Annotated in this window: 102 protein-coding genes, 2 tRNA genes and 2 pseudogenes (1 of these 106 running past the window's edge); 59 read left to right on the top strand and 47 right to left on the bottom strand. The window is 58.6% G+C overall.

Going from position 1 to position 115,343, the window contains the following annotated elements; all coding sequences use genetic code 11:
* The 3 genes from IB250_RS27525 to rpmE all read right to left on the bottom strand — a co-directional run.
* Nucleotides 1–56: the 5' end (the start) of a malic enzyme-like NAD(P)-binding protein gene (locus IB250_RS27525; protein WP_007899225.1), read on the bottom strand. The gene continues 1,213 nt to the left of window position 1, outside the view; the window shows 56 of its 1,269 coding nt (coding positions 1–56); its start codon is at nucleotides 54–56; its stop codon lies beyond the left edge, outside the window.
* Nucleotides 57–239: 183 nt separating this feature from the next.
* A complete protein-coding gene (locus tag IB250_RS27520) occupies nucleotides 240–1,040 on the bottom strand; it encodes a thermonuclease family protein (protein WP_192346743.1) in 801 nt (266 codons plus the stop codon).
* A gap of 14 nt (nucleotides 1,041–1,054) precedes the next feature.
* On the bottom strand, nucleotides 1,055–1,285 hold the full coding sequence (rpmE, locus tag IB250_RS27515; RefSeq protein WP_007899231.1) for a 50S ribosomal protein L31: 231 nt from the start codon (nucleotides 1,283–1,285) through the stop codon (nucleotides 1,055–1,057).
* Between the two features lie 287 nt (nucleotides 1,286–1,572).
* Between rpmE and IB250_RS27510 the strand changes: the two genes are divergently transcribed.
* From IB250_RS27510 to IB250_RS27465, 10 genes are all read left to right on the top strand, one after another.
* Nucleotides 1,573–3,792, top strand: a complete 2,220-nt coding sequence (locus tag IB250_RS27510) for a primosomal protein N' (protein ID WP_192346741.1) — start codon at nucleotides 1,573–1,575, stop codon at nucleotides 3,790–3,792.
* A 238-nt stretch (nucleotides 3,793–4,030) separates the two neighbouring features.
* Nucleotides 4,031–5,767 carry an arginine--tRNA ligase gene (gene argS / locus IB250_RS27505; RefSeq protein ID WP_192346739.1) on the top strand — a complete coding sequence of 579 codons (1,737 nt, stop codon included), beginning with the start codon at nucleotides 4,031–4,033 and terminating at the stop codon, nucleotides 5,765–5,767.
* 1 nt (nucleotide 5,768) lies between these two features.
* Complete coding sequence (locus IB250_RS27500) at nucleotides 5,769–6,476, top strand: SPOR domain-containing protein (RefSeq protein ID WP_008009226.1); 708 nt, start codon at nucleotides 5,769–5,771, stop codon at nucleotides 6,474–6,476.
* Between the two features lie 239 nt (nucleotides 6,477–6,715).
* Nucleotides 6,716–7,246 carry an ATP-dependent protease subunit HslV gene (gene hslV / locus IB250_RS27495; RefSeq protein WP_007899242.1) on the top strand — a complete coding sequence of 177 codons (531 nt, stop codon included), beginning with the start codon at nucleotides 6,716–6,718 and terminating at the stop codon, nucleotides 7,244–7,246.
* Nucleotides 7,247–7,301: 55 nt separating this feature from the next.
* Nucleotides 7,302–8,642, top strand: a complete 1,341-nt coding sequence (gene hslU / locus IB250_RS27490) for an ATP-dependent protease ATPase subunit HslU (protein ID WP_123499960.1) — start codon at nucleotides 7,302–7,304, stop codon at nucleotides 8,640–8,642.
* Nucleotides 8,643–8,822: 180 nt separating this feature from the next.
* A complete protein-coding gene (locus IB250_RS27485; RefSeq protein WP_008009230.1) occupies nucleotides 8,823–9,200 on the top strand; it encodes a gamma-butyrobetaine hydroxylase-like domain-containing protein in 378 nt (125 codons plus the stop codon).
* 242 nt (nucleotides 9,201–9,442) lie between these two features.
* On the top strand, nucleotides 9,443–11,122 hold the full coding sequence (phaC, locus tag IB250_RS27480) for a class II poly(R)-hydroxyalkanoic acid synthase (RefSeq protein ID WP_007899254.1): 1,680 nt from the start codon (nucleotides 9,443–9,445) through the stop codon (nucleotides 11,120–11,122).
* Between the two features lie 134 nt (nucleotides 11,123–11,256).
* The gene (phaZ, locus tag IB250_RS27475) at nucleotides 11,257–12,111 is read left to right on the top strand and encodes a poly(3-hydroxyalkanoate) depolymerase (protein ID WP_008067658.1); all 855 of its coding nucleotides are present in this window, start codon (nucleotides 11,257–11,259) and stop codon (nucleotides 12,109–12,111) included.
* 129 nt (nucleotides 12,112–12,240) lie between these two features.
* Nucleotides 12,241–13,923 carry a class II poly(R)-hydroxyalkanoic acid synthase gene (phaC, locus tag IB250_RS27470; RefSeq protein WP_192346737.1) on the top strand — a complete coding sequence of 561 codons (1,683 nt, stop codon included), beginning with the start codon at nucleotides 12,241–12,243 and terminating at the stop codon, nucleotides 13,921–13,923.
* 59 nt (nucleotides 13,924–13,982) lie between these two features.
* Nucleotides 13,983–14,600: a TetR/AcrR family transcriptional regulator gene (locus IB250_RS27465; RefSeq protein WP_192346735.1), complete on the top strand. Its 618-nt coding sequence runs from the start codon at nucleotides 13,983–13,985 to the stop codon at nucleotides 14,598–14,600.
* 256 nt (nucleotides 14,601–14,856) lie between these two features.
* On the opposite strand, the gene IB250_RS27460 is transcribed toward IB250_RS27465, so the two are convergent.
* From IB250_RS27460 to IB250_RS27450, 3 genes are all read right to left on the bottom strand, one after another.
* Entirely contained in the window at nucleotides 14,857–15,660 is an 804-nt protein-coding gene (locus tag IB250_RS27460) for a phasin family protein (RefSeq protein WP_192346733.1), read from the bottom strand.
* A 10-nt stretch (nucleotides 15,661–15,670) separates the two neighbouring features.
* Nucleotides 15,671–16,093 (bottom strand): phasin family protein, encoded by a 423-nt coding sequence (locus IB250_RS27455; protein WP_007899266.1) that lies wholly within the window; start codon nucleotides 16,091–16,093, stop codon nucleotides 15,671–15,673.
* 245 nt (nucleotides 16,094–16,338) lie between these two features.
* Nucleotides 16,339–16,614 carry a polyhydroxyalkanoic acid system family protein gene (locus IB250_RS27450; protein WP_007899268.1) on the bottom strand — a complete coding sequence of 92 codons (276 nt, stop codon included), beginning with the start codon at nucleotides 16,612–16,614 and terminating at the stop codon, nucleotides 16,339–16,341.
* Between the two features lie 155 nt (nucleotides 16,615–16,769).
* Between IB250_RS27450 and ubiE the strand changes: the two genes are divergently transcribed.
* The 11 genes and pseudogenes from ubiE to IB250_RS29140 all read left to right on the top strand — a co-directional run bounded on the left by ubiE (nucleotide 16,770) and on the right by IB250_RS29140 (nucleotide 24,957).
* On the top strand, nucleotides 16,770–17,540 hold the full coding sequence (gene ubiE / locus IB250_RS27445; protein WP_123499969.1) for a bifunctional demethylmenaquinone methyltransferase/2-methoxy-6-polyprenyl-1,4-benzoquinol methylase UbiE: 771 nt from the start codon (nucleotides 16,770–16,772) through the stop codon (nucleotides 17,538–17,540).
* Nucleotides 17,540–18,163: an SCP2 domain-containing protein gene (locus IB250_RS27440; protein WP_192346731.1), complete on the top strand. Its 624-nt coding sequence runs from the start codon at nucleotides 17,540–17,542 to the stop codon at nucleotides 18,161–18,163. The genes ubiE and IB250_RS27440 overlap by 1 nt, the downstream gene beginning before the upstream one ends.
* Entirely contained in the window at nucleotides 18,160–19,764 is a 1,605-nt protein-coding gene (ubiB, locus tag IB250_RS27435) for a ubiquinone biosynthesis regulatory protein kinase UbiB (RefSeq protein ID WP_123358798.1), read from the top strand. Before IB250_RS27440 ends, ubiB begins: the two co-directional genes overlap by 4 nt.
* Nucleotides 19,765–19,854: 90 nt before the next feature.
* Nucleotides 19,855–20,256, top strand: coding sequence for a phosphoribosyl-AMP cyclohydrolase (gene hisI / locus IB250_RS27430; protein ID WP_192346729.1), 402 nt, complete (start codon nucleotides 19,855–19,857; stop codon nucleotides 20,254–20,256).
* A complete protein-coding gene (locus tag IB250_RS27425; protein WP_007899279.1) occupies nucleotides 20,249–20,581 on the top strand; it encodes a phosphoribosyl-ATP diphosphatase in 333 nt (110 codons plus the stop codon). The genes hisI and IB250_RS27425 overlap by 8 nt, the downstream gene beginning before the upstream one ends.
* Nucleotides 20,582–20,605: 24 nt before the next feature.
* Complete coding sequence (locus IB250_RS27420; RefSeq protein ID WP_123358799.1) at nucleotides 20,606–20,884, top strand: twin-arginine translocase TatA/TatE family subunit; 279 nt, start codon at nucleotides 20,606–20,608, stop codon at nucleotides 20,882–20,884.
* A gap of 10 nt (nucleotides 20,885–20,894) precedes the next feature.
* Entirely contained in the window at nucleotides 20,895–21,326 is a 432-nt protein-coding gene (gene tatB / locus IB250_RS27415) for a Sec-independent protein translocase protein TatB (RefSeq protein ID WP_192346727.1), read from the top strand.
* Nucleotides 21,323–22,117 carry a twin-arginine translocase subunit TatC gene (gene tatC / locus IB250_RS27410; RefSeq protein ID WP_192346725.1) on the top strand — a complete coding sequence of 265 codons (795 nt, stop codon included), beginning with the start codon at nucleotides 21,323–21,325 and terminating at the stop codon, nucleotides 22,115–22,117. The genes tatB and tatC overlap by 4 nt, the downstream gene beginning before the upstream one ends.
* Entirely contained in the window at nucleotides 22,114–22,821 is a 708-nt protein-coding gene (locus IB250_RS27405; protein ID WP_192346723.1) for a 16S rRNA (uracil(1498)-N(3))-methyltransferase, read from the top strand. Before tatC ends, IB250_RS27405 begins: the two co-directional genes overlap by 4 nt.
* Nucleotides 22,822–23,019: 198 nt before the next feature.
* Nucleotides 23,020–24,099: pseudogene (locus IB250_RS29145) on the top strand (methyl-accepting chemotaxis protein); the annotation flags it as partial.
* A complete protein-coding gene (locus tag IB250_RS29140; protein WP_412548356.1) occupies nucleotides 24,085–24,957 on the top strand; it encodes a methyl-accepting chemotaxis protein in 873 nt (290 codons plus the stop codon). The pseudogene IB250_RS29145 and the gene IB250_RS29140, both read left to right, overlap by 15 nt.
* Nucleotides 24,958–25,156: 199 nt before the next feature.
* Here the strand turns inward: IB250_RS29140 and mdoH are convergent, their stop codons facing one another.
* From mdoH to hutC, 18 genes are all read right to left on the bottom strand, one after another.
* A complete protein-coding gene (gene mdoH, locus IB250_RS27395; RefSeq protein ID WP_192346720.1) occupies nucleotides 25,157–27,727 on the bottom strand; it encodes a glucans biosynthesis glucosyltransferase MdoH in 2,571 nt (856 codons plus the stop codon).
* Nucleotides 27,720–29,525 (bottom strand): glucan biosynthesis protein G, encoded by a 1,806-nt coding sequence (locus IB250_RS27390; RefSeq protein ID WP_192346718.1) that lies wholly within the window; start codon nucleotides 29,523–29,525, stop codon nucleotides 27,720–27,722. The genes mdoH and IB250_RS27390 overlap by 8 nt, the downstream gene beginning before the upstream one ends.
* A gap of 320 nt (nucleotides 29,526–29,845) precedes the next feature.
* Nucleotides 29,846–30,283 carry a D-aminoacyl-tRNA deacylase gene (gene dtd / locus IB250_RS27385; RefSeq protein ID WP_008068825.1) on the bottom strand — a complete coding sequence of 146 codons (438 nt, stop codon included), beginning with the start codon at nucleotides 30,281–30,283 and terminating at the stop codon, nucleotides 29,846–29,848.
* Nucleotides 30,280–31,251 carry a prolyl aminopeptidase gene (pip, locus tag IB250_RS27380; RefSeq protein WP_192346716.1) on the bottom strand — a complete coding sequence of 324 codons (972 nt, stop codon included), beginning with the start codon at nucleotides 31,249–31,251 and terminating at the stop codon, nucleotides 30,280–30,282. The genes dtd and pip overlap by 4 nt, the downstream gene beginning before the upstream one ends.
* A gap of 105 nt (nucleotides 31,252–31,356) precedes the next feature.
* A complete protein-coding gene (locus tag IB250_RS27375; RefSeq protein WP_192346714.1) occupies nucleotides 31,357–32,286 on the bottom strand; it encodes an alpha/beta hydrolase in 930 nt (309 codons plus the stop codon).
* A 184-nt stretch (nucleotides 32,287–32,470) separates the two neighbouring features.
* Entirely contained in the window at nucleotides 32,471–33,418 is a 948-nt protein-coding gene (locus IB250_RS27370; RefSeq protein ID WP_123499986.1) for a choline ABC transporter substrate-binding protein, read from the bottom strand.
* A gap of 283 nt (nucleotides 33,419–33,701) precedes the next feature.
* On the bottom strand, nucleotides 33,702–34,505 hold the full coding sequence (gene hutG, locus IB250_RS27365; protein WP_192346712.1) for an N-formylglutamate deformylase: 804 nt from the start codon (nucleotides 34,503–34,505) through the stop codon (nucleotides 33,702–33,704).
* A gap of 10 nt (nucleotides 34,506–34,515) precedes the next feature.
* The gene (gene hutI / locus IB250_RS27360; RefSeq protein WP_192346710.1) at nucleotides 34,516–35,721 is read right to left on the bottom strand and encodes an imidazolonepropionase; all 1,206 of its coding nucleotides are present in this window, start codon (nucleotides 35,719–35,721) and stop codon (nucleotides 34,516–34,518) included.
* A 17-nt stretch (nucleotides 35,722–35,738) separates the two neighbouring features.
* A complete protein-coding gene (locus IB250_RS27355; RefSeq protein ID WP_192346708.1) occupies nucleotides 35,739–37,148 on the bottom strand; it encodes an amino acid permease in 1,410 nt (469 codons plus the stop codon).
* Nucleotides 37,149–37,299: 151 nt separating this feature from the next.
* Nucleotides 37,300–38,832, bottom strand: a complete 1,533-nt coding sequence (gene hutH / locus IB250_RS27350; RefSeq protein WP_192346706.1) for a histidine ammonia-lyase — start codon at nucleotides 38,830–38,832, stop codon at nucleotides 37,300–37,302.
* Between the two features lie 114 nt (nucleotides 38,833–38,946).
* Nucleotides 38,947–40,470, bottom strand: coding sequence for a histidine ammonia-lyase (hutH, locus tag IB250_RS27345; RefSeq protein WP_192346705.1), 1,524 nt, complete (start codon nucleotides 40,468–40,470; stop codon nucleotides 38,947–38,949).
* Nucleotides 40,471–40,628: 158 nt separating this feature from the next.
* Entirely contained in the window at nucleotides 40,629–41,459 is an 831-nt protein-coding gene (locus IB250_RS27340; RefSeq protein WP_007907824.1) for a quaternary amine ABC transporter ATP-binding protein, read from the bottom strand.
* Complete coding sequence (locus IB250_RS27335) at nucleotides 41,456–42,307, bottom strand: ABC transporter permease (protein ID WP_030129253.1); 852 nt, start codon at nucleotides 42,305–42,307, stop codon at nucleotides 41,456–41,458. The genes IB250_RS27340 and IB250_RS27335 overlap by 4 nt, the downstream gene beginning before the upstream one ends.
* 71 nt (nucleotides 42,308–42,378) lie before the next feature.
* Nucleotides 42,379–43,347 (bottom strand): ABC transporter substrate-binding protein, encoded by a 969-nt coding sequence (locus IB250_RS27330; RefSeq protein WP_123500000.1) that lies wholly within the window; start codon nucleotides 43,345–43,347, stop codon nucleotides 42,379–42,381.
* 68 nt (nucleotides 43,348–43,415) lie between these two features.
* Nucleotides 43,416–44,888 (bottom strand): purine-cytosine permease family protein, encoded by a 1,473-nt coding sequence (locus tag IB250_RS27325; protein WP_192346703.1) that lies wholly within the window; start codon nucleotides 44,886–44,888, stop codon nucleotides 43,416–43,418.
* 172 nt (nucleotides 44,889–45,060) lie between these two features.
* Nucleotides 45,061–46,749, bottom strand: a complete 1,689-nt coding sequence (hutU, locus tag IB250_RS27320; protein ID WP_038978575.1) for a urocanate hydratase — start codon at nucleotides 46,747–46,749, stop codon at nucleotides 45,061–45,063.
* A gap of 450 nt (nucleotides 46,750–47,199) precedes the next feature.
* Nucleotides 47,200–47,769 carry a HutD family protein gene (locus IB250_RS27315; protein WP_192346701.1) on the bottom strand — a complete coding sequence of 190 codons (570 nt, stop codon included), beginning with the start codon at nucleotides 47,767–47,769 and terminating at the stop codon, nucleotides 47,200–47,202.
* Nucleotides 47,770–47,779: 10 nt separating this feature from the next.
* Entirely contained in the window at nucleotides 47,780–48,448 is a 669-nt protein-coding gene (gene hutC / locus IB250_RS27310) for a histidine utilization repressor (RefSeq protein ID WP_232252242.1), read from the bottom strand.
* A gap of 200 nt (nucleotides 48,449–48,648) precedes the next feature.
* On the opposite strand from hutC, the gene IB250_RS27305 reads away from it, so the two are divergent.
* Nucleotides 48,649–50,013 (top strand): formimidoylglutamate deiminase, encoded by a 1,365-nt coding sequence (locus tag IB250_RS27305; RefSeq protein WP_063341839.1) that lies wholly within the window; start codon nucleotides 48,649–48,651, stop codon nucleotides 50,011–50,013.
* A gap of 115 nt (nucleotides 50,014–50,128) precedes the next feature.
* On the opposite strand, the gene IB250_RS27300 is transcribed toward IB250_RS27305, so the two are convergent.
* Complete coding sequence (locus IB250_RS27300; RefSeq protein WP_192346699.1) at nucleotides 50,129–50,698, bottom strand: lipocalin family protein; 570 nt, start codon at nucleotides 50,696–50,698, stop codon at nucleotides 50,129–50,131.
* Between the two features lie 33 nt (nucleotides 50,699–50,731).
* Nucleotides 50,732–50,986, bottom strand: a complete 255-nt coding sequence (locus tag IB250_RS27295; RefSeq protein ID WP_007907841.1) for a hypothetical protein — start codon at nucleotides 50,984–50,986, stop codon at nucleotides 50,732–50,734.
* A 279-nt stretch (nucleotides 50,987–51,265) separates the two neighbouring features.
* On the opposite strand from IB250_RS27295, the pseudogene IB250_RS29135 reads away from it, so the two are divergent.
* Nucleotides 51,266–52,300, top strand: a pseudogene (locus tag IB250_RS29135) (cache and HAMP domain-containing protein); the annotation flags it as partial.
* A gap of 93 nt (nucleotides 52,301–52,393) precedes the next feature.
* Nucleotides 52,394–53,158: a methyl-accepting chemotaxis protein gene (locus IB250_RS29130; RefSeq protein WP_370694726.1), complete on the top strand. Its 765-nt coding sequence runs from the start codon at nucleotides 52,394–52,396 to the stop codon at nucleotides 53,156–53,158.
* 121 nt (nucleotides 53,159–53,279) lie between these two features.
* Here IB250_RS29130 and IB250_RS27285 read toward each other — a convergent pair whose 3' ends face one another.
* The 5 genes from IB250_RS27285 to IB250_RS27265 form a co-directional block, all read right to left on the bottom strand.
* Nucleotides 53,280–53,882, bottom strand: a complete 603-nt coding sequence (locus IB250_RS27285) for a DUF924 family protein (protein WP_192346695.1) — start codon at nucleotides 53,880–53,882, stop codon at nucleotides 53,280–53,282.
* A gap of 3 nt (nucleotides 53,883–53,885) precedes the next feature.
* Nucleotides 53,886–54,896 carry a class 1 fructose-bisphosphatase gene (locus IB250_RS27280; RefSeq protein WP_123500013.1) on the bottom strand — a complete coding sequence of 337 codons (1,011 nt, stop codon included), beginning with the start codon at nucleotides 54,894–54,896 and terminating at the stop codon, nucleotides 53,886–53,888.
* A 303-nt stretch (nucleotides 54,897–55,199) separates the two neighbouring features.
* The gene (locus IB250_RS27275) at nucleotides 55,200–56,567 is read right to left on the bottom strand and encodes a DUF3999 domain-containing protein (protein ID WP_192346693.1); all 1,368 of its coding nucleotides are present in this window, start codon (nucleotides 56,565–56,567) and stop codon (nucleotides 55,200–55,202) included.
* Nucleotides 56,564–60,151 carry a DUF2339 domain-containing protein gene (locus tag IB250_RS27270; RefSeq protein WP_192346691.1) on the bottom strand — a complete coding sequence of 1,196 codons (3,588 nt, stop codon included), beginning with the start codon at nucleotides 60,149–60,151 and terminating at the stop codon, nucleotides 56,564–56,566. Before IB250_RS27270 ends, IB250_RS27275 begins: the two co-directional genes overlap by 4 nt.
* Nucleotides 60,152–60,440: 289 nt before the next feature.
* A complete protein-coding gene (locus tag IB250_RS27265) occupies nucleotides 60,441–62,891 on the bottom strand; it encodes a glycogen/starch/alpha-glucan phosphorylase (RefSeq protein ID WP_192346689.1) in 2,451 nt (816 codons plus the stop codon).
* Nucleotides 62,892–63,147: 256 nt separating this feature from the next.
* Between IB250_RS27265 and IB250_RS27260 the strand changes: the two genes are divergently transcribed.
* On the top strand, nucleotides 63,148–63,585 hold the full coding sequence (locus IB250_RS27260; protein ID WP_008005123.1) for a YkgJ family cysteine cluster protein: 438 nt from the start codon (nucleotides 63,148–63,150) through the stop codon (nucleotides 63,583–63,585).
* Nucleotides 63,586–63,790: 205 nt separating this feature from the next.
* Here the strand turns inward: IB250_RS27260 and typA are convergent, their stop codons facing one another.
* The gene (typA, locus tag IB250_RS27255) at nucleotides 63,791–65,611 is read right to left on the bottom strand and encodes a translational GTPase TypA (protein ID WP_007907857.1); all 1,821 of its coding nucleotides are present in this window, start codon (nucleotides 65,609–65,611) and stop codon (nucleotides 63,791–63,793) included.
* A gap of 139 nt (nucleotides 65,612–65,750) precedes the next feature.
* On the bottom strand, nucleotides 65,751–67,205 hold the full coding sequence (thiI, locus tag IB250_RS27250) for a tRNA uracil 4-sulfurtransferase ThiI (protein ID WP_192346687.1): 1,455 nt from the start codon (nucleotides 67,203–67,205) through the stop codon (nucleotides 65,751–65,753).
* 330 nt (nucleotides 67,206–67,535) lie between these two features.
* Between thiI and glnA the strand changes: the two genes are divergently transcribed.
* The 6 genes from glnA (at nucleotide 67,536) to ntrC (ending at nucleotide 73,728) form a co-directional block, all read left to right on the top strand.
* Nucleotides 67,536–68,942, top strand: coding sequence for a glutamate--ammonia ligase (glnA, locus tag IB250_RS27245; RefSeq protein ID WP_007907861.1), 1,407 nt, complete (start codon nucleotides 67,536–67,538; stop codon nucleotides 68,940–68,942).
* Nucleotides 68,943–69,076: 134 nt separating this feature from the next.
* Nucleotides 69,077–69,625, top strand: a complete 549-nt coding sequence (locus tag IB250_RS27240) for a chorismate mutase (RefSeq protein ID WP_192346685.1) — start codon at nucleotides 69,077–69,079, stop codon at nucleotides 69,623–69,625.
* Between the two features lie 100 nt (nucleotides 69,626–69,725).
* Complete coding sequence (locus IB250_RS27235; protein ID WP_192346683.1) at nucleotides 69,726–70,241, top strand: DUF4124 domain-containing protein; 516 nt, start codon at nucleotides 69,726–69,728, stop codon at nucleotides 70,239–70,241.
* The gene (locus IB250_RS27230) at nucleotides 70,238–70,843 is read left to right on the top strand and encodes a DUF4124 domain-containing protein (protein ID WP_318652704.1); all 606 of its coding nucleotides are present in this window, start codon (nucleotides 70,238–70,240) and stop codon (nucleotides 70,841–70,843) included. The genes IB250_RS27235 and IB250_RS27230 overlap by 4 nt, the downstream gene beginning before the upstream one ends.
* 366 nt (nucleotides 70,844–71,209) lie before the next feature.
* Nucleotides 71,210–72,295, top strand: coding sequence for a nitrogen regulation protein NR(II) (gene glnL, locus IB250_RS27225; protein ID WP_008068785.1), 1,086 nt, complete (start codon nucleotides 71,210–71,212; stop codon nucleotides 72,293–72,295).
* Nucleotides 72,292–73,728 (top strand): nitrogen regulation protein NR(I), encoded by a 1,437-nt coding sequence (gene ntrC, locus IB250_RS27220; RefSeq protein WP_007897405.1) that lies wholly within the window; start codon nucleotides 72,292–72,294, stop codon nucleotides 73,726–73,728. The genes glnL and ntrC overlap by 4 nt, the downstream gene beginning before the upstream one ends.
* A 553-nt stretch (nucleotides 73,729–74,281) precedes the next feature.
* Here ntrC and IB250_RS27215 read toward each other — a convergent pair.
* Nucleotides 74,282–74,722 carry a hypothetical protein gene (locus tag IB250_RS27215; RefSeq protein ID WP_192346679.1) on the bottom strand — a complete coding sequence of 147 codons (441 nt, stop codon included), beginning with the start codon at nucleotides 74,720–74,722 and terminating at the stop codon, nucleotides 74,282–74,284.
* Between IB250_RS27215 and IB250_RS27210 the strand changes: the two genes are divergently transcribed.
* Nucleotides 74,721–75,176: a tRNA (cytidine(34)-2'-O)-methyltransferase gene (locus tag IB250_RS27210; protein WP_008068783.1), complete on the top strand. Its 456-nt coding sequence runs from the start codon at nucleotides 74,721–74,723 to the stop codon at nucleotides 75,174–75,176. The genes IB250_RS27215 and IB250_RS27210 overlap by 2 nt on opposite strands.
* A 131-nt stretch (nucleotides 75,177–75,307) precedes the next feature.
* Here the strand turns inward: IB250_RS27210 and secB are convergent, their stop codons facing one another.
* The 3 genes from secB to IB250_RS27195 are packed head-to-tail and all read right to left on the bottom strand — an operon-like array spanning nucleotide 75,308 to nucleotide 76,518.
* Nucleotides 75,308–75,793 (bottom strand): protein-export chaperone SecB, encoded by a 486-nt coding sequence (secB, locus tag IB250_RS27205; protein WP_007897410.1) that lies wholly within the window; start codon nucleotides 75,791–75,793, stop codon nucleotides 75,308–75,310.
* Between the two features lie 55 nt (nucleotides 75,794–75,848).
* Nucleotides 75,849–76,103 (bottom strand): glutaredoxin 3, encoded by a 255-nt coding sequence (gene grxC, locus IB250_RS27200; protein WP_192346677.1) that lies wholly within the window; start codon nucleotides 76,101–76,103, stop codon nucleotides 75,849–75,851.
* Between the two features lies 1 nt (nucleotide 76,104).
* Nucleotides 76,105–76,518: a rhodanese-like domain-containing protein gene (locus IB250_RS27195; RefSeq protein WP_007897412.1), complete on the bottom strand. Its 414-nt coding sequence runs from the start codon at nucleotides 76,516–76,518 to the stop codon at nucleotides 76,105–76,107.
* Nucleotides 76,519–76,671: 153 nt separating this feature from the next.
* Between IB250_RS27195 and gpmI the strand changes: the two genes are divergently transcribed.
* From gpmI to IB250_RS27170, 5 genes are all read left to right on the top strand, one after another.
* Entirely contained in the window at nucleotides 76,672–78,201 is a 1,530-nt protein-coding gene (gene gpmI / locus IB250_RS27190; protein ID WP_192346675.1) for a 2,3-bisphosphoglycerate-independent phosphoglycerate mutase, read from the top strand.
* Nucleotides 78,202–78,432: 231 nt separating this feature from the next.
* Nucleotides 78,433–79,725, top strand: a complete 1,293-nt coding sequence (locus IB250_RS27185; protein WP_192346673.1) for a murein hydrolase activator EnvC family protein — start codon at nucleotides 78,433–78,435, stop codon at nucleotides 79,723–79,725.
* A 34-nt stretch (nucleotides 79,726–79,759) separates the two neighbouring features.
* Nucleotides 79,760–81,079, top strand: coding sequence for a S41 family peptidase (locus IB250_RS27180; RefSeq protein ID WP_192346672.1), 1,320 nt, complete (start codon nucleotides 79,760–79,762; stop codon nucleotides 81,077–81,079).
* 1 nt (nucleotide 81,080) lies between these two features.
* Entirely contained in the window at nucleotides 81,081–81,878 is a 798-nt protein-coding gene (locus tag IB250_RS27175) for a divergent polysaccharide deacetylase family protein (protein ID WP_192346670.1), read from the top strand.
* 104 nt (nucleotides 81,879–81,982) lie between these two features.
* Nucleotides 81,983–83,221: a trypsin-like serine peptidase gene (locus tag IB250_RS27170; protein ID WP_192346668.1), complete on the top strand. Its 1,239-nt coding sequence runs from the start codon at nucleotides 81,983–81,985 to the stop codon at nucleotides 83,219–83,221.
* A gap of 3 nt (nucleotides 83,222–83,224) precedes the next feature.
* Here the strand turns inward: IB250_RS27170 and IB250_RS27165 are convergent, their stop codons facing one another.
* The 7 genes from IB250_RS27165 to IB250_RS27135 form a co-directional block, all read right to left on the bottom strand.
* On the bottom strand, nucleotides 83,225–83,983 hold the full coding sequence (locus IB250_RS27165) for a substrate-binding periplasmic protein (RefSeq protein WP_192346666.1): 759 nt from the start codon (nucleotides 83,981–83,983) through the stop codon (nucleotides 83,225–83,227).
* A gap of 68 nt (nucleotides 83,984–84,051) precedes the next feature.
* A complete protein-coding gene (gene hisF, locus IB250_RS27160) occupies nucleotides 84,052–84,822 on the bottom strand; it encodes an imidazole glycerol phosphate synthase subunit HisF (protein ID WP_007897430.1) in 771 nt (256 codons plus the stop codon).
* A 9-nt stretch (nucleotides 84,823–84,831) separates the two neighbouring features.
* Nucleotides 84,832–85,569 carry a 1-(5-phosphoribosyl)-5-[(5-phosphoribosylamino)methylideneamino]imidazole-4-carboxamide isomerase gene (gene hisA / locus IB250_RS27155; protein ID WP_192346663.1) on the bottom strand — a complete coding sequence of 246 codons (738 nt, stop codon included), beginning with the start codon at nucleotides 85,567–85,569 and terminating at the stop codon, nucleotides 84,832–84,834.
* A 42-nt stretch (nucleotides 85,570–85,611) separates the two neighbouring features.
* Nucleotides 85,612–85,869 (bottom strand): DUF2164 domain-containing protein, encoded by a 258-nt coding sequence (locus IB250_RS27150; protein WP_046045558.1) that lies wholly within the window; start codon nucleotides 85,867–85,869, stop codon nucleotides 85,612–85,614.
* On the bottom strand, nucleotides 85,870–86,508 hold the full coding sequence (hisH, locus tag IB250_RS27145; protein ID WP_123500044.1) for an imidazole glycerol phosphate synthase subunit HisH: 639 nt from the start codon (nucleotides 86,506–86,508) through the stop codon (nucleotides 85,870–85,872).
* The gene (hisB, locus tag IB250_RS27140) at nucleotides 86,508–87,101 is read right to left on the bottom strand and encodes an imidazoleglycerol-phosphate dehydratase HisB (RefSeq protein WP_007939452.1); all 594 of its coding nucleotides are present in this window, start codon (nucleotides 87,099–87,101) and stop codon (nucleotides 86,508–86,510) included. The genes hisH and hisB overlap by 1 nt, the downstream gene beginning before the upstream one ends.
* Nucleotides 87,102–87,373: 272 nt before the next feature.
* Nucleotides 87,374–89,038 carry an OFA family MFS transporter gene (locus IB250_RS27135; protein ID WP_192346661.1) on the bottom strand — a complete coding sequence of 555 codons (1,665 nt, stop codon included), beginning with the start codon at nucleotides 89,036–89,038 and terminating at the stop codon, nucleotides 87,374–87,376.
* Nucleotides 89,039–89,296: 258 nt separating this feature from the next.
* On the opposite strand from IB250_RS27135, the gene IB250_RS27130 reads away from it, so the two are divergent.
* The 5 genes from IB250_RS27130 to IB250_RS27110 all read left to right on the top strand — a co-directional run bounded on the left by IB250_RS27130 (nucleotide 89,297) and on the right by IB250_RS27110 (nucleotide 93,525).
* Nucleotides 89,297–89,701, top strand: a complete 405-nt coding sequence (locus IB250_RS27130) for an acetyl-CoA sensor PanZ family protein (RefSeq protein ID WP_192346659.1) — start codon at nucleotides 89,297–89,299, stop codon at nucleotides 89,699–89,701.
* Between the two features lie 77 nt (nucleotides 89,702–89,778).
* Nucleotides 89,779–92,013, top strand: coding sequence for an AsmA family protein (locus IB250_RS27125; protein WP_192346657.1), 2,235 nt, complete (start codon nucleotides 89,779–89,781; stop codon nucleotides 92,011–92,013).
* On the top strand, nucleotides 92,010–93,077 hold the full coding sequence (gene mutY / locus IB250_RS27120; protein ID WP_192346655.1) for an A/G-specific adenine glycosylase: 1,068 nt from the start codon (nucleotides 92,010–92,012) through the stop codon (nucleotides 93,075–93,077). The genes IB250_RS27125 and mutY overlap by 4 nt, the downstream gene beginning before the upstream one ends.
* On the top strand, nucleotides 93,074–93,346 hold the full coding sequence (locus IB250_RS27115) for an oxidative damage protection protein (RefSeq protein WP_007897448.1): 273 nt from the start codon (nucleotides 93,074–93,076) through the stop codon (nucleotides 93,344–93,346). Before mutY ends, IB250_RS27115 begins: the two co-directional genes overlap by 4 nt.
* 103 nt (nucleotides 93,347–93,449) lie before the next feature.
* Nucleotides 93,450–93,525: transfer RNA gene (locus IB250_RS27110), tRNA-Phe, on the top strand.
* A gap of 85 nt (nucleotides 93,526–93,610) precedes the next feature.
* Here the strand turns inward: IB250_RS27110 and IB250_RS27105 are convergent.
* Nucleotides 93,611–94,060, bottom strand: a complete 450-nt coding sequence (locus tag IB250_RS27105) for a carboxypeptidase regulatory-like domain-containing protein (RefSeq protein WP_192346653.1) — start codon at nucleotides 94,058–94,060, stop codon at nucleotides 93,611–93,613.
* Between the two features lie 262 nt (nucleotides 94,061–94,322).
* Here IB250_RS27105 and IB250_RS27100 point away from each other — a divergent pair, with 262 nt between their 5' ends.
* The 4 genes from IB250_RS27100 (at nucleotide 94,323) to IB250_RS27085 (ending at nucleotide 97,338) form a co-directional block, all read left to right on the top strand.
* On the top strand, nucleotides 94,323–95,381 hold the full coding sequence (locus IB250_RS27100; protein WP_192346651.1) for a PDDEXK nuclease domain-containing protein: 1,059 nt from the start codon (nucleotides 94,323–94,325) through the stop codon (nucleotides 95,379–95,381).
* Nucleotides 95,382–95,450: 69 nt separating this feature from the next.
* A complete protein-coding gene (locus IB250_RS27095) occupies nucleotides 95,451–96,425 on the top strand; it encodes an alpha/beta fold hydrolase (RefSeq protein WP_192346649.1) in 975 nt (324 codons plus the stop codon).
* Between the two features lie 37 nt (nucleotides 96,426–96,462).
* On the top strand, nucleotides 96,463–96,879 hold the full coding sequence (locus IB250_RS27090) for a hypothetical protein (RefSeq protein ID WP_192346647.1): 417 nt from the start codon (nucleotides 96,463–96,465) through the stop codon (nucleotides 96,877–96,879).
* 6 nt (nucleotides 96,880–96,885) lie between these two features.
* A complete protein-coding gene (locus tag IB250_RS27085) occupies nucleotides 96,886–97,338 on the top strand; it encodes a hypothetical protein (protein WP_192346645.1) in 453 nt (150 codons plus the stop codon).
* Nucleotides 97,339–97,582: 244 nt separating this feature from the next.
* Here IB250_RS27085 and gabP read toward each other — a convergent pair whose 3' ends face one another.
* Nucleotides 97,583–98,977 (bottom strand): GABA permease, encoded by a 1,395-nt coding sequence (gene gabP, locus IB250_RS27080; protein WP_123498404.1) that lies wholly within the window; start codon nucleotides 98,975–98,977, stop codon nucleotides 97,583–97,585.
* Between the two features lie 547 nt (nucleotides 98,978–99,524).
* On the opposite strand from gabP, the gene IB250_RS27075 reads away from it, so the two are divergent.
* From IB250_RS27075 to IB250_RS27020, 13 genes are all read left to right on the top strand, one after another.
* Complete coding sequence (locus tag IB250_RS27075; protein ID WP_007897462.1) at nucleotides 99,525–100,298, top strand: ABC transporter ATP-binding protein; 774 nt, start codon at nucleotides 99,525–99,527, stop codon at nucleotides 100,296–100,298.
* A 13-nt stretch (nucleotides 100,299–100,311) separates the two neighbouring features.
* Nucleotides 100,312–101,058 (top strand): ABC transporter substrate-binding protein, encoded by a 747-nt coding sequence (locus IB250_RS27070; protein WP_192346643.1) that lies wholly within the window; start codon nucleotides 100,312–100,314, stop codon nucleotides 101,056–101,058.
* 78 nt (nucleotides 101,059–101,136) lie between these two features.
* Entirely contained in the window at nucleotides 101,137–101,832 is a 696-nt protein-coding gene (locus IB250_RS27065) for an ABC transporter permease (RefSeq protein WP_008068748.1), read from the top strand.
* Nucleotides 101,829–102,518 carry an ABC transporter permease gene (locus tag IB250_RS27060; protein WP_123498398.1) on the top strand — a complete coding sequence of 230 codons (690 nt, stop codon included), beginning with the start codon at nucleotides 101,829–101,831 and terminating at the stop codon, nucleotides 102,516–102,518. The genes IB250_RS27065 and IB250_RS27060 overlap by 4 nt, the downstream gene beginning before the upstream one ends.
* Nucleotides 102,499–103,728, top strand: coding sequence for a methyltransferase (locus IB250_RS27055; RefSeq protein WP_192346641.1), 1,230 nt, complete (start codon nucleotides 102,499–102,501; stop codon nucleotides 103,726–103,728). The genes IB250_RS27060 and IB250_RS27055 overlap by 20 nt, the downstream gene beginning before the upstream one ends.
* A 343-nt stretch (nucleotides 103,729–104,071) precedes the next feature.
* A complete protein-coding gene (locus IB250_RS27050; RefSeq protein WP_192346639.1) occupies nucleotides 104,072–104,896 on the top strand; it encodes an FkbM family methyltransferase in 825 nt (274 codons plus the stop codon).
* Nucleotides 104,897–104,974: 78 nt separating this feature from the next.
* Nucleotides 104,975–105,050 (top strand) — tRNA-Thr (locus tag IB250_RS27045).
* Between the two features lie 165 nt (nucleotides 105,051–105,215).
* Complete coding sequence (locus IB250_RS27040; protein WP_192346637.1) at nucleotides 105,216–106,544, top strand: tyrosine-type recombinase/integrase; 1,329 nt, start codon at nucleotides 105,216–105,218, stop codon at nucleotides 106,542–106,544.
* A 905-nt stretch (nucleotides 106,545–107,449) separates the two neighbouring features.
* Nucleotides 107,450–108,430 (top strand): integrase domain-containing protein, encoded by a 981-nt coding sequence (locus IB250_RS27035; protein WP_192346636.1) that lies wholly within the window; start codon nucleotides 107,450–107,452, stop codon nucleotides 108,428–108,430.
* Entirely contained in the window at nucleotides 108,427–108,702 is a 276-nt protein-coding gene (locus IB250_RS28770; protein ID WP_225603877.1) for a hypothetical protein, read from the top strand. Before IB250_RS27035 ends, IB250_RS28770 begins: the two co-directional genes overlap by 4 nt.
* A gap of 254 nt (nucleotides 108,703–108,956) precedes the next feature.
* Nucleotides 108,957–110,237 carry an antiviral reverse transcriptase Drt3a gene (gene drt3a, locus IB250_RS27030; protein ID WP_192346634.1) on the top strand — a complete coding sequence of 427 codons (1,281 nt, stop codon included), beginning with the start codon at nucleotides 108,957–108,959 and terminating at the stop codon, nucleotides 110,235–110,237.
* Nucleotides 110,234–112,258 (top strand): antiviral reverse transcriptase Drt3b, encoded by a 2,025-nt coding sequence (drt3b, locus tag IB250_RS27025; RefSeq protein ID WP_192346632.1) that lies wholly within the window; start codon nucleotides 110,234–110,236, stop codon nucleotides 112,256–112,258. The genes drt3a and drt3b overlap by 4 nt, the downstream gene beginning before the upstream one ends.
* Nucleotides 112,259–113,118: 860 nt before the next feature.
* Nucleotides 113,119–113,997 carry a DUF5677 domain-containing protein gene (locus IB250_RS27020; RefSeq protein ID WP_192346631.1) on the top strand — a complete coding sequence of 293 codons (879 nt, stop codon included), beginning with the start codon at nucleotides 113,119–113,121 and terminating at the stop codon, nucleotides 113,995–113,997.
* A gap of 465 nt (nucleotides 113,998–114,462) precedes the next feature.
* Here IB250_RS27020 and IB250_RS27015 read toward each other — a convergent pair whose 3' ends face one another.
* On the bottom strand, nucleotides 114,463–115,104 hold the full coding sequence (locus IB250_RS27015; RefSeq protein ID WP_192346629.1) for a BRCT domain-containing protein: 642 nt from the start codon (nucleotides 115,102–115,104) through the stop codon (nucleotides 114,463–114,465).
* Between the last annotated feature and the right edge of the window lie 239 nt (nucleotides 115,105–115,343).

The following is a 115,343-nucleotide window of genomic DNA, read 5'->3' as shown; positions in this document are numbered from 1 at the left end:
TTCCCTGGACGGGGATGGGCGTGATATTCGAGAGCGGCAGTTTTCAGATCAGACATAGGGGCATTCCGCTTTTTACTGTTGGACAGACGGACCGCCGAGGATACTCGCCTCGCAAAGTCCTCACAAGACTGACCAGTCACCCCTGTCAAGCGCCCGGCCCTACGACTTTGGGCCAAGAGCCACGGAACACAAGGGATAGACTGTTCACAATCGAAAGAAAAAATGTCTACAATTTTTTCTTACGGCGCCGCCTGCAACATCGCTGGATCGGTCAGCGGCAGAAGCCAGCGCGCCTGCCCCGGTTGCAACCCACCGCGGCGCGAACGATCCACCACCCAGCCACGAGCCTCGATTTGCTTGCCTTTGAGCTTTTCAAGCGATGCGACATCGAATTGGCCCAGTAGATTGGGTGCAACCCGCAATACAACCGAATCCTGCAACTCGATCCAAACCCCGCCGCGATTGCGCTGAACCTTGCTCACACGACCACTGAGCATGGCGAAACCGGACGCGCTGATCTGCTCCGCTTTCAATACAGGTGATTGTCGCCACAGCCCGAGACCGGCCCGACGAGCACTGCGTTCGGCCGCTTGCTGGCAGGCGACCAAATCGACGTTCGGTGCCACCGCCACCTGAAAACCGAGGCCCTCGGCGAGCATCTGCGCTTCAAGATTGGCACCATCGACGCCATAGACATGGGCCAGGGTGCGGCCGTAATGGTCCCTGCTTTCTTTACCCGGCAACAAACCGACTCGCCCATCGCTGGCAGCCACCAGCGCTTCAAGGCGTTTGCGCGCGGCCACGGCGAACGGTTCGTCGGAGCGACCCTGCTTGCCCAGCTCCGGCGTATTCAAACCGATCATGCGCACACTGCGGCCATCGCTCAGACGCAAGGTGTCGCCATCCACCACCCGTTGCACCGCGACCGGCGTCAGCCCGCTCGACGCAGGGCAGAAGGCCTGAGCACTGGAAAGCCAAATCGCGGACACAAAAAAGGCGCCCGCGAGGGACGCCTTTTTCATCAGCAAGGAAAAGCCCATCGGGCCTTTCAACCTTACTCTGCAGCAGCAGGAGCTTTCTTGCCGAAAGCGCCGAAACGGTCTGCGAAGCGCTGTACACGACCGCCAGTATCCAGAGTCTTCTGCTTACCGGTGTAGAACGGGTGGCACTCGTTGCATACGTCGATCGCCAGAGGCTTGGCCAGGTTCGAACGAGTTTCGAACTTGTTGCCACAGCTGCAGGTAACTGCGGTGATTTCGTATGTTGGATGGATATCGGCTTTCATGATGTGTTCCTCAGGCTAGCGTGCCGCCACTCAACACCATTGTTGAATACCGCACGTAATTAGGCCGCGGATTCTACCAGACCTTTGCAATCACGCAAGCTGTCCCTTACACCGACCGTCTGCTAGGCTCCCGGCCCAAAGCGCCGTCCCTGTGGGAGCGAGCCTGCTCGCGAAAGCGGTGTGTCAGATGACATGAATGCTGACTGACATTCCCTTTTCGCGAGCAGGCTCGCTCCCACAGGGTCATGGCCCTGCTGTTTATTTTCCGTTGATCGAGATCCCCCCGCGTGCCCAACGCCATTCTGCGCCTCGCCCTGCCTTCTCCCCTGCGTCGCCTGTTCGACTACCGCGCGCCGGCCGGAGTCCTGCGCGCCCAGCTACACCCGGGCATGCGCTTGCGGGTGCCGTTCGGTCGGCGGGAGATGATCGGGATTCTGGTGGAGGTCACCGACACCAGCGAAGTGCCGGCAGACAAACTCAAGCCGGCCCTGGCGCTGCTCGACGCCACGCCGCCCCTGCCGCCAGCGCTGTTCAAGCTGTGCCTGTGGACTTCTCAGTATTACCAGCACAGCCTCGGCGACACCTTGAGCTGGGCACTGCCGGTACTGTTGCGACAAGGCGAACTGGCCGAAGCACGCCAGGAACGCTTCTGGTCCGCCGCGCCCGGCGCCAGCCTTGATGACCCGCGCATCGCTCGTGCCCCGCGTCAGCGCGAAGCTCTGGCGACCCTGGCTCAGCATCCCCACGGCGTCGCCCATCAGCTGCTGAGCAAACTGATGCTGAGCAAGGACAGCCTCGATCTGTTGCTGGCCAAGGATCTGGTGCAAGTCGAAATCCGCAAGCACGCCCCCGGCGCCCGCCACGAACACTGGCTGGCGCAACCGGAATTGCCGCTCAACCCCGAGCAGCGCGCCGCTTATGAAGCGATTCGCGCCGGGTTCGACAGTTATCACGCGTTCCTGCTGGCCGGCGTTACCGGCAGCGGCAAGACCGAAGTCTATTTGCAGCTGATCCGCGAAACCCTCGAGGCCGGCAAGCAAGCTCTGGTGCTGATCCCGGAGATCAACCTCGGCCCGCAAACCCTGGCGCGCTTCGAGCAGCGCTTCAATGCGCGCATCGCGCTGATCCACTCCGCAGTCAATGACCGCGAACGCCTGGAAGCCTGGTTGGCGGCGCGGGATGGCGAGGCCGACATTATTATCGGTACCCGTTCAGCACTGTTCACGCCGATGAAAAACCCTGGCCTGATCATCATCGATGAAGAGCACGACGGCTCCTATAAACAGCAGGAAGGCCTGCGCTACCACGCCCGCGACCTGGCACTGGTCCGCGCCCGGCAGGAAAACATCCCGATTGTCCTCGGATCCGCCACACCTTCGCTGGAAAGCCTGCAAAACGCCTACACCGGACGTTACGGCCTCCTACGCCTGAATGAGCGGGCCGGTGGCGCCAAGCAACCGCGTTTCCTGCGCCTGGACGTGAAAAGTCGTCCGCTGGACAGCGGCATTTCCGGACCGATGCAGCAAGCTATCGGTCAGACCCTGGCCGCCGGCCAGCAGGTGCTGGTGTTCCTCAACCGCCGAGGGTTCGCCCCGACGCTGCTCTGCCACGACTGCGGCTGGATGTCTGAATGCCAGCGCTGCGACGCGCGAATGACCGTGCACCAGCGCTCCGGCGAACTGCGTTGCCACCATTGTGGCTACGTCGAACGAGTGCCCCGGCATTGCCCGAAGTGCGGCAAGGTCGATTTGCGGCCTGTGGGCGCCGGTACCGAGCGCGCCGAAGAACGCCTGGGGATTCTGTTTCCGGACGTCCCGGTGCTGCGGGTCGACCGCGACAGCACTTCACGCAAAGACGCGATGAATCAACTGTTCGCCACCATTCAAAAAGGCCAGCCGTGCATTCTGGTCGGCACACAGATGCTTGCCAAAGGGCACCACTTTCCACGGGTGACCCTGGTGTCGATTCTGGATGCCGACGGCGGGCTGTTCTCCGGCGATTTCCGCGCCAGCGAACGCATGGCGCAGCTGATCGTCCAGGTCGCCGGGCGCGCGGGGCGGGCCGAAGAGCCGGGAAAAGTGATTATCCAGACGCACCTGGCGGACCATCCGCTGCTGGTGCAACTGACCGAACAGGGCTATTTCGCCTTTGCCGAACAGGCGTTGAGCGAACGCCGCTGCGCAGGGCTTCCGCCGTTTGCGCATCTCGCGCTGCTGCGGGCCGAAGCGCATAAACCGGGGCAGGCCGAAGGCTTCCTCGATGAAGCGTGCAGCGAGGCCGAGCGTTTGCTGGCCGAGCAGAATCTGACCGGGATTGAGTTGCTGGGGCCGGTGCCGGCGCCAATGGAGCGCCGAGCCGGAAGATATCGTGCACAGTTGTTGCTGCAAGCCACGGCCCGGGCGCCGCTGCATCGATTGCTGAGCAGTTGGTTGTTGGTTTTGGAGCAGATGCCGAGTGGGCGGGCGGTGCGTTGGTCGCTGGATGTTGATCCGGTCGATTTGTATTGATTTAGAGATTGCCATCGCGAGCAGGCTCGCTCCCACAAAGTCTATGGTGTTCATTGGTTTGGTGATCAACGCCTATTCCTTGTAGGAGCGAGGCTTGCCCGCGAAGGCGGCCGATTTGTCACCACATATCCATAACCTGCCCGCTATAGTTGGCAAGCCCGTCTTCGCAACGGATAATGCCCAGTTTTTCCACCAGCGCATCGAAGCGCCGCCGCGCTAGCGGTCGAAAGAGAAGACCATGAAAGACACCATTCGCCAGCTGATCCAACAAGCCATCACCCAACTCGTCAACGAAGGTGTGTTGCCTGAAGGCCTGTCGCCGGCGATCCAGGTGGAAAACTCTCGCGACAAGAAAAACGGCGACTTCGCCAGCAACATCGCCATGATGCTGGCCAAGCCTGCGGGCATGAAGCCCCGTGACCTGGCCGAGAAAATCATCGCCGCGCTGCCGGCTGACGAGAACGTCTCCAAAGCCGAAATCGCCGGCCCTGGCTTCCTGAACTTCTTCCAGAACACTCAAGCCCTGGCGAGCCGCCTGGACGCGGCGCTGGCCGACGACCACATCGGCGTACGCAAGGCCGGCCCGGTGCAGCGCACCGTGGTAGACCTGTCGGCCCCGAACCTGGCCAAAGAAATGCACGTCGGCCACTTGCGTTCGACCATCATCGGCGACGGCGTGGCCCGGGTTCTGGAGTTCCTCGGCGACGAAGTGATCCGCCAGAACCACGTTGGCGACTGGGGTACCCAGTTCGGCATGCTGATGGCTTATCTGCAGGAAAACCCGATCACCAGCGATGAGCTGTCGGACCTGGAAAACTTCTACCGCGCCGCCAAGCAACGCTTCGACGAATCCGAAGAATTCGCCGATCGCGCCCGCGGCCTGGTGGTCAAGCTGCAAGCCGGCGACCCGGATTGCCTGGCGCTGTGGACCAAGTTCAAGGACATCTCGCTGTCGCACTGCCAGAAAATCTACGAATTGCTGAACGTCAAACTGACCATGGCCGACGTAATGGGCGAAAGCGCCTACAACGACGACCTGATCAACGTGGTCAACGACCTCAAGGCCGCTGGCCTGCTGGTCGAGAGCAACGGCGCTCAATGCGTATTCCTCGACGAATTCAAGAACGCCGACGGCGACCCGCTGCCGGTGATCATCGTCAAGGCTGACGGCGGCTACCTCTACGCCACCACCGACCTGGCCGCCGTGCGCTACCGTAGCGGCAAGCTCAAGGCCGATCGCGCGCTGTACTTCGTCGACCAGCGCCAGGCCCTGCACTTCCAGCAAGTGTTCCAAGTCGCGCGCCTGGCCGGCTTCGTGACGCACCCGATGGAAATGGAACACATGGGCTTCGGCACCATGAACGGCGCCGACGGCCGTCCGTTCAAGACCCGCGATGGCGGCACCGTGAAGCTGATCGACCTGCTGACCGAAGCCCAGGAACGCGCCTACACCCTGGTGAAGGAGAAGAACCCGGAGCTTGCCGAAGACGAGTTGCGCAACATCGCCAAGGTCGTGGGCATTGGCGCCGTGAAATACGCCGACCTGTCCAAGCACCGCACCAGCGATTACAGCTTCAACTTCGACCTGATGCTGAACTTCGAAGGCAACACCGCGCCATACCTGCTGTACGCCTACACCCGAGTGGCCGGGGTGTTCCGCAAACTCGGCAAGGATTTCAGCGAAGTCGAAGGCAAAATCAGTCTCGAAGCAACCCACGAACATGAGCTGGCCGCGAAACTGGCGCAGTTCGGCGAAATACTGAACAACGTGTCCGACAAAGGCACGCCGCACATCCTCTGCACCTACCTGTACGATGTCGCCGGCCTGTTCTCCAGCTTCTACGAGAACTGCCCGATCCTCGGCGCCGACACCCCGGCGCAAATGCAGAGCCGCCTGCGCCTCGCCGCGCTGACCGGCCGCACTCTCAAGCAAGGCCTGGAACTCTTGGGTCTGGAAACTCTGGAGCGTATGTAAGTTGGCTGCCAAGAAAAAACCTGCACCCAAGCGTGGCGCCAGCCGTTACCAAGCTCCTGCAAAGCAACCGATCCCGGGCTGGCTGTGGATGGCCATCGGCCTGACGGTCGGTGCGTTCATTGTGTTCCTGATGAAGCTGGAACCGGGCAAGGGCAGCGATACCGTCAAGCGCGAGAAGATCGAGCAGCAGAAAGCCACCAAGATCGCCGAGGCCAACAAGACTCCGCCGAGCCCGACGCAACCGGTGAAGCCGAAGTACGACTTCTACACTTTGCTGCCGGAATCGGAAGTCATCGTGCCGCCGGACGCGGTGCCGGAGAAAACCCTGCCGACGCCACAAGTGCCGGCCATTCCGACCACGCCGGTGACGCCGGAGCAAGCGGCGAAGATCGACACGGCCCGGGCTCAAGCGGCATTGGCCGGCATCACCCCGCCGCCAGCGCCGCCCGTGGCGAAAGCTGCGCCGGTGACCAAGTTCTTCTTGCAGGCCGGTTCGTTCCGCAAGGAAGCCGATGCCGACAAGGTGCGTGCGCAGATCATTCTGCTGGGTCAGGCCGTGGCGGTTGAATCCGGCACGGTGAAGGACGAGACCTGGTATCGGGTGCTGGTTGGCCCGTTCAGCAACCGCGAACAGCTGACTACCGCTCAGAAGCAACTGGCGGGCAGCGGGTTCAGCAACCTGTTGTTACAACAACGCCAAAGCCGTTAACCCTTCATGATCGTTCCCACGCTCCGCGTGGGAATGCAGCCCGGGACGCTCCGCGTCCCTTTCTAGAGCTGGAACGCGGAGCGTCCCTTGAGGCATTCCCACGCAGAGCGTGGGAACGATCAAAGCCCCCTCGCCACAAACCGCTCGTCCCCTCTCCCGCTCTACAGTTGAAAAACGATCCACCACCCCCATATGAGTTGGCATAAGGCATTTTCGCCCCGCTGCGTGGAGACTCTCCCTTGACCACCATCGTTTCAGTTCGCCGCCACGGCAAAGTCGTCATGGGCGGCGACGGCCAGGTTTCGCTCGGCAATACCGTGATGAAAGGCAACGCGAAGAAAGTTCGCCGCCTCTACCACGGCCAGGTTATTGCCGGTTTTGCCGGGGCTACCGCTGACGCCTTCACCCTCTTCGAGCGTTTCGAAGGCCAGCTCGAGAAACATCAGGGCCACTTGGTTCGCGCTGCCGTCGAACTCGCCAAAGAATGGCGCACCGACCGCTCCCTGAGCCGCCTCGAAGCGATGCTCGCGGTCGCCAACAAAGATGCCTCCCTGATCATCACCGGCAACGGTGACGTGGTTGAGCCCGAAGAAGGCCTGATCGCCATGGGTTCCGGCGGCGGTTACGCCCAGGCTGCCGCGAGTGCCCTGTTGAAGAAAACCGATTTGTCGGCGCGGGAAATCGTCGAAACAGCGCTCGGCATCGCCGGCGACATCTGCGTATTCACCAACCACACCTTCACCATCGAGGAGCAGGATCTCGCTGAGTAAGCCTGTGCAGGCCATTGCGCCACGGCTCACTTCTGCTTGAGGACCGCCAATTATTATGCCCATGACCCCCCGTGAAATCGTCCACGAACTCAATCGCCATATCATCGGCCAGGACGATGCCAAACGCGCCGTCGCCATCGCCTTGCGCAACCGCTGGCGCCGGATGCAGCTGCCTGAAGAGCTGCGCGTCGAAGTCACTCCCAAGAATATCCTGATGATCGGCCCGACCGGTGTCGGTAAAACCGAGATTGCCCGTCGCCTGGCCAAGCTCGCCAACGCGCCGTTCATCAAAGTCGAAGCGACCAAGTTCACCGAAGTGGGCTACGTCGGCCGCGATGTCGAATCGATCATTCGTGATCTGGCCGACGCTGCGATCAAGCTGTTGCGTGAACAGGAAATGACCAAGGTTCGCCACCGCGCCGAAGACGCCGCCGAAGAACGCATCCTCGACGCCCTGCTGCCACCGGCACGCATGGGCTTCAGCAACGAGGACTCCGCACCGTCCCAGGATTCCAACACCCGTCAGCTGTTCCGCAAACGCCTGCGTGAAGGTCAGCTGGATGACAAGGAGATCGAAATCGAAGTGGCCGAAGTGTCCGGCGTCGATATCTCCGCGCCACCGGGCATGGAAGAAATGACCAACCAGTTGCAGAGCCTGTTCGCCAACATGGGCAAGGGCAAGCGCAAAAACCGCAAGCTCAAGGTCAAGGAAGCGCTGAAACTGGTACGCGACGAAGAAGCCGGTCGCCTCGTCAACGAAGAAGAGTTGAAGGCCAAGGCCCTGGAAGCCGTCGAGCAGCACGGCATCGTGTTCATCGACGAAATCGACAAGGTCGCCAAGCGCGGTAATTCCGGGGGAGTCGACGTGTCCCGTGAGGGTGTACAGCGCGACTTGCTGCCGCTGATTGAAGGCTGCACCGTCAACACCAAACTGGGCATGGTCAAGACTGACCACATCCTGTTCATCGCTTCCGGTGCGTTCCACCTGAGCAAGCCGAGCGATCTGGTGCCGGAGCTGCAAGGTCGCCTGCCGATTCGGGTCGAACTCAAAGCCCTGAGCCCGGAAGATTTCGAGCGCATCCTCAGCGAACCACATGCATCGCTCACAGAGCAATATTGTGCACTGCTGAAAACCGAAGGCCTGCTCATCGAATTCCTCCCGGACGGCATCAAGCGTCTCGCCGAGATCGCCTGGCAGGTCAACGAGAAAACCGAAAACATCGGTGCCCGTCGCCTGCACACCCTGCTCGAGCGCCTGCTCGAAGAGGTGTCGTTCAGCGCCGGCGATCTGGCCAGCACCCACGAGGACAAGCCGATCCTGATCGATGCCGATTACGTCAACAGCCACTTGGGCGAATTGGCGCAGAACGAAGACCTGTCCCGTTATATCCTGTAAGCCATACTTACAGCGGTAGCGGACCCTGTGGGAGCGGGCTTGCTCGCGAAGAGGCCGTAACATTCAACATCTGTGTTGACTGTTACACCGCTTTCGCGAGCAAGCCCGCTCCCACATTTGAACTGTGGTGTTTTGCAGATCAGGTTCCACCAGGTCTCCCACACAGACGGACTGCCAGCCATGACCCAACTCCCCACCGACATCAAACTCCACAAAGCCTCGAAAACCCTGTCGCTCAAATACGCGTCCGGCGAGGAATATCACCTGCCCGCCGAGTTTCTTCGCGTGCACTCTCCTTCCGCCGAAGTCCAGGGCCACGGCAAACCTATCCTGCAATTTGGCAAGATCGGCGTCGGCCTGAGCAAGGTCGAACCGGCCGGTCAGTACGCACTGAAATTGACCTTCGACGACGGCCACGACAGCGGCCTGTTCACTTGGGAGTATCTGTACCAGCTGGCAGTGCGCCAAGAAGATCTTTGGAACGATTATCTTGCGGAACTCAAAGCGGCTGGAAAGACCCGTGATCCGAATGAGTCGGTCGTCAAGCTGATGCTCTAATACAGGCCTCTGGCTGTTTAGAGGGCATTTTCTAATTCCATCTGTTTGAATGCTCCGCTGCGGTGTCAACGATTGGCCCGCTTGCGAAAAAAATTAAACTCGGGTAACCAATGGAGCTGGCAAGTTCCGTGCATTTGTAGCTATTCGCAATTAACGGTCACCCGAGCAGTAGTACCTGGCGTTTGCTGTGTGACTACACAGCTGAGCTCAGGTACTCGTCTCAGGACAATGGAGCGTCGTAGATGAGTAACAAGCTTAACGATGACTTGAAATTTCAGGCTTCGGAAAATACCTTGGGGCTGAATCCTGTTGTTGGACTACGTAGAAAGGATCTCTTGGGCTCTGCCCGAATGGTGCTGACCCAGGCCATCAGGCAACCCATCCACAGTGCCAGGCATGTCGCTCATTTCGGCATCGAACTGAAGAACGTGCTGTTCGGAAAATCCGAGCTTCAACCGCAAAGTGATGACCGTCGCTTCCTTGATCCGGCCTGGAGTCAGAACCCGCTCTATAAACGTTATTTGCAAACTTATCTGGCGTGGCGCAAGGAGCTTCACGCGTGGATCGATGACAGCAATCTTTCGCCCAAGGACGTCGCTCGCGGGCATTTCGTGATTAACCTCATGACCGAAGCCATGGCCCCGACCAACACGGCGGCCAACCCGGCGGCGGTCAAACGCTTCTTCGAAACCGGTGGCAAGAGCCTGCTCGACGGTCTCTCCCACCTGGCCAAGGATCTGGTGCACAACGGCGGTATGCCGAGCCAGGTCAACATGGGCGCGTTCGAAGTCGGCAAGAGCCTGGGCGTGACCGAAGGCGCAGTGGTGTTTCGCAACGATGTGCTGGAGTTGATCCAGTACCGACCGATCACCGAGCAGGTGCATGAACGCCCGCTGCTGGTGGTGCCGCCACAGATCAACAAGTTTTATGTTTTCGACCTGAGCCCGGACAAGAGTCTGGCGCGCTTCTGCCTGCGCAACAATGTGCAAACGTTCATCGTCAGCTGGCGTAACCCGACCAAGGAGCAGCGCGAGTGGGGTCTGTCGACCTACATCGAAGCGCTCAAGGAAGCGGTCGACGTGGTCACCGCAATCACCGGCAGCAAAGACGTGAACATGCTTGGCGCCTGCTCCGGCGGCATCACCTGCACCGCCCTGCTGGGTCACTACGCAGCGATCGGCGAGAAGAAGGTCAACGCCCTCACCCTGTTGGTCAGCGTGCTGGACACCACCCTGGATAGCGATGTGGCCCTGTTCGTCGACGAGCAGACCCTCGAAGCCGCCAAGCGCCATTCCTACCAGGCCGGCGTGCTGGAAGGTCGCGACATGGCGAAAGTTTTCGCCTGGATGCGCCCCAACGACCTGATCTGGAACTACTGGGTCAACAACTATCTGCTGGGTAATGAGCCGCCGGTTTTCGACATCCTGTTCTGGAACAACGACACCACCCGGTTGCCGGCAGCGTTCCATGGCGACCTGATCGAGATGTTCAAAAACAACCCACTGATCCGCCCCGATGCCCTGGAAGTGTGCGGCACAGCGATCGACCTCAAGCAGGTGACCGCCGACATCTTTTCCCTGGCCGGTACCAACGATCACATCACTCCGTGGAAGTCCTGCTACAAATCCGCGCAGCTGTTCGGTGGCAAGGTCGAGTTCGTGCTGTCCAGCAGCGGGCATATCCAGAGCATTCTGAATCCGCCGGGCAATCCGAAAGCGCGCTATATGACCAGCACCGACATGCCGGTCAAGGCCGAAGAATGGATGGAAAACTCCACCAAGCACACCGACTCCTGGTGGTTGCATTGGCAGGCGTGGCAGGCCGAGCGTTCGGGAAAACTGAAGAAATCCCCCGCCAACCTTGGCAACAAGGCCTATCCAGCGGGTGAAGCTTCGCCGGGTACCTACGTGCATGAACGTTGAGCCTCAAATAACACGCAGTCCGCGGTACTGGGAGGTGCCGCGATCTCTATCGATTACTCTCGAGGCCAGCCTCGAACATTCTGCGACGGCCCGGGACGGCTCGATCAGCGTTTAAAACCTACAGGGCTTCGTGCATGCCGCAACCGTTCGTCTTTCGTACCGTCAACCTGGATGGCCAGACCCTCCGCACTGCGGTACGCCCCGGCAAGCCCCACTTGACGCCCTTGCTGATTTTCAATGGCATCGGCGCCAACCTGGAGCTGATATTCCCGTTCGTCCAGGCTCTGGATCCGGACCTGGAAGTCATTGCCTTCGACGTGCCCGGTGTCGGCGGCTCATCGACTCCCAATCGACCCTATCGCTTCTCGGGCCTGGCAAAACTCACGGCGCGAATGCTCGACTATCTCGATTACGGGCAAGTCAACGTGATTGGCGTTTCGTGGGGCGGCGCTCTGGCGCAGCAGTTCGCCCATGACTATCCCGAGCGCTGCAAGAAGCTGGTGCTGGCGGCCACGGCGGCGGGCACCGTGATGGTTCCGGGCAAGCCTAAAGTGCTGATGATGATGGCCAGCCCGCGACGCTATATCCAGCCCTCCCATGTGATCCGCATTGCACCGATGATCTACGGCGGCTCGTTCCGTCGCGATCCGACCCTGGCAGCCAGTCACGCCGCCAGGGTTCGTTCGGCAGGCAAGCTCGGTTACTACTGGCAACTGTTCGCCGGCCTCGGCTGGACCAGCATTCACTGGCTGCACAAAATCCATCAACCGACCCTGGTATTGGCCGGCGACGACGACCCACTGATCCCGCTGATCAACATGCGCATGCTGGCTTGGCGAATTCCCAATGCCCAATTGCACATCATCGACGACGGCCATCTGTTCTTGATTACCCGGGCCGAAGCGGTGGCACCGATCATCATGAAGTTTCTCGAGGAAGAACGTCAGCGCGCAGTAATGCATCCGCATCCGGCGCCATCGGGCGGTTAACCGACCCCGACTTTTGTTTATGAAAAGGAGTCGGCAGGAGGCCGTGCCGCGCAACAACCCGCAACAACGTCTATGGTGTTTTGTTCGGGTGTGTTTGTTTTTGGCCTGATGACGAAGGAGTGTTAACTCATGCGCGACAAACCAGCGAAGGGCTCTTTGCCCACTCCCGCTGCATTCATCAATGCTCAGAGTGCGGTTACCGGTCTGCGCGGCCGGGACCTGCTTTCGACCTTGCGCAGCCTGGCCACCCACGGCCTGCGCAACCCGGTGTATACGGCCCGGCATGCCTTGAAGCTGGGCGGCCAGTTGGGCCGCGTATTGTTGGGTGAAACCCTGCATCCGACCAACCCGCAAGACAGTCGCTTTGCCGACCCGACGTGGAGCCTCAATCCCTTTTATCGCCGCAGTCTGCAGGCCTATCTGAGCTGGCAGAAAGAAGTCAAAAGCTGGATCGACGAAAGCAACATGAGCCCGGACGATCGTGCCCGCGCCCACTTTGCCTTTGCCTTGATCAATGACGCCGTGGCGCCGTCCAACACCCTGCTCAATCCGCTGGCGATCAAGGAATTTTTCAACTCCGGCGGCAATAGTCTGGTGCGGGGTATCGGCCATCTGGTCGACGACGTCCTGCACAACAACGGCCTGCCAAGACAAGTCACCAAACAAGCATTCGAGGTGGGCAAAACGGTTGCCACCACTACCGGCTCGGTGGTGTTTCGCAATGAGCTGCTGGAGCTGATCCAGTACAAGCCGATGAGCGAAAAGCAGTATTCCAAGCCCTTGCTGATCGTGCCGCCACAGATCAACAAGTACTACATTTTCGATTTGAGCCCCAACAACAGCTTCGTTCAGTTCGCCCTTAAAAACGGTTTGCAGACCTTCATTATCAGCTGGCGCAATCCCGATGTGCGTCATCGCGAATGGGGATTGTCGTCTTACGTCGAAGCCACTGAAGAAGCGATGAATGTGTGTCGGGCAATCACCGGCGCGCGCGAGGTCAACTTGATGGGGGCCTGTGCCGGTGGGCTGACCATTGCCGCATTGCAAGGGCATTTGCAGGCCAAGCGACAGCTACGACGAGTATCCAGCGCGACCTACCTGGTCAGCATGCTCGACAGCCAGATAGACAGCCCGGCCACCCTCTTCGCCGACGAACAAACGCTGGAAGCGGCCAAGCGTCGCTCGTATCAGAAGGGCGTTCTGGAAGGTAGTGACATGGCCAGGGTGTTTGCCTGGATGCGTCCCAACGACTTGATCTGGAATTACTTCGTCAATAACTACCTGATGGGCAAGGAGCCGCCGGCGTTCGACATCCTCTACTGGAACAATGACAACACGCGTCTGCCGGCAGCATTTCATGGTGATCTGCTGGACTTCTTCAAGCACAACCCGCTGAGTCATCCTGGCGGGCTGGAAGTGTGCGGCACACCGATCGACCTGCAGAAAGTCACCGTCGACAGCTTCAGCGTGGCAGGCATGAATGATCACATCACCCCGTGGGATGCGGTGTATCGCTCGACATTACTGCTGGGGGGCGAGCGGCGCTTCGTGCTGTCCAACAGCGGTCATGTACAGAGCATTCTCAACCCGCCGAACAATCCGAAAGCCAACTACGTCGAGAATCCGAAACTGAGCAGCGACCCGCGGGCCTGGTATTACGACGCCAAGCGCGTCGACGGTAGTTGGTGGACGCAATGGCTGGACTGGATTCAGGAACGCTCCGGCGCACAACACGAAACCCGGATGACCCTCGGCAACCAGAACTATCCACCGATGGAGGCGGCACCCGGTACTTACGTGCGCGTGCGCTGATGTTTAACGAACCACGGCCACCAATGGCCGTGGCATGACTCGACCATTAAGAAGACTGGATGAAAACCCGCGACCGGATTCTCGAATGTGCCCTGCAGTTGTTCAATCAGAAGGGCGAACCGAATGTGTCCACGATGGAAGTGGCCAACGAAATGGGCATCAGCCCGGGCAACCTCTACTACCATTTCCACGGCAAGGAACCGCTGATCCTCGGGCTGTTCGAGCGCTTCCAGGCCGAGTTGACGCCCTTGCTCGACCCACCGTCCGATGTGGAATTGGCGCCTGATGATTATTGGCTGTTCCTGCACCTGATCATCGAACGCCTGGCCCACTACCGGTTTCTGTTCCAGGACCTGTCGAACCTTGCCGGCCGCCTGCCGAAACTGGCCAAGGGGATACGCAACCTGCTCAATGCGTTGAAGCGCACACTGGCTTCATTGCTGGCGCAATTGAAAGCTCAAGGTCAGTTGGTCAGTGACACCCAGGCGCTGGGGCAACTGGTGGAACAAATCACCATGACGCTGCTGTTCTCACTGGACTATCAGCGAATTCTCGACCGTGAAGGTGAAGTGCGACTGGTGGTGTATCAGATCATGATGCTGGTGGCGCCGCACTTGCTGCCGCCTGTCAAGGTTGCGACCGAGCGGTTGGCGTTGCAGTACCTCGAAGAGCATTAAGATCAAAAGATCGCAGCCTTCGGCAGCTCCTACAGGGAATTGCATACACCGGTAGGAGCTGCCGAAGGCTGCGATCTTTTTTCGACAGACGAGCCAAATCCTGAATCTTCAAAACAAAAACGCCCGACCTTCGCAGGCCGGGCGTGATCGTTCCCATGCTCCGCGTGGGAATGCAGCCAGTGACGCTCTGCGTCACTGGCGCAATGGACGCGGAGCGTCCGATGAGGCATTCCCACGCGGAGCGTGGGAACGATCATCAGGACTGACTGGTTGGCGTCGATGGAGCCGGCGCAGCAGTCGGGGTTACAGCAGGTGTCGGAGCAGTGGCGGAGTTCGCCGTGCTGACCGGGGTTACCGGTGGCTTGGCGGCAGCCACTACTGGTTTCGGTGCAGCCGCTTTCGGGGCGGCCGGTTTTTTCACTACTGGCTTCTTGGCTGCTGGCTTTTTCGCAGCGGCGGGTTTGGCTGCTGCGGTTTTAGCTGCAGGTTTGGCCGCCGGTTTAGCGGCTGGTTTTGCGGCCGCTTTGGCTGCAGGTTTCGCCGCGGCAGTTTTGGTTGCCGGTTTGGCGGCAGCCTTGGCCAATGGTTTGGCTACGCTTTTGGCCGCTGGTTTGGCCGCCGCGGTTTTCGCCGCAACAGGCGCAACCTTGGCACCGGTGAGTTTTTCGATTTGCTTGGTCAGGGTATCGACCTTGCTGTGCAGTGCCTTGACCTCATTGCGGCTCGGTACACCCAGGCGCGAAATGGCGCTGTTCAGACGCTTGTCGAAAGCCCCTTCCAGCTCATCCCATTTGCCCAGTGCACGATCTTTCACACCGCTGATGCGCGACTTGGCCGACGAAGCGGAGTCCTTGGCGGCATCGACTTTCTTGCCGACAGCGCTCTTGGTGAGCTTCTCGGCTTTCTCGCCGTCCTTAACCAATGTATCGAAGAGCTTGCTGCCGTCAGTGTCGATCTTCGAGTACACGCCTAAACCAGCCAGCCAGATCTTGCGGGAGTAGTCTTCGACCTTCCCGATCCACGAGCTGCCTTCTTTTTCAGTATTCTTTTTACCAGCCATCCCGTTCTCCTTAAGATTTACGCGCGACACGTTCGAGCAATGCCGTCAGCTCATCGAGCTTAGCAGAGAGTGTCTCAACGTCATGTTTAGACGGAATGCCGATACGATTCAAGGCACTTGCGATACGTGTATCGAAAGCCCTTTCGACTTTGTCGAGTTGAAGTTCGACTTTGCCTTTGAAAGTGCTCACTTCACTCTTGGCTTCATCGATCTCGGCATTGGCCGCTTCAAGTTTTTCAGTGACTACTTTTTTGCCTTTCTTTTCAACAGCTTGACCAGCCTTGATCAGCTCTTGAACGTACTCGCTACCCTCTTGGCCGACCTTGGTGTAAGCACCCAGGCCAGCGAGCCAGATCTTGCGGGCATACGATTTGACGTCGCCCAGAGCGTTAGTTTCAACGTCGACTTTTTTCTTCAAAATAACTTTGGCCATGGTGCACCTCACGCGCAGAAGGGTCGAGGAACTGCCCGCAGAGAGTCGGGCTCAGGCACAAAGTAGTGAGAATAATTAGAAACGGCACCCTAACAAGTGACATAAACAAGTAGGTACGCCGCCGAACCTGTGGGAGCGGGCTTGCTCGCGAATGCGGTGTGTCATTCAGCATTGATGTCGACTGACACACCGCATTCGCGAGCAAGCCCGCTCCCACATTAATCGTATTTCACACAACGACCGGATTATGCCAACGCTTTATCGAGGGCCCTTTCGATTTCCGATTTGATCGTGCCGCTCATGGCAGACATCAACAGGCCCAGTTCGACATCGACCTTGATCGAGTCCTCGCCCACATACACCGCCCCTTTTACGCCCGAGCGTCTGAGGTTCAGAGTGTCGCCAGACCACTGCGGCTCCAGGCCATATTGTTCGGACAGTTTCTGCGCCAACTTGTCGGCCTTCTCGCGGGCCGCTTCCTTACCCAGGCCGTGGGCACGCTCAACACTAATACGGGCCATCGAATGACTCCTGCTTTATCGTGACTTGCTCAAGACATCTTGACCCTGCATGCGTCAAAACGTCCCGGTAGTTGCCTATCTTACCTTCAGCCTTGCCAAGACAAAGCAGGCCACCAGGATTAGAATGTCCCGCATTCTCTTTTGGTGACAGCGATATGACTGATCAGCGCAAAGGCAGCGATGCCGAACCCACCACTCACTTCGGCTTCAAAAACGTTCCGGAAAGCCAGAAAGCGGAAAAAGTCGCTGAGGTTTTCCACTCGGTAGCCGCCAAGTACGACCTGATGAACGACCTCCTGTCGGGCGGCATGCACCGCCTGTGGAAGCGCTTCGCAATCGAACTGTCGGGCGTGCGCACCGGTAACCGCGTGCTGGACATCGCCGGCGGCACCGGCGACCTGACCAAAAAGTTTTCGCACCTCGTTGGCCCGACGGGCCAGGTCGTTCTGGCCGACATCAACGAATCCATGCTCAAGGTCGGTCGTGACCGCCTGCTGGATCTGGGTGTGTCCGGCAACGTCGAATTCGTCCAGGCCGACGCTGAAAAGCTGCCGTTCCCGGACAACCATTTCGATTGCGTGACCATCGCTTTCGGCCTGCGCAACGTTACCCATAAAGAAGACGCCCTGCGCTCGATGCTGCGCGTACTGAAACCGGGCGGCCGTTTGCTGGTGCTGGAATTCTCCAAACCGACCAACGCACTGATGTCCAAAGCCTATGACGCCTACTCGTTCGCCTTCATGCCGCTGATGGGCAAGCTGATCACCAACGACTCGGAAAGCTATCGCTACCTGGCCGAATCGATCCGCATGCACCCGAATCAGGAAACCCTGAAGTCGATGATGGTCGAGGCCGGTTTCGACCGCGTGACCTATCACAACATGACCGCAGGCATCGTCGCCCTGCACCGCGGCATCAAGCCCTGATGTTGCTGGCCGGCCTGCTCGCCAGCGTTGAGCTCGGCCTGAACCGGGTGCTGCGTCTCGACAGCACGGCCCTGCCGCGGCTGGCGCATTTGAGTGGCAAGGTGATTGCCGTCGACTGCCGCAGCCCGGCGTTGCAACTGTTCATCCTGCCCAGCGATGAAGGCCTGATGCTCGCCTCTCAGTGGGAAACCGGTGCCGACTGTACCTTGCGCGCACCGGCCTCAAGCCTGCTGAAACTGGCGACGAGCAAGGACAAGACTTCGGTTCTGCATGCGCCAGAAGTCGAACTCGACGGCGACAGCGGCGTGCTGCTGGAACTGGCGGCGATCCTTCAGGACCTCGAACTGGACTGGGAGTACGAACTCTCGCGCTGGCTGGGACCTGTGGCCACGCAACTGGTCGGCGGTCACCTGCGCAGTCGCGCACGCTGGTATCAACAAGGGTTCGCCAGCCTGAATCAGAACCTGGGTGAATACCTGGCCGAAGAATCGCGCGCCCTCGTCGGTCAGCGCGAAGCTGACGCCCGTTTTAATGAACTGGACCAGATCAAGCTCGATCTGGAACGACTCGAGGCGCGTTTCGAGCGCCTTTCCCGATCCCTCGACCCAAGCGATAACGCATGAAGCTGCTTGCCGTCCGCCGTTTGTTGCGCATCCAGCGCGTTGTGATTCGCTACCGCCTCGATGACTTGCTGTTCGCCCTGCCACTGCCCTGGTTTTTGCTGGCGCTGCGCTATGCCTTGCCGTGGCGCTGGTTTCCGCGCAAGACGCTGGACCTGAGCCGCGGCGCGCGACTGCGCCTGGCGTTGCAGGACCTGGGGCCGATTTTCATCAAGTTCGGCCAAATCCTGTCCACACGCCGCGACCTGCTGCCCGAAGACATCGCCGATGAACTGATGAAGCTGCAGGACCGCGTGCCACCGTTCGACTCGCAAGTGTCGATCCGGCTGATCGAAGAGCAGCTCGGCAAAAAAATCAGTGAAGTCTTCAGCCGTTTCGACGTTGAACCGCTGGCCTCGGCCTCAGTGGCGCAAGTACACGCCGCGCAGTTGAAAACCGGTGAAGAAGTCGTCGTCAAAGTGATCCGTCCGGGGCTGAAACCGATCATTGCCCAAGACCTGGCATGGCTGTTCATCCTCGCCCGCGCCGCGGAAAAGCTCTCGGCCGACGCCCGCTTGCTGCACCCGGTGGACGTGGTCAGCGACTACGAAAAAACCATCTACGACGAACTCGACCTGCTGCGCGAGGCGGCTAACGCCAGCCAGCTGAAGCGCAATTTCGAAGGCTCGCCACTGCTCTATGTGCCGCAAGTCTATTGGGACTGGTGCCGGCCGAAAGTGCTGGTGATGGAGCGCATCTACGGGATTCAGGTCACCGACCTCGCGACCCTGGCCGACCAGCGCACCGACATGAAAATGCTCGCCGAGCGGGGCGTGGAGATCTTCTTCACCCAGGTGTTCCGCGACAGCTTCTTTCACGCCGATATGCACCCCGGCAACATCTTCGTCAGCACCGTGCAACCGTGGAGCCCGCAGTACATTGCGATCGACTGCGGCATCGTCGGCAGCCTGACCCCGGAAGACCAGGACTATCTGGCGCGCAACCTGTTCGCGTTCTTCAAGCGTGATTACCGGCGTGTCGCGCAGTTGCACATCGATTCGGGCTGGGTGCCGGCGGAAACCAAGCTCAATGAATTCGAAGCAGCGATCCGTACCGTGTGCGAGCCGATCTTCGAAAAACCGTTAAAAGATATTTCCTTCGGCCAGGTGCTGATGCGCCTGTTCCAGACCGCTCGACGTTTCAACATGGAAGTCCAGCCGCAGTTGGTCTTGCTGCAAAAAACCCTGTTGAACATCGAAGGCCTGGGCCGCCAGCTGTACCCGGACCTCGATCTGTGGAACACCGCCCAGCCGTTCCTCGAACGCTGGATGCGCGAGCGTGTCAGCCCCAAAGCCTTGTTAGGCAACGTGCAGAGCCAGTTCGAGCAGATCCCGCACCTGGCCAACATGGCCCGCGACCTGCTCGAGCGCATGTCTCAGCCCCACGCCAACGACCCGCCCCCCCCTTGGCACAAGCGCAAGGACGACTGGTTCCTGCGGTTGCTCGGCACCGCTCATTTGGCGGGTGGCACGATACTCGCCGCCGGTGGCCCGTTGAACGAACTGGGGCACTGGCCCGCCGGAATCATGGTGGCGGTCGGCTTGTATCTGGTCGTTCGCCGATAGCCAGTTGGATGATCGGCTGGCACACTGTTTGAACGCTGAATTTGAACATTGGCCTCAACTATTGAAGTAGAGCCCGCGTCGGAGTCGAAGATGAAAAACTGGCTGGACGAGATCAAGTGGGACGCCGATGGCCTGGTCCCGGCGATTGCCCAGGATCACAAGACCGGACGCGTCCTGATGATGGCCTGGATGAACCGCGAAGCACTGCAATTGACCGTCGCCGAGAACCGTGCCATTTACTGGTCACGTTCCCGTGGCAAGCTGTGGCGCAAGGGCGAGGAGTCCGGCCACGTGCAAACCCTGCATGAGATGCGCCTGGACTGTGACGCTGACGTGATCATCCTGATGGTTGAGCAGATCGGCGACATCGCCTGCCATACAGGCCGTCAGAGCTGCTTCTATCGCGTCTTCGAAAACGGCGACTGGAAAACCGTCGACCCGGTGCTGAAAGACCCGCACGCTATCTATTCCGCAGGACACAAACATGAGTGACACTTTGACCCGTCTGGCTCAAGTACTGGAAGAGCGCAAAGGCGCCGCCGCCGACAGCTCGTATGTCGCCAGCCTGTACCACAAGGGTTTGAACAAGATTCTGGAAAAAGTCGGCGAAGAGTCGGTCGAAACCATCATTGCCGCCAAGGATGCCGCCATCAGCGGTGACTGCAGCGATGTGATCTACGAGACCGCCGATTTGTGGTTCCACAGCATGGTCATGCTCGCCCAACTGGGGCAGCATCCACAGGCTGTGCTCGATGAACTGGACCGTCGCTTCGGTCTGTCCGGACACGCCGAGAAAGCCTCTCGCCCGTCCGCCTGAACAACTATTAGAGAGGAACGCAGCATGGGCATTTTTGACTGGAAACACTGGATCGTCATCCTGGTTGTCGTGGTGTTGGTGTTCGGCACCAAGAAACTGAAAAACCTCGGCACTGACGTGGGCGAGTCGATCAAGGGCTTTCGTAAAGCCATGAACGACGACGAGAAACCGGCCGACCCGACAGCGACCCCGGCCCAACCGGTTCCACCTGTTCAGCCACAGACCACACAGTCCGTGAACCCGCCGCACACCATCGACGTGCAGGCGCAAAAAGTCGAAGAGCCGATCCGCAAAGACTCGTGAGCACTGACTAATGTTTGGTATCAGCTTCTCTGAACTGCTGCTCGTCGGCCTCGTCGCCCTGCTGGTGCTGGGCCCCGAGCGTCTGCCGGGTGCTGCGCGCACCGCCGGCCTGTGGGTCGGGCGGCTGAAGCGCAGCTTCAACGCGATCAAACAGGAAGTTGAACGTGAAATCGGTGCCGACGAGATCCGCCGGCAACTGCACAACGAGCACATTCTGTCCCTGGAGCAGGAGGCGCGGAAGATCTTCACGCCGACTCAGCAGGAGCCGACGCCGGTGGAACCTGTAGCGACGCAGACGATTCATGCGCCGGCGGCTGAGGTTATGCCGGTGGTTGCAACCGCTGAACCTGCACCTGCAACTCCAGTAGAACCTGTTGCTCCTGCCGCCGCGCCGACAATACCGGCGCCTCACGACACCACTTTGCCGCCGCGAGCCCCATGAGCGATCTCCCCGAAAACGACCAGCACATGCCGCTGGTTTCGCACCTCACCGAGTTGCGCACTCGCCTGCTACGTTGTGTCGTGGCGGTGTTCATCATTTTTGCCGGGTTGTTCGCCTTCACCCAGCAGATCTACACCTTCGTCTCCACGCCGCTGCGCCAGTACCTGCCGGCCGGCGCGACGATGATCGCCACCGACGTGTCGTCGCCGTTCCTGACGCCGCTGAAACTGACCATGATGGTCTCGCTGTTCCTGGCGATCCCGGTGATCCTGCACCAGATCTGGGGTTTTATCGCGCCGGGCCTGTACAAGCATGAGAAGCGCATCGCGGTGCCATTGCTGGTCTCCAGCATTCTGCTGTTCTACACCGGCATGGCCTTCGCCTATTTCCTGGTGTTCCCGCTGATCTTCAAGTTCTTCGCCGCCGCCACCCCGGCCGGCGTGGAAATGATGACCGACATTACCAGCTACCTCGATTTCGTCATGACGCTGTTCTTCGCCTTCGGCGTGGCGTTCGAGATTCCGGTGGCTGTAGTGCTGCTGGTGTGGATCGGCGTGGTCAACGTCGCCTACCTGAAGAAAATCCGCCCGTATGTGATCATTGGCTGCTTCGTGGTCGGCATGATCCTGACGCCGCCGGACATCTTCTCGCAGACGTTGCTAGCCGTACCGATGTGGTTGCTGTTCGAAATCGGCATCCTGTTCGGCAGCCTGATCAGCAAGCGTGGCGAGCACCCGGACGATCAGCCGGCTGACGATCACAACGACCAGCCGCCAGCGACTCAGCCGTGAACCTGCTGCTCCTTGAAGAGGCCGACTTCATTGCGGCCGACCGGGCGATCCTGCGCGATCGGCGGTTGACTCATATGCAGGAAGTCCACCGCTCGGTGGTCGGCGACAGCCTGCGAGTCGGGCGTATCGACGGCTTGATGGGCTCGGCCGAGTTGCTGCGCCTGGATGCCGATGAAGCGGAGTTGCGTATCACCCTCGATCAGCCGCCACCGGCCAAGCTGCCACTGACTTTGGTGTTGGCACTGCCGCGACCGAAAATGCTCCGTCGGGTGTTTCAGACCGTGGCCGCCATGGGTGTGCCGCGCATCGTGCTGGTGAACAGCTATCGCGTCGAGAAGAGCTTCTGGCAAACCCCGTTCCTGGAACCCGAAGCGATTCGCGAGCAATTGATCCTGGGGCTTGAACAAGCCCGGGACAGCGTGCTGCCAGAGGTCGTCATCGAGAAGCGTTTCAAGCCCTTTGTCGAAGACCGTCTGCCGGCCATTACCGAAGGCACCCTCGGCCTGGTCGGTCATCCCGGGAACTACCCGCCCTGCCCTCGTGGCCTGGAAGAACCCGTGACCCTGGCCATCGGCCCCGAAGGCGGCTGGATTCCCTACGAAATCGATTTGCTGGGCAAGGCCGGCCTGCAGCCGGTGCAACTTGGCGACCGCATCCTGCGGGTCGAAACTGCCGTTACCGCGCTGCTCTCGCGGCTGTTTTAACGTCAAACACCCTACTTATGGCGAGGGAGCTTGCTCCCGTTCGGCTGCGAAGCGGTCGTAAAACCGGTGAATGCGGTCTTGCTGGTAAAAAGCGCTGGCCGCTTCGCGCCCAAGCGGGAGCAAGCTCCCTCGCCACAGGTGTTTACTCCCCTACAGATCCCTGCCAGCCGGCCGATACAGCTCCCATAAAACCAATTAATGGTCCGAGGGAGTAGCAGCATGTACCGATGGCTGGCCGAGAAACTGGGAAATGTAAGCGTCAATCGCAAACTGGGTGTCGGCTTCGGTCTGGTGCTGCTTCTGACCTTGTTGATCACCTTCACCGGCTGGACCGGCCTGAGCGGTGTGATCAGCCGTGGCGATACGCTTGGGTTTATTTCCAGCCTCAATGAGCTGACCAAAGACCTGCGTCTCGCCCGTCTGGATTACGACATGCGCCGTGGCGAACAAGGCCCGGGCGCCGTCAACGAGCTGATCGGTCAACTCGATACCGGCCTGAAAACCGCCCGTACGCTGATCGAACAGCCTGCCGACGTGGCCATGATCGATCAGCAATTGGCCGCCGTCAGCGAGTACAAACGCGCCTTCGCTGATATGACTCAGGCCACCTCCACCCGCGAAGATGCTCGCAGCAAATTGGGCGCCACTGCCGATAACGCTGTGGCCCGGGTCGCTGAAGTCGAAAAATCCCTGCTGCAAGGCGACAGTGTCGCCCAGTTCAACAGCGTGATCGACCTGAGCAAACTGATCCAGCAAGCACGTTTCCAGGTACGCGGCTACACCTACAGCGGCAAGCCCGAAGCCGAGCAGCCAGCGCTGGACGCCATCGGCAATGCTCTGAAAAACCTCGAAAGCCTGCCGTCTCAACTGCCGGAACAACACATCGCCAACCTGCAACAAGCGACCGACTCGCTCAAAGCCTATCGCGCGGCGGTCAGCCAATTCCGCGACTCCCAGGTCGCCAGCGCTGCTGCCCTCAAACGCATGAGCGCGCAAGGCGACATTCTGTTCGACGTCAGCAAAAAGCTCACTGTCTCGCAAACCGTCGTACGTGACACCGATGCGGCACATGCAAAAAACCTGCTGCTGTTGGCCACCGTCCTGGCGTCAGCCTTTGGTTTGTTCGCGGCTTGGGCCATCACTCGCCAGATCGTCATTCCCCTGAGCCAGACCCTCAAAGTGGCCGAACGTGTCGCCGCGGGCGACCTGACTCACAATCTGATTTCAGAACGTCAGGACGAACTGGGTCAGCTACAGCGCGCCATGCAAAGCATGACCCTGGGCCTGCGAGAACTGATCGGTGGCATCAGCGATGGCGTGACCCAGATCGCCAGTGCCGCTGAAGAACTGTCCGCCGTTACCGAACAGACCAGCGCCGGGGTCAACAGCCAGAAGGTCGAGACCGATCAGGTGGCCACCGCCATGCACGAAATGACCGCCACGGTGCAGGAAGTCGCGCGCAACGCCGAGGAAGCGTCCGAAGCTGCCGTTGCCGCCGACCAGCAGGCCCGCGAGGGAGACAGGGTGGTCGGCGAAGCCATCGCCCAGATCGAGCGCCTGGCCGTCGAAGTCGGCAACTCCACCGCCGCCATGGGCGATCTGAAACGCGAAAGCGACAAGATCGGCAGCGTGCTCGATGTGATCAAGTCCGTGGCCCAGCAAACCAACCTGCTGGCGCTCAACGCCGCCATCGAAGCCGCCCGTGCCGGTGAAGCCGGGCGCGGTTTTGCGGTGGTCGCTGACGAAGTCCGCAGCTTGGCCCAACGCACCCAGAAGTCCACCGAAGAAATCGAAGAGTTGATCGTCGGCCTGCAAACCGGCACTCAGCAGGTCGCGACCATCATGGACAACAGCCGCAGCCTGACCGACAGCAGCGTCGAACTGACCCGCCGCGCCGGTGGCTCGCTGGAAAGCATCACTCGCACCGTATCGGCGATCCAGTCAATGAACCAGCAGATCGCCGCCGCTGCGGAACAACAGAGCGCGGTGGCTGAAGAGATCAACCGCAGCGTGCTGAACGTGCGTGATGTGTCCGAGCAGACCTCGGCCGCCAGTGAAGAGACCGCGGCCTCCAGCGTCGAGCTGGCGCGGCTGGGGACGCATTTGCAGATGCTGGTGGGGCGGTTCAAGGTTTGAGCTGATGCGGGCATCCCGGTTCGCTTGAAACCGGGCTGATGCCATCGCGGGCAAGCCCGCTCCCACAGAATCCTGCCATCCATGTAGGAGCGAGGCTTGCCCGCGAAGGCTTCTCCCCCGTTCTCACAGAATTTGCGCCCGCCCCAAAAAGCAGCAGGCGAAAAAAAGCCCCGCTTCCTTTCGAAAGCGGGGCTTTTCATCAGGCCAGCTGAGGCTGCACATTCACAGGCTTGAGCGGCAACAGCGGCGCATGGGGATCGGCATCCACCGATGTGCGCCAGGCTTGCAGCCACTCGGCGTGGCCTTCGTTCCAGACTTGCTCATGCAAACGACCCAGTGCCACCGGATCACTCAGCAGGGCCACGCGCTCGTCGTTGGTCAGCCCGGCAGGCCCGACCTTCATTGCATGGCGAACCCGCTCGATGCGCAACCATTCGATCGGCTCGGCCTGACGGTGACGAGACGTCGCCAGCGCACACGCCAAAGCGTTCTGCTGCGGATCGACCACCGACCGGACGAAGCCGTCGTTCAGTGCATGCCAACGGTTTTCGTGGGTGTACTGATCGGTCGCCAGCAATTCCTGTGGCGGGGCATATTCCTCAGGAATCAGGAACAGGCTTTCGTCACGGGACTTCAGGCCCAGGCCGACGCGACTGGAGATCACCGATACCGGGATCGACAGCATCAGCGAACCGACAATCGGCACCAGCCACCAGAGGAAGCTCGGGTTCAGCCAGATCACCAACAGCGCCCAGAAGAAGCCCAGCAAGGTTTGCGGGCCGTGGCGCTTGACCGCTTCGCTCCACGGCGTGGAGTCATCGTCACGTTGTGGCGAGTTCCAGGTCGCGGCCCAGCCGAGGAACGCGGCGAGTACGAAACGGGTGTGGAAGATCATCCGCACCGGCGCCAGCAGCATGGAAAACAACATCTCCAGCAGCATCGACAGCGTCACCTTGAACTTGCCACCGAACTCTTTCGCGCCCTTGGCCCAGATCAGGATGATGCTCAGCAACTTCGGCAGGAACAGCAGCACGATGGTCGTCGAGAACAGCGCAATTGCCTTGTCCGGCTGCCATTGTGGCCACAGTGGATAGAGCTGGCGCGGTTCCAGGAAGTATTGCGGCTCCATCAACGTGTTGACCGCCAGCAAGGCCGTCGACAACACCAGGAACAAGAACCACAACGGCGCAGACAGGTACGACATCACGCCGGTCAGGAACACCGCACGGTGTACCGGGTGCATGCCCTTGACCAGGAACAGCCGGAAGTTCATCAGGTTACCGTGGCACCAGCGACGGTCACGCTTGAGTTCGTCCAGCAGGTTAGGTGGCAGTTCTTCATAGCTGCCCGGCAAGTCGTAGGCAATCCATACGCCCCAGCCGGCACGGCGCATCAGCGCAGCTTCGACGAAGTCGTGGGACAGAATCGCACCGGCAAACGCGCCTTTACCGGGCAACGGCGCCAGGGCGCAGTGCTCGATGAACGGCTTCATGCGGATGATCGCGTTGTGACCCCAATAGTGGGATTCGCCCAACTGCCAGAAGTGCAGACCGGCGGTGAACAATGGACCATACACACGCGTGGCGAACTGCTGCATACGCGCATAAAGGGTGTCCATGCCCGACGCACGCGGCGCGGTCTGGATGATCCCGGCGTCCGGCGTGGCTTCCATCAGGCGCACCAGACTGCTCAGGCATTCGCCGCTCATCACGCTGTCGGCGTCGAGCACGACCATGTACTTGTAGTCACCACCCCAACGACGGCAGAAGTCGTCGAGGTTGCCGCTTTTACGTTTTACGCGGCGACGGCGGCGACGATAGAAGATCTTGCCGAAGCCTTTGCCTTCACGGCAAACGTCCAGCCAGGCCTGCTGCTCGGCAACGCAGATATCGGCGTCGTTACTGTCGCTGAGTACGAAAAAGTCGAAGCGATCCAGGTTACCCGAGGCCGCAACCGATTCGAAGGTCGCCCGCAAACCGGCGAACACCCGCGGCACGTCTTCGTTGCAGATCGGCATCACCAGTGCAGTGCGTGCGTCCTTCGCGATCGGCTCGTTGCCGGCGCTGGCGCCGGAAATGCGGTACTTGTCACGACCGGTGATCAGCTCGAGGAAGCCCATCAGCGCAGTCCAGAAACCGGCCGAGACCCAGCAGAACAGAATCCCGAACATAATCAGAATGCTGGTTTGCAAGGCATAGGGCAGCACTTGCGTGGCGGTTTGGGTCAGAGGTTGATGCAGGACTTCTTCAAGATCGACGAACGACCAGCCCTGGTACGGCATGATGCCTTTCATGTACCAGCCGGCGACGATCGTCTGACCGAGCATCAGCACCAGAAGAATGTAGCGTCGGATCGAACCGACGGTGCGCCAGCGAGCCGCCGGCAGCACGTTCTCATCCTTCGGCGGGGCCGGCGGATTGGTGCGACCGGTCAGCCGACGCCAGCCACGCACCAGAATGTTGGTGCGCCACGGCTCGGGCACGACTTTGGTCCGACGGATCGGTGGGGTTGCCTTCAGGCAAACCCGACCACTGGCGTCGAGCACCAGCATTTCCGCGTCCGCCAGTTCTTCGGCGGAGTTCAGGGTCAGGCGCCGGCCAACCGAGGCTTGAGCAGCCTCGGTTGGTGCGTCGAACGTCGAGGACGACAGACGTTCGTGCAGTTCACTGAAAGACTTGCAGCCCGCGAGTTCCGCGCGCTGCTCGTCGCTCATCGGCAAATGCGCCAGGTACTCGGCAAGCGTTTGTGGCTGTACGTGTGAATTACTCATCGGCGGGCAACTGATAGCTCCAGGTCTCGGTCAGGACTTGTTCAGTCGGTGCCGATTCCGTTGTGGCTGGGGCCGCTTGGGCAGCGACAGGCTGCTTGGCGTCTTTGTTGTCCTTGTCCTTGGTATCCTTGACTTGCAGGGCTTGTGATTCAGCCTGCTTTGCTTCCTTGTCCTTCTTCTCTTGCTGGCGGGCGGCAATCTTGTCGGCCTTGGCAACGGAAGAACTGGACGCTGGCGCAGCGGTCTTGAGCGCCTCGGCAGGCGTGATGTTCTTGACCAGCGCCGCGCGCATTTCGGTGGCCTTGCCCGGATCCTTGATCTTCATCCGCAAAGTCAGGCGCCAGCCCTTGGTTTCAGGGTTGTAACGGACGCTGTTCTCGACCAGCTCTGCGTTGTCGCCAACGCTCACCTGGCTGCGCACTTCAGCATCTTCCGGCAGGACTTGCAGGGACGGGCCTTGGAAATCCACCAGATAGGCCACGCTGCCGTCCGGCTGACGAATCAGGTTCGACTGCTTGACGTCACCCGTGGAACGCAGGGTCTGTTGAACCCAAGCGCTGTCCGGCGAATGCAGGGAGGCTTCGTCGATGGTCCAGTGCATGCGGTAGGCAACGTCCAGGGACTGGCCAGGCTCAGGCAGTTTTTCCGGGCTCCAGAAAGCGACGATATTGTCGTTGGTTTCGTCGGCCGTAGGAATCTCTACCAGATCGACGGAGCCTTTGCCCCAATCGCCTTTCGGTTCGATCCAGGCACTTGGGCGCTTGTCGTAGCGGTCATCGAGGTCTTCGTAGTGACTGAAGTCACGGCCACGTTGCAGCAAGCCGAAACCGCGCGGGTTCTCGATCGAGAAGTTGCTCACTGCCAGGTGTTTCGGATTGTTCAGTGGGCGCCAGATCCATTCGCCGTTGCCGGCATGGATCGACAGGCCGCTGGAATCGTGCAGCTCGCGACGGTAGTTCAGCACTTTCGACGGCTGGTTGGCGCCGAACAGGAACATGCTGGTCAACGGCGCAACGCCGAGCTTGGTGACCTTGTCACGCAGGAACATCCTGGCCTTGACGTCGACGACCGTGTCGCTGCCCGGACGCAGGGTCAGGCGATAGGCACCGGTGGCACGCGGTGAATCCAGCAGGGCAAAGATCACCAGGTGCTTGTCGCCCGGTTTGGGCTGTTGAATCCAGAACTCGGTGAAGCGCGGGAACTCTTCGCCGGATGGCAACGCGGTATCAATGGCCATGCCGCGAGCGGAGAGCCCGTAGGTTTGCCCCTTGCCGATGACGCGGAAGTAGCTCGCGCCAAGCATGGTCATGATTTCGTCTTGCTTGTCGGCCTTGTTGATCGGGTACAGCACACGGAAACCGGCATAGCCCAACTGTTCGGTGGCTTTAGGATCGAACTTCACGTCGCCGAAATCGAAACGACTTGGGTCGTATTTGATCTCTTCGACGGTGTTGGCCGTGATTTCGTTGATTTTCACCGGCGTATCGAAGTGCATGCCCTGGTGATAGAACGACAGCTTGAAGGGGGTTTTCTGGTTCGCCCATTCGGCTTTTTCCGTGAGGAACCGGATTTTTTGATAGTCCGCGAATTTCATCTCGCGAAATTCATTCGGCAGGTTACTGCGCGGGGCTTCGTACTTTTGCCCGGCCAGCTCTTTTGCCTTGACCGATACGTCATCCAGATTGAATGCCCAAAGTTGACCGGCGCTGAATAGGCAGAGCAGTGCAGAGCCTGCTACCAGAGCGCTTCGAAACCGTTTGGCAGACAATTTTGGTGCATTACAGGGACTAACAATCACGAGCAACCCTCGCCGAAAACAGATCAAAAAACCAACGGCCAGTTAAAGTGCCAGCACGGTGTGCGGTGGAAAAAACCGACCCTGCGAACGACTCTTGCCAAGTTGGCGAGCATTGTTCCGACTCCTATGGGGCAAAATGATTCCCCAACAGGTCTCGGACAAGTCTCTACCTAAGTCAAAACGGACCAACGAACGCTGATCCCCGTAGCGCGCGATTATCTAGCAGGCCGCGTTACAACGCATCAGGTGGAACCAAGTATTTATCGGGAAAAGCCTCTGTTTTCAGTCGAAATGCCCTTAAAAAGATGTTTCAAGCGCTTTCACGTCTGTAACAGGAAGGTTACCGGGCCATCATTGACCAGATGCACCTGCATATCCGCGCCGAATCTACCTGATGCCACAGTGCCATGCATCTGTTTCGCTTTACCTGTTAGATAGTCGAACAGCTCCTCACCCAAACCTGGAGGAGCCGCAGTCGAAAAACTTGGGCGCAACCCGTTTTTGGTGTCAGCGGCCAGGGTGAACTGCGAGACCAGCAGCAACCCGCCGCCTACGTCCGCCAGGGACAGATTCATCTTGCCCTCGGCGTCGCTGAATACTCGATAGTTAAGCAGTTTATGCAGAAGTTTGTCGGCGCTGGCCCGCGTATCGTCGGGCTCGACCGCCACCAGCACCAGCAACCCCTGATCTATCGCGCCAACCACCTCTCCCGCAACCTCGACTCGCGCGCCACGCACGCGTTGTAGCAGGCCCTTCATGCTTCGTCAGGCGACAAGTCGAGCATACGACGGGCCATCAGATCGGCGGCGCGTACCAAGGCATCCGTAATACCTGTTTCGGATGCCGCATGGCCGGCGTCGCGAATCACCTGCAATTCGCTGTTCGGCCAGGCCTGATGCAGTTCCCAGGCGTTGTCCAGCGGACAGATCACGTCGTAACGACCATGGACGATGACGCCAGGCAGGTGAGCAATCTTGTCCATGTCACGAATCAGTTGGTTCGGCTCGAGGAAAGCATTGTTGGTGAAGTAGTGGCACTCGATACGGGCGATGGACAACGCACGCTGAGGCTCGGAGAAGCGGTCGACCACCAGCGGATTCGGCCGCAGGGTCGCGGTGCGCCCTTCCCACATGGACCAGGCCTTGGCCGCGTGCATCTGGGCGATCTGATCGTTGCCTACCAGGCGTTTGTGGAACGCCGACAGTAAGTCATGGCGTTCGTCCTGCGGGATCGGCGCGATGTAGTCCTGCCAGTAATCGGGAAACAGGCGACTGGCGCCACACTGGTAGAACCACTCGATTTCCTGGGGACGGCAGAGAAAAATCCCGCGCAGAATCAAACCATGCACGCGCTCCGGGTGGGTTTGTGCGTAGGCCAGGGCCAGGGTCGAACCCCAGGAGCCGCCGAACAGCACCCATTTGTCGATGCCAAGGTGCTTGCGAATCCGCTCCAGGTCGGCGACCAGATCCCAGGTGGTGTTGTTTTCCAGACTGGCGTGGGGCGTGGAGCGACCGCAACCGCGCTGGTCGAAGGTGACAATGCGATAGAGGTTTGGATCAAAATACCGGCGGCTCTGGGCATCACACCCGGCGCCGGGACCGCCGTGGATGAACACCACCGGCAAACCTTCCGGCGAACCGCTTTCGTCGACATACAGCGTGTGGGTTTTATCGACGGCCAGATCGTGCCGGGCGTGGGGTTTGATCTGCGGGTACAAAGTCTGCATTGCGCGCTCCGTAAGGGGTCGAGGTCATCCCTGGGGGGACTTCTATTATTCTGCCGTCCGGCATCATAAACCCGAATTACGTCAATGAGCATGCCCCTTGCAGCGTCAGAGTTTGTCAGCCGTCGTCTCAGCCAAATAGCCGAGCAGGGTTTCATAGAGCCGGTCGACCTCGGCGACCTGCCCCCGCGCCCGCAAACAGCCGTGAACCAGTCCTTCCCCGTAATAAAGTGTTGCGCCCACGCCAGCTGCGTTGAGTCGCTCGGCGTAAAGCACGCCGTCATCGCGCAGCGGGTCGAACTGCGCCACGGCGATCAACGCCGGTGGCAGACCGCTGAAATCGTTGGCGAGCAAGGGCATCGCATAGGCACCCGGTTGTCGGGTTCCGCCTAAATACAACGCGTGATAACAATCCAGGTCGCTGCTGCTGAGCAATGGCGCATCGGTACATTCGCTGCGCGACGGCAATCGGTGATCGCCGCCCAGTCCCGGATAGATCAGAACTTGCGCGCACGGCATAGGCTCGTCGGCATCGCGTAAAGCGAGGCACAACGCGGCGGCAAGGTTGCCGCCAGCGCTGTCGCCCACCACCAGGGTGCGTGCAGGGTCGAGCCGAAACGGTCCTGTACGCAGCGCGCGCCAGATACCCAGGCAGTCATCGAACGCCGCTGGAAACGGATGCTCCGGCGCCAACCGATAATCGACGGCGATCACCAGCACGCCGAGCACCGACGCCAGTTCGGCACAGATGAAGGCGTGGGAGTCCAGATCCCCCACCACCCAACCACCGCCGTGCAAGTACACAATGCACGGCCAACCGTTGGTCGATGGCGTGACCGGTGGTTGCCAGGAGCGTACGGCTACGCCTGCCAATTGAAAGTCGACCACCTCAAGCCCCGCAGGATGCGGCGGGAAAAACGCCCGACACATCTCGCTGTAGGCCTGACGCAAACCGGGGAGGCTGCTGTCGGTGCTGTTGAAGCTGAGGGTTTTCTCGACGAAAGCGGCCATCTGTTCAGAGAGTGGATAAGGAGCCATGAGCCTGCAGCCAGCCAAATAGAGGAAGTCAAAAAATTTGAACGACGCAAATCCTGTGGGAGCGTGGCTTGCCCGCGAAGAAAGCACCGCGGTTTTTCAGGTATTACGCGTCATCGTTCTTCGCGGGCAAGCCACGCTCCCACAGGTTCTGCGCCCCCTCGCCACAGCGACCCCGCTCGACCAATCAGTTTTTCAAACTGGCCTGAACGGTTGCCACCCCCTCCTTGCCATCAAAACTGCTGACCCCTGCCAGCCAGCGCTGAAGATCTTCAGGATGATCACGCAGCCATTGCCTGGCGACATCCTGCGGCGTCTTGCGCTCCATGATCGGCACCATCAACTGGCTTTCCTGGGCGGCGGTGAAGGTCAGGTTTGCCAGCAAGCGGTTCACGTTCGGGCAGCGCTCGGCATAGTCCGGCGCGGTCACGGTGGAAACGGTCGCCGCGCCCTCGTTCGGCCCGTAGACGTCTTCGCTGCCGGTCAGGTAGGTGACGTTCATGTTGATGTTCATCGGATGTGGAGTCCAGCCGACGAACACCACGAACTCCTTGCGATTGACCGCCCGTTGTACGGCGGCGAGCATCCCGGCCTCACCGGACTCGATCAGTTTGAAGTCCTTCAAGCCAAAGTGATTGGTCTCGATCATGGTTTTGATCGTGGTGTTGGCGCCGCTGCCCGGCTCGATGCCGTAGATCTTGCCGCCGAGCTGATCCTTGAATCTGGCGATGTCGGCGAAGGTTTTCAGGCCCGCCGCCGCAACATAGTCAGGCACGGCAAGCGTCGCCTGGGCATCCGAGAGGCTCGGTTTGTCCATGACCTTCACTTGATTGGCAGCCACAAACGGCGCGATGTTTTTGTCCATCGCCGGTTTCCAGTAACCGAGGAAGATATCGAGGCGTTTGTCACGGATGCCGGCGAAGATGATTTGCTGCACGGCGCTGGTTTGCTTGCTTTCGTAGCCGAGGCCGTTGAGTAACACGTCAGCCATGCCACTGGTGGCGATGACGTCGGTCCAGTTGACCACGCCCATGCGTACGGTTTTGCAGGATGGCTCGTCACTGGCCAGAACGCTGGTGCTCAGAAAAGCCGTGCCGCAGAGGATTGAGAGACAGCGGGTGAACAGTCGTTTCATCGGGAGAGTCTCGTGCGGCAGATTATTGTGAGGGCCGGTGTCTTCGTGCACCGTGCCCAGAACATTACGCAGCGTCGAGAGGGTAAAAGTGAACTGTGGCGACCGAGATTTGCACGGTGGCGACAGTTCCAGTCAGGTATCGAGGCGAGTGATGACCTGTAGCGTAGGGGTTAAGCGCAATCCATGTGGGAGCGGGCTTGCTCGCGAAGACGGTGTACCAGGCAACATAGATGTCGACTGACACTCCCTCTTCGCGAGCAAGCCCGCTCCCACAGGTGAATGGTTATGCCTGATATCGCTGTTGACCCCAAGCCAGCAACCCTTGCAGCAATTCCCTGAGCACCACTTGCGTCGGCGCTGCCAAATCCGGGCGATAACGGAACGGCTCGAACTCTTCCATGTACGTGCACTGACCCAACTCAAGTTGCACGGCATGGATGTTCTCGGCCGGGTTGCCATAGTGCCGGGTGATGTGCCCGCCCTTGAAGCGACCGTTCAGCACATGGCTGTAATCACCGTGCCGTGCGCAGATGGCCTCCAGTTGGCTGGCCAATTGTGGATCGCAACTGGCGCCGTTGAAGGTGCCGAGGTTGAAGTCCGGCAGTTTGCCGTCGAACAGGTGCGGGATGATCGAGCGGATCGAGTGTGCATCGAACAGCAGCGCGTAGCCGAATTCGGCTTTCAGTCGCGCCAGCTCCTCCTGCAAGGTGCGGTGGTACGGCGTCCAGATCTGTTCCAGATAAGTCGCCCGCTCTGCGGCCGATGGCTCCAACCCTTCGCGGAATAACGGAATACCGTCGAACAGCGTCGCCGGGTATAGGCCGGTGGTGGCGCCGACATATAAAGGCTTGTCGTCGGACGGTCGGTTCAGGTCGATGACAAACCGCGAGTACTCGGCGGCCAGCGTGCTGGCGCCCAGCTCGGCGGCGAATTCGTAAAGCCTGGGGATGTGCCAGTCGGTGTCCGGCAGGCTTTTCGCGTCGGGAATCAACCCGGCTTCGACCGCCGGGGTCAGGCGCAGGCCGGCGTGGGGCATGCTGATCAGCAGCGGCACGCGGCCTTGTTTGAAGTTCAGAACCTTATCCACAACTGCTCTCCTAAACGCTTGTTTCGACGCCGTGACGCACGACGCGTTTTTCCAGGTCACCGCCCAGCCAGTACGACAGGTCGGCCGGTCGATCGATCTGCCAGGCGACGAAGTCTGCGACTTTTCCGGCTTCCAGCGAACCGTGAGTCTCGGCCATGCCCAGCGCGGCGGCGGCATGAATCGTTGCGCCAGCCAGGGCCTCTTCCGGGGTCATGCGCAAACAGGTGCAGGCCATGTTCAACATCAAGCGCAACGACAGCGCCGGCGAAGTGCCAGGATTGAGATCGCTGGCGATGGCCATTTTTACGCCGTGTTTGCGCAGGGCGTCCATCGGCGGCAATTGGGTTTCCCGCAGGAAGTAGAACGCGCCGGGCAGCAATACCGCGACCGTGCCGGACTTGGCCATGGCGATGGCGTCGTCTTCGGTCATGAATTCCAGGTGATCGGCAGACAGTGCGTGGTAACGCGCGGCCAGGCTCGAACCATGCAGCGACGACAATTGCTCGGCATGCAGCTTCACCGGCAAACCGAGGTTCTGCGCGGCGACGAAAACCCGTTCGACCTGTTCCGGCGAAAACCCCAGGTATTCACAGAAAGCGTCCACTGCATCCACCAGCCCTTCGGCAGCCAGGGCCGGGAGCATTTCGCTGCAGATGTGATCGATGTAGGCATCGGCACGGTCCGCGTATTCCGGCGGCAAGGCGTGGGCCGCCAGGCAGGTGCTGCGCACGCTGACTGGCAGCTCGGCGCCGAGACGACGAACGACCCGAAGCATCTTGCGTTCGTTAGTCAGGTCCAGGCCATAACCGGACTTGATTTCGATGCTGGTGACGCCATCGCGCATCAGGCTTTTCAGACGCTTGGCGGCGCTGGCGAACAGTTCATCTTCAGTGGCAGCTCGGGTGGCGCGCACGGTGCTGGCGATACCGCCGCCGGCCGCTGCAATTTCCGCATAGCTGACGCCTTGCAGTCGTTGTTCGAATTCACCGCTGCGATTACCGCCAAACACTGTGTGGGTGTGGCAGTCGATCAGGCCCGGAGTGACCCAGGCCCCGTTGAGGTCATTGACGGCCGGGTACTCGCCCGACGGCAGTTCGCCGCGCGGACCAATCCACTCAATGTGCGCACCGGACGTCACGATGGCCGCATCCTCGATGATCGAGTAGGCGCCTTGTGCCATGGTTGCGACGTGGCAGTGTTGCCAGAGAGTTTTCATCCGTGGCCTCCGTTAGGTTATCGATGAGAAAAATCAGGGTCCCGTGCCACCAATGCTGCCTGGCCCGCCGCCGGTTTCACCCAGGTCAGGTAGGCCAGCACCAGCAACACGATCCAGACCACGCCGACGATCAGCGCTGCCTGGGTGTCCGGGAAATAGCCCAGCACGCCAAAGATGAACAGCATGAAGGCAATCGCCGCCATCGGCGCATAGGGCCAGAACGGCACCGGGAATTTCAGTTGGGCGACCTGCTCCGCGCTCATGGAGCGACGCATCGCCACCTGGGTGAACAGAATCATCAGCCAGACCCATACCGTGGCAAAGGTCGCGACGGAGGCGATTAACAGAAAGACGTTTTCCGGAATCAGGTAATTCAGCAGCACGCCCAACAGCAACGCGACGCTCATCACCACCACTGTCAGCCACGGCACACCATTGCGCGACAAGCGGGCAAAGCCTTTGGGGGCGTGCCCTTGCTGAGCCAGGCCATACATCATGCGACCCGCGCCGAAGATGTCACTGTTAATCGCCGACACCGCCGCCGAGATCACCACGATATTGAGGATGGTCGCCGCCGAGCTGATACCCAGGTTGTCGAAAATCTGCACGAATGGGCTGCCTTGGCTGCCGATCTGCTGCCATGGAAAGATCGACATCAGCACCAGCATCGTCAGCACGTAGAACAACAAAATACGCAACGGTACGGCATTGATCGCCCGGGGCAGCACGCGCTGTGGGTCTTTGGCCTCACCAGCCGTTACGCCGATGATTTCAATGCCGCCAAACGCAAACATCACCACGGCGAACGAAGCGATCAGGCCACCCACGCCATTGGGCATGAAGCCCCCATGGCTCCAGAGATTGCTGATGTCAGTCGCCTGGGCGCCAGGCGCGGTGCTGATGCCGAACAACATGATGCCGAAGCCACCGAGGATCATCGCGACGATGGCCGCGACCTTGAGCAGCGACAGCCAGAACTCCATTTCGCCAAAGACTTTGACGTTACACAGGTTCAAGCCGCCGACCACCGAAACGATGCCCAGGACCCAGATCCAGCGATCGACTTCCGGAAACCAGAAGCCCATGTAGATACCGAACGCGGTGACGTCGGCCATGCCGACGATGACCATTTCAAACGCGTAGGTCCAACCGAGGATGAAGCCCGCCATCGGCCCAAGATAGGTGCTGGCGTACTGGCCGAATGAGCCGGCCACCGGGTTGTGCACCGCCATCTCGCCGAGGGCGCGCATGACCATGAACACCGCGGCGCCACCGATCAGGTAAGCAAGCAATACCGCAGGCCCGGCCATTTGAATGGCCGAGGCAGAACCGTAAAACAGCCCGGTGCCGATAGCCGACCCCAGTGCCATGAAGCGAATATGTCGGGCAGAGAGCCCGCGTTTCAAACCTTTTGTTGGCTGTTGCATTGCTCGTCCCTAATTATTTTTATTGGCGACATGATCGTTCCCACGCTCTGCGTGGGAATGCAGCCCCGTGACGCTCTGCGTCACTGGACGCGGAGCGTCCCAAGAGGCATTCCCACGCGGAGCGTGGGAACGATCATCAGAGAAGGAGCCATTACAGGCTCGGCAGCAACTTCGCCGTGACCAACTCATTCAGGCAACGGGTAGCCAGCAGTTCAGTCGCCGCATTGATGTCCGGTGCGAAGAAGCGGTCTTTCTCATAGAAAGGCACTTCGGCACGCAGAATCCCGCGAGCCTTTTCCAGTTTCGTCGAGGTCTTCAAACCCTCACGCAGATCCAGACCCTGGCAGGCCGCCAACCATTCCACCGCGAGAACGCCGCGAGTGTTTTCGGCCATTTCCCACAGACGCTTGCCCGCCGCCGGAGCCATGGACACGTGGTCTTCCTGGTTGGCCGACGTTGGCAGACTGTCCACCGAGTGCGGATGAGACAGTGCCTTGTTCTCGCTAGCCAGTGCGGCAGCGGTCACCTGGGCGATCATGAAGCCGGAGTTCACGCCGCCATTGGCCACCAGGAATGGCGGCAGTTGCGACATGTGCTTGTCCATCATCAGCGAGATGCGGCGCTCGCTCAGAGAGCCGATTTCGGCGATGGCCAGGGCCATGTTGTCGGCGGCCATGGCCACCGGCTCGGCGTGGAAGTTACCGCCGGAGATCACGTCGCCTTCAGCGGCGAACACCAGCGGGTTGTCGGAAACGGCGTTGGCTTCGATGGCCAACACTTCGGCAGCCTGACGGAACTGGGTCAGGCAGGCGCCCATGACTTGCGGCTGGCAGCGCAGGGAGTACGGGTCCTGGACCTTTTCGCAGTTCTGGTGCGAGTCGGACACTTCGCTGCGCTCGCCCAGCAGATCGCGATAAGCGGCAGCGGCATCGATCTGGCCTTTCTGGCCACGAGCGGCGTGGATGCGGGCGTCGAACGGCGAGCGCGAGCCCAATACCGCTTCAACCGTCATGCCACCAATAGCCAGGGCGCCAGCGAACAGGTCTTCACCTTCGAACAGACCACGCAACGCGTAAGCGGTGGACACCTGAGTACCGTTGAGCAGCGCCAGACCTTCTTTCGCGGCCAGGGTCAGCGGGGTCAGACCGGCAACTTTCAGCGCTTCGGTGGCTTCCATCCACTCGCCTTTGTAGCGCGCCTTGCCTTCGCCCAGCAGCACCAGCGACATGTGCGCCAAAGGCGCCAAGTCACCGGACGCACCTACCGAACCTTTCAATGGAATGTGCGGGTAAACCTCGGCATTGATCAGGGCGATCAGTGCATCGATTACCACGCGACGGATACCCGAGAAGCCACGGCTCAGGCTGTTGACCTTGAGCACCATGACCAAGCGAACCAGTGCGTCGCTGATCGGCTCGCCGACACCGGCGGCGTGGGATAAAACGAGCGAGCGCTGGAGGTTTTCCAGGTCTTCGCTGGCGATACGGGTCGAAGCCAGCAGGCCGAAACCGGTGTTGATGCCATAAGCGGTGCGGTTCTCGGCGAGGATCTGTTCCACGCAGGCAACGCTGGCTTCGATCTGGGCCGATGCACTGTTGTCGAGGGTGATTTTGACCGGGTGCTGATAAACATCACGCAGTTGGGCAAGGCTCAGTTGGCCGGGAATCAAATTAAGCGCAGTCATTTTATGCTCCTTTTGAGAGTTTGTTGTTAACTCACCAGACGCTCCGGAGATGTCCGTTGTCCGTCGCGTCTGCCTTTTGGGGAGCCGCGCCTTGGCACGCTGGTGTGGTGGAAATCAGTTCAGGTTTGGTAAAGCCTTGTGCAGCAAAATCGGGTCTTTCAATACGCTGGCAGCAGCGGCGATGTCCGGTGCCAGCCAGCGGTCCTGGTCGTAGGCCGGAACCCGCTCACGCAGCAGACGCCACGCGGTATCGGTGCCAGCGCCAAAGCGTTGCTCTTTGAGGAACTCAAAAGCCTGGGACGCCAGCAAATATTCAATGGCGAGGATCTGCGTGCAGTTTTCCAACGCGCGATGCAGCTTCAGCGCCGCATTGGTGCCCATGCTCAAGTGGTCTTCCTGCAAGCCCGAGGTGACGTAGTTGTCGAGCACCGCCGGTTGCGCCAGTTGACGATTTTCCGCACACAGGGACGCGGCAACGTACTGGACGATCATCATCCCGGAATTCACCCCGGGATTGGCCACCAGAAACGCCGGCAGACCGCTGACGTGCGGGTTGATCAAGCGGTCCAGCCGACGCTCGGCGATGGAGCCGATTTCGGCCATGGCAATCGCCAGCAAATCCGCCGCCAATGCCACTGACTGACCGTGCGGGTTGGCCTGGGACATCACCCGGAAGTTGTCCGGCGTGCCCAGCAGCATCGGGTTGTCGGTGACAGAGTTGAGTTCGGTTTCGATCTGCTGTTTCGCGTGTTCAAGTTGATCGCGAGCGGCGCCGTGGACTTGCGGGATCGAGCGGATGCTCAATGCATCTTGAGTGCGAATGCCTTTGCTGCTGGCAATCACTTCACTGCCGTCGAGCAACGCCCGCAGGTTGATGCCAACTTGCTGCATGCCCGGGTGAGGCTTGAGCGCGATGATCTCGGCATCGAACGCGGCAATCTGGCCACGCTGAGCTTCGAAGCTCATGGCACCGATCACATCGGCCCACTGCACCAGACGCGTCGCATCGGCAATTGCCAGACAGCTGAGACCGGTCATGCATGGCGTGCCATTGACCAGGCACAAACCATCTTTGGCGCCGAGCTGAACCGGTTGCAGACCTTCCTCGCTCAAGGCCTGCTGCGCGGAAATGATCTGCCCGCGATAGCTGACATTGCCGACACCCAACAGCGCAATGCTGATGTGGGCCATGTGGGTCAGGTAACCCACCGAGCCCTGGGAAGGTACTTGCGGGGTGATGCCGCGATTGAGCAGCGCCAACAGGGCTTCGACCACCCGCCGATGAATGCCGGATTTGCCGTGGCTGTAATTGACGATGGCGGCGCAGATGATTGCGCGGGTCTGTTCGTCGGCCAAGGGTGCGCCGACGCCACAGGCGTGACTGAGCAAGGTATTGCGCGACAACTGGCTGAGTTGTTCGTCTTTGAGCGAGACGTTGCACAAGGCGCCCAGGCCGGTGTTGACGCCGTAGGCACGCTCGCCGCTGGCGACGATGCGCTGGACGATCGCCTGGGCATTCTCGATCCGCGCCCAGACCTGTGGTGACAGCTCAAGCTGTGCGCCATGGCGAGCGACGGCAACCACATCCTGCCAACGCAACGGGGCGTCGGCGATAACGATTTTTTCAGCCTGGGACATCTTCAACCTCTTGAACTTGATCGTTCCCACGCTCTGCGTGGGAATGCCGCCTGGGACGCTCTGCGTCCCGTTGTCAGCGCAAGGCTCAAGCCCTGCGCATGTTTGACGCGGAGCGTCACGGGATGCATTCCCACGCAGAGCGTGGGAACGATCGATCTTTAAACCACCGCAGCCCGCCGCTGTACGAACCGGTCCACATACTCATCCGCCGGCGAATGCAGGATCTCTCGTGGCGTGCCGACCTGAATCAGGCGGCCATCCTTGAGGATCGCGATGCGGTTGCCGATGCGCACGGCCTCGTCGAGGTCGTGGGTGATGAAGACGATGGTCTTGTGCAGGGTCTTTTGCAGTTCCAGCAACTGATCCTGCATTTCGGCGCGGATCAGCGGGTCGAGGGCGCTGAAGGCTTCGTCCATCAAGATGATGTCGGTGTCCGCCGCCAAGGCGCGCGCCAGGCCCACACGCTGGCGCATACCGCCAGACAGTTGATGCGGGTATTTGTTTTCGTAGCCCTTCAGGCCCACGGTGTTGATCCAGTGCAGCGCGCGCTCGGCGCACATCTGCTTGCTCTCGCCACGCACTTTCAAGCCGTAGGCGACGTTATCCAGCACGGTCTTGTGCGGCAACAGGCCGAAGCTCTGGAACACCATGCTGATCTTGTGCCGGCGAAATTCGCGCAGGGCTTCCATGTCGTATTGCAGGATGTCCACGCCGTCCACCAGGATCGCGCCGCTGGTGGGGTCGATCAGGCGATTGAAGTGACGCACCAGGGTCGACTTGCCGGAACCCGACAGGCCCATGATCACGAAGATCTCGCCGGTGCCGATGCTCAGCGACAGGTCGTTCACGCCGACCACACAACCGGTTTCGGCCAAGACCTGGTCCTTGGTCTTTTTCTGGCGAATCATTTCCAGCGCGTCTTTGGAACGGTTGCCGAAAATCTTGAAGACGTTTTTGACTTCAATCTTGCTGATGGCTTCGTTGCTCATTTGCTCACCTCATGCCGTGGCCGACCATACGCCTGAGTAATGCGGTCGATGACCACTGCCAGAATCACGATCGCCAGACCGGCTTCAAGGCCACGTCCGACGTTGAGGGTCTGAATCCCCACCAACACATCTTCACCCAAGCCACGGGCACCGATCATCGAGGCGATTACCACCATCGACAGGGCCATCATGGTGGTCTGGTTGATCCCGGCCATGATGCTCGGCAGGGCCAGCGGCAGTTGCACGCCAAACAGTTGCTGCCAGCGATTGGCGCCGAAGGCGTTGATCGCTTCCATCACTTCACCGTCGACCTGACGAATACCCAGATCAGTCAGGCGGATCAGCGGCGGCGCGGCGTAGATCACTGTGGCGAAAATCGCCGGGACCTTGCCCAGGCCAAACAGCATCAATACCGGGATCAGGTACACGAAACTCGGCATGGTCTGCATGATGTCCAGCAGCGGCATCAGCACCGAACGCAGGCGATTGCTGCGTGCCGAGAGAATACCCAGGGGAATGCCGATCAGCACCGAGATGACCGTCGCTACCATCATCAGCGCCAGGGTCTGCATCAGCTTGTCCCAGAGGCCGACTGCTCCCACCAGGAACAGCAGACCGACGATGACCGACGTGGTCACGACTTTGCGGGTCGCGTGCCAGGCAACGCCCGCCACGATCGCCAGCATCAGCCACCAGGGCGCCGCACGCAGCAGCCCTTCAAGATTGACGATGGCCCACAACAGGGTGTCGGAGATGCTGCGGAACACATCGCCGTAGTTGGTGACCAGCGAATCGACCCAACTGTTGACCCAGTCGGCGATGGAAAAGGTAAAGCTTTCGGGAAACATAAAAAGACTCTCAATCAAGGGGTTGCGATCAAGCATCCGACTGCCGTTGCCGACAGTCGGAGACACTCGACCTACAAGGCCGCGTCGATCTTTTTGGCTGCGTCTTCGCTCACCCACGCGTGCCAGACTTCAGGATGTTCCTTCAAGAAGATCTTGGCCAGTTTTGGCGATTCGATCCGCTCTTTGGCCATGCGCCCGAGGTTCTGATTCAGCAGGTCGATCGGCAGGTTGACCTTTTCCAGCACGGCCACCAGTTCCGGGGCTTGCTCGTGGAAGGTCTTGGACAGGCCGACCTTGATCGTCACGCTCTTGTCCACGCCTGGCTTTTCTTCGAGTTTGACCAGGTCGACCTGGCCCATCAGCGGGGTTGGCGACCAGTAGTAGAACAGGATCGGTTCGCCACGCTTGTAGCTCGACAGCACGGCCGCATCCAGCGCCGGGCCGGTGCCTGGGCGGAAGTTGGTGTAGGTGCTTTCCAGACCATAGCTTTTGAGCATTTCGCTGTTGTCCAGCTCACAGGTCCAGCCGGCCGGGCAGTTATAGAAACGGCCCTTGGATGGCTCCTCCTGATCCTTGAACACGGCAGCGTATTTACCCAGATCGGCGATCGCTTTCAGGTCCGGGGCTTTAGGTTCCAGCTTGCGCTTGGCATCGCCTTCGATCACGTAACGCGGCACGTACCAGCCTTCGATGGCGCCAACGACCGGAGCGCCGACACCGATAACCTTGCCGGCCTTCTCGGCCTTGTTCCAGACTTCGCTACGACCGACCCACTCTTCGGCAAACACTTGAATATCGTTGCTGCTCAGGGCGTTTTCCATGGTGATGGAGTTGCCTGGCAGGCTGTCGGTCTTGCAGTCGTAGCCTTTCTCCAAGACGATTTGCATCACGTCGGTCAGCAGCATGCCGCTTTCCCAGTTCAGGCCGGCGAATTTCACCGGTTTGCCCGATTCGCACCAGCCAGCCGCCTGGGTGGCGCCAGCACTGGCCAACAGGCCCATGGAAAGCAATGTGGTCAGCAGGGTCTTGTTCGATTTCATTGTTTGACGCTCCTAATCATGAGTTGGCTTACGGCAGTCAAGAGGCATCCAGCCCTGTCCACGTCCAATCAGGCCTGCGCCGAAGCGCGACCGGCCCCGCTTGTTTCAGGTTGTACATCGCTGTCCTGCTCGACCGGCAGAATCAGGTGATCGGGTACTGCGCTGTGCCATTTTTTCGCGCACACGTAATACAGGCCTGCGGGAAGCACCAGACCGATGATCCAGGAAATATCCACACCACCCAGAGCGTCTACCAGCGGACCGGTATAGAACTTGGTAGCGATGAACGGCAGTTGCACCAGCACACCGAAGACATAGACGCTGATACCGAGAGGGTTCCAACGGCCGTAGCGACCGTTCGGATCGGCCAGCGCCGGCACGTCATAGCGCTCGCGAGTGATGCAGTAGTAGTCCACCAGGTTGATCGCGCTCCATGGCGTGAAGAAAGCCAGCAAAAACAGAATGAAGGACTTGAACGCACCAAGGAACGAGTGCTGACCGAGTAACGCGATCAGGGTCGCGGTACCGACAATGACCAGCACGAAGACCAGACGCTGCAAGCGCGTTACCCGCAAGTCACCACGGAAACCGCTGATGATGGTCGCAATGCACATGAAGCTGCCGTAGGAGTTCAGCGTTGAAATGGTGACCTTGCCGAACGCGATGCTGAAGTACAGCAGCGCAGCGGTGGCACCGCTGCCGCTCAAACCAACAATGTAGGCCACTTCGTGGCCAGCGAATTGTCCGTTGGCCATGGCGGCGGCAAACACACCGAGGATCATCGCCACCTGTGCGCCAATGACCGAACCGGCGCCTGCGGCGAAAAAGGTCTTCACCGAAGACGTGCTGCTCGGCAGATAACGTGAATAGTCAGCCACGTAGGGGCCGAAGGCGATCTGCCAGGACGCCGCGAGCGATACCGCAAGCAGGAAGCTGGTCCAGCTGAAGTGGCGGATTTGCAGGAGTGCGCCAACGTCAGTCTGGCTCATCAGGCGACTGAACAGGTAAACGAAGGCAATCACGCCAATGACACTGGCGACACGGCCGATGAAATGGATCACCCGATAACCGAGCACCGTGACCAGCACGATGACACTGGCGAAGATGAGGATCCCGACGCTGTCGCTGACGCCAAACAACTGGCCCAGCGCCTGGCCGGAAAGCACGGTGCCCGTTGCGGTGAAGCCCAGGTACATCAGGCACACCAGCACGATCGGGATGGCCGCGCCATACACGCCGAACTGTACCCGGCTGGAGATCATCTGCGGCAGGCCAAGCTTGGGCCCTTGCGCCGCATGCAGCGCCATTACGCCACCGCCGAGCAGCTGACCGATCAACAAACCGATCAACGACCAGAACACATCACCGCCCAGCACCACGGCCAGGGCCCCGGTGACAATCGCGGTGATTTGCAGGTTGGCACCCATCCACAGGGTGAACTGGCTCAACAGACGACCGTGTCTCTCCGCTTCCGGGATGTAGTCGATCGAACGTTTCTCGATCAACGGTTTACTGCCTGCACGATCATCATTAACAGCCATGATTCAACCTCTGTGGATTGTTATTCGATGTTGGTTGTATCTGCGTAGAAACTGGTAGGAACTGGTAGGAGCTGTCGAGTGAAACGAGGCTGCGATCTTTTGGCGTCGTTATTGACGCCGAAGATCAAGATCAAAAGATCGCAGCCTGCGGCAGCTCCTACAGGGTTCCGCGTTATTTACCGGTAATCATCGGCAGGTTCAGCCCCTGCTCCTTGGCGCAGTCGATTGCGATCTGGTAACCCGCATCGGCGTGACGCATGACACCGGTAGCCGGGTCGTTATGCAGTACGCGAGCGATACGCTCGGCCGCTTCGTCCGTACCGTCGCAGACAATCACCATGCCCGAGTGCTGGGAGAAGCCCATGCCGACGCCGCCGCCGTGATGCAGGGAAACCCAGGTCGCGCCGCTCGCGGTGTTGAGCAGAGCGTTGAGCAGAGGCCAGTCGGACACGGCGTCGGAACCGTCCTGCATCGATTCGGTTTCGCGGTTCGGGCTGGCAACAGAGCCGGAGTCCAGGTGGTCGCGACCGATCACGATTGGCGCGGACAATTCACCGCTGCGCACCATTTCGTTGAACGCCAGACCCAGCTTGGCGCGCAGACCCAGACCAACCCAGCAGATACGTGCCGGCAGACCCTGGAAGCTGATGCGCTCGCGGGCCATGTCCAGCCAGTTGTGCAGGTGGGCGTCGTCCGGGATCAGTTCTTTTACTTTGGCGTCGGTCTTGTAGATGTCCTGCGGATCGCCCGACAGCGCAGCCCAACGGAATGGGCCGATGCCGCGGCAGAACAGCGGACGGATGTAAGCCGGTACGAAGCCTGGGAAGTCGAACGCGTTTTCAACGCCTTCTTCTTGTGCCATCTGACGGATGTTGTTGCCGTAGTCGAAGGTCGGAATACCCATTTTCTGGAATTCGAGCATGGCTTTAACGTGTACGGCCATGGACTGCTTGGCGGCTTTGACCACGGCAGCCGGCTCGGTCTTGGCGCGAGCGCGGTACTCTTCCCAGGTCCAGCCGGCTGGCAGGTAGCCGTTGAGTGGGTCGTGGGCGCTGGTCTGGTCGGTGACCATGTCCGGGCGCACGCCACGCTTGACCAGTTCCGGCAGGATTTCAGCCGCGTTGCCCAGCAGAGCGATGGAAATCGCCTTGCCTTCCTTGGTGTATTTGGCGATGCGGGCCAGCGCGTCGTCGAGATCGGTGGCTTGCTCATCGACATAACGGCTGTTCAGGCGGAAATCGATGCTGACCTGCTGGCATTCGATGTTCAGCGAGCAAGCGCCGGCCAGGGTTGCAGCCAGAGGCTGAGCGCCGCCCATGCCGCCCAGGCCTGCGGTCAGGACCCAACGACCTTTGAGGTCATCGTTATAGTGTTGGCGACCGGCTTCGACGAAGGTTTCGTAGGTGCCCTGAACGATGCCCTGGCTGCCAATGTAGATCCAGCTGCCAGCGGTCATCTGGCCGTACATGGCCAGGCCTTTGGCGTCGAGTTCGTTGAAGTGTTCCCAGCTCGCCCAGTGTGGCACCAGGTTGGAGTTGGCGATCAGCACGCGGGGGGCGTTGCTGTGGGTCTTGAACACGCCGACCGGCTTGCCGGATTGCACCAGCAGGGTCTCGTCGTCGTTCAGGTTGGTCAGGCTTTCGACGATCTTGTCGTAGCATTCCCAATTACGTGCCGCACGACCGATGCCACCGTAAACCACCAGTTCTTTAGGGTTCTCGGCGACTTCCGGGTCGAGGTTGTTCATCAGCATGCGCAGCGGCGCTTCAGTCAGCCAGCTCTTGGCGGTCAGCTTGTTACCGCGTGCGGCACGGATTTCTACATTGCGGTATTTAGTAGGTTTCTGGGTATTGTCAGTCACGAAAAAGACTCCTCAGCGATCAATCCAAACCAACCCTGGCGGTGGGTAAGCCAGCCTGTGCGCGTCAAAGCGACACAAGCGAATCAGTGGACGTTGCGAGGAGTCTCGATCGACTCATACGCATACGTCTTTACTTGTACATACAAGCATATGCAATCAAGCGGCCAACTTGCTGGATGAGTGTTCAAGAAAAGTTTTTAAAGGGCTGGAAAGGCTGTAAATCAAGGGTTTTGAGGACGATGAAATTTTTTGGGGAGATTTTCGCGGGGAGGGACAGCTGTTACTTGAGCGTGGTTTTGCGCCACGCTGGGGCGTTCGGTAACAAAGTGGTGCGCGATGGGAAACGGGTTTTGAGCCCAGAAAAGCATCGCGGGCAAGCCCGCTCCCACAAGTACGATGATGTCCCTGTGGGAGCGGGCTTGCCCGCGATAGAGGCGACTCGGTGCTGGATCAGCGCGCGATCAGCTCGATCACACAGCACAGACCCTTGATGGAGATATCCAGCAGGCCAATGTTACCGTCGAATTGCAGGCAATCATGACGCCCTAGCTGAGAGGCGTTGTTACCCACCGTCACTTCAAGCTGTTCAGCCACGCTGAACACCAGCACGGTGCCGGCGGAACTGAAAAACCGCTGCTCACCCTCCAGCCACTGCAACCGCGCGCTGTAACGGTCCGGCGCATAAATCAGGTTGAAATCGCGAATCGGCCCGCCGAGCAATGTGCAGGACACATGACTCTCGCCACTGAAAGCAAAGGGGTCCAGTGGTAACAATGGCCGAGTGTCCTGACCATCAACCCGCAAGCTCATGCCGTCGCCTTGCAGCACGGTGATCACCCGCTCATAGCCGGCAAAGGTTGAAAAACCGCCCGACTCGCCAATATCGGCAATGGACAGCCGCCAGCCGAAACCCTCAAGGCCGGCACCTCCATCCCGGGTGATTTCTTCAGTGCTGCCGCCGCCGTTTTTCCACGGCATGCGCGGGTAATCTGCTGCGCGTAAAACTTTCAACTGGCTCATTCAGGGCTCTTTATTTATGGAACCGTCCTTCCAGACGATGACGGGAACCGGGGTGAATCAAGCGGGCAGCGGTCACTGGCTGACGGCCGGACCAGGTGCGGCGACGAATCAGCAGGCACGGCTCGCCCTTTTCAATCTGCAGCAATTTGCATTCAGACGGCTCGGCAAGAATCGCTTCGACCACGTGCTCGCCTTCGGTCAGCGGCGCGACCTGATTCAGATAGGCGTAAGGCGTTTGCAGGGTGAAGTCCTGCTTGAGGTACTCCGGCGCCACCAGCGCGTTGACGAAACGGTCTTCGATTTGCACCGGAATATCGTTTTCGAAATGCACGATCAGCGAGTGGAACACTTTCTGCCCTTCGCGCATGTCCAGCGCCAGGGCGCGCTCGGAACCGGCGGCCTCTTCTTCGAGGGTGATCACCTTGCACGTATGGCGATGGCCACGGGAGGCAATTTCGTCGGCGATGTTGTGTACTTCAAACAGGGCGGACTGGCTTTTCGGCTCGGCGACGAACGTTCCGACGCCTTGCATACGCACCAACAGGCCATCGGCGGTCATCTCGCGCAGGGCGCGGTTGATGGTCATGCGGCTGAAACCCAGCTGGCTGACCAACTCGCTTTCCGACGGAACGCGGTAATGCGGCGGCCAGTTTCCACTGTCGATCTGCTGGGTGATCATCTGTTTGACGCGGGCGTACAAGGGCGCCGGACTGTCGCCCAGATTGGCGCTCAGATTGGCATTCGGCGGCAATGTGGCAGACGGAGTTGGCACGGTTAATCCTTGTTCATTTGTTGAGGGCTACTAGCTTGCCGGAGTTTACCGAGCAGGCAAACGTCTGTATATGTATATACAAATAACACACGATGGGGTGCTGAACCATGTCCGCCTTCTTTGCCGAACGCGCGCTGCTGCCTAGTGGATGGGCCAACAATGTACGTCTTGAGGTCAGCGCCGATGGCGTGCTGACCCATATCCAGGCCGATTCTCACGCAGATGACGCCGAACGGCTGAGCGGTCCGCTACTGCCGGGGATGCCGAATTTACACTCCCACGCCTTCCAGCGCGCCATGGCCGGGCTGGCGGAAGTGGCGGGTAATCCGAATGACAGTTTCTGGACCTGGCGCGATTTGATGTACCGGCTCGTCGGAAAAATCAGCCCGGACCAACTTGGCGTCATCGCCCGTCAGCTGTACATCGAAATGCTCAAGGCCGGTTACACCTCGGTCGCGGAATTTCATTATGTACACCACGATACGAGCGGCCAACCGTACGCAGACCCGGCCGAACTGGCGTTGCGCATCAGCCAGGCCGCCAGCTCCGCCGGTATCGGCTTGACCCTGCTGCCAGTGCTCTACAGCCACTCCGGTTTTGGTGGCCAGGCCCCGAACGAAGGTCAGCGCCGCTTTATCAACAGCACCGAAAACTACCTGAAACTCCAGTCGCGCTTGCAGCCGATCCTGGCGCAGCAACCGGCGCAGGCATTGGGTTTGTGTTTCCACTCGTTGCGCGCGGTCACCCCGCAGCAGATCAGTGAAGTGCTGGCGGCCAGCGACAAGCAGTGCCCGGTGCACATTCACATTGCCGAGCAGCAGAAGGAAGTCGATGACTGCCTGAGCTGGAGCGGTCGCCGTCCGTTGCAATGGCTGTACGAAAACACCGACGTCGATCAGCGCTGGTGCCTGGTCCACGCGACCCACGCCAACCCGGAAGAAGTCACGCTCATGGCCAAGAGCCGCGCCATCGCGGGTCTATGCCTGACCACCGAAGCCAACCTCGGCGACGGGATCTTTCCGGCAGTAGACTTCCTGGCGCAGGGCGGGCGCATGGGCATCGGTTCCGATAGCCATGTCTCGTTAAGCGTGGTGGAAGAATTGCGCTGGCTGGAATACGGCCAGCGTCTGCGCGATCAGCGGCGAAATCGTTTGTATGGCGCGGATCAGCCGATGGTCGGCCGCACACTGTACGACGCCGCCCTGGATGGCGGCGCCCAGGCGCTGGGGCAGCCGATTGGCGCCCTTGAAGTGGGCAAGCGTGCGGATTGGCTGGTGCTCGATGGCAACGATCCGTATCTGGCGACGGCCAGTGGCGACGGGATTCTCAATCGTTGGCTGTTTGCCGGTGGTGATCGCCAGGTCCGGGACGTGCTGGTCAACGGCCAGTGGGTTGTGCGTGATGGGCGGCATGCCGGGGAAGAAGAGAGTAATCGGGCGTTTACCCAGGTGCTGCGCGATCTCTTGGGCTGACCGAAAAAAAATGTGGGAGCGGGCTTGCTCGCGAAAGGGCCGTCACCTTCAACACAATTGTTGACTGACAGACCGCTTTCGCGAGCAAGCCCCCACATTAGATCGCCAGTAACAGTTAGTTCGAAGTCTTGGCCATCTTGCTATCCGACGCGCGCCAGATCAGTCGCGTCGTGTCATAACCCTGCTGACGCGCCTTGCTCAGCAGTTCTTCTCGCACCACGCCATTGACCGTCGGGGTGCGTGACAGCAGCCAGAGGTGACGGCGGCTCGGGTCGCCGACAATCGCGGTCTTGTAATCATCGCTGACGTACAACACCCAGTACTCTCCCTTCGCCACACCCGGGATCAGTCGCGAGAGCCAGGTATCGAACTCGACCCACAGCTTGTCGGCCTTGCCGGGCACCTGTGGATAAGCCGTGCCTTTGGCCTCTTCCCATTGCCAGTCCGACGTCAGGCAGCGGTTCAGCACCGCCATGTCACCTTCAGGCTTGAGACTGTAATGGGCTTCGGATTGTGCGCAGTTGCGCTGAAAATACACCGGCAGACGCGCCAGTTCGTACCAGGTTCCCTGGTAGCGCTTGAGGTTGACCGTGTTGACGGTCTTGGGTGCCAACGGATCTACGCCAGAAGTGGCGCAGCCGGCCAATACCAGGCCGGCAAAAAGTACGATCAGTAACCGCTTCATTATTTTTTTCTCCCGTGGGCGAATAGCCCCGGTTTACTTCAGGCCTTGGCCAGAAAACATCAGCACTTTGTCACCGGCATACTGCACGCTGATAAAGCTGTTTTTGTCACCCCACGTGCAACTGGACATGCCAAGTGCGCCGGAGCAATCGGTAGGTTTGCCCAGCAAGGTTTCAACCTCGGCCTTGGGCATGCCGGTCGACAGCTTCGAATAATTTTCCTGATTGATCTTGCCGCAGGCTGCCAACAACACGCAGAACGAGAGCAAGGCGATAGATCGCAGCGACATGGTGTAACTCCTGGGGCGTAGGGAATGGCATGGCTGCCAAGCTGAAGCTTAGAAGAGAAAACCCTTGTCTGGTTCCCTGACCCTGCGGCTATTTGTTCGGCCATCCGTCTGCCCTTTACGATAAATCATCCACTTTTTCGCGCCGTTGAGTATTTCGTCGGTTTCCCCGCAGGCCGCCTAATCTTTGGCGCCGGCCAGTCGACATAGAAGCAGTGTAAAGCCTTCCACTGTGGCAAATTGACACCCCTTGTTGACCAGCCCTTCGCGGTAGCTCATTTAATGACCAGAAACATGAAATTCAGCCACAAAATCCTGTTGGCCGCCGCCCTTGTGGTGGCCGTTGCATTCGTCTGTTTCATCCTGTTCAACGATTACCGCCAGCGGCAGACTCTGCGCAGCAGTACCGAGTCCTCGATGCAGGAACTCGGCAGCCTGACCACCAGCAACATTCAAACCTGGCTGGAAAGCCGCATTCAATTGCTGCAATCGCTGGCCCAGCAAATCGCCGTGGACGGCAGCGCCCAAGCCAATCTCAAGCGCGCCATCGACCTGCCGGCCTACACCGGCAACTTTCAGCTGAGCTACTTTGGCGGCACCGATGGCGTGATGTTCTCGGTCCCGGCCGGCAATCGCGCCGCGGACTACGACCCGCGCGCTCGTGGCTGGTACAAGGCGGCCAACAACGCGCAACAGACCATCGTCACCGAACCCTACATTGCGGCATCGTCGGGCAAACTGGTGATTACCGTTGCCACGCCGGTTAAGCACCAGAATCAAATGATTGGCGTCGCCGGTGCAGACATTGATCTGTCCAGCGTCAGCGCGATCATCAACTCTCTGAGTTTCGGCGGTCATGGCCATGCGTTTATCGTCAGCGCCGACGGCAAGATCCTGATCCACCCGGACAGCAAACTGGTGCTCAAGAACCTGGCTGACGCTTACCCCAACGGGGCGCCGAAAATCAGCCCGGGCCTGAAGGAAGTCGAACTGGACGGCAAAACCCGGTTCATCTCCTTCACTCACGTCAACGGCGTGCCGTCTGCAGACTGGTACGTGGCGCTGGTGCTGGATAAAGACACCGCGTTCTCGATGCTCAGCGAATTCCGTACCTCGGCGATCATCGCCATGGTCATCGCCGTGGTGATCATCATCGCGCTGCTGAGCATGTTGATCCGCATGCTGATGCAACCGCTGCTGACCATGGGCCGCGCCATGCATGACATCGCCGAGGGCGAAGGCGACCTGACCAAGCGCCTGACCATTCACGGCCAGGATGAATTCGGTGCGTTGGGCACCTCGTTCAACCGTTTTGTGGAACGTATTCATACCTCGATCCGCGAAGTGTCCTCGGCCACCGGCCAGGTCAACGAAGTCGCCTTGCGCGTCGTAGCTGCATCGAACTCATCGATGTTCAACTCCGATCAGCAGGCCTCACGCACCAGCAGCGTGGCTGCAGCCATCAACGAATTGGGTGCCGCCGCCCAGGAAATCGCCCAGAACGCCGCCCTCGCCTCGCAACATTCGAGCGACGCCCGTGCCTTGGCCGAAGACGGTCAGCAAGTGGTGGATAAAACCATCGCCGCCATGCAGCAGCTATCGGCAAAAATCAGTGATTCCTGCGGCAACATCGAAACCCTGAACAGCAACACAGTGAACATCGGCCAGATTCTGGAAGTGATCACCAGCATCTCGCAGCAAACCAACCTGCTGGCGCTCAACGCGGCCATCGAAGCGGCCCGTGCCGGTGAAGCCGGCCGTGGTTTTGCCGTGGTTGCCGATGAGGTGCGCAACCTCGCTCACCGCACTCAGGATTCGGCGCAGCAAGTGCAGAAGATGATCGAAGAACTGCAAGTCGGCGCCCGGGAAGCGGTCAGTACCATGACCGACAGCCAGCGCCAGAGCGAAAGCAGCGTCGGCATCGCCAACCAGGCCGGCGAACGCCTGGGCAGCGTGACGCAGCGCATCGGTGAAATCGACGGGATGAATCAGTCCGTGGCCACCGCGACCGAGGAGCAAACCGCTGTGGTTGAGTCGATCAACGTCGACATCACCGAGATCAACACGTTGAACCAGGAAGGTGTAGAGAACTTGCAATCGACTTTGCGTGCGTGCGCTGACCTTGAGCAGCAGGCGGCGCGGTTGAAGCAGTTGGTGGGTAGTTTCAGGATCTAATGTGTTGATCGTTCCCACGCTCTGCGTGGGAATGCCTCAACGGACGCTCCGCGTTCGGCTCTGGAAGGGACGCGGAGCGTCCCGGGCTGCATTCCCACGCGGAGCGTGGGAACGATCAAAGCTAGAAGCGGGATCCAGGCCCTGAAAGAAACTCAATTTCCTCAGCCGTAGATTCACGCCCCAGCACCGCATTGCGATGGGGAAACCGTCCAAACCGCGCAATGATCTTCTGATGCCGCTCGGCATAATCCAGGTTGTCGGCAAACACCGCCCGATCCGCCTCAGGCTGCTGTTCAACCAGATCCAGAAACCGCGAAACCGCTTCGTTCTGCACTGCCAGATTTTCGCAGTGCTCAAACACCAGATAGATAAACACCCGCTGGATCGGCCGCAGTTGCCGATCGAAATCCGCGGCAATGCCTTGCGCTACCAGTGCCTGAGCCCTGAGATCGCCTGAAAAGGATTTGGGAGTGTCGCGAAAGATCATTCGCGGAAGTTGATCGAGTAGCAGCACCAGGGCCAGCCAACCTTCGGGGTGTTGCGCCCATTCGGTCAAACCGCCGGCCAGTGCCTGCTCGACCAGGTCCCCGAAACGCGTCCGCGCTTCGAGGTCCTGGCTGTCGCGCTTGCCGAACCATAACTTGCCCTTGTCAGCCGCTATTTCTTTGGGTGATTCGAAAGATCCAAACCACCATTCGAGTAACGGCTGCCAGGGCGCGGTCATGGTTTATTCCTTGTGGTAAGCCGTGACGCGGGCAACTTCTTCTTTCGAACCGAGGAACACCGCAACACGCTGGTGCAGGCCTTCCGGCTGGATGTCGAGGATGCGCTGGTGGCCGTCAGTGGACGCGCCGCCGGCTTGTTCCACCAGGAACGACATCGGGTTGGCTTCGTACATCAGACGCAGCTTGCCCGGCTTCGACGGCTCGCGGCTGTCGCGTGGGTACATGAACAGACCGCCGCGGGTCAGGATGCGGTGCACGTCCGCGACCATCGCGGCGACCCAGCGCATGTTGTAGTTCTTTTTCAACGGGCCTTCTTCGCCAGCCAGCAATTCGCTGACGTAGCGTTGTACCGGAGCTTCCCAGTGACGCTGGTTGGACGCGTTGATCGCGAACTCCTGAGTGGACTCCGGGATCTTGATGTCTTCATGGGTCAGCACGAAGCTGCCCATTTCGCGGTCCAGGGTGAAGCCTTTCACGCCGTCGCCCAAGGTCAGTACCAGCATGGTCTGCGGGCCGTAGATGGCATAACCGGCGGCTACCTGCTCGGTGCCTGGCTGCAGGAAAGCCTTCTCGTTCAGAGGTTCGTTCTGGCTCAGGTATTCGTTCGGGCAACGCAGCACCGAGAAGATAGTACCGACCGGTGCGTTGATGTCGATGTTCGACGAACCGTCCAGTGGGTCGAATACCAGCAGGTACGCGCCTTTCGGGTACTTGCCAGGGATCTGGTAGGCGTTGTCCATTTCTTCGGACGCCATGCCGGCCAGGTGACCGCCCCACTCGTTGGCTTCGAGCAGGATTTCGTTGGAGATTACGTCGAGCTTCTTCTGCACTTCGCCCTGGACGTTTTCAGTGCCCATGCTGCCCAGAACACCACCCAGGGCGCCTTTAGAGACGGCGTGGCTGATTTCCTTGCAAGCACGCGCCACCACTTCGATCAGGAAGCGCAGATCGGCAGGAGTGTTGTTGCTACGGGTCTGCTCAATCAAATAGCGACTCAAGGTAACGCGGGACATGGACGGCTCCGGTGGAATGGGGGGCTAAAAACCCGCGCAGTTTAACGCGAGTCGGGGCGCATTTCCTCCTATCAGACGTGATACACCCAATAGAGTTCATGTGCGGGGTTGAGCGTAGTTCGAAATGGGGCCGATGTGGCTTGCGGATCAGTGGCAGATTGAGGTTTTTTTGTGGCTGATAGACCGCTTTCGCGGGCAAGCCCGCTCCCACAGTAGATCTTCAGCGTGCACAACATTTGTGTACGACCGAGATCCAGTGTGGGAGCGGGCTTGCTCGCGAATGGCGCATAGCACCAGCCATCCTCAGGACTTGGCAGCAGGCTTGCGCAGCAAGCTGAATGCCATGGCCCCCAAAAACAGCACACTGAGCAACAGCACCGCCCACAGCCCGAATTTCTTCCAGTTCGTGTTCGCCACCGCAGGCACGGTCGCCGCCGGAGTCACCACGACCCCACCCTCCACGGTCGCCTTGCCCAACGCCGCCAGCTTCGCAGCGCTGTAATCGGGAATCAGCGTCGATAATGGCAAGCTTGCCGCCTTCACCGTCGCACTCCCCAACGCCAACGTATAAGGCCCGGCACCGCGTGCCAGGAACACCAGTTGCGTGGAGCGCACGGCAAACCGCACGGTCGGCGCTTCGACGCCCAGGCCACCGCCGCGCTCATCCACCGTCAGCTTCAATTGCTGCACGGTCTGGCCCGGCAGCTGCAATTCGTTCTGCACCACGTCCTGGCCATTCTGGGTCAAGCGGTAGAGCAAACCGCTGGTCAGCGTTTGCCACGGCAGGCTGGTTTCCCGGCGACCCGACAACGTCACCGGTGCCAGGCTGTTGGGCTGATTCAGCTCGATCTGCAAGCGCTGGACATTCAACCCCATCGGCAATTGCCAAATGTACTCACCGGCCTTCACGCTGGTGCCAGCCAACGGTTGTGACCAGACCAACGGCAGCGGCAAGGTGCGAGGGTTGGTGCTTTCCAGTTGCGCCGACGTCAGCGCTGGCGCCGATTGCGGTGAGCTCCACAGCAAACGCAGATAGCGCGCCGATTGCCCCGGCAGGCCGACCTCATGCTGTTCGACCCGTTCGTCGGCAAACGTCAGACGCGCCACTTGCCCTTCGCCCCACGACTGCCAATGCTGCAAATCGTCGCTGGCTTCGATGCTGAAACGCTGGAAGCCGTCGCGATCGCTGGTCCAATCGAGGATCAATTGCTGTAACGGCGCCTTGATTCGACTGGCATCGAGTAACCAGCCGCGCAGCTCTTCTTCGCCCGCCTCCAACTGGCTGGACGGCTGCACCTCGATCAACGTGCCGTTGGTGTTCGATTGCACGCGCACACTCGGCGCGCGCTCGGTGGCATCCGCCGAGTTGTACAACGGGAACCACTTCACGTCGTGAAGCGTACGGTTTTCGCGGGTCTGCGCGGGTTCTCGGGCCAGCGCATAAGCCTGAGGCTCACCGGCGGCGTTGAACACGCGTAGATCGCTGAGATCGGTTTGCCGCGCTTTCAGTTGCACGCCCAAGGGCAATTCCAGGCGATACCACGGCCCCTCGCCACTCACCGACAGTGGCACCTGCGCGGCAAAGTCCGCCGGTTTTTCCTGCGCGCCGGCCGACAGCGACACACCCAACACCACAGCCCCCCACCAGCCCAGGTTCAGTTTCTGACTCAAGACGACACTCCTTCGGTTTCAGGGGCCGGTTTTTCAACATCCGGCACAGCTTCGGCACGCTTGGGTGGCAATGGAGCGAAATAGCCCACCACCAACAGCAACACGCCAACGCCGATAAACGACACGATCCGCGCGAGCCCGCCGCGGTTACTCAATTCAACGAAGAACAGCTTGGCGACCACCAACGCGATCAGCGCCGCGCCGATCAGCCAGACTTCGCGCCGATGACGCAGATGCCCACCGATCATCAGACTCAGGGCCATCAGGGTCCAGACAATAGACAGGCCCGCCTGTACCAGCATCGATTGAAGCAGCAGATCCAGCGCGTACGGCACGCCACCCCAATGGTGAGCCGCGCGCATCACCAGCGCGGTAAAGAAGACGAACAGCGAAACCCCGGCGATCACTTGCGTGGCGTTATCGGCGTACTCCTTGCGAATTGCCAGTTGCGCCACGGCGCTGCGAGACCAGATGTAAACGCCGAACAGGGCGAACAACAGACCCAACTCCAGCGGGTTAATCAGCGGCACATACGGCAACGGCTCGGCGGTGCCGTCACTGGCGATGTTCGCCAACCAGAACCAGCCGAGCATCAACAGTGCCAACGGCGCAGCGGCATAAACCCGGTACTCGCGGGGATACTCCGACACCGGCCATGGCCACGCACGCGGTGCAGCCATCAGCACCAGATACAGGCTCGGCAGAATCGCCCAGCCCAGCCAGCGCCAGGCATTGTACTGCTCCGACAACAGCAGCAGACCGTAACGCAGCTCCAGGGCCAACACGCCGATCAACAACCAGCAGCCGAGCACATGGGCGGTGCTCAGGGCTGTTGCGGGCAACGTCGGTGCCAGACGCCGCAGTGAGATGAAATGCACGACGAACACCGCGATCCAAACCAACCAGCCGAAGTTGGCGGCCGGGTGATAACGCGAATGCCAGGCCGCGAGCAGCACCAAACCGGCAGCGGGAATCAGCAACGTGCAGAGCAAGCCCAGCGACGACCACTTCAGGCGCAGCGCCAACACCGCCCACAGCGCGACACTCACGGCGGCGAAGGCCAGCAACAAAGTGGCTTGCAGATTCAACGGCGCAAAGCGCAGCACTTCGCTGACCCACGCCAGCGCCCACCAACCCGCGCCCCACACCAGCAATACTTCGGACAAGCGCTGCAGGCTCAACCCATCGAAGGCCGAGGCATGGTTGCCGAGCTGCAAACGCCAGGCCCCGACGAAGGCGGCCAGCCCCAGCACCAGCGGCGTCCAGAAACCGCTATGCGCCAACGGTCGCAACCCTTCGCTGAGCAGCGGGCCGAGCAGGTCCGGCCCGGCGAACAGGAACGCCGCGCCACCGATCACCTGCAACAGCAGACCAAAGACAAAACTCACCCGCTGTTTCAGGTACAGGCTCAACCAGATGATGAACAAACCACTGGCGGCCCACACCGCGCTCGCGGTTTGCCATGGCAACACAAACAACACGGCAAGGTTGATCAACACCAGGCCGGCCAGCAACACCACTGACAAGCCGCGCAGCAAACGCACGTCGCTGCGCACCATTTCGTCGCGGGCCGCCAGCAACATCCCGGCGATCAATGCCAGCCCGATCAGGGACGCGCTGAGCAAACCGCTCCAACCGGCGCTGAACACCGCGGCAGACTCGCCGCCCGCCCCTTGCAGCCGTAACAGGAACAACGCACCGCCAAGCAGTTGCACGGCGAACGCGGTGAACAGGAAGGTTCTCGATTGCAGGCGCAGGCCGACGAACAGCGTCGCCAACCCGGCCAGCGCCCAACTGATCGCCGTGCCGTGGGTGAAGAAAAACAGCGGCGCCAGCAGATAGAGGAACGTCAGCCCCAGACAGGCCAGCACCGGCAGTGCTTGGCGCTCCCACTGCGACGTTTGTTCAGGCAACGCTTTGCGCAACTGGTAGAAGCTGAACAGCAGCGCCACGCCGAGCATCAACGCTCCCAGCGGTGCGCCATCGAGCAGGCTGCTCTCACCAGTCCGCAGCTCACTGAGAAAGGCCAGTGCCGAGCCCAGCTGCAGCAGCAAGGCAAAGGCTCGCGCCAGCGGTCGTTGTTGACGCAGACCGAGCCAGAAAATCCCCGCGCCTTCCACCGCCCAGGCAGCTGCGGTCCAACGCGCGTCGAGCCCCAAGGGAATCGCCAGGCTGGCGAAGATCACGCCAAGTGCCAGACAGGTTTCTGCCAACAACAGCGCTCGACCGCCCATCAGCAATCGGGCCAGCCCCATGTAAATCATGCCCAGTGCCAAGGCGCTGAAGGCGGCGGCAAATTCCAGATGCTCCACCAGCGCGAACTGCAAACCGAAACCCACCAGCGGAGGGGCGAACAGCATCGTGCCGTCGACGTAATCGCCCTTGCGCGCCGACCAGTGCAGCAGCGCCTCGCGGCTGTCGTCCTCGGGCGCATCGCTCATTTCCAGCAGTTTGCGCCGGGCGAACAACAAGCCGATGGCCAGGTACATCAGGAAAAACAGAATCAGGAACGGCTCGGTACTCCACAGCAATTCCGGTGTATAGGAACGCAGACCCCAGGCCAACCCGATGCCGAAGGTGCCGACAAAACCGATCAGGTTAAGCAGCCGCCAGGCCTTGAACCACGCGATGGCGAGGATGCCGGCGTTGAGCAAGGCGAAGTAGCTGAACAGCGCGACATGGTTGCCGGCGCCGGTGGAGGTCAGGATCGGCGCGGCGAAACCACCCAGGGCGGCAGCGGCAGCCAGGCCCAAGGCGTTTTGGGTAATGGCGAGAATCGCCGAGAACACCGTCACCACCACCAACAGCCCCAGTGCAGCCGTGGGGTCGAGCAACGGATGCAGACGCATCGCGGCAAATACGGTCAGGTACAACACCGCGATCCCGGTGCCTTGCAGCATCAACGCGTAATTGCTGTTGCGCAGACGCAGCCACCAGCCCAGCGCGAGCAAGCCCAAGGCCGCCGCCGCGACACCGGCATAACGCAACTCGACCGGCACCACCATGCCCTCGGTGGCATAGCGCAACAGGAAGGCCAGGCCAAGGAACAACAGCACCACGCCAACTCGCAGCACGGTATTGCCGCCGAACAGCCAGTTGCGCGCGCCGCTGATGGCGCGCTCGATGAAGTTCGGGCTGCGAGGCTCAGCCGGTTGCTGTGGTTCGCGGGCAATCGATTCGGGTTTCCAGGCATCAGAGGGCGGCGGACGACTGGCTTCGGTGGTGGCCGCCGCGATGGGTTCGAGTTCAGGCGGCAGCTCCCAGATCAACTCCGAGGCTGCGACAGGCGCTTGTTCAAGAATGATTTCAGGGGATGGAACCGGCTCGCTAGGCGCAGGTTCAATGGCTTCAGGTGTTTTGACGCCCGACACTTCCAGCAATGCCAATCGCTGCTCGACCGCATGCAGCGCAACTTGTGCCTGATCGAGCAAGCGTCGCTGCTCGGCGCTTTGAGTGCTCAAGCGGCCGATGCGGATGGCCTGGCCAATACCCAGCCCGAGCAAAGCGCCCAACAGCGCATCGCTGAACGACTCGTCGAGTAGCCAGCCCAGCAGCAGCCCAATCAGCATGAACATCCATTGCATGGTCGATATCCCTAAGCGGCCCCGCGGCGGGGCGAATCCGGGCGATACAGCGTCAAAGCTCAGTCTAGTGAGCAGACACCCGGAGTCCAGTGTGAGAGCAGATTGCATCTGCACCACAAATCCAATGTGGGAGCGGGCTTGCTCGCGAAGAGGGCCTGACATTCGACAATGATGTTGAATGTCGGTCCGCTTTCGCGAGCAAGCCCGCTCCCACAAGGGTCAAGTTGGTGCTTAGTATATCGATCAGGCCCAACGGACGTTGGGCCTTGCGCACATTTGTTGCAGAAAGTTACTCCAAAGCCTTCCAGATATCCGTGGCGTACTCGCGAATGGTCCGGTCGGACGAGAACCAGCCCATCCGCGCGCTGCTCAATACCGCCGAGCGCCACCACTCTTTGGAGTCGTGCCAATGAGCCTCGACCCGCATCTGAGCGTTCCAGTAAGAATCGAAATCGGCGCAGACCAGGAAGCGGTCATAGTCCACCAGCGAATCAATCAGTGTGGTGTAGCGGGACGGATCGTCTGGTGAGAACACCCCTCCGCGGATCGCTTGCAACACATCGTTGAGTCGATGGGAGGCGGCAATGTCCGGTGCCGCGCTGAACTCATGGTTGAGCTTGCGCGCTTCCACTTGCTCGGCGCTGAGGCCGAAGATGAACATGTGTTCGACACCAATGCGCTCGCTCATCTCCACGTTGGCCCCGTCCAGGGTGCCGATGGTCAGTGCGCCGTTGAGGCCGAACTTCATGTTGCTGGTGCCCGAGGCTTCGAAGCCTGCGGTGGAAATCTGTTCCGACAAATCCGCCGCTGGAATGATGCTTTCGGCCAGGCTGACGTTGTAGTTGGGCAAGAACACCACTTTGAGCAAACCACGCACGGTCGGGTCGTTGTTGACCACCCGGGCGATGTCGTTGGTCAGTTTGATGATCAATTTGGCCTGGTGATAACTGGCCGCCGCCTTGCCGGCGAAGATCTTCACCCGCGGCACCCAGTCGATTTCCGGTTCCGCACGAATCGCCTGATACAGCGCAACGGTGTGCAGCAGGTTGAGCAACTGACGTTTGTATTCGTGGATCCGCTTGACCTGCACGTCGAACATCGCCGCCGGGTTGATCGCAACCCCCAGCCGTTCATGAATCAGGTACGCCAGGGCTTTCTTGCTGTGCAGCCGCTGTTCGGCGAACTGTTTGCGGAATGCAGTCTTCTCGGCAAACGGTTCCAGCCCTATCAGGCTTTCTTCGGGGTTATCCAGCATATCCGGGCCGAGGGCGTCGACCATCATCGAGGTCAGCTCGGGGTTGGCCTGGTAGAGCCAGCGGCGGAAGGTAATGCCGTTGGTCTTGTTGTTGATCCGCTCTGGATAGAGTTTATGCAACTCGGAAAACACGGTGCTGCGCATCAGTTGCGTGTGCAGGCCGGACACGCCGTTGACGCTGTGAGAACCAAGGAATGCCAGGTTACCCATGCGCACGCGACGACCGTTGTCCTCCTCGATCAGCGACACCGCACGCAACACGTCGAAATCGTGAACACCCTTGGCCCGCAATGAGTCGATGTGCTGGGCGTTGATCAAATAAATGATCTGCATGTGCCGTGGCAGCATCCGCTCCATCAAACCGACCGGCCAGGTTTCCAGCGCCTCCGGCAACAGCGTGTGGTTGGTGTACGACAGCGTGTCGACCGTAACTTGCCACGCCGCATCCCACGCCACGTCATAAACGTCGACCAACTGACGCATCAACTCGGCCACGGCAATCGAGGGGTGAGTGTCGTTGAGTTGAATGGCCGCGTGATCGCCCAGGGTCAGCACCGAGGTGTGCATGTTGCGATGGCGGCGCAACAGATCCTGCAGGGATGCGGCGACGAAGAAGTATTCCTGACGCAGACGCAGTTCCTGGCCGGCCTCGGTGCTGTCCGCCGGGTAGAGCACGCGGGAGATACTTTCGGCCCGGGCCACTTCTGCCACCGCGCCCAGGTGGTCGCCAGCGTTGAAGCGTTCCAGGTGCAAATCTTCCATGGCCCGGGCACGCCACAGTCGCAGCGTGTTGACACTCGCGCCGCGCCAACCGACCACCGGGGTGTCATAGGCAATGGCCCGCACGGTTTCCGCCGGGGACCAGACTTGCCTGGATTTGCCGTTTTCATCGGTCACGGTTTCGACACTGCCGCCGAAGCCGATCGGGTAGGCGACCTCCGGCCGTTCAAACTCCCACGGGTTACCGAAATCCAGCCAGTGTTCGGTCTGTTCCTGCTGCCAACCGTCGACGATGGCCTGGCGGAACAAACCGTGTTCGTAACGAATGCCGTAACCATGGCCGGCGATGCCGAGGGTCGACATGCTTTCCATGAAGCACGCCGCCAGGCGCCCGAGGCCTCCATTGCCCAGCGCCGCATCGGGCTCCAGCAGGCGGATGCGCTCGATGTCGACGCCAAGTTCGGTCATGGCTTCGCGGGCTACATCAAGCAGGCCGAGATTGCTCAGGCTGTCATAGAGCAAGCGGCCGATCAGGAATTCAAGGGAGAGGTAATAGACCCGTTTCTGGCCTTTGCGATAGATCTGCCGGGTGTGGTCCATCCAGTGTTCGACCATGTGATCGCGCGCCGCCAGGGCGATGGCTTCGAACCAGTCGTGGTCGAAGGCGTGATCAGGGTCTTTGCCCACCGCGTAGGTAAGCTTGGTCAAGACGGCGTCGCGGAATGCGGCCACCTCTGCTTCGCGAACAAGTGGTTCTTGAGTCATCGATAAGACCTCGAGCGAGCGTGAAGTTGTCTGAGCCTAGTCGGTCTGACAGACCATTGAGACTCTGGTTCGGCAGTTTTTCCTGTTAGTGCGAGATAGGTCGACATTACGTTGTCGCGTGCCAGAAACAATGCAGGGGCCGTGCCGGACACAGGGATTATTTTGCGCCAAGCGAAAAAATCTGGCGAAAGGTTGTTCAAAAATCCACCAGTCCCGGTATGATCGCGCGCCCTGATGCACACGCTGGTAACAACCGATGATGAAGCCCAACCTGATCGCCGCCGCGGAGATCGATCGCCTCGATACCTGGGCAAAATACTCTGCCCCGATGTGCGGTTCCTGCGTGTCCAGCTGCTGCACCTTGCCGGTCGAGGTCAAGATCAAGGATCTGATCCGTATCGGCATCGTCGACGAATTCGAGCGTGGCGATCCGCCGAAGAACATCGCCAAGCGTTTGCAGAAGGAAGGGATCGTCGAGCGCTATAACCAGAAGTCCGAGATCTTTACCCTTCAGCGCATGAGCAACAACGATTGCCTGTACCTGGATCGCAAGAGCCGTTTGTGCACTATTTATGATAAGCGCCCGGATACCTGCCGCAATCACCCGAAGATCGGACCGCGGCCGGGGTATTGCGCGTACAAGCCAAAAGAAGTGGTGCGCGAGAACAATCCGCGGACGCTGGACAAGTTTTAAACAATCGTTGAGTTCTTACCATGATCGTTCCCACGCTCCGCGTGGGAATGCAGCCCGGGACGCTCCGCGTCCCAAAGTGGACGCAGAGCGTCCATTGAGGCGTTCCCACGCAGAGCGTGGGAACGATCATCAAACACCAGACAAACAAAAACGCCCCCGACCTTGCGGTCGGGGGCGTTTTTTTAAGCGCTAACTAAGTCGAAACTCAGTTACCAGCTTTCTTGGCAGCGCGGGTACGCTCGCTTTCGCCCAGGATCTTCTTGCGAAGACGGATGGACTTAGGAGTGACTTCGCACAATTCGTCTTCTTGAACGAATTCCAGAGCCTGCTCCAGGGTGAAGCGGATAGGCGGAACCAGAGCGATGGTTTCGTCTTTACCCGAAGCACGCATGTTGTCGAGCTTCTTGCCTTTGGTTGGGTTGACGCCCAGGTCGTTGTCGCGGCTGTTGATGCCGACGATTTGACCTTCGTACACGTCTTCACCGTGACCCAGGAACAGTTTGCCGCGAGCTTGCAGGGTTTCCAGCGAGTAAGTCAGCGCCTTACCGGTAGCAACCGAAACCAGCACGCCGTTCTGACGGCCGGACATGTCGCCGGACTTCATCACGTCGTAACGGTCGAAGATCGAGGTCAGGATGCCTGCACCGGAGGTCAGGGTCAGGAACTCGTTACGGAAACCGATCAAGCCACGAGCCGGGATGTTGTACTCAAGGCGCACACGGCCCTTGCCATCCGGAACCATGTTGGTCAGGTCGCCTTTACGGATACCGATCTGTTCCATGATCGAACCTTGCGATTCTTCCGGCAGGTCGATGGTCACGTTTTCGTACGGTTCGTGCTTGACGCCGTCAACCATGCGGATGATCACTTCCGGACGACCAACACCCATTTCGAAGCCTTCGCGACGCATGGTTTCGATCAGTACCGAGAGGTGCAGCTCACCACGGCCGGAGACTTTGAACTTGTCGGCGGTGTCGCCTTCTTCAACGCGCAGGGCAACGTTGTAGAGCAGTTCTTTGTCCAGACGTTCCTTGATGTTACGGCTGGTGACGAACTTGCCTTCTTTACCGCAGAAAGGCGAGTCGTTTACCTGGAAGGTCATGGAAACGGTTGGCTCGTCAACGGTCAGCGGCTTCATCGCTTCGACGTTCAGTGGGTCGCACAGAGTGTCGGAGATGAACAGCTGGTCGAAGCCGCTGATGCAGACGATGTCGCCGGCAGCTGCTTCTTCAACGTCGATGCGGTGCAGGCCGTGGTGACCCATCAGCTTCAGGATACGACCGTTACGCTTCTTGCCGTCGGCGTCGATAGCGACAACCGGAGTGTTCGGCTTGATGCGACCACGAGCGATACGGCCAACGCCGATAACACCCAGGAAGCTGTTGTAGTCCAGAGCGGAGATTTGCATCTGGAACGGACCGTCACGGTCGACTTTCGGCGCAGGTACGTTGTCGACGATCGACTGGTACAGCGGAGTCATGTCTTCAGCCATGTCGGTGTGTTCCAGACCGGCAATGCCGTTCAGGGCCGAGGCGTAGACGACTTTGAAGTCCAGCTGTTCTTCGGTAGCACCGAGGTTGTCGAACAGGTCGAAGATCTGGTCCAGAACCCAGTCCGGACGCGCGCCTGGACGGTCAACCTTGTTGATCACCACGATTGGACGCAGGCCGGCTTCGAAAGCCTTCTTGGTCACGAAACGGGTTTGCGGCATAGGGCCGTCTTGAGCGTCAACCAGCAGCAGAACGGAGTCAACCATCGACATTACGCGTTCAACTTCGCCGCCGAAGTCGGCGTGGCCCGGGGTGTCCACGATGTTGATGTGGTAGCCGTTCCAGTTGATGGCGGTGTTTTTCGCCAGAATGGTAATACCGCGCTCTTTCTCCTGGTCGTTGGAGTCCATCACGCGCTCGTCGTTGAGCTCGTTGCGCTCCAGGGTGCCGGATTGACGCAAGAGTTTGTCTACCAGGGTGGTTTTACCATGGTCAACGTGAGCAATGATGGCGATGTTGCGTAGATTTTCGATCACTTGTGTATCTCGATCAGAGGATTCGGTGTGCTGACAAGTCTTGGCAGCGATTTACAGTAGAGTCCGGCAAAGCCGTTACAGCTTGACGGCGGCGTCGGGGGGCCGGTGACGCAGGCCACAGGCAAACAGCCCCGGGCACTTAGCTCGGTCGATAAACGCGCACATTGGCATGCCCCTCACTGAGCAAATGGTGGGCATGCAGGCGACTCATCACGCCTTTGTCGCAATACAGCAGGTACTGGCGAGTAGGGTCCAGTTCCTTGAAACGAGCGTTCAATGCATAAAACGGCATCGTCTGCACCTCAATGCCAGCAAGTTCCAGCGGCTCGTCTTCAGCGGCATCCGGGTGACGGATGTCGATGATGATCTGGCCCGCCAGAGCTTCGCTGACTTCTTCGATCTGCAAATCCTGGCCCAATTCGTCGATTACGCGATCGATCGGCACCAGTTTGGCGTTCTCGAGCGCACGCTCAAGGACCGCCATGTCGAATTCTTTCTCTTCATGCTCCACGCGCGGACGCTTGGCGTGGGTCTTTGGGTTCACCGAGATGACCCCGCAGTATTCCGGCATATGCTTGGCGAAATCGGCAGTACCGATTTCGTTGGCCAGGTCGATGATGTCCTGCTTGTGACTGGCGATCAGCGGGCGCAAGACCAGCTTGTCGGTCACGCAGTCGATCACGGACAGGTTCGGCAACGTCTGGCTCGACACCTGGGAAATCGCTTCGCCGGTGACCAGCGCTTCGATCTCCAGCCGATCGGCAATACGGGAAGCAGCGCGCAACATCATACGCTTCAAAACTACGCCCATATGACTGTTATCGACTTTCCCGAGAATTTCTCCCAGTACTTCCTCGAACGGCACACTGACAAATAACACGCGTTGGGAGCTGCCGTACTTCTTCCAGATGAAGTGCGCGACTTCCATGACGCCCAGTTCGTGGGCTCGTCCGCCCAGATTGAAGAAGCAGAAATGGCTCATCAGCCCGCGGCGCATGATCTGGTAGGCGGCGACGGTGGAATCGAAGCCACCGGACATCAGTACAAGCGTCTGTTCCAGGGCACCCAGCGGATAACCGCCGATGCTGTTGTGCTGGCTGTGGATCACGAACAACCGTTTGTCGCGAATTTCGATGCGAACTTCGATTTCCGGCGCTTTGAGCGAGATTCCGGCGGCGCCGCACTGACGACGCAGTTGGCTGCCGACGTATTTCTCGACGTCCATGGAGCTGAATTCGTGCTTGCCGGCACGCTTGCAGCGCACCGAAAAAATCTTCCCGGCCAGGGCGTCACCGAAATGCTGCTTGCACTTGGCGACGATGTCGTCGAAGTCGCCCAACGGGTATTCATCGACCTGCAGGAAATGCGCGATACCCGGCATGCAGCTCAGGCGCTCGGTCATCTCCTTCAGGGCTTTCGGCTCGCTGACGCGGGTTTCCAGCTCGAGATTGTCCCACACACCGTTGACCACCACAGCCGGGTCCAGATCGCGGAGCACGGTACGGATGTTTTTGGCCAACTGGCGGATGAAACGCATCCGTACCGGGCGGCTCTTGATGGTGATCTCGGGGAAGACTTTTACGATTAGTTTCATGAAAACAGCGCGCGCTGGGCCAGCCGAAAAAGGGGGGCGCGGATTATAGCGGAAATTGCTCAAGGTTTAACCAGTTAATGTGCAGAAGGTTTTGTGCGCACCAAAACAGGTCATTTATGGAATTCGACGCTACATTACAGGGCGAGGTTTGGCGCTTTTCGAGGCTTTGCACCTTTATAAGCGTGATATTGGGGCAAAAAACCCATGGTGGGGCACTGGCATGCAATTTGCTCCCTTGTGAGGCAGGTTGCCTTGGCAGAGTATTCGCGCCGGCATCACCCACATTCTAAGGGCATCCACTACTAAGCCCGAAGCCACCCGGAGGACACTATGTCGAAGTCGGTTCAACTCATCAAAGATCATGACGTCAAGTGGATTGATCTGCGCTTCACGGACACAAAAGGCACTCAGCACCACGTGACCATGCCGGCTCGCGATGGGCTGGATGAAGCTTTCTTCGAAGAAGGCAAAATGTTCGACGGTTCCTCCATCGCTGGCTGGAAAGGCATCGAAGCTTCCGACATGATCCTGATGCCGGACGACAGCACTGCCGTTCTCGACCCGTTCACCGAAGAGCCGACCCTGATCCTGGTTTGCGACGTGATCGAGCCTTCGACCATGCAAGGCTACGACCGTGACCCACGTGCGATCGCCAAGCGTGCCGAGGAATACCTGAAGTCGACCGGTATCGGCGACACCGTATTCGTTGGTCCAGAGCCTGAATTCTTCATCTTCGACGAAGTGAAGTTCAAGTCCGACATCTCCGGTTCGATGTTCAAAATCTTCTCCGAACAAGGTTCGTGGATGTCCGACCAGGACGTGGAAGGCGGCAACAAAGGCCACCGTCCAGGCGTCAAAGGCGGCTACTTCCCTGTTCCGCCGTTCGACCACGACCACGAAATCCGTACCTCCATGTGCAACGCCATGGAAGAAATGGGCCTGGTCATCGAAGTTCACCACCACGAAGTGGCGACTGCCGGTCAGAACGAAATCGGCGTGAAGTTCAACACCCTGGTTGCCAAGGCTGACGAAGTTCAGACCCTGAAGTACTGCGTACACAACGTTGCTGATGCATACGGCCGCACCGCGACCTTCATGCCTAAGCCTCTGTACGGCGACAACGGTTCGGGTATGCACGTTCACCTGTCCATCGCCAAAGATGGCAAGAACACCTTCGCTGGCGAAGGCTATGCCGGCCTGTCCGATACCGCTCTGTACTTCATCGGCGGCATCATCAAGCACGGTAAGGCTCTGAACGGCTTCACCAACCCGTCGACCAACTCCTACAAGCGTCTGGTCCCAGGTTTCGAAGCGCCAGTGATGCTGGCTTACTCGGCTCGTAACCGTTCGGCTTCGATCCGTATTCCTTACGTGTCCAGCCCTCGCGCTCGCCGTATCGAAGCTCGCTTCCCGGATCCGGCAGCTAACCCGTACCTGGGCTTCGCTGCACTGTTGATGGCTGGCCTGGACGGCATCCAGAACAAGATCCACCCTGGCGACGCAGCTGACAAAAACCTGTACGACCTGCCGCCTGAAGAGGCGAAAGAGATCCCACAAGTTTGCGGCAGCCTGAAAGAAGCCCTGGAAGAGCTGGACAAAGGTCGTGCGTTCCTGACCAAAGGCGGCGTCTTCAGCGACGACTTCATCGACGCTTACATCGCTCTGAAAAGCGAAGAAGAAATCAAGGTTCGTACCTTCGTACACCCACTGGAATATGAGCTGTACTACAGCTGCTGATCCGGTAGCGCCGCGCTACGCGGCGTGACAAAAGAGAGGCCTCCTTCGGGAGGCCTTTTTTATGGGCGACCGTCTGTCGTCGGATGCCCGGTTGCGTGCATCATGGCCTTCATCCGATAAAGCCGAGATGCCCCATGCGCCTACGTCCATGCCTTGCCCTGCTCACCGCCCTGCTGGCCAACAGCGCTTTTGCCAGCCCGGCACCTGCCGCCCTCGCCCCGTTGCTTGGCACCATCGAAGAACGCCTGGCGATTGCCGATCAGGTCGCGCTGAGCAAATGGGACAGCGGCAAACCGGTCGAAGACCGGCAGCGCGAGCGCGAAGTCATTGCCGGTGCTGTCGCTCTGGCACCTGCCTATAAATTGAGCAACGAAGCCGTCGAACAGTTCTTCTCGGCGCAGATCGAGGCCAACAAACTGGTGCAATACGCGCACCTGTCTGACTGGCATGCCCAAGGCAAGGCGCCCAATGATCCTCGCCCCGATCTCATCGGGCAGATCCGCCCGCAACTTGATCAGTTACAAAAACGCCTGCTGCAACAACTGGCCGATTTCAGCCCTTATCGCAACGACCCGCAGTGCCCGTCCTGGCTGGCCAAGGCCAATAAAGACAGCGCCCACGCGCCATTGCGCGAGCTTGCCCAGGTACGCGCTACCGCTGAGTTGTGCAGCGCCAGCCGCTGAGCCGACCTGCCGATGTGCGCTGAAGTGCTCTATGCTCAGCGCTTATCGCCATGAACGGAACAGGGCCGGACACTTGCCCAACGGCCAATGGAAGCCTGCAATGCGCTCATTGTTGTTATGCCTGCTTGTGCTGATCGCCCTGCCCGCCGCCGCGCAGATCTACAAATACACCGACGCCAACGGCAACACCGCGTACAGCAATCAACCGCCCGATGGCGTAAAGGCTCGGCCCGTGGAGTTGCCACCGCTCAACAGCGTCGAGCTTCAACCTCCGAGCGAGCCTGTAGCGCCTGCGCAATCCAGTAGCCGCGAACAGCCCGGCAGCGCCTATCAGGTGCTGGAGCTGACCGGTCTGCCCACCGAAGAAGCCTTGCGCGCCAACAATGGCACGTTCACGGTTAGCGTATTGATCCAACCGCGCTTGCAAGGCTCTCATCGATTGAGGCTGTTACTGGACGATCAACCCTACGGCCAACCGAGCAACGTCCCGATTCTGCAACTGGTGAACATCGACCGTGGCGAGCACCGCCTCGCGGTTCAGGTGATCGATGGGCAAAACGTGGTGCAGCAGAGCCCCACCGTGACCTTCACCGTACAACGGGTGCATAAGCCTTGAGGTGCTGGCTGTTGGTCGCATGCCTGATCAGCCTGCCGGCAATGGCCGAGGTTTTCACCTACATCGACGCCCAGGGCAATCGGGTCTTCACCGATCAGCCGGGCACCCGTAATGCCAAGCGTGTACCACTGGCGACCAGCAATCGGATGTCGGCCAACCCGAGCAGCACCGCGCCAATGACGGCCACGAAAGCCAATCCACTGTTTCATTACGACATGCTTCGTGTGCTGGTGCCGGACCCGGATGCCACGATCCGTAGCACTGCCGGTGAATTGATCGTCAGCGTTACCAGCGAACCCGGCCTGCAACAGGGCCATCGCTATCGCCTGCTGCTGGATGGCCAACCCACCGCCGAGCCCGGCCCGAGTCCGGTGTTCGCCCTGAGCAACATCGACCGCGGCAGCCACAACCTGTCGGTGGAAATCCTCGACGAACAGGGCCGTACCGTCGAACGCACGGCCAATCAACCCTTCCACATGCAGCGCATTTCCCTCGCGCAGAAACGTCAGGTCAAACCCTGCGTCCTTACCGACTACGGCGAACGGCCGGAATGCCCCCTCAAAGACAAACCCGAAGAAGAAAAGAGCTTCTTCTGGCGCTGATGCCAGTCAGTTAAGCGCAATCCCATGTGGGAGCGGGCTTGCTCGCGAAGAGGGCGGCACACCAACATTGATGTCACCTGATATACCGCTTTCGCGAGCAAGCTCGCTCCCACAGGTTCCGTTGACGCTTCTTTTACTTCGTTCAGGTTTGCGCACTATATTGGTGCAATAGAGTGCACAGTACTCACAACACAACCCATTTTGGTTCGAAAGTACCCGCAAAAGCTGGCAGAACGCCACGCAAACGAGCGTCAAACGCCTGTTTCAGGCTCTAAACGCTTCTTTTCGGAGCCTTGGTTTGGTTTTTGCATTTTCCCCGTATCGGCGCTTGTTTCTTGCGCGCGCTCCGCTCCAAAAGAGGTCCTGATGACCATTAGCGACGCACTACACCGCTTGCTACTCGACAACCTGACCACCGCAACCATTCTGCTCGACGCCGAACTGCGCCTTGAGTACATGAACCCGGCGGCGGAGATGCTGCTGGCCATCAGCGGCCAGCGTAGCCATGGGCAGTTCATCAGCGAGTTGTTCACCGAATCCACCGAGGCGCTGAACTCCCTGCGCCAGGCAGTCCAGCAGGCGCACCCGTTCACCAAGCGCGAAGCGATGCTCACCGCCCTCACCGGCCAGACCCTGACCGTCGACTACGCCGTGACACCGATCCTGAGCAATGGCAATACGCTGCTGTTGCTGGAGGTTCACCCGCGTGACCGCTTGTTGCGGATCACCAAGGAAGAGGCGCAGCTGTCGAAGCAGGAGACCAGCAAGATGCTGGTACGCGGCCTCGCCCATGAAATCAAAAATCCGCTCGGCGGGATTCGTGGCGCGGCTCAGTTGCTCGCCCGTGAATTGCCGGAAGAAAGCCTGCGCGATTACACCAACGTCATCATTGAAGAAGCCGATCGCCTGCGCAATCTGGTGGATCGCATGCTCGGCTCCAACAAATTGCCGTCACTGGCCATGTGCAATGTCCATGAAGTGCTGGAGCGCGTGGGTCAGCTGGTAGAGGCCGAAAGTCAGGGCTGCATCACTTTGGTGCGTGACTACGACCCAAGCATTCCGGATGTGTTGATCGATCGCGAACAGATGATTCAGGCCGTCCTGAACATTGTGCGCAACGCGATGCAGGCCATCAGTAGCCAGAACGAGCTGCGCCTTGGCCGCATCAGCTTGCGTACCCGCGCCATGCGCCAGTTCACCATCGGTCACGTGCGCCACCGCCTGGTGACCAAAATCGAAATCATCGACAACGGCCCGGGGATCCCCGCCGAGCTGCAGGAAACCATCTTCTTTCCCATGGTCAGCGGCCGTCCGGACGGTACCGGGCTGGGCCTGGCCATTACCCAGAACATCATCAGCCAGCACCAGGGCCTGATCGAATGTGAAAGCCATCCAGGCCACACCACGTTCTCGATCTTTCTGCCACTGGAACAAGGAGCCACATCGACATGAGCCGTAGTGAAACCGTGTGGATCGTCGATGACGACCGTTCTATCCGTTGGGTCCTGGAAAAAGCCTTGCAGCAGGAAGGCATGACCACGCAAAGCTTCGACAGCGCCGACGGCGTGATGAGCCGCCTGGCGCGCCAGCAGCCGGACGTGATCATCTCCGACATCCGCATGCCGGGTGCCAGCGGCCTGGACCTTCTGGCACGGATTCGCGAACAGCACCCACGACTGCCGGTCATCATCATGACCGCGCACTCCGATCTGGACAGCGCTGTCGCGTCCTATCAGGGCGGCGCGTTCGAATACCTGCCCAAGCCGTTCGATGTCGACGAAGCGGTTTCACTGGTCAAGCGCGCCAACCAGCACGCTCAGGAACAGCAAGGCCTGGAAGTCCCGGTCGCCCTGACCCGTACGCCAGAAATCATCGGCGAAGCGCCGGCGATGCAGGAAGTGTTTCGCGCCATCGGCCGCTTGAGCCACTCCAACATCACCGTGCTGATCAATGGCGAATCCGGTACCGGTAAAGAACTGGTGGCCCACGCCCTGCACCGTCACAGCCCACGGGCGGCCTCGCCGTTCATTGCGCTGAACATGGCGGCGATTCCCAAGGATCTGATGGAATCCGAGCTGTTCGGCCATGAGAAAGGCGCGTTTACCGGCGCGGCCAACCTGCGTCGCGGGCGTTTTGAACAGGCTGACGGCGGCACACTGTTCCTCGATGAAATCGGCGACATGCCAGCGGACACCCAGACGCGCTTGCTGCGGGTATTGGCGGATGGCGAGTTCTACCGTGTCGGCGGTCATGTGCCGGTGAAGGTCGATGTGCGAATCATCGCCGCGACTCACCAGAATCTGGAAACCCTGGTGCATGCCGGAAAATTCCGTGAGGACTTGTTCCATCGCCTCAACGTGATCCGCATCCACATTCCACGGCTGTCGGACCGTCGCGAAGACATCCCGACCTTGGCCAAGCATTTCCTCAGCCGCGCCGCGCAAGAACTGGCAGTGGAACCGAAGCTGCTGAAAAGCGAAACCGAGGAATACCTGAAGAATCTGCCGTGGCCAGGCAACGTGCGTCAGCTGGAGAACACCTGCCGCTGGATCACGGTGATGGCTTCGGGTCGCGAAGTGCACATCAGCGATCTGCCGCCAGAGCTGCTGAGCCTGCCGCAGGATTCGGCACCGGTGACCAATTGGGAGCAAGCGTTGCGTCAGTGGGCTGATCAGGCGCTCGCTCGCGGTCAGTCGAGTCTGCTCGACAGCGCCGTGCCGGCCTTCGAGCGGATCATGATCGAGACCGCCCTCAAACACACCGCCGGCCGCCGCCGCGACGCTGCCGTGTTGCTGGGTTGGGGCCGCAATACCTTGACGCGCAAGATCAAGGAATTGGGGATGAAAGTTGATGGTGGGGATGATGATGAGGGGGATGAGGGCTAGTCAGGCTTTAGTTTTCTGCTGACTGTCAGATCCAATCGCGAGCAGGCTCGCTCCCACAGTGGATTTTCAGTGTGTTCACTATTCTGTGAACACCATTGAACCCTGTGAGAGCGAGCCTGCTCGCGATGCTTTTGGAGCCATAGTGCACCGACTGAATGCACCATGAACCGCAATCGAGCACGACAACCTATCCAAAACCCCGCCTCCATCTGCAAGAAAAACCATAACGTAGAAACACAAAAGCCCCGAATTACGGGGCTTCCAGCGCTGCTGGGCAGCTTTCTGTTGCAACTTGTTAAAAACTGGCACGCCCCCTGCAATAGTCCAATCAGTGATTCGATTCACTACCCAGTTTCGGGGACCTTGGTACAGGCAGGCCGGGGATTCCCCTCTTTACACCGGGCTCATACCGCAATTGCGACGAGCCCATCCCGTTTTGGGGTCCTTGGTACAGGCAGGCCGGGGATTCCCTCTTTACACCGGGCTCACACCGCAATGCGCGAGCCCTCCCGTTTTGGGAACCTTGGTACAGGCAGGCCGGGGATTCCCTCTTTTATTGCTCTCGGAGATGGATCTCCAGCCGCCAGCGGTCATCGACCTCGCTACCGGCCCACTCGCCCTGCAGCGGCCGGGCCGCCACCACCGTCAGCAACAATCCCCCATCACTCAAACGCGTTCGCCAGTTCACGTCCTTACCGTTGAGCTTGAGCTGACCTTTCTGTGCACGGCCTTGCGCCTCGAACAACAGCGCCACGCTGCCGTCGACCAGCTCGCCGTGGGTTTTGGGTTCGTTGTTGAACCACACCACCAGTCCATCGTTCGTCACCTCGACCTGCTGCAAAACGCTGGGGTCGGGCGCGGTCAGGCGACCGATCATCAGGCCCACCATCACCCCGACAATCGCCAACGAAGCCATCACCCGAGGGAATAGTTTCGAACGAGGGTCCTTTGGCGGCGTAGAATGCCCGTCATCTTTACCTTCGGAGCCGTGCATGTTTCACGTCATCCTTTTCCAACCAGAAATTCCGCCGAATACCGGCAACGTTATCAGGCTGTGCGCCAACAGTGGCTGCCACCTGCATTTGATCGAACCGCTGGGCTTCGAGATGGACGACAAGCGTCTGCGCCGGGCCGGCCTCGATTACCATGAGTATGCCACCCTGCAACGCCACGCAGACCTCGCCAGCTGTCTGGAAAGCCTCGGCCATCCCCGGCTGTTCGCCTTTACCACCAAGGGCTCGCGGCCCTTTCACGACGCCAGCTTCGCCGAGGGCGATGCCTTCCTGTTCGGCCCGGAAAGTCGTGGCTTGCCGGCTGAAGTGCTCGATGCCCTGCCTAGCGAACAACGCCTGCGCCTGCCGATGCGCGAAGGCTGTCGCAGCCTGAACCTGTCCAACACCGTGGCCGTCGCGGTTTACGAAGGCTGGCGTCAACTCGGGTTCAAGTAACACCGCATAACAAATGTGGGAGCGGGCTTGCTCGCGAAGGGGCCATAACATTCAACATCTTCGTTGACTGTTACACCGCTTTCGCGAGCAAGCCCGCTCCCACATTGGACTTGCTTTGACGCACAGACCGCTTACTGAACGGTCGGAGTCTCGCCAGCCGCCTGCATACGTTGCAGCTCTTGTGCGTACAGCGCGTCGAAGTTCACCGGGGCCAGCATCAGGGCCGGGAACGAACCGCGGGTCACCAGGCTGTCCAGGGTTTCGCGAGCGTACGGGAACAGGATGTTCGGGCAGAACGCGCCGAGGGTGTGGCTCATCGAAGCATCGTCCAGGTTCTTGATCAGGAAGATCCCGGCCTGTTGAACTTCAGCGATGAACGCCACTTCTTCACCGTTTTTCACGGTGACCGACAGAGTCAGCACGACTTCGTGGAAGTCGCCTTCCAGAGCCTTCTGGCGAGTGTTCAGATCCAGACCGACGCTCGGCTCCCACTGCTGGCGAAAGATCGCCGGGCTTTTCGGGGCTTCGAAGGACAAGTCGCGTACGTAGATGCGCTGCAAGGAGAATTGCGGTGCGGTTTCTTCTTCGCTAGCTGCAGTGTTCTGTTGGTCAGTCATCTCAGATCCTTTCTGATCTCGGGTCTTGTAGGGTTGGCTATTTCAAGTAAGGCAGTCAGGCCTTGAGCAGGGCGTCGAGCTTGCCGGCGCGCTCCAGGGCAAACAAATCATCACAGCCGCCAACGTGGGTGTTGCCGATCCAGATCTGTGGCACGGACGTTCGTCCGGCTTTCTGAGCCATCGTGGCACGCACCTGCGGCTTGCCATCGACCTTGATCTCTTCGAAGGCTACGCCTTTGTTCTCGAGCAGGTACTTGGCTCGCGAGCAATAAGGGCAGTAATCGCTGGAATAGACGACGACGTTGTTCATATCACTTCACCAGCGGCAGATTGTCGGCTTTCCAGCTGGAAATACCGCCAGACAGCTTGGCGGCGGTGAAGCCGGCTTTCATCAGTTCGCGGGCATGAGTGCCGGCAGTCTGGCCCATGGCGTCGACCAGGATGATGGTCTTGGCCTTGTGCTTTTCCAGTTCGCCGACGCGAGCGGTCAGTTTGTCGTGAGGAATGTTCAACGCGCCAACAATGTGACCAGCGGTGAAATCCTTGGTCGAACGAATGTCGATCACAACGCCCGCGTCCTTGTTGACCAGCCCGGTCAGTTCACCGGTGCTCAGGCTGCGGCCGCCGCCTTGCATCTGATAAGCGATCAGCAACGCCAGCAGTACGACGAAGATACCGACGAGCAAATAGTGGTTAGTGGCAAATTCAATCAGGTGAGCAACCATCGAAGGAGGTTCCAGGGCGTTAAAATGTCGGCCAGTATACACAGCCACTATGGTGGGCCAAACCCCGTCCGGCGGTGACGGCGTCGGAACTTCGCTTTAAACTCCTACTCCCTTTTCCATCGCCCTCTTTTAATTCAGCCACGAGTGGAATCCATGACTACCACGCCTAAACCTTTGGTCCTGATTATTCTCGACGGCTTCGGTCACAGTGAGAGCCCTGAATCCAACGCCATCTATGCGGCGAAGAAGCCCGTACTGGACCGCCTGTGGGCTACCGTACCGAACGGCCTGATTTCGGGCAGCGGCATGGACGTCGGCTTGCCGGACGGCCAGATGGGCAACTCCGAAGTCGGACACATGAACCTTGGCGCCGGCCGGGTGGTGTATCAGGACTTCACCCGTGTGACCAAAGCGATCCGTGACGGCGAGTTCTTCGAGAACCCGACCATCTGCGCCGCGGTGGATAAAGCCGTTGCTGCCGGCAAAGCCGTGCACTTCATGGGCCTGCTGTCCGAAGGCGGCGTTCACAGCCACCAGGATCACCTGGTCGCCATGGCTGAACTGGCCTACAAGCGCGGCGCCGAGAAAATCTACCTGCACGCGTTCCTTGATGGCCGTGATACGCCACCGAAAAGCGCTCAGTCGTCGATCGAGTTGCTGGACGCGACCTTCGAAGCCCTCGGCAAAGGCCGGATCGCCAGCATCATTGGCCGTTACTACGCCATGGACCGCGACAACCGTTGGGATCGCGTGTCCCAGGCCTACAACCTGATTGTCGATGGCGCCAGCGAATTCAACGCCGCCACCGCACAGGAAGGCCTGCAAGCCGCGTACGAGCGTGGCGAGAGCGACGAATTCGTCAAAGCCACCAGCATCGGTGAACCGGTGAAAGTCGAAGACGGCGACGCCGTAATCTTCATGAACTTCCGCGCCGACCGCGCTCGCGAGCTGACCCGCGTGTTCGTCGAAGACGATTTCAAGGAATTCGAACGCGCTCGCCAGCCAAAACTGGCCGGTTTCGTCATGCTGACCCAATACGCCGCCAGCATCCCCGCGCCGTCGGCGTTCGCCGCGAGCAGCCTGGACAACGTGCTGGGCGATTACCTGGCGAAAAACGGCAAGACGCAGCTGCGCATCGCCGAAACCGAGAAGTACGCCCACGTGACTTTCTTCTTCTCCGGCGGTCGCGAAGAACCGTTCCCGGGCGAAGAACGCATCCTGATCCCGTCGCCGAAAGTCGCTACCTATGACTTGCAGCCCGAGATGAGCGCCCCGGAAGTCACCGACCGCATCGTCGACGCCATCGAAAACCAGCGTTACGACGTGATCGTGGTCAACTACGCCAACGGCGACATGGTCGGCCATAGCGGTGTGTTCGATGCGGCAGTCAAAGCGGTTGAATGCCTGGACCTGTGCGTCGGCCGTATCGTCGATGCGCTGGAAAAAGTCGGCGGCGAAGCCCTGATTACCGCTGACCATGGCAACGTCGAGCAAATGTCCGACGCATCCACTGGCCAGGCGCACACTGCGCATACCACCGAGCCGGTGCCGTTCATCTATGTCGGCAAGCGCGACTTCAAGGTCCGCGACGGCGGCGTGCTGGCGGATGTGGCACCAACCATGCTGATGTTGCTGGGGCTTGAGAAACCTGTGGAAATGACCGGGACTTCGATTCTGGTGTAACCCGCCCTATCAAAAACCGCCAAAACCCTGTGGGAGCGGGCTTGCTCGCGAATGCGGTGTATCAGTCGACATCAACGCTGCCTGACACACCGCATTCGCGAGCAAGCCCGCTCCCACATTGGTTTTGCGGTGTTTTTCTGTCCAGTTATCACACAGCCCCAATTGGGCATTTTTTTTGCTGCGCTTGGCGGGCATACTAGGCCGTCCCTTTCCCTGGTGTCGCCCGCCTCTATGCTTCGCGTCCTGATAGCCCTTGCCCTGACTTGCCTGCTTCAACCGGCCTTTGCCGACGAGCGCACGCAAACCCAACAACAGTTGGACGCCACGCGTCAGGACATTGCCGAGCTGAAAAAATTGCTGGGTAAACTCCAGGAAGAAAAATCCGGGGTGCAAAAAGACCTCAAGGGCACCGAAACCGAGATAGGCAAGCTCGAGAAGCAGGTCGAAGCCCTGCAAAAAGAGCTGAAGAAAAGCGAATCCGAGCTGCAGCGACTCGATGCCGAGAAAAAAAAACTCCAGAGCGCGCGCATTGAACAGCAACGACTGATCGCCATCCAGGCCCGCGCGGCCTATCAGAATGGGCGTCAGGAATACCTCAAGCTGCTGCTCAACCAGCAGAACCCGGAAAAATTCGCTCGCACCCTCACCTATTACGACTATCTGAGCCAGGCCCGCCTGGAGCAGCTGAAGAATTTCAACGAAACCCTGCGCCAACTCGCCAATGTCGAAAAAGACATCGCCATGCAGCAGGCGCAATTGCTGGTGCAGAAAAGCAGCCTCGACAGCCAGCGCGACGAACTCGACAAGGTCCGCAAGGAGCGCCAGCAAGTCCTGGCCAAACTCAGCGACGACGTGAAGGCCCGCGATCAGAAACTGGCGGCGCGCGAGCAGGATCAGGCGGACCTGTCTAAAGTCCTTAAAACCATCGAAGAAACCTTGGCCCGTCAGGCCCGAGAGGCAGAAGAGGCGCGGCAAAAAGCGCTGATCGCCCAGCAGGAAGCCGAAAAAAAGCGTTTACGTGAGGCTCAGGCTGAAGCAGATGCCACTGACGCCCCACGCAAAACTGTTAAATCGACACCCGGCGCATTGGTTTCAAGTTCAGGCGAAACCTTTGGCGGCCCCTTTGCTTCCACCCGCGGCAAACTTCCATGGCCGGTTGATGGTCGACTGCTGGCGCGCTTCGGTGAAAGCCGTGGTGACGATGCCCGCACCAAATGGGACGGCGTGATGATCAGCGCCTCCGCCGGCAGCCAGGTGCATGCCGTTCACGGCGGCCGCGTGGTGTTTGCCGATTGGTTACGAGGCGCCGGGTTGCTGGTGATCCTCGACCACGGCAACGGTTTTTTGAGTCTTTACGGTCACAACCAGACGCTGCTCAAGTCTGCGGGTGACGTGGTAAAAGCCGGTGAGTCCATCTCCACTGTCGGTAGCAGTGGCGGGCAGGACACACCAGCGCTGTATTTCGCTATTCGTCAGCAGGGTCACCCAAGTGATCCAGCGCAATGGTGTCGCGCGCAAGGATAGGCGTTGAGTCACCTACATTAGGAGTTCGTTCGACATGCTGTATTTGTCCCGCCTTACCTCGCTGGCCCTGACGATTGCCCTGGTCATCGGCGCACCGTTGGCGTTTGCCGCTGAGCCTGCCCCGGTGGTCGCACCTGCAGGCACTGCTGCGACCACCAAGGCGCCATTGCCGCTGGACGAGTTGCGCACTTTTGCCGAAGTCATGGACCGGATCAAGGCCGCCTATGTGGAACCGGTGGACGACAAGACCCTGCTCGAAAACGCCATCAAAGGCATGCTCAGCAACCTCGACCCGCACTCCGCGTACCTCGGCCCGGAAGACTTCGCTGAATTGCAGGAAAGCACCAGCGGCGAATTCGGCGGCCTGGGCATCGAAGTCGGCGCCGAAGACGGTTTCATCAAAGTGGTTTCGCCCATCGATGACACCCCGGCCTCCAAGGCTGGCATTCAGGCCGGCGACTTCATCGTCAAGATCAACGGCCAGCCGACTCGCGGCCAAAGCATGACCGAAGCCATCGACAAGATGCGCGGCAAGATCGGCCAGAAGATCACCCTGACCCTGGTACGCGATGGCGGTGCGCCGTTCGACGTGACCCTGGTCCGCGCCATCATTCAAGTGAAGAGCGTGAAGAGCCAGCTGCTGGAATCCGGCTACGGCTACATCCGCATCACCCAGTTCCAGGTCAAGACCGGCGAAGAGGTCTCCAAGGCCCTGGTCAAGCTGCGCAAGGACAACGGCAAGAAGCTCAGCGGCATCGTCCTCGACCTGCGTAACAACCCGGGCGGCGTGCTGCAATCGGCGGTGGAAGTGGTCGACCATTTCATCACCAAAGGCCTGATCGTCTACACCAAGGGCCGTATCGCCAACTCCGAATTGCGCTTCTCCGCCACCGGCAAGGACGAAAGCGAAGCCGTGCCAATGGTCGTGCTGATCAACGGCGGCAGTGCCTCGGCCTCGGAAATTGTTGCCGGCGCCCTGCAGGATCAGAAACGCGCCGTGGTCATGGGCACCACCAGTTTCGGCAAAGGCTCGGTGCAGACCGTGTTGCCGCTGAACAACGAGCGCGCACTGAAAATCACCACGGCGCTGTACTACACGCCGAACGGCCGCTCGATCCAGGCTCAGGGCATCGTCCCGGACATCGAAGTGCGCAGGGCCAAGATCACCAACGAGCAGGACGGCGAATACTTCAAGGAAGCCGATCTGCAAGGTCACTTGGGCAATGGCAACGGCGGCGCCGATAAACCGACCGGTTCCGGTGGCAAAGCCAAGGCCATGCCGCAGGATGACGATTACCAGTTGGCCCAGGCCCTGAGCCTGCTCAAAGGGCTGAGCATCACCTCCGGCCGCTGAGATGCGCCTGCGATTGCTCCTCGGTCTGCTGTGTTGTCTGGCGGGTGTCGCTCACGCGGCGCCTGCCACGATGGCGGCCACACCGGCGAAGGCTTATCTGAGCCTGATCATCGATGACCTGGGGCAGAACCTGCTTCAGGATCGCCGCGTGCTGGCGCTGCCCGGCCCGGTCACTGCGGCAATCATGCCCGACACCCCCCACGCCACCGAGTTCGCCCGCGAAGCACATCGCGCCGGCAAGATCGTCATCCTGCACATGCCCATGGCCCCGGCCACCGGGCCGTTCGCCTGGCATCCCGAGTTGCCCATCGAAGAACTCGAGAAGCGCTTGAACGCGGCGTTCAAGGCTGTGCCGTATACCGCTGGTATCAACAACCACATGGGCAGCCGCATGACCGCCCAGCAACCGGCCATGGCCTGGCTGATGGCCGACTTGCAGCGTCGACACAAGTTCTTCGTCGACAGCCGCACCAGTGCACAAACCGTGGCCGCCGCCGAGGCGCAGAAGATCGGTTTGGCGAGCGTTTCGCGGGATGTGTTCCTCGATGACGAGCCCACTGAAGCCGCGATTTTCACTCAGCTACAAACGGCTATCAGCCTGGCGCGCAAGCAGGGTTCTGCGGTGATGATCGGGCATCCGTATCCGCAGACATTGGCGGTGCTTGAACGTGAATTGCCCAAGCTCAAGGCTCAGGGCATTGACTGGATCGATATCCAACAAATGATCAGCGTGCGTGGCAATCGCGCGACGGCGGCACATGGCAAGGATGGCCAGTACCGCCTCCCGACCGCCCGGTAATTGCTCGCAGCCCACTCCATTTCGCGATAACTATTTATACCTGTCGGCACACAGACGCGTGCCACGATAGCGCTCACCCCGAATTTCATCACCAAGGAATGGACATGAAATATCTCAGCTTGTTTTGCTTCACCGGCCTGATTGGCCTGCTGGCTATTTCCGCCGTGCAGGCCCGCGACCTGGGCGAAGGCGCTATCAACGACTCACCGTCAAGGGCACTGCAAAACAGCAAACATTTTTATGAAATCTGGAGCGGCGTGGGACGACTCAGTCTCCACTCGGGCGAGACTTGCAGCGCCGTTCTACTGGATACGCGAAACAGGCAAGGCCGGGCCACCGGCCCTGCTTACCTGCTCACCAGCGGTCATTGCGTATTCTTTGGGTACGGTTCGGCGCGGACCAATCTGCCTTTGAAAGCCAGCGTCACCTTCCGCTACTTTCATGACGTACCACAGCGTAAGCGCCAATACGCCATCCGAACTGCCCGATGGAGCAGTCTGGTCGGGACCGATCTTGCAGTACTGGAGGTAGACGCAACATTGGCGTCGCTGATACAGGCCGGGATCAACCCGCTCAAGCTGGCCTCCCATCAAACCTACGAAAGTCAGAATGCGCTTAACGTTGGCGCGCCGGGCGGCTTTACCGAACAGGGGCTTCGATTGAGCGCCTGTGCTGAACAAACCGCCGGAACGTTTATCGATCACCCCGGGGTTTTCCCTTTGGCCATGAAAAACAGCTGCGATCTTCACGCTGGCAGCTCCGGTAGCCCGATGCTGAACCGCCGCACCAATGAAATCACCGGCATCGTCAGTAAAGTCGGGATCTCGCGCAATACCCCGGCGCCGCCCGATTGTGAACACTCGACGTCTTGCAAGGCCGCCCGTTTCAACTACAGCTACTCGGCCAACTTCCTGCACAAGTGCTTTATTGACGGTGTTTTTACCCGCGATGGGGCGCAGTGTTCGTTGGAGCCGGTCGAACTGACTGTCATGGAGCCCTGGAAGCTCAAGTCATACGTTTATAGAACGCAAAATGCGGATGAGCAGATCGTATTGCCTACGTGGGACTTCAGGTTCTCCCTCGAGGCGCCCTTCTACCGCTACAAAACGGTCCATAACGCTCGGGATTGTCAGGCGCCACGCAACTATAGCGCCGCCATCAGCGCTGAAGATGCTTACATCAATACTGAAATCGGGCCACAAAGCGGCGCCTATGCGCTCTGTATTATCGGTGTCACCTCACGGGAACAGCAGCTGACAAGGGCGACATTGAATAACGTGTTTACAAGTGCCATGTACTTGAGCGCGACGCCGGACGCTGCGTTTCAGACCCCATCGAGGTAATGGCTACAGATAGCGCCCCATGATGTCATCAACAATGCCTTCCTTGCGCAGTTGATCCAGCGCGGCTTGCAGCTTGGCGACGGTTTCGTCCGGCACGTCCTTGTTCAGCGCCAGGTAGAGCTCGGCGCTGTTGAAGCGCAGCACGGTCTTGAGCCCGTTCACGCCTTCCTGGCGCGCCAGGTAGCGGCCTGCCGGGTCACCCGTGGCCCACAGATCAATCTGGCCGTTGACCAGTTTTTTTGCATTGTCCTGATCCCGCAGCACAACAATCGGTTTCAATCCTTGCTTGGCCAGTGTCTCGGCAATCGCATCGCCCTTGTAGGCGCCGATCTTGTATTTGCGCGCCTGCTCCAGCGACTCGAGGGTGATCTTGCTATCGGCCTTGGCCAGCAGGATCCAGTCGTCCGGGCCGATAGGGCCGACCCACTTGAAGAGTTTCTCGCGGTCCGGCAACCGTGCCATCACGAACACGCCATAGCCAGGTTTTTCCAGGGCGAGTTTGTAGATTCGCTCCCAAGGGAAACGCAGTGTCAGGCTGTAGGTAATGTCGGCGCGTTTGAACATCTCGCGGACGATATCCACGGCGATGCCATTGATATTCTCGTCCTGAGCAAAATTCTTGCCGTTCTTCGCCATGTTGTACGGCGGGAAGTTTTCCGTCAGCAACACCAGACCGGTGCCGGGATTTTCTTCGGCGTGAACTCCGTTGATGAACAACAACAGAGAAGCGCTGGCGAGGACAAGAAGAAGACGTTTAAGCATGTCGGGCTACCGGAATCCATGGCGTGCCCAAGAGTGCCTTGAGCCCGCCATACTGTCCACTGGCCTGTTTAACGCATCACGATGCCGCGATGAGCCATGTAAGCCTTGGCTTCCTGCACGGTGTATTCGCCGAAGTGGAAAATACTCGCCGCCAGCACCGCACTGGCGTGGCCTTCGAGGATGCCGTCGGCCAAGTGCTGCAAGTTGCCAACACCGCCGGACGCGATCACCGGAATCCCCAGCGCATCACTGATGGCGCGGGTGACACCCAGGTCGAAGCCGTTTTTCATGCCGTCCTGGTCCATGCTGGTCAGCAAGATTTCGCCGGCCCCCAAGCCTTCCATCTTCTTCGCCCACTCAACGGCGTCAAGGCCGGTTGGCTTGCGACCGCCATGGGTGAAGATTTCCCAGCGCGGGGTTTCGCCCGGACCGGACACTTTCTTCGCGTCGATGGCGACGACGATGCACTGCGAGCCGAAATGCTGGGCCGCTTCGCCGACGAATTCCGGGTTGAACACTGCTGCGGTGTTGATCGAGACCTTGTCCGCACCGGCATTGAGCAAGTTACGGATGTCCTGCACGGTACGCACGCCGCCGCCAACGGTCAGCGGGATGAACACCTGGCTGGCCATGCGTTCGACGGTATGCAGCGTGGTGTCGCGACCGTCGACGCTGGCGGTGATGTCGAGAAAGGTAATCTCGTCGGCACCTTGCTCGTCGTAACGACGGGCGATTTCCACCGGGTCGCCGGCGTCGCGAATATTCTCGAACTTGACGCCCTTGACCACCCGGCCGTTATCCACGTCCAGGCAAGGGATGATGCGTTTGGCCAGCGCCATGGTGAGTCCTCAGCCTTTGTACGAATCGCAGAAAGCTTGCGCTTGCGCGACATCGAGGGTGCCTTCGTAGATCGCCCGGCCGGTGATGGCGCCGATGATGCCTGGCGCCTTGGCGTCGAGCAGCGACTTGATGTCACCCAGATTGTGGATACCGCCGGAAGCGATCACCGGAATCTTCGTCGCCGCGGCCAAAGCGGCGGTGTACGAAACGTTGCAGCCCTGCATCATGCCGTCTTTGGCGATGTCGGTATAAACGATCGCGGACACGCCGTCGGCCTCGAATTGCCTGGCCAGGTCGATCACCTGAATGGTGCTGATTTCAGCCCAGCCGTCGGTGGCGACAAAACCGTCTTTGGCATCCAGACCGACGATCACTTTGCCCGGGAACGCGCGGCAGGCTTGCGCAACGAAAGCCGGATCTTTCACGGCTTTGGTGCCGATGATCACGTAGCTCACGCCCGCTTTCACGTAGTGTTCAATGGTTTCCAGCGAGCGGATACCGCCGCCGATCTGAATCGGCAGGTTCGGGTAGCGCTTGGCGATGGCGGTGACTACTTCGCCGTTGACCGGCTGGCCTTCGAAAGCACCGTTCAGGTCGACCAGATGCAGACGGCGGCAACCGCCTTCCACCCACTTGGCAGCCATGCTCACCGGGTCATCGGAGAACACCGTGGAATCTTCCATGCGGCCCTGGCGCAGACGAACACAGGCACCGTCTTTAAGATCGATAGCGGGAATAATCAGCATCTGGCAAACCTTCAAATTCGAGTGTTCAGCTTGGCTCGGAAATCAGTTTTTCTCGAGCGCCCACAGGTCGCTTTCGATGCTTTCGAACCTCTCTTTGAGGTGCGTCTGCACATCGAAAATCGCCCTGTTGTAATAGTGCGGAGCAATTTCGCGGGTAAACAGCTCAAGGATTTCAGCCGCTTCGAACGAACCCAGGTCCAGCTCGAAGCGATCCTCCATGAAGCGTTTGATCTTGTGATTGGCCTCGTTCTCCTGCTCGGGAGTGAGGGTCAGGATCGGCGGCTTCTTTTTGGCAGCCATTTACCAGCGACCATCCCACGCCGCGAAGTTCTGCAGTAATTGCAAGCCATGGGTATGGCTCTTCTCAGGGTGGAACTGCACGGCGAAACGCGAGCCGTCGGCCAGCGCTGCGGCGAAATCGACACCGTAGTGACCGCTACCCACCACCTGCCGCGCATTGCCGGCAGCGATGTAGTAGCTGTGCACGAAGTAGAAACGCGCCAGGTCCGGAATGTTGTGCCACAGCGGGTGTTCTACCGTCTGCTTCACTTCGTTCCAGCCCATGTGCGGCACTTTCAAGTGTTCGCCGTCTTCGTGCAAATCCTTGCCGAAGAACTTCACCTGACCCGGGAACAGGCCAATGCAGTCCACGCCATCGTTCTCTTCGCTGCTGTCGAGCAAGGCTTGCATGCCCACGCAGATGCCGAGGAACGGACGGTCCTGGCTGACTTCACGCACCAGCGAGTCGAAGCCCAGGCGACGGATCTCCGCCATGCAATCGCGAATCGCACCGACGCCGGGAAATACCACGCGATCGGCTTCGCGAATCACATCGGCATCGCTGGTGATCAGCACCTTGCCGGCACCGACGTGCTCGAGGGCCTTGGCCACCGAGTGCAGGTTGCCCATGCCGTAATCGATAACCGCGACCGTCTGCATTACAGAACGCCTTTGGTCGACGGCATCTGACCGGCCATGCGGTCATCCAGCTCTACGGCCATGCGCAGGGCGCGGCCGAAAGCCTTGAACACGGTCTCGATCTGGTGGTGGGTGTTGTGCCCACGCAGATTGTCGATGTGCAGGGTGACGTTGGCGTGGTTGACGAAGCCCTGGAAAAATTCCTGGAACAGGTCAACGTCGAAACCGCCGACGGTCGCGCGGGTATAAGGAACATGCATCTGCAGGCCAGGACGACCGGAGAAGTCGATCACCACACGCGACAGCGCTTCATCGAGCGGCACGTAGGCGTGGCCGTAGCGACGGATGCCTTTCTTGTCGCCGATGGCTTTGGTGAAGGCTTGACCCAAGGTGATACCGACGTCTTCCACCGTGTGGTGGTCGTCGATATGCAGGTCGCCCTTGCTGACAATATCCAGGTCGATCAGCCCGTGACGGGCGATCTGGTCCAGCATGTGCTCAAGAAAAGGTACACCGATATCAAATCGGGCCTTTCCGGTGCCATCCAGGTTGATCGAGGCTTTGATCTGGGTTTCCAGAGTGTCGCGCTCGACAGACGCCATACGTTCGGCCATCACCAGCTCCGCAAAAATCATTGGGGCGAAAAAGGCAGCCATTATAGGGTCGCGGGCGCTAAACAGAAACACGGGAGGTGATATGACTGACGGAGTGAATCCAGTGCTACCAGCGATGTACATGTCAGTACAAGCATCCCAAGACCACTGATCGCTCCCACGCTCTGCGTGGGAGTGCAGCCCTGGACGCTCCGCGTCCGCTCTGACTGTGACGCGGAGCGTCACGGGAGGCATTCCCACGCAGAGCGTGGGAACGATCAGAGTCAGGGAATTTAGTGGAACAGTACTGCCGTTTTCTGCAGCGTCACCCAAACACCCCACGCCAACGGAATACCCACCACCAGCCATGCAGCCACTGCCAAAGGCTTGGTACCCGCATCCGCTTTCCACTCCAGCACAGTGCTGGCGTCAGCACCTTTGTCGTGGCCCAGCGCTTGTTCGGCGGCCAGTTCGGCCTCGGTCATGAAGTACTTGTCGGCCACCGGACGCACCAGCAGGTTGCAGATGAAACCCAGCACCAGCAGGCCCGCGAGGATGTACAGGGTGATGTCGTATGCCGCAGCGCGTTCAACGCCAATGCTCAGCTGATATTCACGCAGGTAGTTCACCAACACCGGCCCCAACACACCCGCCGCCGCCCACGCCGTCAGCAGACGACCGTGGATCGCGCCGACCATTTGCGTACCGAACAGGTCAGCCAGATACGCCGGCACCGTCGCAAAACCACCGCCGTACATCGACAGGATGATGCAGAACGCCGCCACGAACAGCGCGACGCTGCCCAGATGACCGAGGTTCGGGATCAGTGCGTACAGCGCGAAACCCAGGGCGAAGAATACAAAGTAGGTGTTCTTGCGACCCAGGTAGTCCGAGAACGAGGCCCAGAAGAACCGGCCACCAATGTTGAACAAGCTCAGCAAACCGGTGAAACCGGCCGCAATCGCTGCGATCGAGGCCAGTTGCCCGGCGTCCAGCTGACCAAACGTCTGGTCGGTGCCGAGCAATTTACCGGCGAAGACTTCCTGCAACAGCGGCGAAGCCATGCCGAGGATACCGATACCCGCCGAAACGTTCAGGCACAACACCAGCCACACCAGACGGAATTGCGGGGTCTTCCACGCCACATTCACGTGCACGTGACGGTGAGTGATCATCGCGTTCGAGGCTTTTTTTGCCGGAGCAGTCCAGCCTTCAGGCTTCCAGCCGGTTGGCGGAACGCGGTAGGACAGCGCGCCTCCGATCATGAACACGAAGTAGATCGCGGCCATTACCAGGAAGCTCTGCCATACGCCCACGCTGGTTGGCGAAGCGAAGTGCCCCATCAGCGCTGCTGCCAGTGGAGCACCCACCATCGCGCCTCCACCGAAGCCCATGATCGCCATGCCTGTGGCCATACCGCGCTTGTCCGGGAACCACTTGATCAGGGTCGAGACCGGCGAGATGTAACCCAGCCCCAGGCCGATACCACCAATGACCCCGGAGCCGATCCACATCAGCCAGATCTGGTGGGTATAGACCCCCAGCGCCGAAATCAGCAGACCGCCACACCAGCACAGTGCCGACACAACACCGGCCTTGCGAGGACCTGCGTGTTCCAGCCAGCCGCCCCAGATCGCTGCCGAGCAGCCAAGGAAGATGAAGAACAGGGTGTAGATCCAGCCGAGCATCGAGATCGGCCAGTCGCATTGAGACGAAAAGACCTGAGCGATGAAGCTCATGTCCGGCGCGCAAGTCACAGCCTTGGTGACGCCCAGGGCTTTGGACAACGGCAACCAGAACACCGAAAAGCCGTAAGCCATGCCGATGCACAGGTGGATGGCCAGAGCGGCCGGTGGTACCAGCCAACGGTTGAAACCGGGCCTGGCGATGATGCGTTCCTTGGACAGGAACGCGGGCTGGTCGGCTTTGATGCCGTCCGCCGTGATGCTCGTAGTCATGGTGTTTCCCCCAATTATTAGTATTGTTCGCCAGCCGTACTTCACCCCCAGTCTTAATGCACGCAGGCATGACTTTTTTTAGGTGAAGCTCCATTTTGGTGCGACATCACGTCGCAGAAGGGACGGACGAACGGGCAGAGGTTACCATTTGCAGGTGACAGAAAAACCAAACTGATATCACCTTTTTGTATGTCGTCTGTTCTCGTACAACTCGAGAAAATACATTTTCACGCGGATTAACTTTTCAAAGGAGGCGCCATGCCGATCATTGTCGAGCTGCTGAACCAAGCCACTTACCAGGATCAGCAAGATCTGCAGAAGATCTACCGCGATGCTCCGGACTGGCTGTTTGCCCCATTCGCCGGGGATTTGCAGCTGATCGAAAGCTGCCTGCTGGACGGCTCGCTGATCGCCGGCCGCTTCAATGATCGACTGTTAGGAGCGGCACGCCTGCAACGGCACCAGGATGTCTGGCACCTGTCCCAACTATGCGTACGAAAAATCACCCGTCGCCGTGGCGTTGCCGAGCGTCTGGTGAACGAAGCGCAGAAAATGGCGTCGCAATCGGGCGCGACATTGCGGCTGTTGGCACCCGCCGGACACCTCGAAGCTCAAGCGCTGGCGGCTAAGCTGAAGGTGCCGCTGGATGAGCTCCCGACGTGATCGCTGACCGGTCGGCCACTTCGGAGCGCTATACTCCCCGGCTAAATTTCGAATTCGACTAATACAAGGACTCGCCCATGAAAGCGTTCGGCAAAATCCTGGGTCTGGTACTTCTCGGGCTGTTGCTGATCATTGTGGCGCTGGGCTTTGCCCTGACCCACCTCTTCGATCCCAACGACTATAAAGACGAGATTCGCCAGATTGCCCGCGACAAGGCCCACATCGAGCTGACGCTCAATGGCGATATCGGCTGGAGCCTGTTTCCCTGGCTGGGCCTGGAATTGCACGAAGCCAGTGTTGCGACCCTGGCCAAGCCTACCGAACCGTTCGCCGACTTGCAGATGCTCGGCCTGTCGGTCCGCGTGATTCCGCTGCTGCGCCGCGAAGTCCAGATGAGCGATGTGCGCGTCGAAGGCCTGAACCTGCGCCTGAATCGCGACAAGGATGGCCACGGCAATTGGGAAGACATCGGCAAGGTCCCGGCGCCTGCCACCCCGAGCACCTCGGCCAAGCCGCCCGCCGCCACCGGCGAACCTGCGCCAGCGACTACCGCTCAGGCAGAAAAACCGGCCCAGCCGATCCGCCTGGACATCGACAGCCTGACCGTCAACAACGCCCGCGTTGAGTACAGCGACGAGAAAACCGGCAAGCAGTTCAGCGCCGAAAGCATCCAGCTGAGCACCGGCCCGGTTCATGACTCGACCAACATCCCGGTCAAACTCACCGCGTTCCTCGGTACCAACCAACCGGTTCTGCGGGTGCGGACCGAGCTGGCCGGCGAGTTGCGTTTCGAGCGGGCGCTGCAGCGCTACAAATTCGAAGACATGAAACTCTCCGGTGAAGTCGCAGGCGATCCGCTGCAAGGCAAGACCATGACCTTCGCCGCTCAAGGTCAGCTGCTGCTGGATAAGGCCGCCAACGTCGCCGAATGGACCGGCATCAAAATCTCCGCCAACCAGCTGCGCGCCTTGGGTGAACTGAAGGCCAACGACCTGGACAAGACCCCGCAAATCAGCGGCGGCCTGTCGATTGCCCAGTTCGATCTGGCGAAATTCGTCGACAGCATCGGCCAGAAACTCCCGGCGATGGCCGAAGGCAGCCTGAGCAAAGTCGAGCTGGCCAGCCAGGTTGCCGGCACGCCGACCAGTTTGTCCCTCGATAACCTCAACCTGAAACTCGACGACAGCACTTTCAGCGGCCGCATTGCTGTCGAGGACTTCGCCAAGCAATCGCTGCGACTGAACCTCAAGGCTGACACCTTCAACGTCGATCGTTACTTGCCACCAAAATCCGCCGAAGCCAACAGCGCGAAACAGGTGCGTCAGGCTGAAGTGGCCAACACCGAGAATGAGGCCATGGCCGGCGCAGGCAGCTCACCGCTGCCACCCTCACCGACCAAAGGCCCGTGGAGCACCGAACGTCTGTTGCCGGTGGAGCGTCTGAGCAAACTCGATGTGAACGCCGACCTGACCTTCGGCCAGCTGACCCTCGACAAACTGCCGATTCAGAACGCTGCCCTCAAGGCCACAGGCCTTGGCGGCCTGCTGACGCTGGAGAACCTGCGCGGCGACCTGTACGACGGCAACTTCGAAGCCAAAGGTACCCTGGACGTGCGCCAGCAAGTGCCGGCGCTGAACATGCAGACGCGCATCAGCAAAGTGCCTGTAGAAAAAATCCTCGAAAGCCAGGGAAAAAATCCCCCGGTTCAAGGCCTGGTTACGCTCGATAGCGCGCTGACCAGCAGCGGCAATAGCCAGAGCGTGCTGATCGATAACCTCAATGGCAATGCCAGTTTCGTTATCAACAATGGCGTACTGCTCAATGCCAATCTTGAGCAGCAACTGTGCAAAGGCATCGCCACCCTGAATCGCAAAACCCTCACCGGCGAGCCACGGGGCAAGGACACACCGTTCGAGGAGCTCAAGGGCAACCTGATTTTCCACAACGGCGTGGCCAGTAACCAGGACCTGAAAGTGCGCATCCCGGGCATGACCGTCAACGGTAACGGCGACATCGACCTGCGAGTGCTGGGCATGGATTACCGCGTCGGCGTGATCGTCGAAGGCGACAAGAGCGATATGCCGGATCCTGCCTGTCAGGTCAGCGAGCGCTTCATCGGTATCGAGTGGCCACTGCGCTGCCGTGGCCCGCTGGAACTGGGTGCCAAGGCTTGCCGCGTCGACAACGAACGCATGGGACAAGTCGCGAGCAAACTGGCTGGCGAGCGGATCAGCGAAAAAATCGACGAGAAGCTTGGCGATAAAGTCAGCCCGGAACTGAAAAACGCGCTCAAGGGGCTGTTCAAGCGATGAAAGCCGAGCAGTTTTCAACGGCGGTGCTGGATTGGTACGACCGCCACGGCCGCCACGATTTGCCTTGGCAGCAGGGCATCACCCCTTACCGGGTGTGGGTCTCGGAAATCATGTTGCAGCAAACCCAGGTCAGCACTGTGCTGAACTACTTCGACCGTTTCATGGCCTCGCTGCCGACGGTCGAAGCCCTGGCCGCTGCGCCGGAAGACGAAGTGCTGCACCTGTGGACCGGTCTCGGTTATTACACCCGCGCGCGCAACTTGCAGAAGACCGCGAAGATTATCGTTGCCGAATATGGGGGCGAGTTTCCCCGTGATGTGGAAAAGCTCACAGATCTGCCGGGTATCGGCCTGTCCACCGCTGGCGCGATTGCCAGCCTGAGCATGGGCCTGCGGGCGCCGATCCTCGATGGCAACGTCAAACGGGTGCTGGCGCGCTTTACCGCGCAAGAGGGTTATCCGGGCGAGCCCAAGGTTGCCAAACAGCTGTGGGCCAACGCTGAGCGCTTTACGCCACATGATCGGGTCAACGCCTACACCCAGGCGATGATGGACCTGGGCGCCACGCTCTGCACCCGCAGCAAACCGAGCTGCCTGCTCTGCCCGCTGGAAAAGGGCTGCGAGGCGCACATGCTTGGCCTGGAAACCCGCTACCCGATTCCCAAACCACGCAAAGCCGTGCCACAGAAGCGCACGCTGATGCCGATGCTCGCCAACGGTGAAGGGGCAATTCTGCTTTACCGTCGCCCTTCCACGGGCCTGTGGGGCGGTCTCTGGAGCCTGCCGGAACTCGACGACCTCGACGACCTGCAACATCTGGCTTCGCAGCACTCGCTGGAACTGGGCGACCAACAGCCACTGCCGAGCCTGGTACACACCTTCAGCCACTTTCAGTTATCCATCGAACCCTGGCTGGTTCAGGTCCAGGAGGCTGGCCATCACGTGGCCGAGGCCGACTGGCTCTGGTATAACCTCGCCACCCCGCCGCGCCTGGGCCTTGCCGCCCCGGTCAAAACCTTGCTCGAACGCGCGGCCGCCGTATTGAACGCAGGAGAGTCGTCATGACCCGCACCATCATGTGCCGCAAGTACAAAGAAGAATTGCCCGCCCTGGAGCGCGCTCCATTTCCGGGTGCAAAAGGTCAGGACATTTTTGACCACGTCTCGGCCAAGGCCTGGGCCGACTGGCAGAAACACCAGACCCTGCTGATCAACGAAAAACGCCTGAACATGATGAACGCCGAAGACCGCAAATATCTGCAGGGCGAGATGGACAAGTTCTTTTCCGGCGAGGAATACGCCAAGGCTGAAGGCTACGTTCCGCCGGCTGAATAATCCCGCTTTTTCGGGGGGTGGATCGTAAGCGACGGTAATAATTAAAATTTTTTTGAAAACTTTCTTGACGACCCCCTGAAAAACCAGTTTAATGCGCCCCGTTGCCCAGATAGCTCAGTCGGTAGAGCAGGGGATTGAAAATCCCCGTGTCGGCGGTTCGATTCCGTCTCTGGGCACCAAATACCGAAAACCCTGAATCGCAAGATTCAGGGTTTTTTTATGCCCGCGATTTGATCAGACGTCGCGCAAGTCGTCTCTCTTCGGCTAGTTTTCAGTCCCCCAGTGGAAGACCAGATTGCGAGCGGCACCGCTGCCTACATCCGCCGTATCACGCCGCACCTCACCCTTATGTGTCGCGACAACGGTGTACTTGCCGGCAGGCAGCTGAACGTAAACCAGCGGCCCAGCCTCACTCAGCGTCAGCACGGGTTGTCCTGCCGCTTTTTCAATGACCACATCCACATCGGGAACGTATTCATCCTTAGGCCCGGTAGAAAAGGTCATGTGCAGGTTGTAGCCCTGCGTTTGTTGGATAGCTTTAGCCTCATCCTCTCCGATACCGCCGGACAGGTAGGTAATCCCGTTTTGCTGTTGCTGCTGGACTTGCACGCCTGAGGGATCGATCGGTTCAAGACTGGCGGCGTTAAGCACGACTGGAAACATCATTACGCCGACGGCGGCGATGGGCAGCATGAATGAATGGACGTTCTTCATGATGGCGACTCCCGGGTTGCTCAGAACCCAATCGTTACTCTTTTTAGATTTGTTACCGAATGTTCAAGTTTTAGATCGATTAGCACTTGGGCTCACTGCGAATCGGACTACGTGATGCGCTCCTCATGCATGGGCTTCCGTCGGCCCGGTCCTGCAAAGTAAATTCGCCTTTCCTTCCGATTTACCAGCCGCGCCCGGCATCGCGGACTATCACTCTCTTGCCATCCTCTTCCGCCTGTTTCCTTCAGCCGCGGAAAATGTCATGAGCCCTCTCAAACCCGGTAACACTCAAGATCCACAAATCACTTCACTGCTCGGCAATCTTGGCGAATTGATCCGCGAAGCGCGTCAGAAGGTATTGCGAGCGGTCGATACCGTTCAGGTGCAAACCTGTTGGCAGATCGGACGGCATATTGTGGAGTTCGAGCAGGAAGGCGCTCGGCGGGCGGTGTATGGCAAGCAGTTGCTGTCGACACTGGCGAAAGTTCTGACGTCGGAGTTTGGGAAAGGCTTCGACGCTTCCAACCTTCGCTACATGCGCCAGTTCTATCAAGCATTCCCAATTCGTGACGCACTGCGTCACGAATTGAGCTGGACCCACTACCGCAGACTGCTACGAGTCGACAACGACAACGCTCGCCACTGGTACATGAACGAATCTGCTCTGCAGAACTGGTCAAGTCGCGCCCTCGAGCGCCAAATCAATACCCTCTATTACGAACGCCTGCTGGCGAGCCGCGACCGGGCTGCCGTCAAACAGGAAGCCGACACCAACATCCAGCAAATGAACGCCAGCCCTCGGGAGTTCATCCGTGACCCCGTGCTACTGGAGTTTCTCGGCCTGCCCAATGCGGGCTTGATCCAGGAAAGCGAACTTGAACAAGCCTTGATCGATCAACTTCAGGGCTTCCTGCTCGAACTGGGCAAAGGCTTCGCCTTCATCGCTCGCCAGCAACGCATCAGTACCGAGAGCAAAGACTTCTACATCGACCTGGTGTTCTACAACTACCTGCTCAAGTGCTTCGTCATCTTCGACCTCAAGCGCGGCGTACTGACACACCAGGATGTCGGCCAGATGGACATGTACGTGCGCATGTACGACGACCTCAAGCGCGGACCGGAGGATAGCCCCACCGTCGGCCTTATTCTCTGCGCGCAAAAAGATGAATCGGTGGTGCGCTATTCAGTGCTGCAAGGCAACGAACAACTGTTCGCCAGTACCTACCGGTTGGTGTTGCCGAGCGAGGAGGAACTTCGCACAGAACTGGATCGGGAATGGGCGGTGCTTGAGGAGCGGTTACTCAAGCAGAGGCTCCGATAAGCGCGGGTGGATTGTTCATAAACGGCGTGAAGACTATGGTGGTTCGCTAACCGCAAAGGTTCAAAGCCGATGAATTTGCAGGAAATGCCCTCACTGGCCCCGACGCAACTTGAATTGCCGTTACCCACCGGCACACCTGGTGAATCTTTCAACGAACCCGCCGCCGACGGCTTCATCCTTGGCGGATTCACCTGGCGGCATACGAATCAAGACCCAACCCGTGCGGTGGTGATCATCAACGCTGCGACTTCAGTCCGTTGCCGACACTACTCGCGTTTCGCCGATTACCTGTTCACCAACGGCTTCGACGTGATCACCTATGACTACCGCGGCATCGGCGAGTCGCGCCCCGCGTCATTGAAAGGGCTTGAGGCTTCTTGGTCCGACTGGGGCGCGCTGGATTTCGAGGCGATGCTGCAAAGGGCGCAACGCGAGTTTGCAGGACAACCCATCAATGTCGTCGGCCACAGCTTCGGCGGCTGTGCGGCAGGGCTGGGCGCCTCGGGGCATGTGATCCGACGCCTGGTGACAGTGGGTGCGCAGTTCGCTTACTGGCGCGACTATGCCCCCGCCCATCGCTGGCGAATGTTTGGGAAGTGGCACGTGACGATGCCATTGATGACCCTGCTTTATGGCTATTTTCCCGGCAAACGCCTCGGCTGGCTCGAAGACACCCCGGCCGGTGTAGTCCGCGACTGGAGCATGCCCACCGCCCGATACGAGAAACGCCCCAGCGGTCGTGTCATCCACGCCAAAAACGGTCAGCTCCCCTTCGCCAATGTCACCGCCCAAACCCTGGCCATCAGCCTCAGTGACGATCCCTATGGCACCATTGCGGCCATCGAACGCCTGCTCAGCTACTTCACTGGCAGTACAAACACCCACCTGCGAATCACCCCTGAAGACATCGGCGAAGAAGAAGTCGGACATTTCGCCTTTTTTCGTAGCGCATACCAAGCCACACTATGGCCCATTGCATTGTCCTGGCTGCGAACCGGCGAGCTGGCCCCCGATACACCCGGGCGGCGAGTGCCACGCAGTTGATGGATGCGCCCCCTCAACGAATTACGGAACGACGCCCATGGCCTCCGCCAACAAGCAGAACAAACGCGCCTCCCGCGCCAAAGCCAAGGCCAAGCAGAACCGCACCCAGCGGGCCGCCGCGCCGGTCGAGCTGGACCCGAACGACGATCGCATCGACTTCGAATCGGTGGACCTGACCGAACTGTTCAAGAAAATGATCGACGCCGAAAAAATCAGTCAGCGAGCGATGTGCGCAGCCTTCCTCGAAGACCCGCTGCTGGAACTGGTGTACGAGCAGGAAGGCGAAGAAGGCGCAATGGACTTCATCCTCGCGGCACTGATCGAATATCGCCAATGGTCCACCGAGACTGACGAAGCCGGCGCCCTGGCGTGGATCGAATCTGCGGCCTTCCAGGCTGACTACGTGGCGGCGTCCGACACTATCGCAGCCCAAACCCAACAGAAACCAGACTGAGTTCCCATGGCATCCCTGAACAAGCAACAGAAACGCGCCAAACGCGCCAAAATCAAAGCCAAGCAAATCAATATCCACGGCAGAAAACCCGCCGCACTGGACGATGATCTGGGCGACATCGGTGAGCCGATCCCGGAATACACCTTGGCGATGTTCAGCAAAATGCGTGACGCCGAGGCTACCAGCCGCAACGACATGCTGCTGACCCTGCTGTCGAACCTCGCCGGGATCATCAGCGATCATCCAGAACTGCTGGACATGGAAAACGCCGACAACGAAGCCATGGCCGCCACACATTTGGCCGCCGACATGCTGATCGACTACCGCATGTGGGCAGATGGCATGGACCGCGACGCCGCCCAGGCCTGGCTGACCGACCCGCAATTCATCACCGACTTTGGCGATGCGCTGGACAGTTATCGTCAGTCCCTGGATGTCCAGGAAGAAAAGGCCGAGTAAACGCCGGCGTTAAGCCGTAACACGATCTGTAGCAGCTGGCGAAGCCTGCGTTCGGCTGCGCAGCAGTCGTGAAGTCAGGCGACGCGGTTTATCAGGATGACCTCGCGAGCAGGTTTTTACGACTGCTGCGCAGCCGAACGCAGGCTTCGCCAGCTGCTACAAGTTTTGCGCTGTTGCTTGATTAGAAACAAAAACGGCCGCTTGTCATCACTGACAGCGGCCGTTTTGCGTTACGCGGTACGAATCAGTTCAGCACCACCGCGCCCACTTTCTGCAGCTTACGACGGCGAGCTACCAGCAACCCCGCCGCCACCACGAGTGCGCTTAGCAGGCCGGTCGCGAGGATCTCCACGCGATGGGCTTCCTGGAACAGCATGATGGTCAGGGCCGCAACGATGAATACGATCACTGCGTAGGTCAGGCCCGGGAACAGCCACATGCTGAAGGCGATTTTTTCACCGCGAGCCATACGCTGTTTGCGCATACGCAGTTGCGAAATCGCGATCACCAGGTACACCAGCAACGCGATGGCGCCCGAGCTGGCCAGCAGGAATTCGAATACAGCGGCCGGGGCCACGTAGTTAGCGAACACTGCAATAAACGCAGCAGCGGTCGACAGCATCACAGCCCAGTAAGGTGTGCCGCTGCTGTTGGTGCGCTGGGAAACGGCCGGCGCATCGCCGCGTTTGCCCAACGAGAACATCATGCGCGAAGCAGTGTAGAGCGCCGAGTTGAGGCAGCTGGTTACCGCAACCAGAACCACGATATCGACGATCAGCTTGGCATTCGGGATACCCATGCGCTCCAGCACAGTCTGGTAGGAACCGACACTGGCCAGAATCGGGTCATTCCATGGCACCAAGGCCACAACGATGAAGATGGAGACAAGGTAGAACAAGCCAATCCGCCAGATCACCGAGTTGGTAGCCTTGGAAATCTGCTGGCCAGGGTTCTTCGATTCCGCGGCCGCGATGGTCACGATCTCGGTGCCCATGAAGGAAAACATAGTGGTCAGGATGGCACCCAGCACCGCGCCCATGCCGTTTGGCAGGAAGCCTTGAGTGTCAAACAAATGCGACACGCCGCTGACCTGGCTGGTCGGCAGGAAGCCGAAGATTGCCAGAATGCCAAGACCGATAAAGCCAATGATCGCAATGACTTTGACCAGGGCGAACCAGAACTCGAATTCTCCATAGTTCTTCACACTGAACAGGTTGGTCACGGTCAGCAGCAAGGTGATAACCAAGGTGAAGGCCCAGATCGCCACATTCGGGAACCAGGCATGCAGGATGGTCGCGGCGGCGTTTGCCTCCAGCGGGATGACCAAAACCCAGAACCACCAGTAGAGCCAGCCGATGGTGAAACCGGCCCAGTGACCAATCGCGCGATCGGCGTACGTCGAGAAGGACCCTGTGTCTGGCGATGCAACGGCCATCTCGCCGAGCATTCGCATGACCAGAACCACTAGGGCACCGGCGGCCGCGTAAGCCAACAGCACGGCCGGGCCAGCAGCGGCAATGGCGTGGCCGGAGCCGACGAACAGGCCGGCGCCGATGACTCCGGCGATCGACAGCATGGTCACATGACGCGGTTTTAGCCCCTGTTCAAGGCCATTGGAGGAGCTTTGGCTACTGCTCATTAAAACTACCTTTGCAAGTAAAGCGATGACGTCGGCCCGAAATCCCTTCTCGTAAAAAGAATCCAACAGGGCGTTTCTTATTCTGCACGCAATAATTGCGCCAAAATGTTTCACGCGCCCGTTACACGGGGCCTGCACGCTGATCGAGCAGTTATCGCAAGTCATTGAGATTAATGGCATTTCGCCAGAGCGTTACTCTGCCACCCACTTCAGTAACGAATCTGCGCACCAAAAACACATCAAGAAATACAGGTAGGCACAATAAAAGTGCAGTTCGGGTACGTTTGTCCGGTTGGCGCTTCCAACACCCCGCCAAAGCTGGCAACATCGCGCCTTTTTTTACGCGACAGCCACGTCCAAGCGTGTTCAAACGGCTGTTCGGTTGTTGATGGGGCGACAGTCTGCTGTGCCGATGCGACAACCTGCCACATGCCACCCGTTTACCGTCCATAGCGCTGTTGGCTGCCATTCGAACGCTATGCTAGCTTGGCCGCCTCGCCAGGAAGGCCGCCAATAGCAGGAGCGCAAAACACTATGAGGAACGCACATGGCTGAGGCCACGCCCGCGCTTGAAATCCGCAACTTGCACAAACGCTACGGACAGCTTGAGGTGCTCAAAGGCATCTCGCTGACCGCCCGCGACGGCGATGTGATCTCGATCCTGGGTTCCTCCGGTTCCGGCAAGTCCACATTCCTGCGTTGCATCAACCTGCTGGAAAACCCGCATCAGGGCCAGATCCTGGTAGCCGGCGAAGAACTCAAGCTCAAAGCCGCCAAGAACGGCGAACTGGTCGCTGCCGACGGCAAGCAGATCAATCGCCTGCGCAGCGAGATCGGTTTTGTATTTCAAAACTTTAATCTCTGGCCGCACATGAGCGTGCTCGACAACATCATCGAAGCCCCGCGCCGCGTACTCGGGCAGAGTAAGGCCGAAGCCATTGAAGTCGCCGAAGCCTTACTGGCCAAGGTCGGCATCGCTGACAAACGCCACGCTTACCCGGCGCAACTCTCCGGCGGCCAGCAGCAACGCGCAGCCATCGCCCGCACCCTGGCGATGCAGCCCAAGGTCATTCTGTTCGACGAACCCACCTCCGCCCTTGACCCGGAAATGGTCCAGGAAGTACTTAATGTCATCCGCGCATTGGCCGAAGAAGGCCGCACCATGCTGCTCGTGACCCATGAAATGGGCTTTGCCCGTCAGGTTTCCAGCGAAGTGGTGTTCCTCCACCAAGGCCTGGTAGAAGAGCAAGGATCGCCACAGCAGGTGTTCGAGAACCCGCTTTCGGCGCGCTGCAAACAATTCATGTCCAGCAACCGCTAACGGAGCTACCCGCATGCAGAACTACAAAAAAATCTTCCTGGCCGCTGCTGTCACCCTGGCCTTCAGCGCCGGTGCCGCCGCCGAGACCTTGAAGATGGGCATCGAAGCGGCCTACCCGCCGTTCAACAACAAAGATGCCAGTGGCAATGTCGTCGGCTTCGACAAAGATATCGGTGATGCCCTGTGCGCCAAGATGAAAGTCGAGTGCACCGTGGTCACCTCCGACTGGGACGGCATCATCCCGGCCTTGAACGCCAAGAAGTTCGACTTCCTGATCTCCTCGATGTCGATCACCGACGAGCGCAAGCAAGCGGTGGACTTCACCGAACCTTACTACTCCAACAAGCTGCAGTTCATCGCACCGAAAAACGTCGATTTCAAAACCGACAAGGCTTCGCTGCAAGGCAAGGTGATCGGCGCTCAACGCGCGACCCTGGCCGGCACCTGGCTGGAAGACAACATGGAAGGCGTCGAAATCAAACTCTACGACACCCAGGAAAACGCCTACCTGGACCTGACTTCGGGTCGTCTGGACGCCATCCTGGCCGACAAGTACGTCAACTACGAATGGCTGAAAAGCGACGCCGGTCGTGCTTACGAATTCAAGGGCGATCCGGTGGAAGAAAGCGACAAGATCGGTATCGCTGTGCGCAAGAATGACCCGATCCGCGAGAAGCTGAACACCGCGCTGAAAGAAATCGTCGCTGACGGTACTTACAAAAGCATCAACGACAAGTACTTCCCGTTCAGCATCTATTGATTCTGACCTGCCTGGCCGGCGCCGTTTTCTGACGGTGCCGGTCCTTCGCATTGCCTGCCGCGATTTGAAAAGAAATCCATGATTATCGACCTCTACGGATTCGGCCCGGCGCTCGCCGCTGGTGCGCTGATGACTGTGAAACTGGCACTCTCGGCCTTGTGCCTGGGGCTGGTGCTCGGTCTGCTCGGCGCCTTGGCCAAGACTTCCCCGTACAAGCCGCTGCAATGGCTTGGCGGCACTTATTCCACGCTGGTTCGCGGCATCCCGGAATTGCTCTGGGTGCTGTTGATCTACTTCGGCACAGTCAACCTGATGCGTGCCTTGGGCGAGTTCTTCGGCAACCCCGACCTCGAACTCAACGCCTTCGCCGCCGGTGTGATTGCCCTGGGGCTGTGCTTCGGCGCCTACGCCACGGAAGTGTTTCGCGGTGCGATTCTGGCAATCCCAAAGGGTCACCGTGAAGCCGGCGTGGCCCTGGGCCTGTCGAAATTTCGCATCTTTACCCGGCTGATCATGCCGCAGATGTGGCGCATCGCCCTTCCCGGCCTGGGCAACCTGTTCATGATCCTGATGAAAGACACTGCGCTGGTCTCCGTCATCGGCCTGGAAGAAATCATGCGTCACACACAAATCGGCGTGACCATATCCAAGCAACCGTTCACCTTCTATATGGTGGCCGCCTTCATGTATCTGGGCCTGACCATTCTGGCCATGACCGGCATGCACTTTATGGAACGACGTGCCGCTCGCGGCTTCGCGAGGAGCACCCAATGAACTGGGAAGTCATCATCAAGTGGCTGCCAAAACTGGCTCAGGGCGCGACGCTGACCCTGGAACTGGTGGCCATCGCCGTGATCGCCGGGTTGCTGCTGGCGATTCCGCTGGGCATCGCTCGCTCGTCACGACTCTGGTACGTGCGGGCATTCCCCTACGGCTACATCTTCTTTTTCCGTGGTACACCGTTGCTGGTTCAGCTGTTCCTGGTCTACTACGGCCTGGCGCAGTTCGACGCGGTGCGTAACAGCTCGATGTGGCCCTACCTGCGCAGTCCATTCTGGTGCGCCACGGCGACCATGACCCTACACACCGCGGCCTACATCGCCGAGATCCTGCGCGGCGCGATCCAGGCCATTCCACCGGGCGAGATCGAAGCGGCGCGGGCGCTGGGCATGTCTCGGGCCAAAGCCCTGTTCTACATCATGCTGCCGCGGGCGGCGCGCATCGGCCTGCCGGCCTACAGCAACGAAGTGATCCTGATGCTCAAGGCCAGTGCCCTGGCCAGCACCGTGACCTTGCTAGAGTTGACCGGCATGGCTCGCACCATCATCGCCCGCACCTACTTGCCGGTGGAGATCTTCTTCGCCGCGGGCATGTTCTATCTGCTGATGGCTTACGTGCTGGTTCGTGGCTTCAAGCTGCTGGAGCGCTGGCTGCGCGTCGATGCCTGCCAAGGGCGTTGATTCCTGCGTGCTGACGGGCGAGGCCCTGCTCGCCCGTTTCACCGCGCTGGATGCTTTTCTGATCGAGCATCAAGCGCTATGGAAACCTCGACCGTTTACCCACCTGCAACTGCCTTGGGAAGCGTCCTACCCGGAGTTGGCGCTTTGGCTACGCGGACGGTCACTGGAGGATGCGGAAAGCAGTCATAACCAACCTTGTTTGCTTGATGCGCCGGAGCCATTTGCCTCATTGGCGGCGATGTCTGCTGACCTGAGCACGGTGGGTGAATTACCAGCTCGTACACTTGAAGCGGCAGGTCATCGATTGAATGTGGATGTGCCGGGACGCAAATGGCAGCAGATTGAAGCGTTCGCCGGTCGCCTGCAGTTTGCTCATGCACCGACGCATTGGCTGGATTGGTGTTCGGGAAAGGGCCATTTGGGGCGGCGCCTGCTGCAAACCGGGCAACAACTGACCTGCCTGGAGTTCGACCCGGCGCTCGTCGCCAGCGGCCAGGCACTCAGCCAGCGTCATCAGTTGCCTGCGCTGCATGTCGAGCAGGATGTGCTCGCGCCAGGCGCAGCCTCCTTATTGAACGCCGATCACACGCCCGTAGCGCTGCACGCCTGCGGTGATCTGCATGTGCGACTGATCCAGCTCGCCAGCGCCGCCGGTTGCAAACAACTGGCCATCGCACCGTGCTGCTACAACCGGATCAGTCCGGACACCTATCAGCCGCTTTCCCGCGCGGCTGAGCGCTCCGACCTACGTCTCTCCCTTGATGATCTTGCGCTGCCGATGAGCGAAACCGTCACCGCCGGCGCTCGCGTCCGACGCCAGCGCGACACCTCCATGGCCCGGCGCCTGGCGTTCGACTTGCTGCAACGGCAACTGCGAGGCGTCGACGAATACCTGCCAACCCCTTCTCTGCCCAGCGCCTGGCTGGACAAGCCTTTCTCCGATTACTGCCGCGATCTGGCAGCACTCAAAGACTTATCCACAGTTGGTGCCCCAGATTGGACTACACTCGAAACCGCCGGTTGGCAGCGATTGGCCGAAGTGCGCAACCTGGAGCTGCTGCGAGGCCTTTTCCGACGACCGCTGGAGCTGTGGCTGGTACTTGATCGGGCACTTTTCCTCATTGAACAGGGTTACACCGTTCGTCTCGGCACCTTCTGCAAAACTCCACTCACGCCGCGCAATTTCCTACTCCTGGCAGAACGTCCTTAAATAGCCACAGCCTGTGGATAACTCTGTTGATGGAATTATCGTGGATCCAATATCCGCGCCGTTTTACGCCTTAAACACTGCTGGTCATTTTTTGTTCACACAAATAAAAAACCCGCAAAACAGGCATTTGCGGACAAATGAGAACGAGTCTACAAAATCGTAATGAACAGGCAATCGCCCCTAGCCCATTGTGCATAAGCATTTCATCAAAACGACATAACCGCCGAACACCGGACATCCAGAGCGGAAAATTGCACCTTGCAACGTCCCTTGCTATACACGCATACAAGGACGCCGACAGTGCGGACATGAACAAGAAAAATCTGACCGACAGGATGCGACCGTGACGTTCATTTCTTACGCCCAGAATTTCGAAGACATCCGCCTGTGGCGCGCCCTCAAATACGTCGAAAATGGGTTTTATATCGATATCGGGGCCAACCACCCCACCCAAGACTCCGTCACCAAGGCCTTCTATGACCGCGGCTGGACCGGCATCAACGTCGAACCCATGCCAAATTATTACGACGCCCTGTGCGAGCAACGCCCCAACGACATCAACCTGCAATGCGTGGCCGGCGAAAGTGCCGACGACCTGACCTTCTACGGCATCGCCGGCACCGGCCTGTCGACCCTTGACCCGGCCCTGGCCCAGCAACACAAAGACGCCGGTATGGATGTGCGCAGCCAAACCGTCAAATCCCGCACCCTGGCCTCCATCTGCGAACAACACGCCGGGAACCGTCCGATTCACTTCTTGAAGATCGACGTCGAAGGCCACGAAGAAACCGTCCTGCGCGGCATGGACTTCACCCGATGGCGACCGTGGATCATCCTCATCGAAACCCCATGGGAACGCGACCAGACCTGGGAAACCCTCGTCACCGGCGCCGGCTACCAGTCCATCCTGTTCGACGGCATCAACACTTACTACCTCGCCGAAGAACACCTGGCCCTCAAACCCGCCTTCGACATCCCGCCCTGCAACCTGGACGAATTCCAGTTCTGCCGCGGCCACAACTTTAGCCACCCAGTCACCGACGCTGAAAACCACCTCGCCGCCGCCCTGCAACGCGCCGAACACGCCGAAGCGCAGTTGCGGGCGATGCAAAACAGCCGAGCCTGGCGTGCCCTGCAGAAACTCAAGAAAGTGCTGGTTCGCGCCTGACCAAACGCCTGCGTAAAAATAGTCTGAATTCAGGGGTTTACAGAACCAACCCAATCGCTATAATCGTCGCCCTAACATGCCGGTATAGCTCAGTTGGTAGAGCAACTGACTTGTAATCAGTAGGTCCCGGGTTCGACTCCTGGTGCCGGCACCACATTAGGCTCCATTGCATTCCATCGAATGCTCTGGAAGCCCCGAAAACCCGCCCTTTGGCGGGTTTTTTCGTTCCAGGACCCTCTGTCGGGATCCAACAAAATCCCCCTTCCCCGAGGGTATGTTAGGGGTACTGCGATTTCCCGGTCAGGAGCGCGTACCCCCTATGCCACGTCTAGCGATCCCCCTCAGCGACCTGCAATGCCGCACGGCCAAAACCCGCGAACGCGCCTACAAACTGTTCGACGGCGGAGGCATGTACCTTTTCGTCAAACCCAATGGCGTGAAGACCTGGCGCTTGAAGTACACCAAGCCCAGCGGCAAAGAAGGCACGCTCATCATCGGCAATTACCCCATCGTTACCCTTTCCGTCGCACGACGTAAGCGAGACGAAGCCAAGGCGTTGCTGCTCGACAACCTCGACCCAATGGAAGAAAAGAAGAAGGCCAAGATCGTAGCCCAGCGGGCGGCACTGCTTTTCGAAACCGTCGCCCTGGAGTGGCACGCTGATATGTCCCGCCGCTGGACCGAAGGCCACGCGAAAACCGTAATGAGCCGACTGCGCACCCACGTCTTCCCGCTAATCGGCCAACGACCCATCGCTGAACTCGATACCCACGACCTGCTAGAGATCACCCAGCGCATTAAGGAACGCGGCACCATGGATGTGGCGTTAAGGGTACAGAACTACTTATCCACCATCATGCGCGGGGCCAAAAGAGCTCGGCAGATCACCATGAATCCTGCACTGGATCTGGCAGGCTCAATTCACGCGCCGCGCACAGTCCATCGCCCGGCCCTATCCCTCAACCGCCTACCCGAACTGCTACACCGGATCGACAACTACAACGGCCGCGAACTGACGCGCCTCGCCGTCCTGTTGACGTTGCATGTATTCGTCCGCTCCAGCGAACTGCGCTTCGCTCGATGGAGTGAGTTCGACCTCCAACGCGCCATGTGGGAAATCCCCGATACACGCGCACCGATTGAAGGGGTACGCAACTCCACGCGCGGGACCAAGATGAACGGCGACATTCAAATGGTGCCGCTATCGCCGCAAGTTATCGAAATACTGGAGCGCCTGCGCAGCCTCAGTCGCTTTTCAGAGTTGGTGCTACCGGGCGACCACAAGTACTGGAAGCCCATGTCCGAGAACACGGTGAACACCATGCTCCGCAACGTCGGCTATGACACCAGCAAGGAAGTGTGCGGCCACGGCTTCAGGACCATGGCCTGTAGCGCCCTACTAGAGTCCGGGTTATGGACCGACGCAGCCATCGAACGGCAAATGAGCCACAAGGAACGCAACCGCGTGCGTGCCGCGTATATCCACAAGGCCGAATTCCTCGAACAGCGCCGGCTGATCATGGCGTGGTGGAGCAACTACATTGATGCCAACCGCAGTGGGCATGTAACGCCTCACGAATTCGCTCACCCGGTCGGCGACAACATTACCGCCCTACAAAATAAACGCGGCGCATCCAAACGTGGGTAAGCAATGAGATCACCGCAGTCCGCCCTTCCACGCGGTTCCATCCAAGCGGGGCTGCAAAGCCGCCCTGCTTGGATGGACCTCACTTAAAAAATCTAAAGCCCACGCAAACTGTCTGTGGAAAACCACTGATTTCCACCGGTGGATAGTTTCATCCACAGCCGCAGAACCCCCGAAAATTCGAGCCTTGACCCAAATTATCCACAGGCGTAGATAAGATCGGGCAAAGCGCTGTCGTTGACAGCAACCCAGGTAGCCAGAACCTTTAAGGCTACGCCACACCATGGTGGTTCTCCCAAAGTGCGATTAGCGTCCGGCGGCTCGTACGGTCACAGCGATGTGATGGATGCCTACTTTTACCAGTGTGCCCACTGCGGCAACTCATCCCCTTTCATAGCTGCCCTGCAGCAACCTATCCGCTTGGCCATTTCCTTGCGCCAACCTGCGCCCGTCTCTTTCTCCCGGAAAGAGACGGGCGCTCCTACCACTGCTGCAGCCCACCTCATACAAGGCTTTGCGGCATTCCCCCTCGTGACAATCGGCGTGACAAACACCGAAGTCACCCGCAACAGCGATGCAGATGATGGTGCCGCAACCCACGGAATGGACTGCACCTGACTGACAGTCAGGCATGCCCCGGTCATCGCTTCACTGCCTTCACCCGACTCAGGATCTCGCGGCGTTGGTCTCGTCAGCCAATGCAGCCTCCACCCGCCCACTTCCTCGGAAGTGTTCAGGAGGCCAGATCATGAGATACCCAGGCTCCCGGTCGTAAAGAGCCGCAGGTCCCGCGTTAGTGGACAACCCTCACAGGTCGCAGGGGCCTTGATCCCTGATAACACTCAACATTCTTGGCGGGATGACGTGAGGAAGGTTTTAAAAGTTTTGGCTTCGAGAGGAGTTCGAAAATGGCACTACTAGTAGGTAAACGTGACAGGCGCAATTTTGGCTATGGCCGGCAACTGAGCTATGCCGGGCCGCAAGCGCTGAAAGATCTATTTGGCTGCGGACATTACGGCACGGTCAAGGCGCACAGTGATCGCTGGCAGGCATTTGTACGCTGGTGTCGCTCCGAGAATGGGCCAGGGTTTAACGATGCGCGACAAATTGATCGGCAGACCTTGCTGGACTACGCCGGACATCTGCGTCAGCAAGTTGAACAAGGTGAGCTCGCCATCGCCACCGCGCAAAACCGGTTATCCAGTGTGAATCGGACCATGGCCGCGCTTCGCGGTGATCAATATGTGAAAGTGCCGAGTCCGAGCAAGGCGTTGGGAATGCGGCGCACCAGTGTTCGCACGACAGCTCCACAGGGCCAAGATCGTGAGCACGTGATGCGTATCGTCGAGGCGCTCCGCGAACAGCATCCCCGTGCTGCCGCCATCGCGCAGTTGGCGCGAGCCACCGGCATGCGTTTGCGTGAAGTCATATTGGCCGATATTCCCCGTCTACATCGTGAAGCCGAACGCTACGGCAAGATCAACATCCAGGAAGGCACCAAAGGTGGCCGCAGCGGTGCAAAAGCACCTCGCTGGATCAGAGTGGATGACTATATTTGCGAAGCGCTCAGATATCTCGAACAGGCATCTCCCGACGGGAGTCATAACCTGCTTACGCCGAACGAGAGCTACCTCAATTTTCAACGGGAAATCGTCCGCCCCGCACGGGGCCTCCTCCACACGAACGATCTCAAAGGATTCCACGAGCTGCGGGCGGCGTATGCCTGCGAACGCTATGAGCAAATCACCAATCACCTCGCGCCAATAAACGGCGGCAAATGCAGCCGGCTCGATCCACACCTTGATCGAGAGGCGCGCTCACAAATCAGCTACGAGTTGGGGCATGGCCGAATCGACGTGGTATCGGCCTACATCGGCGGTAAGGCATGAGCAAGCCATTCGATATGGAGTTGTTCCTAACTGGAGTGTTGACTGGCGGGCATGCTACACGCGAGCGGCACATACGTCAGGCCAAGGTTATCCAAGCTGCCATAGCCGGTCGCTGGCACCGACATACTCCATGGGCTTGGCAGCGAAAGCATCTGGTATGGTTCCTTACCCAGCACATGGACACGCGGGCCGAATCGACGCGTTACTACTATCTGCTGACCATCCGTTTGCTCACTCTTCGCTTAGGAAAAGCTTGGCAGTTCAAATCGTAGGCGAACCTGGGACCGACGACGTTTTATCCAAACCACCAGCAAAGAGCCTCAACGTATATTCGTGGGAGTCTTCCTAAACCTAAAAGAGCAGTGGTACTGTTGAGAGCAAGATCAGCAAAAAGTAATGCGTAGCATGCTCAACCTCTAGCTATATCCAGATTAAAAGGGGTCAGTCTAGAGATACCGATGGCGTTTAGTCATGCTAAGTGAGACGTTGGCGCGGTTACCACGTCTCAGCACCACAAGGAAGTCGTATGGCAAATCAAGCGTTCAGTAAATCTTCCCTTGCAAGATGTTTATGCCCGATAGATTTTTATAAAGAGCCAAAGTTAAGAAACCCTGCCTATCGGGACGGTATCATAGCTGCTGCTTTAGAAATCGCCGAAAACTGTCTAGCCAACCCGATTACACTCAAAACGCTTACACTAGCCGGGAAACAAGGCTATACAGCAAATGATCTTCCAAGCAAATTAATATTACGTCACTGCACCAAAAATATAATTTCCAGCACAAAAATAAAATTAAAAAATCGAACATCCATTGCAAGAGAACTAAAAATATATCTAAAAGAAGGAACGTCTTACAGAATTTATCGATACGATATAAAATCCTTCTTTGAAAACATTTCAGCAGCGAACTTATTACACAATTTAGAAAACAACAACAAACTATCAAAGCACACGAAAATCCTAGTAAGCGCACACCTACAAAATTTCAATACTCTATTCAGCCAAGGCATCCCGCGGGGAGTAGAGCCGAGCCCAATGCTTGCGGAAATTGCATTGGCGAAATTCGATATTGCAGTGAAGGCACATACTGAGGTTTTTTATTATGCTAGATTTGTCGACGACATTATAATTCTTACATCTTCAGAAGAAAACCAACAAAACTTTCATTCATGGCTATGTCAATTACTCCCGCCACCGTTAGAATTCAACAATAAGAAAACCGAAATAATTAGTATTCCACGACGAAACAAAGCGGGCGCAACAAACCCAGATGGAAAAATAAAAGCCAATTTTGATTTTCTTGGATACTCTTATACTGTAATTGACACCCCCCTACCTCTAGATAGCGATGGTAAAGAGAAAGTAAATACAGCCGAATCAATTTATAGAAAGGTCCTCATCGACATTTCCACAAGCAAACTAAAAAAACTAAAGGCCAAAATCTGTAAATCACTCTACAACTTCAGCAAAAACAAAGATTTCGCTTTGCTCGCAGACAGAATTAACTTTCTAGCAAGCAACAGAGATTTACGTCATAAGGACACTGGTAGACGCATCCCCACTGGAATCTACTACAATTATTCATCAATCAATCTTCCATCAAACAATCTCAACGAGATAGATAGCTTCTTAAAAAAACTAGTAACAAGCAAGCATCACAGACTAAGCCTTCGATATCAATCACTTCTGAATCCATCACAAAAAAAACAACTACTTAAATTAAGCTTTTTGCATGGATTTACAAATAGATCGCATAAAAAGTTTAGCCCACGCAGGTTGAAAAAAATCACAAGGATTTGGCTGTGAAAAAAAAGAATATCGTTAAAATAGACAAAAAGGATTTCTTTAGAGCGGTTCTCACCGACACCGCACCTTCAGACGTGCCTATCATATTTTCAAATGACGGCCTGTATATAAACCATCATAAAACCCAACAACTGCAAAACTCACCCACATTCAACATCATAAAATCCCTATATCTAAATATCATTAGCCCAATAGAAAACACAACACTAACTATTGAAGCCGCTACACAGAGTCAAAAAAAACAATCGCACCCTTTGAAATACAAAATCATAAAGAACAATTCAAGCCTAAGGACGTTATCACTTATTCATCCACGCGCTCAAAAAAATTACACTGAATTTTATAAAGAATACGGCGACGCGATAATTTCACTCTGTTCCTTAAGTCCATTTTCAATCAGAGCGCCTCAAAAAGTAGGAGGGTCATTTTATTCCAAAAATACCACCCCTCTGAACCAATACAAAGAAATTAATATCGACACCCTTGAAAATGAATTACACAGAAAGCATGCATCTTCTTTTTTTGCGTACAGAGGTTACGATCGAATTTATAAACTATACAACTCAAGCACTTACTTAAATTTAGAAAAACAATTTTCATCTATGTGGCTTCTCGACATCGCAAACTGCTTCCAAAGCATTTATACCCATACAATTTCTTGGGCAATAAAAAACAAAGATCACATTAAGAAATATGTGTCATTTAGAAGCCAGTTCTGTCAAGAATTCGACACTTTGATCCAACGCAGCAACAACAACGAAACCAACGGAATCCCCGTGGGCGCGGAAGTTAGTCGGATTTTTTCAGAGATAATTCTACAAGACATTGACATAAACGTCATCGAAGCTCTAAAGAAAATAAATTTACATGTAGGTCGAGATTATACAATTCTCAGATACGTCGATGACTATGTACTATTTTCAAGAAACGACTCAACATCAGAGCTTGTATTCGATACGATTTCAGATCAACTTGCTAGTTACAATCTCCATATTAGCGAATCAAAACTCAGAAAGTACAATCGCCCTTTCTGCACTGAAAAATCACAAATAATAATTGGCATAAAGGCATTCCTAGATGATTTAGAAAAAAATCTTTTCAATGTCCGGCATATAGATGAACACCGAGTCCTTTTCCCTAGAAAAATCTATCGAGAAGACCGTTTTACACACTCTTTCATTGAAAAGGTGAAAGCACTTATCAAGGATACAGGCAGAGGCTACTCTGAAGTTTCGGCATACCTAGTATCCATCCTATCAAAAAGAGCAATAGATCTAACAATCGGAGACAAGTACAACTCTCCAGAAAACAAACACGAACATGCCCTGATCCTCAGGGAGGCTATTTTAATAACGCTTAACCTCACGTTCTTCTTCTACAGCGTGAATCCAACTGTTTCCTCATCCAATAGACTTTCGAAAACTATTTTAATTATCGACAGATTCATTAAAATAAATTATCCCGACTTTTTAGATTTCATCAGAACTGAAATCATGACACATGTAAATGTTTTAAAATTCCATAGAGAAAAGAACGACGAGCGCAACGGATACATATCACTAGAACGACTCAATATAATTTTAGCAACTAGTGAATTCGGAGACAAATACCTAATTTCTCCGTCCAACTTCTCATATCTAGAAAAAGATGAAATCAATATAACTTACTTCGACATAGTCTCCCTTCTTTATTACTTCAAGTCACACAAAGAATACGACACAGCTAGATGCTGCTTGATAAAAATCGCCAAACAGAGACTTACACTTAACTTCAATCTTCACCAAGACTCTGAATCAGCTCATACGTTTTTAGACTTAGTCTGCTGCCCTTATTTAGACTCCGACACCAGAGGCGACCTTCTAAGCATTTATCTCACCACCTATGAAAAAAAACTGGCAATTAATCCAGGACTACTAGAAACGGCACTGACGGAGCTTTCTAACTCTTTTTGGTTCGTAAAGTGGAAAAATTTGGACCTTATAAAACTACTAGAACGAAAAGAGTTGAAATCCATTTACTAACATGATAAAAACCATCTGTTGTTTTGAGGCCAATATTGCTCCGGCCTGAAATTTGCGAATCCTCGGACAAGCAAGCTTAGGCACTTCACGTTGAATCAAGAGCCCGCCCGCAAGGCTTGCAATAGATTCATCGTTGAGAGGATTTCTCGAAAGCGAGCCTCACACACCTGATGCTGAGGCCTCTTTACAACACCTTTCTACACTCTTATTTGTTAATAACGTATAGTGATAGGCATTTACTGTGGTCGGCCACCTACTATCTGGCGTTTGTATTTCAGCCAAAACAGCAGAGCGTCGTATTGCAAGGCATAACTGTCCTGCGAGCCCCGGCTCGACTCCATTAAGCGCCATATAACCAGCTGGTTTATTTATAGTTACCAATCGGGGGATGCCATTCCCACCAAGTTCCAGAACTGCAGAAAACCAGGCCTCGCCACAAGCTACCGTTCATCCCGTGCCACACCACATCTCAAAGGCCCGCAATGCGGAGCTTTTCGGTTTTCTGGGGTTTGGAAAGCCACCGCTGCGAATTCTCCAAAGCGTCCACAAAATCTCCACGCCCTCTCAGCCATTGGCCGCCCCAGCGCTATACCAACTGCCTCACTCAAAGACTTTAGACGTGCTGCATGAGTCCGGCTAATGGGTGTCCACTTTTTTTCTTGGGCTAGCCTCAGCTCCCTAATATTAGTAAGTTGTGCAAGCAATCTTAACGACGCTGAGTTAGAGCTATACATTAAGATGAACAACGTTCAAAGTAGCGCAAAATTTTCTGACAGTCGACAATATGCTATATATAAAAACCAAATAGCGCATATATTAAGGCCCGGTTCAATTATAACCTACAGGATTTATACACAACAATGCCTCATATACCAAAATTCAGAAAAGCCTTTAAGATAGATAAAAAAGCAAACCTAATTGAGTCGGCAGTAGCCATTGAGTCGTGCGCCAAAGCAGATAAGATTCTTAATGACTACTTGGGAGAATACGAGCCAAAAGACAACAATGAAGGCTTTCGGATTCGCTCGCTTTTAAACCTGACTGGTCGTGTATACGAGCACGTCCAAGGAATGCTAGTTGCTATTTCGACAGGTTCGCCAGCAAGTGCGGAGGCATTAGCTAGGGTTGTTGTAGAAGGCTCAATAAACATTATGTACCTCGCCGAAAGAGGCGATTCAGCGACATTGATCAAATTTTTTCAATCATGGCTGAATGAGCACAATAGAAAACTCAATGAATGGAAGCAGAAAATACTACAAGGACCCGACGCAGAAGAAATATCGACCATGATAGAGGAAAGAAGAAAAGTCATTACCATATTAGACGAATTCGTTAAAGAAATCGAAGCTCAATGCTCTATAGATATATCCAACCCGGAGACTGACTGGCCTAAGTCGCTTTATAAAAGATTTGAAATACTTGGGCGCGAGACTGATTACTATGAAAGCTATCATCGCCTCAGCGGAGCAAGCCATATAACTGGTGAGGACACGCTTATGTGGCTTATGTTTATGCAAGCCTCACCCGAGCACAAAATAAAAGCAGGAAAGGAAGCTTGGGCTTACTCAACTATGATGACCAGAATCGCAAGTATATTTTTTGTAGACACTGCTTTCGCATGTGTTAAGGCCTATGGGCGTGAAAGCAATAAAGATCTATATCAATGCAGGCGCGAACTACAACTCGCTATCCATAAAATTGCACGACAGGCAGGTGTACCGCTGAGTGAATCGCCCTGATTGATTAGACACACCTGACTGGTTGCTTTGGGTCAACTCCTGCCGATTATCCATGGGAATAATCGGCAACGTTCAAACTCTAGAGGTTTACCATGCCGTATCCTGATCTGGATATTTTACGTGCGGTCGACAATGTGCTATCACCGTAACAAATCCCTGGTTCGATTCCACTGAAAGCCATAACTAGCTGATTTATTTATAGTTACTAGTTGGGGGACGCCGAATTTTCCAGCGAACTCCAGACGCCCGAAAAACCTAGCCCCGCAGAAACATACCGTTCGTCTGGTGCCGCACCATACAAAACGAAGCCCTCGCAGAAATGCGAGGGCTTTGTTTTGTTGTTTCTGGGTGTCCACTTTTCCTCCCCCCCTGAAAAACCTGTGGGAGCGAGCTTGCTCGCGATGAGGCCATCAACCCCACCGACAATCTTTCCCCCAAGACAACGGCCAGCCTTCCAGGACAGGCTCAACCAAACAGCATCTTTTGCCAGTGATCCTCACCCACAATGGCAATCGAAGCCCCCGCCTCCCGCAGCTCCACTGCCTTCATGATCTTCGTTCCGTAGGTGCTGTGGCGCCACTGCTCATTACCCACGCTGCCGACCACCAGGTAATGCACCTTCTTACTCACCCCACCACCAATCAAGCCGCCACGCTCCTCGACCAATGCCTGGCAATCTTTGCGTGGCCCAAAGGCCATGACGCCTGTAAATACAAACATTCGGCCATCCCACACTAACTCAGGGGCTGGGGAATTGAAGGGAAGGTCCGTTGGAGTAATGGCAACAGCTTCGCCGACCTTCGATCTCTCAATGCCCACGCCAGAAAAGCTACGCAGGATGTTAAGCAGCTCAAGAGACTCGTCCGGGTCCAGAGCATCGTCCTGAAGCATGGACGCCAGACGCGAATACAACAGATTGATCACCGGGTCATTTAGATGGGCGAGGTTGTTTTCCAACCATTGCTTTAGGAAAACCGCTTCGTTGGTGTTCACGACACCATCCGCCGTAATCCCCGCGGCCAGTCCCACCAAGGCATCGGCGGCGCGTCGATCGATACGGGCGTGGTGGAAGAATTTGCTGTTTTCGAACTCGTTGTGTAGGTCCATTACGGGGTTCCTTAGGATGGGTATCGGTTCAACACTGAAGCATTACCGGTTGGGGAAATGTTGTGTTCAAACCTAGCACTCCTGCGCACGGCCCCCCATTTTTTGATCGAGGAAATAAATCTGAGAATCATCTAGCCGGCCTCCCCACCTCACGGAGGTGGCGCAAAATTCAAGGTGCGAACTTAGACTTTTGCTGTGAGGAGGCCGTGATGAAATTCTGTGGCATAGACCTGCATTCA

The sequence above is a fragment of the Pseudomonas sp. PDM09 genome, from assembly GCF_014852305.1.
Taxonomy (GTDB): Bacteria; Pseudomonadota; Gammaproteobacteria; order Pseudomonadales; family Pseudomonadaceae; genus Aquipseudomonas.
Note: the sequence above shows the minus strand (reverse complement) of the source record. Positions and strands in the feature narration are given on the sequence as shown.

Bases quoted from the DNA above. Each gene is read 5' to 3' on its own strand.
- IB250_RS27520 (WP_192346743.1), bottom strand. From the start codon at position 1,040: ATGGGCTTTTCCTTGCTGATGAAAAAGGCGTCCCTCGCGGGCGCCTTT.
- rpmE (WP_007899231.1), bottom strand. From the start codon at position 1,285: ATGAAAGCCGATATCCATCCAACATACGAAATCACCGCAGTTACCTGC.
- argS (WP_192346739.1), top strand. From the start codon at position 4,031: ATGAAAGACACCATTCGCCAGCTGATCCAACAAGCCATCACCCAACTC.
- hslU (WP_123499960.1), top strand. From the start codon at position 7,302: ATGCCCATGACCCCCCGTGAAATCGTCCACGAACTCAATCGCCATATC.
- IB250_RS27485 (WP_008009230.1), top strand. From the start codon at position 8,823: ATGACCCAACTCCCCACCGACATCAAACTCCACAAAGCCTCGAAAACC.
- phaC (WP_007899254.1), top strand. From the start codon at position 9,443: ATGAGTAACAAGCTTAACGATGACTTGAAATTTCAGGCTTCGGAAAAT.
- phaZ (WP_008067658.1), top strand. From the start codon at position 11,257: ATGCCGCAACCGTTCGTCTTTCGTACCGTCAACCTGGATGGCCAGACC.
- phaC (WP_192346737.1), top strand. From the start codon at position 12,241: ATGCGCGACAAACCAGCGAAGGGCTCTTTGCCCACTCCCGCTGCATTC.
- IB250_RS27465 (WP_192346735.1), top strand. From the start codon at position 13,983: ATGAAAACCCGCGACCGGATTCTCGAATGTGCCCTGCAGTTGTTCAAT.
- IB250_RS27460 (WP_192346733.1), bottom strand. From the start codon at position 15,660: ATGGCTGGTAAAAAGAATACTGAAAAAGAAGGCAGCTCGTGGATCGGG.
- IB250_RS27455 (WP_007899266.1), bottom strand. From the start codon at position 16,093: ATGGCCAAAGTTATTTTGAAGAAAAAAGTCGACGTTGAAACTAACGCT.
- IB250_RS27450 (WP_007899268.1), bottom strand. From the start codon at position 16,614: ATGGCCCGTATTAGTGTTGAGCGTGCCCACGGCCTGGGTAAGGAAGCG.
- ubiE (WP_123499969.1), top strand. From the start codon at position 16,770: ATGACTGATCAGCGCAAAGGCAGCGATGCCGAACCCACCACTCACTTC.
- IB250_RS27440 (WP_192346731.1), top strand. From the start codon at position 17,540: ATGTTGCTGGCCGGCCTGCTCGCCAGCGTTGAGCTCGGCCTGAACCGG.
- ubiB (WP_123358798.1), top strand. From the start codon at position 18,160: ATGAAGCTGCTTGCCGTCCGCCGTTTGTTGCGCATCCAGCGCGTTGTG.
- hisI (WP_192346729.1), top strand. From the start codon at position 19,855: ATGAAAAACTGGCTGGACGAGATCAAGTGGGACGCCGATGGCCTGGTC.
- IB250_RS27425 (WP_007899279.1), top strand. From the start codon at position 20,249: ATGAGTGACACTTTGACCCGTCTGGCTCAAGTACTGGAAGAGCGCAAA.
- IB250_RS27420 (WP_123358799.1), top strand. From the start codon at position 20,606: ATGGGCATTTTTGACTGGAAACACTGGATCGTCATCCTGGTTGTCGTG.
- tatB (WP_192346727.1), top strand. From the start codon at position 20,895: ATGTTTGGTATCAGCTTCTCTGAACTGCTGCTCGTCGGCCTCGTCGCC.
- tatC (WP_192346725.1), top strand. From the start codon at position 21,323: ATGAGCGATCTCCCCGAAAACGACCAGCACATGCCGCTGGTTTCGCAC.
- IB250_RS29140 (WP_412548356.1), top strand. From the start codon at position 24,085: ATGCAAAGCATGACCCTGGGCCTGCGAGAACTGATCGGTGGCATCAGC.
- mdoH (WP_192346720.1), bottom strand. From the start codon at position 27,727: ATGAGTAATTCACACGTACAGCCACAAACGCTTGCCGAGTACCTGGCG.
- dtd (WP_008068825.1), bottom strand. From the start codon at position 30,283: ATGAAGGGCCTGCTACAACGCGTGCGTGGCGCGCGAGTCGAGGTTGCG.
- pip (WP_192346716.1), bottom strand. From the start codon at position 31,251: ATGCAGACTTTGTACCCGCAGATCAAACCCCACGCCCGGCACGATCTG.
- IB250_RS27375 (WP_192346714.1), bottom strand. From the start codon at position 32,286: ATGGCTCCTTATCCACTCTCTGAACAGATGGCCGCTTTCGTCGAGAAA.
- IB250_RS27370 (WP_123499986.1), bottom strand. From the start codon at position 33,418: ATGAAACGACTGTTCACCCGCTGTCTCTCAATCCTCTGCGGCACGGCT.
- hutI (WP_192346710.1), bottom strand. From the start codon at position 35,721: ATGAAAACTCTCTGGCAACACTGCCACGTCGCAACCATGGCACAAGGC.
- IB250_RS27355 (WP_192346708.1), bottom strand. From the start codon at position 37,148: ATGCAACAGCCAACAAAAGGTTTGAAACGCGGGCTCTCTGCCCGACAT.
- hutH (WP_192346706.1), bottom strand. From the start codon at position 38,832: ATGACTGCGCTTAATTTGATTCCCGGCCAACTGAGCCTTGCCCAACTG.
- hutH (WP_192346705.1), bottom strand. From the start codon at position 40,470: ATGTCCCAGGCTGAAAAAATCGTTATCGCCGACGCCCCGTTGCGTTGG.
- IB250_RS27340 (WP_007907824.1), bottom strand. From the start codon at position 41,459: ATGAGCAACGAAGCCATCAGCAAGATTGAAGTCAAAAACGTCTTCAAG.
- IB250_RS27335 (WP_030129253.1), bottom strand. From the start codon at position 42,307: ATGTTTCCCGAAAGCTTTACCTTTTCCATCGCCGACTGGGTCAACAGT.
- IB250_RS27330 (WP_123500000.1), bottom strand. From the start codon at position 43,347: ATGAAATCGAACAAGACCCTGCTGACCACATTGCTTTCCATGGGCCTG.
- IB250_RS27325 (WP_192346703.1), bottom strand. From the start codon at position 44,888: ATGGCTGTTAATGATGATCGTGCAGGCAGTAAACCGTTGATCGAGAAA.
- IB250_RS27315 (WP_192346701.1), bottom strand. From the start codon at position 47,769: ATGAGCCAGTTGAAAGTTTTACGCGCAGCAGATTACCCGCGCATGCCG.
- hutC (WP_232252242.1), bottom strand. From the start codon at position 48,448: ATGATCACCCAGCAGATCGACAGTGGAAACTGGCCGCCGCATTACCGC.
- IB250_RS27305 (WP_063341839.1), top strand. From the start codon at position 48,649: ATGTCCGCCTTCTTTGCCGAACGCGCGCTGCTGCCTAGTGGATGGGCC.
- IB250_RS27300 (WP_192346699.1), bottom strand. From the start codon at position 50,698: ATGAAGCGGTTACTGATCGTACTTTTTGCCGGCCTGGTATTGGCCGGC.
- IB250_RS27295 (WP_007907841.1), bottom strand. From the start codon at position 50,986: ATGTCGCTGCGATCTATCGCCTTGCTCTCGTTCTGCGTGTTGTTGGCA.
- IB250_RS29130 (WP_370694726.1), top strand. From the start codon at position 52,394: ATGTTCAACTCCGATCAGCAGGCCTCACGCACCAGCAGCGTGGCTGCA.
- IB250_RS27285 (WP_192346695.1), bottom strand. From the start codon at position 53,882: ATGACCGCGCCCTGGCAGCCGTTACTCGAATGGTGGTTTGGATCTTTC.
- IB250_RS27280 (WP_123500013.1), bottom strand. From the start codon at position 54,896: ATGTCCCGCGTTACCTTGAGTCGCTATTTGATTGAGCAGACCCGTAGC.
- IB250_RS27270 (WP_192346691.1), bottom strand. From the start codon at position 60,151: ATGCAATGGATGTTCATGCTGATTGGGCTGCTGCTGGGCTGGCTACTC.
- IB250_RS27265 (WP_192346689.1), bottom strand. From the start codon at position 62,891: ATGACTCAAGAACCACTTGTTCGCGAAGCAGAGGTGGCCGCATTCCGC.
- IB250_RS27260 (WP_008005123.1), top strand. From the start codon at position 63,148: ATGATGAAGCCCAACCTGATCGCCGCCGCGGAGATCGATCGCCTCGAT.
- thiI (WP_192346687.1), bottom strand. From the start codon at position 67,205: ATGAAACTAATCGTAAAAGTCTTCCCCGAGATCACCATCAAGAGCCGC.
- glnA (WP_007907861.1), top strand. From the start codon at position 67,536: ATGTCGAAGTCGGTTCAACTCATCAAAGATCATGACGTCAAGTGGATT.
- IB250_RS27240 (WP_192346685.1), top strand. From the start codon at position 69,077: ATGCGCCTACGTCCATGCCTTGCCCTGCTCACCGCCCTGCTGGCCAAC.
- IB250_RS27235 (WP_192346683.1), top strand. From the start codon at position 69,726: ATGCGCTCATTGTTGTTATGCCTGCTTGTGCTGATCGCCCTGCCCGCC.
- glnL (WP_008068785.1), top strand. From the start codon at position 71,210: ATGACCATTAGCGACGCACTACACCGCTTGCTACTCGACAACCTGACC.
- ntrC (WP_007897405.1), top strand. From the start codon at position 72,292: ATGAGCCGTAGTGAAACCGTGTGGATCGTCGATGACGACCGTTCTATC.
- IB250_RS27210 (WP_008068783.1), top strand. From the start codon at position 74,721: ATGTTTCACGTCATCCTTTTCCAACCAGAAATTCCGCCGAATACCGGC.
- IB250_RS27215 (WP_192346679.1), bottom strand. From the start codon at position 74,722: ATGCACGGCTCCGAAGGTAAAGATGACGGGCATTCTACGCCGCCAAAG.
- secB (WP_007897410.1), bottom strand. From the start codon at position 75,793: ATGACTGACCAACAGAACACTGCAGCTAGCGAAGAAGAAACCGCACCG.
- grxC (WP_192346677.1), bottom strand. From the start codon at position 76,103: ATGAACAACGTCGTCGTCTATTCCAGCGATTACTGCCCTTATTGCTCG.
- IB250_RS27195 (WP_007897412.1), bottom strand. From the start codon at position 76,518: ATGGTTGCTCACCTGATTGAATTTGCCACTAACCACTATTTGCTCGTC.
- gpmI (WP_192346675.1), top strand. From the start codon at position 76,672: ATGACTACCACGCCTAAACCTTTGGTCCTGATTATTCTCGACGGCTTC.
- IB250_RS27185 (WP_192346673.1), top strand. From the start codon at position 78,433: ATGCTTCGCGTCCTGATAGCCCTTGCCCTGACTTGCCTGCTTCAACCG.
- IB250_RS27180 (WP_192346672.1), top strand. From the start codon at position 79,760: ATGCTGTATTTGTCCCGCCTTACCTCGCTGGCCCTGACGATTGCCCTG.
- IB250_RS27175 (WP_192346670.1), top strand. From the start codon at position 81,081: ATGCGCCTGCGATTGCTCCTCGGTCTGCTGTGTTGTCTGGCGGGTGTC.
- IB250_RS27170 (WP_192346668.1), top strand. From the start codon at position 81,983: ATGAAATATCTCAGCTTGTTTTGCTTCACCGGCCTGATTGGCCTGCTG.
- IB250_RS27165 (WP_192346666.1), bottom strand. From the start codon at position 83,983: ATGCTTAAACGTCTTCTTCTTGTCCTCGCCAGCGCTTCTCTGTTGTTG.
- hisF (WP_007897430.1), bottom strand. From the start codon at position 84,822: ATGGCGCTGGCCAAACGCATCATCCCTTGCCTGGACGTGGATAACGGC.
- hisA (WP_192346663.1), bottom strand. From the start codon at position 85,569: ATGCTGATTATTCCCGCTATCGATCTTAAAGACGGTGCCTGTGTTCGT.
- IB250_RS27150 (WP_046045558.1), bottom strand. From the start codon at position 85,869: ATGGCTGCCAAAAAGAAGCCGCCGATCCTGACCCTCACTCCCGAGCAG.
- hisH (WP_123500044.1), bottom strand. From the start codon at position 86,508: ATGCAGACGGTCGCGGTTATCGATTACGGCATGGGCAACCTGCACTCG.
- hisB (WP_007939452.1), bottom strand. From the start codon at position 87,101: ATGGCCGAACGTATGGCGTCTGTCGAGCGCGACACTCTGGAAACCCAG.
- IB250_RS27135 (WP_192346661.1), bottom strand. From the start codon at position 89,038: ATGACTACGAGCATCACGGCGGACGGCATCAAAGCCGACCAGCCCGCG.
- IB250_RS27130 (WP_192346659.1), top strand. From the start codon at position 89,297: ATGCCGATCATTGTCGAGCTGCTGAACCAAGCCACTTACCAGGATCAG.
- IB250_RS27125 (WP_192346657.1), top strand. From the start codon at position 89,779: ATGAAAGCGTTCGGCAAAATCCTGGGTCTGGTACTTCTCGGGCTGTTG.
- mutY (WP_192346655.1), top strand. From the start codon at position 92,010: ATGAAAGCCGAGCAGTTTTCAACGGCGGTGCTGGATTGGTACGACCGC.
- IB250_RS27115 (WP_007897448.1), top strand. From the start codon at position 93,074: ATGACCCGCACCATCATGTGCCGCAAGTACAAAGAAGAATTGCCCGCC.
- IB250_RS27105 (WP_192346653.1), bottom strand. From the start codon at position 94,060: ATGAAGAACGTCCATTCATTCATGCTGCCCATCGCCGCCGTCGGCGTA.
- IB250_RS27100 (WP_192346651.1), top strand. From the start codon at position 94,323: ATGAGCCCTCTCAAACCCGGTAACACTCAAGATCCACAAATCACTTCA.
- IB250_RS27095 (WP_192346649.1), top strand. From the start codon at position 95,451: ATGAATTTGCAGGAAATGCCCTCACTGGCCCCGACGCAACTTGAATTG.
- IB250_RS27090 (WP_192346647.1), top strand. From the start codon at position 96,463: ATGGCCTCCGCCAACAAGCAGAACAAACGCGCCTCCCGCGCCAAAGCC.
- IB250_RS27085 (WP_192346645.1), top strand. From the start codon at position 96,886: ATGGCATCCCTGAACAAGCAACAGAAACGCGCCAAACGCGCCAAAATC.
- gabP (WP_123498404.1), bottom strand. From the start codon at position 98,977: ATGAGCAGTAGCCAAAGCTCCTCCAATGGCCTTGAACAGGGGCTAAAA.
- IB250_RS27075 (WP_007897462.1), top strand. From the start codon at position 99,525: ATGGCTGAGGCCACGCCCGCGCTTGAAATCCGCAACTTGCACAAACGC.
- IB250_RS27070 (WP_192346643.1), top strand. From the start codon at position 100,312: ATGCAGAACTACAAAAAAATCTTCCTGGCCGCTGCTGTCACCCTGGCC.
- IB250_RS27065 (WP_008068748.1), top strand. From the start codon at position 101,137: ATGATTATCGACCTCTACGGATTCGGCCCGGCGCTCGCCGCTGGTGCG.
- IB250_RS27060 (WP_123498398.1), top strand. From the start codon at position 101,829: ATGAACTGGGAAGTCATCATCAAGTGGCTGCCAAAACTGGCTCAGGGC.
- IB250_RS27055 (WP_192346641.1), top strand. From the start codon at position 102,499: ATGCCTGCCAAGGGCGTTGATTCCTGCGTGCTGACGGGCGAGGCCCTG.
- IB250_RS27040 (WP_192346637.1), top strand. From the start codon at position 105,216: ATGCCACGTCTAGCGATCCCCCTCAGCGACCTGCAATGCCGCACGGCC.
- IB250_RS27035 (WP_192346636.1), top strand. From the start codon at position 107,450: ATGGCACTACTAGTAGGTAAACGTGACAGGCGCAATTTTGGCTATGGC.
- IB250_RS28770 (WP_225603877.1), top strand. From the start codon at position 108,427: ATGAGCAAGCCATTCGATATGGAGTTGTTCCTAACTGGAGTGTTGACT.
- drt3a (WP_192346634.1), top strand. From the start codon at position 108,957: ATGGCAAATCAAGCGTTCAGTAAATCTTCCCTTGCAAGATGTTTATGC.
- IB250_RS27020 (WP_192346631.1), top strand. From the start codon at position 113,119: ATGCCTCATATACCAAAATTCAGAAAAGCCTTTAAGATAGATAAAAAA.
- IB250_RS27015 (WP_192346629.1), bottom strand. From the start codon at position 115,104: ATGGACCTACACAACGAGTTCGAAAACAGCAAATTCTTCCACCACGCC.